The 115343-nt window shown below is 29.0% G+C and carries 120 protein-coding genes and 2 tRNA genes (1 of these 122 only partly in view); 34 read left to right on the forward strand and 88 right to left on the reverse strand.

The genetic code is table 11. The annotated features are described in order from the left end of the window. Positions 1–602, reverse strand: the start of a protein-coding gene (locus tag L2Z92_RS00465; protein WP_379677309.1) for a TonB-dependent receptor domain-containing protein. 1516 nt of this gene lie to the left of the window's left edge; only the first 602 of its 2118 coding nucleotides appear in the window; it begins with the start codon at positions 600–602; the stop codon falls past the left edge of the window. 102 nt (positions 603–704) lie between these two features. On the opposite strand from L2Z92_RS00465, the gene L2Z92_RS00470 reads away from it, so the two are divergent. The 5 genes from L2Z92_RS00470 to L2Z92_RS00490 all read left to right on the forward strand — a co-directional run bounded on the left by L2Z92_RS00470 (position 705) and on the right by L2Z92_RS00490 (position 4448). Continuing rightward, positions 705–1526: an alpha/beta hydrolase gene (locus L2Z92_RS00470; RefSeq protein WP_236456896.1), complete on the forward strand. Its 822-nt coding sequence runs from the start codon at positions 705–707 to the stop codon at positions 1524–1526. Positions 1527–1532: 6 nt separating this feature from the next. After that, positions 1533–2459 (forward strand): TolB-like translocation protein, encoded by a 927-nt coding sequence (locus L2Z92_RS00475; protein WP_236456897.1) that lies wholly within the window; start codon positions 1533–1535, stop codon positions 2457–2459. A 1-nt stretch (position 2460) separates the two neighbouring features. Continuing rightward, the gene (locus tag L2Z92_RS00480; protein ID WP_236456898.1) at positions 2461–3006 is read left to right on the forward strand and encodes a GNAT family N-acetyltransferase; all 546 of its coding nucleotides are present in this window, start codon (positions 2461–2463) and stop codon (positions 3004–3006) included. A gap of 81 nt (positions 3007–3087) precedes the next feature. Further along, positions 3088–3921, forward strand: coding sequence for a hypothetical protein (locus tag L2Z92_RS00485; protein WP_236456899.1), 834 nt, complete (start codon positions 3088–3090; stop codon positions 3919–3921). A gap of 137 nt (positions 3922–4058) precedes the next feature. Beyond that, complete coding sequence (locus tag L2Z92_RS00490) at positions 4059–4448, forward strand: DUF2721 domain-containing protein (RefSeq protein ID WP_236456900.1); 390 nt, start codon at positions 4059–4061, stop codon at positions 4446–4448. A gap of 2 nt (positions 4449–4450) precedes the next feature. Here L2Z92_RS00490 and L2Z92_RS00495 read toward each other — a convergent pair whose 3' ends face one another. Further along, complete coding sequence (locus tag L2Z92_RS00495; RefSeq protein WP_236456901.1) at positions 4451–6670, reverse strand: ATP-binding response regulator; 2220 nt, start codon at positions 6668–6670, stop codon at positions 4451–4453. Positions 6671–6871: 201 nt separating this feature from the next. Here L2Z92_RS00495 and L2Z92_RS00500 point away from each other — a divergent pair, with 201 nt between their 5' ends. Continuing rightward, positions 6872–7432, forward strand: a complete 561-nt coding sequence (locus L2Z92_RS00500; protein WP_236456902.1) for a hypothetical protein — start codon at positions 6872–6874, stop codon at positions 7430–7432. Between the two features lie 243 nt (positions 7433–7675). Here the strand turns inward: L2Z92_RS00500 and L2Z92_RS00505 are convergent, their stop codons facing one another. Beyond that, on the reverse strand, positions 7676–8293 hold the full coding sequence (locus tag L2Z92_RS00505; protein WP_236456903.1) for a murein L,D-transpeptidase catalytic domain-containing protein: 618 nt from the start codon (positions 8291–8293) through the stop codon (positions 7676–7678). 89 nt (positions 8294–8382) lie between these two features. On the opposite strand from L2Z92_RS00505, the gene L2Z92_RS00510 reads away from it, so the two are divergent. The 11 genes from L2Z92_RS00510 (at position 8383) to L2Z92_RS00560 (ending at position 18871) form a co-directional block, all read left to right on the forward strand. Then, entirely contained in the window at positions 8383–8730 is a 348-nt protein-coding gene (locus L2Z92_RS00510; protein ID WP_236456904.1) for a DUF1501 domain-containing protein, read from the forward strand. Positions 8731–8793: 63 nt separating this feature from the next. After that, positions 8794–9696, forward strand: a complete 903-nt coding sequence (locus L2Z92_RS00515; protein WP_236456905.1) for an EamA family transporter — start codon at positions 8794–8796, stop codon at positions 9694–9696. Positions 9697–9843: 147 nt separating this feature from the next. Further along, entirely contained in the window at positions 9844–10545 is a 702-nt protein-coding gene (aqpZ, locus tag L2Z92_RS00520; protein WP_236456906.1) for an aquaporin Z, read from the forward strand. A gap of 66 nt (positions 10546–10611) precedes the next feature. Continuing rightward, positions 10612–11214 (forward strand): alpha-ketoglutarate-dependent dioxygenase AlkB family protein, encoded by a 603-nt coding sequence (locus tag L2Z92_RS00525; protein WP_236456907.1) that lies wholly within the window; start codon positions 10612–10614, stop codon positions 11212–11214. Positions 11215–11352: 138 nt separating this feature from the next. After that, positions 11353–11634, forward strand: a complete 282-nt coding sequence (locus L2Z92_RS00530) for a DUF2805 domain-containing protein (RefSeq protein ID WP_236456908.1) — start codon at positions 11353–11355, stop codon at positions 11632–11634. A gap of 94 nt (positions 11635–11728) precedes the next feature. After that, positions 11729–13588: a M61 family metallopeptidase gene (locus L2Z92_RS00535; protein ID WP_236456909.1), complete on the forward strand. Its 1860-nt coding sequence runs from the start codon at positions 11729–11731 to the stop codon at positions 13586–13588. An 85-nt stretch (positions 13589–13673) separates the two neighbouring features. Beyond that, the gene (locus tag L2Z92_RS00540) at positions 13674–14975 is read left to right on the forward strand and encodes a DUF819 family protein (RefSeq protein WP_236456910.1); all 1302 of its coding nucleotides are present in this window, start codon (positions 13674–13676) and stop codon (positions 14973–14975) included. A 30-nt stretch (positions 14976–15005) separates the two neighbouring features. Continuing rightward, on the forward strand, positions 15006–15722 hold the full coding sequence (locus tag L2Z92_RS00545; RefSeq protein ID WP_236456911.1) for a DUF4369 domain-containing protein: 717 nt from the start codon (positions 15006–15008) through the stop codon (positions 15720–15722). A gap of 145 nt (positions 15723–15867) precedes the next feature. Continuing rightward, the gene (locus tag L2Z92_RS00550; protein WP_236456912.1) at positions 15868–17112 is read left to right on the forward strand and encodes a hypothetical protein; all 1245 of its coding nucleotides are present in this window, start codon (positions 15868–15870) and stop codon (positions 17110–17112) included. A gap of 35 nt (positions 17113–17147) precedes the next feature. Beyond that, positions 17148–17684 carry a hypothetical protein gene (locus tag L2Z92_RS00555; RefSeq protein ID WP_236456913.1) on the forward strand — a complete coding sequence of 179 codons (537 nt, stop codon included), beginning with the start codon at positions 17148–17150 and terminating at the stop codon, positions 17682–17684. 218 nt (positions 17685–17902) lie between these two features. Then, positions 17903–18871 carry an IS110 family RNA-guided transposase gene (locus tag L2Z92_RS00560; RefSeq protein WP_236456914.1) on the forward strand — a complete coding sequence of 323 codons (969 nt, stop codon included), beginning with the start codon at positions 17903–17905 and terminating at the stop codon, positions 18869–18871. 203 nt (positions 18872–19074) lie between these two features. On the opposite strand, the gene L2Z92_RS00565 is transcribed toward L2Z92_RS00560, so the two are convergent. From L2Z92_RS00565 to idi, 7 genes are all read right to left on the reverse strand, one after another. Beyond that, positions 19075–19148: transfer RNA gene (locus L2Z92_RS00565), tRNA-Thr, on the reverse strand. A 128-nt stretch (positions 19149–19276) separates the two neighbouring features. Next, positions 19277–19350 (reverse strand) — tRNA-Thr (locus L2Z92_RS00570). 83 nt (positions 19351–19433) lie between these two features. After that, on the reverse strand, positions 19434–19703 hold the full coding sequence (locus tag L2Z92_RS00575) for a hypothetical protein (RefSeq protein ID WP_236456915.1): 270 nt from the start codon (positions 19701–19703) through the stop codon (positions 19434–19436). 58 nt (positions 19704–19761) lie between these two features. Further along, the gene (locus L2Z92_RS00580) at positions 19762–20727 is read right to left on the reverse strand and encodes a type I phosphomannose isomerase catalytic subunit (RefSeq protein WP_236456916.1); all 966 of its coding nucleotides are present in this window, start codon (positions 20725–20727) and stop codon (positions 19762–19764) included. Between the two features lie 39 nt (positions 20728–20766). Beyond that, positions 20767–21219 carry a peroxiredoxin gene (locus L2Z92_RS00585; protein ID WP_236456917.1) on the reverse strand — a complete coding sequence of 151 codons (453 nt, stop codon included), beginning with the start codon at positions 21217–21219 and terminating at the stop codon, positions 20767–20769. 2 nt (positions 21220–21221) lie between these two features. After that, entirely contained in the window at positions 21222–21632 is a 411-nt protein-coding gene (locus L2Z92_RS00590) for a 6-pyruvoyl trahydropterin synthase family protein (RefSeq protein WP_236456918.1), read from the reverse strand. Positions 21633–21655: 23 nt separating this feature from the next. Further along, positions 21656–22183 (reverse strand): isopentenyl-diphosphate Delta-isomerase, encoded by a 528-nt coding sequence (gene idi / locus L2Z92_RS00595; protein WP_236456919.1) that lies wholly within the window; start codon positions 22181–22183, stop codon positions 21656–21658. 316 nt (positions 22184–22499) lie between these two features. On the opposite strand from idi, the gene L2Z92_RS00600 reads away from it, so the two are divergent. Both L2Z92_RS00600 and L2Z92_RS00605 read left to right on the forward strand, forming a co-directional pair. Beyond that, positions 22500–22946, forward strand: coding sequence for a cold-shock protein (locus tag L2Z92_RS00600; protein WP_236456920.1), 447 nt, complete (start codon positions 22500–22502; stop codon positions 22944–22946). Between the two features lie 265 nt (positions 22947–23211). Further along, on the forward strand, positions 23212–23634 hold the full coding sequence (locus L2Z92_RS00605; RefSeq protein WP_236456921.1) for a hypothetical protein: 423 nt from the start codon (positions 23212–23214) through the stop codon (positions 23632–23634). Positions 23635–23721: 87 nt separating this feature from the next. Here L2Z92_RS00605 and L2Z92_RS00610 read toward each other — a convergent pair whose 3' ends face one another. Together L2Z92_RS00610 and L2Z92_RS00615 are read right to left on the reverse strand one after the other, a co-directional pair. Next, positions 23722–25281: an NAD(P)/FAD-dependent oxidoreductase gene (locus L2Z92_RS00610; protein WP_236456922.1), complete on the reverse strand. Its 1560-nt coding sequence runs from the start codon at positions 25279–25281 to the stop codon at positions 23722–23724. 80 nt (positions 25282–25361) lie between these two features. Then, on the reverse strand, positions 25362–26411 hold the full coding sequence (locus tag L2Z92_RS00615; RefSeq protein WP_236456923.1) for a DUF2891 domain-containing protein: 1050 nt from the start codon (positions 26409–26411) through the stop codon (positions 25362–25364). Positions 26412–26489: 78 nt separating this feature from the next. On the opposite strand from L2Z92_RS00615, the gene L2Z92_RS00620 reads away from it, so the two are divergent. Then, positions 26490–26726, forward strand: a complete 237-nt coding sequence (locus L2Z92_RS00620) for a hypothetical protein (protein WP_236456924.1) — start codon at positions 26490–26492, stop codon at positions 26724–26726. Here L2Z92_RS00620 and L2Z92_RS00625 read toward each other — a convergent pair. Next, complete coding sequence (locus L2Z92_RS00625) at positions 26723–27589, reverse strand: AraC family transcriptional regulator (RefSeq protein ID WP_236456925.1); 867 nt, start codon at positions 27587–27589, stop codon at positions 26723–26725. The two genes, L2Z92_RS00620 and L2Z92_RS00625, sit on opposite strands and share 4 nt — an antisense overlap. Before the next feature lie 91 nt (positions 27590–27680). Here L2Z92_RS00625 and L2Z92_RS00630 point away from each other — a divergent pair, with 91 nt between their 5' ends. Further along, on the forward strand, positions 27681–28043 hold the full coding sequence (locus L2Z92_RS00630) for a DUF983 domain-containing protein (protein WP_236456926.1): 363 nt from the start codon (positions 27681–27683) through the stop codon (positions 28041–28043). Positions 28044–28099: 56 nt separating this feature from the next. Here the strand turns inward: L2Z92_RS00630 and recQ are convergent, their stop codons facing one another. Beyond that, positions 28100–30295, reverse strand: a complete 2196-nt coding sequence (gene recQ / locus L2Z92_RS00635; RefSeq protein WP_236456927.1) for a DNA helicase RecQ — start codon at positions 30293–30295, stop codon at positions 28100–28102. Positions 30296–30381: 86 nt separating this feature from the next. Between recQ and L2Z92_RS00640 the strand changes: the two genes are divergently transcribed. From L2Z92_RS00640 to lptB, 5 genes are all read left to right on the forward strand, one after another. After that, complete coding sequence (locus L2Z92_RS00640; RefSeq protein WP_236456928.1) at positions 30382–31347, forward strand: KpsF/GutQ family sugar-phosphate isomerase; 966 nt, start codon at positions 30382–30384, stop codon at positions 31345–31347. Beyond that, positions 31347–32174, forward strand: coding sequence for a twin-arginine translocase subunit TatC (tatC, locus tag L2Z92_RS00645; RefSeq protein ID WP_236456929.1), 828 nt, complete (start codon positions 31347–31349; stop codon positions 32172–32174). The genes L2Z92_RS00640 and tatC overlap by 1 nt, the downstream gene beginning before the upstream one ends. A 2-nt stretch (positions 32175–32176) precedes the next feature. Beyond that, a complete protein-coding gene (locus tag L2Z92_RS00650) occupies positions 32177–32527 on the forward strand; it encodes a carboxymuconolactone decarboxylase family protein (RefSeq protein WP_236456930.1) in 351 nt (116 codons plus the stop codon). Positions 32528–32538: 11 nt separating this feature from the next. Continuing rightward, entirely contained in the window at positions 32539–33108 is a 570-nt protein-coding gene (locus L2Z92_RS00655) for a zinc ribbon domain-containing protein (RefSeq protein WP_236456931.1), read from the forward strand. 83 nt (positions 33109–33191) lie between these two features. Continuing rightward, positions 33192–33989 carry an LPS export ABC transporter ATP-binding protein gene (gene lptB, locus L2Z92_RS00660; RefSeq protein ID WP_236456932.1) on the forward strand — a complete coding sequence of 266 codons (798 nt, stop codon included), beginning with the start codon at positions 33192–33194 and terminating at the stop codon, positions 33987–33989. A gap of 23 nt (positions 33990–34012) precedes the next feature. On the opposite strand, the gene L2Z92_RS00665 is transcribed toward lptB, so the two are convergent. Beyond that, on the reverse strand, positions 34013–34573 hold the full coding sequence (locus L2Z92_RS00665; RefSeq protein WP_236456933.1) for a GNAT family N-acetyltransferase: 561 nt from the start codon (positions 34571–34573) through the stop codon (positions 34013–34015). Between the two features lie 254 nt (positions 34574–34827). Here L2Z92_RS00665 and L2Z92_RS00670 point away from each other — a divergent pair, with 254 nt between their 5' ends. Beyond that, positions 34828–35952, forward strand: a complete 1125-nt coding sequence (locus L2Z92_RS00670; protein ID WP_236456934.1) for a serine hydrolase domain-containing protein — start codon at positions 34828–34830, stop codon at positions 35950–35952. 105 nt (positions 35953–36057) lie between these two features. Here L2Z92_RS00670 and L2Z92_RS00675 read toward each other — a convergent pair whose 3' ends face one another. From L2Z92_RS00675 to L2Z92_RS00735, 13 genes are all read right to left on the reverse strand, one after another. Then, complete coding sequence (locus tag L2Z92_RS00675) at positions 36058–36513, reverse strand: hypothetical protein (RefSeq protein ID WP_236456935.1); 456 nt, start codon at positions 36511–36513, stop codon at positions 36058–36060. 147 nt (positions 36514–36660) lie between these two features. Further along, entirely contained in the window at positions 36661–37194 is a 534-nt protein-coding gene (locus L2Z92_RS00680; RefSeq protein ID WP_236456936.1) for a hypothetical protein, read from the reverse strand. Between the two features lie 120 nt (positions 37195–37314). Further along, a complete protein-coding gene (locus tag L2Z92_RS00685; protein WP_236456937.1) occupies positions 37315–37854 on the reverse strand; it encodes a GNAT family N-acetyltransferase in 540 nt (179 codons plus the stop codon). Positions 37855–38047: 193 nt separating this feature from the next. Continuing rightward, positions 38048–38527 carry a hypothetical protein gene (locus L2Z92_RS00690; protein WP_236456938.1) on the reverse strand — a complete coding sequence of 160 codons (480 nt, stop codon included), beginning with the start codon at positions 38525–38527 and terminating at the stop codon, positions 38048–38050. A gap of 139 nt (positions 38528–38666) precedes the next feature. After that, entirely contained in the window at positions 38667–39152 is a 486-nt protein-coding gene (locus L2Z92_RS00695) for a hypothetical protein (protein WP_236456939.1), read from the reverse strand. Between the two features lie 267 nt (positions 39153–39419). After that, the gene (locus tag L2Z92_RS00700; RefSeq protein ID WP_236456940.1) at positions 39420–40187 is read right to left on the reverse strand and encodes a hypothetical protein; all 768 of its coding nucleotides are present in this window, start codon (positions 40185–40187) and stop codon (positions 39420–39422) included. 376 nt (positions 40188–40563) lie between these two features. Next, positions 40564–41064 (reverse strand): hypothetical protein, encoded by a 501-nt coding sequence (locus tag L2Z92_RS00705; protein WP_236456941.1) that lies wholly within the window; start codon positions 41062–41064, stop codon positions 40564–40566. A 301-nt stretch (positions 41065–41365) separates the two neighbouring features. Beyond that, a complete protein-coding gene (locus L2Z92_RS00710) occupies positions 41366–41815 on the reverse strand; it encodes a sterol desaturase family protein (RefSeq protein WP_236456942.1) in 450 nt (149 codons plus the stop codon). Further along, positions 41815–42654 (reverse strand): phytoene/squalene synthase family protein, encoded by an 840-nt coding sequence (locus L2Z92_RS00715; RefSeq protein WP_236456943.1) that lies wholly within the window; start codon positions 42652–42654, stop codon positions 41815–41817. The genes L2Z92_RS00710 and L2Z92_RS00715 overlap by 1 nt, the downstream gene beginning before the upstream one ends. A gap of 73 nt (positions 42655–42727) precedes the next feature. Next, the gene (locus L2Z92_RS00720) at positions 42728–44194 is read right to left on the reverse strand and encodes a phytoene desaturase family protein (RefSeq protein ID WP_236456944.1); all 1467 of its coding nucleotides are present in this window, start codon (positions 44192–44194) and stop codon (positions 42728–42730) included. A gap of 27 nt (positions 44195–44221) precedes the next feature. Next, a complete protein-coding gene (locus tag L2Z92_RS00725; RefSeq protein ID WP_236456945.1) occupies positions 44222–45115 on the reverse strand; it encodes a MerR family transcriptional regulator in 894 nt (297 codons plus the stop codon). A gap of 44 nt (positions 45116–45159) precedes the next feature. Continuing rightward, positions 45160–46026 (reverse strand): glycoside hydrolase family 25 protein, encoded by an 867-nt coding sequence (locus L2Z92_RS00730; RefSeq protein WP_236456946.1) that lies wholly within the window; start codon positions 46024–46026, stop codon positions 45160–45162. A gap of 9 nt (positions 46027–46035) precedes the next feature. Further along, the gene (locus tag L2Z92_RS00735; protein WP_236458891.1) at positions 46036–46767 is read right to left on the reverse strand and encodes a CDP-alcohol phosphatidyltransferase family protein; all 732 of its coding nucleotides are present in this window, start codon (positions 46765–46767) and stop codon (positions 46036–46038) included. 243 nt (positions 46768–47010) lie between these two features. On the opposite strand from L2Z92_RS00735, the gene L2Z92_RS00740 reads away from it, so the two are divergent. Next, complete coding sequence (locus tag L2Z92_RS00740; protein WP_446685076.1) at positions 47011–48081, forward strand: putative type IX sorting system protein PorV2; 1071 nt, start codon at positions 47011–47013, stop codon at positions 48079–48081. Positions 48082–48099: 18 nt separating this feature from the next. Beyond that, entirely contained in the window at positions 48100–49224 is a 1125-nt protein-coding gene (locus tag L2Z92_RS00745; RefSeq protein ID WP_236456947.1) for a lipoprotein N-acyltransferase Lnb domain-containing protein, read from the forward strand. A 6-nt stretch (positions 49225–49230) separates the two neighbouring features. Here L2Z92_RS00745 and L2Z92_RS00750 read toward each other — a convergent pair whose 3' ends face one another. From L2Z92_RS00750 to L2Z92_RS00865, 24 genes are all read right to left on the reverse strand, one after another. Beyond that, on the reverse strand, positions 49231–50613 hold the full coding sequence (locus tag L2Z92_RS00750) for an exopolysaccharide biosynthesis polyprenyl glycosylphosphotransferase (RefSeq protein WP_264554463.1): 1383 nt from the start codon (positions 50611–50613) through the stop codon (positions 49231–49233). Positions 50614–50684: 71 nt separating this feature from the next. Continuing rightward, positions 50685–51698 (reverse strand): glycosyltransferase family 4 protein, encoded by a 1014-nt coding sequence (locus tag L2Z92_RS00755; protein ID WP_236456949.1) that lies wholly within the window; start codon positions 51696–51698, stop codon positions 50685–50687. Continuing rightward, positions 51670–53022 (reverse strand): O-antigen ligase family protein, encoded by a 1353-nt coding sequence (locus tag L2Z92_RS00760; RefSeq protein WP_236456950.1) that lies wholly within the window; start codon positions 53020–53022, stop codon positions 51670–51672. Before L2Z92_RS00760 ends, L2Z92_RS00755 begins: the two co-directional genes overlap by 29 nt. A 13-nt stretch (positions 53023–53035) precedes the next feature. Further along, positions 53036–54187, reverse strand: a complete 1152-nt coding sequence (locus L2Z92_RS00765; RefSeq protein ID WP_236456951.1) for a glycosyltransferase — start codon at positions 54185–54187, stop codon at positions 53036–53038. Beyond that, a complete protein-coding gene (locus L2Z92_RS00770) occupies positions 54188–55300 on the reverse strand; it encodes a glycosyltransferase family 4 protein (RefSeq protein WP_236456952.1) in 1113 nt (370 codons plus the stop codon). Then, positions 55297–56109: a polysaccharide deacetylase family protein gene (locus L2Z92_RS00775; RefSeq protein WP_236456953.1), complete on the reverse strand. Its 813-nt coding sequence runs from the start codon at positions 56107–56109 to the stop codon at positions 55297–55299. The genes L2Z92_RS00770 and L2Z92_RS00775 overlap by 4 nt, the downstream gene beginning before the upstream one ends. Positions 56110–56115: 6 nt before the next feature. Then, complete coding sequence (locus L2Z92_RS00780; RefSeq protein WP_236456954.1) at positions 56116–57099, reverse strand: GNAT family N-acetyltransferase; 984 nt, start codon at positions 57097–57099, stop codon at positions 56116–56118. Next, on the reverse strand, positions 57092–58423 hold the full coding sequence (locus L2Z92_RS00785; RefSeq protein ID WP_236456955.1) for a glycosyltransferase family 2 protein: 1332 nt from the start codon (positions 58421–58423) through the stop codon (positions 57092–57094). The genes L2Z92_RS00780 and L2Z92_RS00785 overlap by 8 nt, the downstream gene beginning before the upstream one ends. Further along, positions 58413–59453 carry an exostosin domain-containing protein gene (locus tag L2Z92_RS00790; RefSeq protein WP_236456956.1) on the reverse strand — a complete coding sequence of 347 codons (1041 nt, stop codon included), beginning with the start codon at positions 59451–59453 and terminating at the stop codon, positions 58413–58415. The genes L2Z92_RS00785 and L2Z92_RS00790 overlap by 11 nt, the downstream gene beginning before the upstream one ends. A 10-nt stretch (positions 59454–59463) precedes the next feature. Further along, positions 59464–60204, reverse strand: coding sequence for an FkbM family methyltransferase (locus L2Z92_RS00795; RefSeq protein WP_236456957.1), 741 nt, complete (start codon positions 60202–60204; stop codon positions 59464–59466). 250 nt (positions 60205–60454) lie between these two features. After that, positions 60455–61627, reverse strand: a complete 1173-nt coding sequence (locus L2Z92_RS00800; RefSeq protein WP_236456958.1) for a glycosyltransferase family 4 protein — start codon at positions 61625–61627, stop codon at positions 60455–60457. Further along, on the reverse strand, positions 61620–62789 hold the full coding sequence (locus L2Z92_RS00805; protein ID WP_236456959.1) for a glycosyltransferase family 4 protein: 1170 nt from the start codon (positions 62787–62789) through the stop codon (positions 61620–61622). Before L2Z92_RS00805 ends, L2Z92_RS00800 begins: the two co-directional genes overlap by 8 nt. Then, the gene (locus tag L2Z92_RS00810; protein WP_236456960.1) at positions 62779–64158 is read right to left on the reverse strand and encodes an asparagine synthase-related protein; all 1380 of its coding nucleotides are present in this window, start codon (positions 64156–64158) and stop codon (positions 62779–62781) included. Before L2Z92_RS00810 ends, L2Z92_RS00805 begins: the two co-directional genes overlap by 11 nt. 1 nt (position 64159) lies before the next feature. Then, the gene (locus L2Z92_RS00815; RefSeq protein ID WP_236456961.1) at positions 64160–65233 is read right to left on the reverse strand and encodes an acyltransferase family protein; all 1074 of its coding nucleotides are present in this window, start codon (positions 65231–65233) and stop codon (positions 64160–64162) included. Position 65234: 1 nt separating this feature from the next. Further along, positions 65235–66347: a glycosyltransferase gene (locus L2Z92_RS00820; RefSeq protein ID WP_236456962.1), complete on the reverse strand. Its 1113-nt coding sequence runs from the start codon at positions 66345–66347 to the stop codon at positions 65235–65237. Continuing rightward, the gene (gene asnB / locus L2Z92_RS00825; RefSeq protein ID WP_236456963.1) at positions 66344–68167 is read right to left on the reverse strand and encodes an asparagine synthase (glutamine-hydrolyzing); all 1824 of its coding nucleotides are present in this window, start codon (positions 68165–68167) and stop codon (positions 66344–66346) included. Before asnB ends, L2Z92_RS00820 begins: the two co-directional genes overlap by 4 nt. Before the next feature lie 87 nt (positions 68168–68254). Continuing rightward, positions 68255–69175 (reverse strand): glycosyltransferase family 2 protein, encoded by a 921-nt coding sequence (locus L2Z92_RS00830; RefSeq protein ID WP_236456964.1) that lies wholly within the window; start codon positions 69173–69175, stop codon positions 68255–68257. A 95-nt stretch (positions 69176–69270) separates the two neighbouring features. Next, on the reverse strand, positions 69271–70224 hold the full coding sequence (locus L2Z92_RS00835; RefSeq protein WP_236456965.1) for a glycosyltransferase family 2 protein: 954 nt from the start codon (positions 70222–70224) through the stop codon (positions 69271–69273). Further along, positions 70217–71434, reverse strand: coding sequence for a TDP-N-acetylfucosamine:lipid II N-acetylfucosaminyltransferase (locus tag L2Z92_RS00840; protein WP_236456966.1), 1218 nt, complete (start codon positions 71432–71434; stop codon positions 70217–70219). The genes L2Z92_RS00835 and L2Z92_RS00840 overlap by 8 nt, the downstream gene beginning before the upstream one ends. Positions 71435–71437: 3 nt before the next feature. Continuing rightward, the gene (locus tag L2Z92_RS00845; protein WP_236456967.1) at positions 71438–72085 is read right to left on the reverse strand and encodes an acetyltransferase; all 648 of its coding nucleotides are present in this window, start codon (positions 72083–72085) and stop codon (positions 71438–71440) included. Then, positions 72079–73155, reverse strand: coding sequence for a DegT/DnrJ/EryC1/StrS family aminotransferase (locus L2Z92_RS00850; RefSeq protein WP_236456968.1), 1077 nt, complete (start codon positions 73153–73155; stop codon positions 72079–72081). Before L2Z92_RS00850 ends, L2Z92_RS00845 begins: the two co-directional genes overlap by 7 nt. Beyond that, positions 73155–73706, reverse strand: a complete 552-nt coding sequence (locus tag L2Z92_RS00855) for an acyltransferase (RefSeq protein ID WP_236456969.1) — start codon at positions 73704–73706, stop codon at positions 73155–73157. Before L2Z92_RS00855 ends, L2Z92_RS00850 begins: the two co-directional genes overlap by 1 nt. A 14-nt stretch (positions 73707–73720) precedes the next feature. Next, positions 73721–75004: an ABC transporter ATP-binding protein gene (locus L2Z92_RS00860; RefSeq protein ID WP_236456970.1), complete on the reverse strand. Its 1284-nt coding sequence runs from the start codon at positions 75002–75004 to the stop codon at positions 73721–73723. 24 nt (positions 75005–75028) lie between these two features. Further along, a complete protein-coding gene (locus tag L2Z92_RS00865) occupies positions 75029–75916 on the reverse strand; it encodes an ABC transporter permease (RefSeq protein WP_236456971.1) in 888 nt (295 codons plus the stop codon). A gap of 123 nt (positions 75917–76039) precedes the next feature. Here L2Z92_RS00865 and L2Z92_RS00870 point away from each other — a divergent pair, with 123 nt between their 5' ends. Then, positions 76040–76774, forward strand: coding sequence for a tyrosine-protein phosphatase (locus L2Z92_RS00870; RefSeq protein WP_236456972.1), 735 nt, complete (start codon positions 76040–76042; stop codon positions 76772–76774). Here the strand turns inward: L2Z92_RS00870 and L2Z92_RS00875 are convergent. From L2Z92_RS00875 to recR, 8 genes are all read right to left on the reverse strand, one after another. Then, positions 76767–77894 (reverse strand): DegT/DnrJ/EryC1/StrS family aminotransferase, encoded by a 1128-nt coding sequence (locus tag L2Z92_RS00875; RefSeq protein WP_236458893.1) that lies wholly within the window; start codon positions 77892–77894, stop codon positions 76767–76769. The two genes, L2Z92_RS00870 and L2Z92_RS00875, sit on opposite strands and share 8 nt — an antisense overlap. Positions 77895–77919: 25 nt before the next feature. Beyond that, on the reverse strand, positions 77920–78510 hold the full coding sequence (locus L2Z92_RS00880; protein WP_236456973.1) for a sugar transferase: 591 nt from the start codon (positions 78508–78510) through the stop codon (positions 77920–77922). A gap of 45 nt (positions 78511–78555) precedes the next feature. After that, positions 78556–79833: a nucleotide sugar dehydrogenase gene (locus L2Z92_RS00885; RefSeq protein WP_236456974.1), complete on the reverse strand. Its 1278-nt coding sequence runs from the start codon at positions 79831–79833 to the stop codon at positions 78556–78558. Between the two features lie 3 nt (positions 79834–79836). Then, on the reverse strand, positions 79837–81225 hold the full coding sequence (locus tag L2Z92_RS00890) for a UDP-glucose 6-dehydrogenase (protein WP_236456975.1): 1389 nt from the start codon (positions 81223–81225) through the stop codon (positions 79837–79839). 3 nt (positions 81226–81228) lie between these two features. Beyond that, complete coding sequence (locus L2Z92_RS00895; RefSeq protein WP_236456976.1) at positions 81229–82203, reverse strand: SDR family oxidoreductase; 975 nt, start codon at positions 82201–82203, stop codon at positions 81229–81231. Between the two features lie 32 nt (positions 82204–82235). After that, positions 82236–84689 (reverse strand): polysaccharide biosynthesis tyrosine autokinase, encoded by a 2454-nt coding sequence (locus tag L2Z92_RS00900; protein WP_236456977.1) that lies wholly within the window; start codon positions 84687–84689, stop codon positions 82236–82238. Positions 84690–84697: 8 nt separating this feature from the next. Further along, positions 84698–85504: a polysaccharide biosynthesis/export family protein gene (locus tag L2Z92_RS00905; RefSeq protein ID WP_236456978.1), complete on the reverse strand. Its 807-nt coding sequence runs from the start codon at positions 85502–85504 to the stop codon at positions 84698–84700. Between the two features lie 68 nt (positions 85505–85572). Then, entirely contained in the window at positions 85573–86193 is a 621-nt protein-coding gene (recR, locus tag L2Z92_RS00910) for a recombination mediator RecR (RefSeq protein WP_236456979.1), read from the reverse strand. Between the two features lie 210 nt (positions 86194–86403). On the opposite strand from recR, the gene L2Z92_RS00915 reads away from it, so the two are divergent. Then, positions 86404–87846 (forward strand): sodium:solute symporter, encoded by a 1443-nt coding sequence (locus L2Z92_RS00915; RefSeq protein ID WP_236456980.1) that lies wholly within the window; start codon positions 86404–86406, stop codon positions 87844–87846. Here L2Z92_RS00915 and L2Z92_RS00920 read toward each other — a convergent pair. After that, entirely contained in the window at positions 87823–88179 is a 357-nt protein-coding gene (locus L2Z92_RS00920; RefSeq protein ID WP_236456981.1) for a CoA-binding protein, read from the reverse strand. The two genes, L2Z92_RS00915 and L2Z92_RS00920, sit on opposite strands and share 24 nt — an antisense overlap. Positions 88180–88286: 107 nt before the next feature. Between L2Z92_RS00920 and L2Z92_RS00925 the strand changes: the two genes are divergently transcribed. From L2Z92_RS00925 to L2Z92_RS00935, 3 genes are all read left to right on the forward strand, one after another. Further along, positions 88287–88910 carry a MarC family NAAT transporter gene (locus L2Z92_RS00925; protein WP_236456982.1) on the forward strand — a complete coding sequence of 208 codons (624 nt, stop codon included), beginning with the start codon at positions 88287–88289 and terminating at the stop codon, positions 88908–88910. A 27-nt stretch (positions 88911–88937) separates the two neighbouring features. Then, positions 88938–89087, forward strand: a complete 150-nt coding sequence (locus L2Z92_RS00930) for a hypothetical protein (RefSeq protein ID WP_236456983.1) — start codon at positions 88938–88940, stop codon at positions 89085–89087. Between the two features lie 71 nt (positions 89088–89158). Continuing rightward, positions 89159–90586 carry an SDR family oxidoreductase gene (locus L2Z92_RS00935; protein ID WP_236456984.1) on the forward strand — a complete coding sequence of 476 codons (1428 nt, stop codon included), beginning with the start codon at positions 89159–89161 and terminating at the stop codon, positions 90584–90586. 131 nt (positions 90587–90717) lie between these two features. Here L2Z92_RS00935 and L2Z92_RS00940 read toward each other — a convergent pair whose 3' ends face one another. The 27 genes from L2Z92_RS00940 to L2Z92_RS01065 all read right to left on the reverse strand — a co-directional run bounded on the left by L2Z92_RS00940 (position 90718) and on the right by L2Z92_RS01065 (position 115314). After that, positions 90718–91098: a hypothetical protein gene (locus L2Z92_RS00940; RefSeq protein ID WP_236456985.1), complete on the reverse strand. Its 381-nt coding sequence runs from the start codon at positions 91096–91098 to the stop codon at positions 90718–90720. A 222-nt stretch (positions 91099–91320) separates the two neighbouring features. Beyond that, a complete protein-coding gene (locus L2Z92_RS00945) occupies positions 91321–92001 on the reverse strand; it encodes a hypothetical protein (protein ID WP_236456986.1) in 681 nt (226 codons plus the stop codon). 371 nt (positions 92002–92372) lie between these two features. Then, the gene (locus L2Z92_RS00950; protein ID WP_236456987.1) at positions 92373–93317 is read right to left on the reverse strand and encodes a hypothetical protein; all 945 of its coding nucleotides are present in this window, start codon (positions 93315–93317) and stop codon (positions 92373–92375) included. 186 nt (positions 93318–93503) lie between these two features. Further along, positions 93504–93974, reverse strand: a complete 471-nt coding sequence (locus tag L2Z92_RS00955; RefSeq protein WP_236456988.1) for an MlaD family protein — start codon at positions 93972–93974, stop codon at positions 93504–93506. A 118-nt stretch (positions 93975–94092) separates the two neighbouring features. Then, complete coding sequence (locus L2Z92_RS00960; RefSeq protein ID WP_236456989.1) at positions 94093–94539, reverse strand: hypothetical protein; 447 nt, start codon at positions 94537–94539, stop codon at positions 94093–94095. 596 nt (positions 94540–95135) lie between these two features. Then, positions 95136–95417, reverse strand: a complete 282-nt coding sequence (locus tag L2Z92_RS00965) for a hypothetical protein (protein WP_236456990.1) — start codon at positions 95415–95417, stop codon at positions 95136–95138. 292 nt (positions 95418–95709) lie between these two features. After that, positions 95710–95808 carry a CatA-like O-acetyltransferase gene (locus L2Z92_RS21425; RefSeq protein WP_379677339.1) on the reverse strand — a complete coding sequence of 33 codons (99 nt, stop codon included), beginning with the start codon at positions 95806–95808 and terminating at the stop codon, positions 95710–95712. 9 nt (positions 95809–95817) lie between these two features. Continuing rightward, positions 95818–97164, reverse strand: a complete 1347-nt coding sequence (locus L2Z92_RS00970; RefSeq protein ID WP_236456991.1) for an MORN repeat-containing protein — start codon at positions 97162–97164, stop codon at positions 95818–95820. A gap of 14 nt (positions 97165–97178) precedes the next feature. After that, on the reverse strand, positions 97179–99509 hold the full coding sequence (locus L2Z92_RS00975) for an outer membrane beta-barrel family protein (RefSeq protein WP_236456992.1): 2331 nt from the start codon (positions 99507–99509) through the stop codon (positions 97179–97181). Positions 99510–99610: 101 nt separating this feature from the next. Then, on the reverse strand, positions 99611–100315 hold the full coding sequence (locus L2Z92_RS00980; protein WP_236456993.1) for a response regulator transcription factor: 705 nt from the start codon (positions 100313–100315) through the stop codon (positions 99611–99613). A gap of 359 nt (positions 100316–100674) precedes the next feature. After that, on the reverse strand, positions 100675–102066 hold the full coding sequence (locus L2Z92_RS00985; protein WP_236456994.1) for a T9SS type A sorting domain-containing protein: 1392 nt from the start codon (positions 102064–102066) through the stop codon (positions 100675–100677). A 485-nt stretch (positions 102067–102551) separates the two neighbouring features. Then, positions 102552–104258: an SBBP repeat-containing protein gene (locus L2Z92_RS00990; RefSeq protein WP_236456995.1), complete on the reverse strand. Its 1707-nt coding sequence runs from the start codon at positions 104256–104258 to the stop codon at positions 102552–102554. A gap of 443 nt (positions 104259–104701) precedes the next feature. Next, the gene (locus L2Z92_RS00995; RefSeq protein WP_236456996.1) at positions 104702–105355 is read right to left on the reverse strand and encodes a VOC family protein; all 654 of its coding nucleotides are present in this window, start codon (positions 105353–105355) and stop codon (positions 104702–104704) included. Between the two features lie 197 nt (positions 105356–105552). After that, positions 105553–106077, reverse strand: a complete 525-nt coding sequence (locus L2Z92_RS01000) for a hypothetical protein (RefSeq protein WP_236456997.1) — start codon at positions 106075–106077, stop codon at positions 105553–105555. Positions 106078–106226: 149 nt separating this feature from the next. Then, positions 106227–106742: a hypothetical protein gene (locus L2Z92_RS01005; protein WP_264554464.1), complete on the reverse strand. Its 516-nt coding sequence runs from the start codon at positions 106740–106742 to the stop codon at positions 106227–106229. 271 nt (positions 106743–107013) lie between these two features. After that, positions 107014–107421, reverse strand: a complete 408-nt coding sequence (locus L2Z92_RS01010; protein WP_236456999.1) for a hypothetical protein — start codon at positions 107419–107421, stop codon at positions 107014–107016. Between the two features lie 218 nt (positions 107422–107639). Continuing rightward, entirely contained in the window at positions 107640–108122 is a 483-nt protein-coding gene (locus tag L2Z92_RS01015; RefSeq protein ID WP_236457000.1) for a hypothetical protein, read from the reverse strand. A 254-nt stretch (positions 108123–108376) separates the two neighbouring features. Then, complete coding sequence (locus L2Z92_RS01020) at positions 108377–108817, reverse strand: hypothetical protein (protein ID WP_236457001.1); 441 nt, start codon at positions 108815–108817, stop codon at positions 108377–108379. A gap of 187 nt (positions 108818–109004) precedes the next feature. Next, complete coding sequence (locus L2Z92_RS01025; protein WP_236457002.1) at positions 109005–109691, reverse strand: hypothetical protein; 687 nt, start codon at positions 109689–109691, stop codon at positions 109005–109007. Between the two features lie 281 nt (positions 109692–109972). Then, the gene (locus L2Z92_RS01030) at positions 109973–110476 is read right to left on the reverse strand and encodes a hypothetical protein (RefSeq protein ID WP_236457003.1); all 504 of its coding nucleotides are present in this window, start codon (positions 110474–110476) and stop codon (positions 109973–109975) included. A gap of 217 nt (positions 110477–110693) precedes the next feature. Beyond that, a complete protein-coding gene (locus L2Z92_RS01035) occupies positions 110694–111401 on the reverse strand; it encodes a hypothetical protein (RefSeq protein ID WP_236457004.1) in 708 nt (235 codons plus the stop codon). A 142-nt stretch (positions 111402–111543) separates the two neighbouring features. Beyond that, positions 111544–112179, reverse strand: a complete 636-nt coding sequence (locus L2Z92_RS01040) for a hypothetical protein (RefSeq protein WP_236457005.1) — start codon at positions 112177–112179, stop codon at positions 111544–111546. Positions 112180–112394: 215 nt separating this feature from the next. Further along, positions 112395–112703 carry a hypothetical protein gene (locus L2Z92_RS01045; RefSeq protein WP_236457006.1) on the reverse strand — a complete coding sequence of 103 codons (309 nt, stop codon included), beginning with the start codon at positions 112701–112703 and terminating at the stop codon, positions 112395–112397. Next, complete coding sequence (locus L2Z92_RS01050; protein ID WP_236457007.1) at positions 112687–112926, reverse strand: hypothetical protein; 240 nt, start codon at positions 112924–112926, stop codon at positions 112687–112689. Before L2Z92_RS01050 ends, L2Z92_RS01045 begins: the two co-directional genes overlap by 17 nt. Positions 112927–113144: 218 nt before the next feature. Continuing rightward, positions 113145–113720 carry a hypothetical protein gene (locus tag L2Z92_RS01055; protein ID WP_236457008.1) on the reverse strand — a complete coding sequence of 192 codons (576 nt, stop codon included), beginning with the start codon at positions 113718–113720 and terminating at the stop codon, positions 113145–113147. 164 nt (positions 113721–113884) lie between these two features. Continuing rightward, positions 113885–114505, reverse strand: coding sequence for a hypothetical protein (locus L2Z92_RS01060; protein WP_236457009.1), 621 nt, complete (start codon positions 114503–114505; stop codon positions 113885–113887). Positions 114506–114510: 5 nt separating this feature from the next. Continuing rightward, positions 114511–115314, reverse strand: a complete 804-nt coding sequence (locus L2Z92_RS01065; protein ID WP_236457010.1) for a TIGR02391 family protein — start codon at positions 115312–115314, stop codon at positions 114511–114513. Between the last annotated feature and the right edge of the window lie 29 nt (positions 115315–115343).

The following is a 115343-nucleotide window of genomic DNA, read 5'->3' on the forward strand; positions in this document are numbered from 1 at the left end:
CTTTCTCTATAGTTTTGACCAACATTTAATTGCCAACCAAAATATTTATTTTTAGAACTCAACATCAAACTATTGTTAAAACGCGCTCTAAATTTATCATAATTTGTAAAATTAGCTCCCGAAGAATAGGTTGCGCTCAAATAGCTTTTTGCTCTTCTACTAGTAATAACATTTATAATAGCTCCACCAGAAGTTGCTGGAAATTCTGCTCCTGGTTGTGTGATAATCTCGACTTTTTCAATACTATTTGCTGGCATACCTTCTAAAAAAGCATTCAAATCGTTAGATGAAATATTCAAAGGTCTTCCGTCTAAAAACACGTCTAATTGTTTTCCTTGATACATCATTCCTGCAACATCAGAAACGATTAAACCTGGTAACTTCTTCAGACCTTCTAAAACAGAACCCGAATTTAAATGGGCCTGCGATTCGAAATCAAATATGGTTCTATCTGGTTTTTGCTCAATAGCTTTTTTCTTTTTTACAAGTACTACCTCATTTAGGTCTACTTCCTTTTCTTTCTCTTTCGTTTCAGTTTGTTGTGCAAACACAACATTTATTCCTTGAAAAAAGATAACAAACAACACAATTAATTTCTTCACAGTTACTTTCAGTTTGTTTGTTAGTTGCTAATTTGTAAAAATAGTTACATCCTTAACATAGAATTATTGTTTATATTTGAGTCTAACAATTTCAACAACAAAATGAAAAACAAATTCTATTCATTACTAATTCTATTTTTATTATCATTATCCGTCTTTGGTCAAAACACGAAAAAACCTTTCACAATTGGAGAAACTGTTTCTCTAACTTCTGAAATACTTGCTCAGGAAAGATTAATTAATATTTATTTACCAGAAGGTTATGAGAAGAATGACTCTATTCCTTATCCTGTAATCTATCTTTTAGACGGTTCTTCTAATGAGGATTTTATACACGTTTGTGGTTTGGTTCAGTTTTTAAATTTACAATTGAATATGCCAAAAACAATTGTTGTTGGTATTGCAAACATTGACAGAAAACATGATCTTACTTTCCCTACTGAAATTGAAGACTTAAAGAAAGATTACCCAACTACTGGTGGATCAGAAAAATTCATTTCTTTCATTGAAAAAGAATTACAACCCTACATCATTAAAAATTACAAAGTATCTGATAAAAAATATTTACTAGGACAATCATTAGGAGGATTATTAGCCACCGAAATTTTGTTTAAAAAACCAGAATTATTCACTAACTACATTATAATCAGTCCGAGTTTATGGTGGGACGATCAATCATTATTAAACGAAGCTTCTAAATATTTAGAAAAAATTAAAAAGAGAGTATATGTTTATGTAGCAGTTGGAGAAGAACACAAAGTAATGATTAAAGATGCTAAAGCTTTGGCCGCAACATTAAAGAAATTCCCAAAAGCAATAACTACAGATTTTCATTTTTTTCCAAAAGAAAATCATGCTACAATTTTGCATAACAGTTTGTATCATGCTTTTTTATTAGAATTTCCATATAAAGAACCAAAATAAAAAATTATGACACGAAGACTATTCCTATTCAGTTTTATATTTTCAGTTTTAATCAGTTTCAGTCAAGAAAAAATAAAACCTACTACTGCTTATAATTTTTTAAGCGCTTATCAAAACGTTAGAGACATTGCTATATCTAAAGATGAAAAAGAAATTTATTTCACAATTCAAAGTTCAGACGAACAAGTTTCTAAAATAGCCTACGTAACTAAAGAAAAAAACAAATGGAGCAACGTTAAATTAGCATCATTTTCAAGTGCGCATCGCGATATTGAGCCTTTTTTATCATCCGATGGGTTACGCTTATATTATGCCTCAAACCAACCATTAAATGATTCCATTTCTGAAAGTAAAGATTATGACATTTGGTATGCTGAACGAAAAAACAAAAAATCAGATTGGTCAAAACCAATACGATTAGGAAACAACGTCAATTCGGACAAAGATGAGTTTTATCCATCTATTGCAGACAATGGAAATTTATATTTCACTTCTGAAAACAATCAATCCTTAGGGAAAGATGATATTTTCGTTTGCAAATGGAATAATAACAGTTATTCGAAACCCGAAAACTTAGGGGTAACTATTAATAGTGATGGTTATGAATTCAATGCTTTTATTGCTCCAAATGAGACTTTTTTAATCTATACTTGTTACAAACGAGAAGATGGTTTTGGAAGTGGAGATATGTATATTAGCTATCGAAATGAAAATAATGAATGGGAAAAAGCTAAGAATTTAGGTAATGAAATAAACTCATCCATGATGGATTATTGTCCTTTCTACGATTCTAAAAACAAAATACTTTATTTTACTAGTAAAAGAAATACTGTTACAAATAAACAATTCAACTCTTTTGATGAATTTCAAAAAGAGATAAACAAGAATGAAAATGGATTTAGTAGAATTTATAAATACAACATTTCGCTATAAAATGAATTTACAACCAACTTTAACAAACCATTTAATCACACTAAGACCTTTAGTCGAAACTGATTTTGATGCTCTTTACAATGTTGCTTCTGATAAACTTATTTGGGAACAACATCCAAATAATGATCGTTATCAGAAATCTGTTTTCAAAGAATTCTTCGCAATTGCATTAGCATCTAAAGGAGCTTTTGTAATTATAGATAATAAAAGTAATTCTATAATTGGTTCTTCTCGATATTATGAATATGATTCCGAAAAAAAACAGCTTGTTATTGGATATACTTTTATTGCTAGATCTTATTGGGGAACAAACTACAATCGAGCATTAAAAGAATTGATGATGAATTATGCTTTTCAATTTGTTGACGTTATCCATTTTCATGTTGGAAAAACAAATTTCAGATCGCTAAAAGCAATGGAAAAATTAGGAGGCGAAATTATTGGACATGTTGTTTCTACTACAGGAGTTGTTGGAAATCCTATATATGAAATTAAAAAAGAAAAGAAATTTAATCTCCAAAATAGTTATTTCACAGCTAAAACATAAAATATGTTAAAAAAATTAACTTTTTCACTAAACCTTTTTAGTTTTTCTGCATCTAATAGATATGAACTAAAAATTTTTAATATGAAAAATTTAAATCGTTTTTTTATTTTAGGCTTAGCTGTTTCAAGTTTCTTTTTCCTTTCATGTGAGAAAGAAACAGTAGAAGAAGTCGCTGTTGATCAAGATTTATTAAGTGCAAATGCACAAATTGACTTTTCAAACGAATTAGACTTTAGTACAGGATTAGATGTTAGTGCAGAAAATAACAGTTACTCTAGTAAGACAGGTTCTACTGAAAAATACTTTCCGCAATGTGCAACTGTAACTGTAGATGATGCAACTCCTGGAGTTTTTCCTAAAGTTTTTACAGTAGATTTTGGAGCTGGATGTTTAAGTAACGGAATTAATCGTTCTGGTATTATAACAATTACATTGACTAATTATTTAGCTAATTCTGGTTGCGTAATGACAATTGAGCGTTCTAATTATTATGTAAATGGAAGAAAAATTGAAGGAACAGTTGTTTATGAGAACATTACTTCGAATCCTCAAGTTCCAAAATGGACAAGAACAGTTAGTAATGGACAATTAACAACTTTAACTGGTGCAATTTTTACATTTTCTGGAACAAGAACTGTTCAACAAACTGCTGGTGTTAACACATTAACTTTAGGAGACAATATTTATGAAGTACTTTCTGGAAACCATACAGTAAACAGACCAAATGGAACTTCATTAACAGTTACTATTGTTACACCGTTAATTAAAAAATATGCTTGTAACTACATTTCACAAGGACAATTGAACTTACAAGGTACATTTTTAGATGGAATTTTAGATTATGGTGATACTACTTGCGATAATCAAGCAACATATACACATTCGAATGGTGCTATATACAATGTTTCCCTTTAAAAAAATAGAAGTTACTGATTAAACAAAACATCCTTTTATTCACATAAAAAGGATGTTTTTCTATTTATTACGTTTCTTTTATAAACTCATAAAACGTAAGAAACAAAAAGTTCGTAAATTTGAAAACAAAAAAGTTTATGAATCTTTCTATAGAAACTCCTGCACTACTCTTTTCTGCTACTTCCTTAATTTTACTTGCCTATACAAATCGTTTTTTAACTATTGCTCAAATTATTAGAAGCTTAAAGAAAACGTATGAAGAAGAAGAAAATAAAACTATCCTATTAGAAATAAAAAATTTAAACCTTAGACTAACACTTATTCGATACATGCAATTGTTCGGAGTAATGTGTCTATTTCTCTCTGTTTTTGCAATGCTTCTACTCTTCATCGGTTATACCTCAATAGGAATATACCTTTTTGGGTTATCGTTACTTTGTTTACTAATCTCTTTAGGTCTGTCTTTTTGGGAAATTAGTATTTCGGTTAAAGCATTACGATTGCATTTGAGTGACTTAAAAGATTAGCTTCAGAGCGCAACAGCTTGTAAAGCTTGTTTCAATTTTTCAATTTCAAAAGGTTTCCATAAAAATCCACTAAAACAACTCACTTCATAATTGTCAGCAGTTAGCATTGTATCGGCAGTTAAAGCTAATATTGGTGTTTCGTTGTTTAAGTTTTTTGTCGTTTTTATAAGTCGCGTTACTTCAAAGCCATTCATTTCTGGCATATGAATATCCATTAAAATGAAATCAAATAATTGTTCTCCAACAACTTTAAGCGCTTGTTTTCCATTAACTACATGTTCAGAAACCATATTCCATTTTGAAAGAATCTTTGTTAACAAGGCTGCATTTATCAATGTATCTTCAACTATTAGGACTTTTTTTCCACTTAAATCTATTTCTTTTCCTGTTTCTTTCAACACAAGATTACTTGCTAATACTCGATTCATTTTTAGTGTAAAATAGAAAGTAGAACCTTTACCAATTGCACTTTTTATCTTAATCTTACTTTCGTGTAGTTCCACAATTTTTTTCACAATAGCTAAACCAAGTCCTGTTCCTCCTTGACTTCTTGTTAAAATTGGCTTAATTTGAGAAAAGCTTTCAAATATTTCGTTTTTGTCTTTTTTAGAGATTCCTTCCCCTGTGTCTTTAACTTCAAATAAAATCTTATCGTAATTACTTTTAATCTTTAACAATATCACAGAAACTTCAACCGATCCTCTTTCTGTAAATTTTATAGCATTACTAATAAGGTTATTTAAAATTTGAGTAATTTTAGTTTCATCTAATAAATACGGATATTTCCCTTTAACATCAAAATTTAATTTCAATTTTAAACCTTTATCTTGTGCTTGTTTTTCGTAAACATTCACCACTTTTTGAACCAATTCTGAAAGATTTACTGGTGACTTTTCTAATTTAGATTTCTGTGAATCTAGCTTTGTAAAATCTAAGACATCGTTTACAATTTTAATAAGGTTAGATGAAGCAAACTGAAGACTTTCTAATAACTTTCCACCTTCTTTCGTTATTTCATCTTCAAGCAAAGCAACTATAGATGTAATAGCGTTTAGAGGAGTTCTAATTTCGTGACTCATTATTGAAAGAAACTCTTGTCGCATTCTTACTGCATTAATCTCATCTAAATTATTCTTTTCTAAAATTAATTGCTTTTCTTTATTAAGTTTCGATTCATTTTTAAGTACTTCCATCCTAGAAATCATCTCATAATTCTCAATAACTTTTAAAGTTTGAGCATTAATTACAGCTTCTTTTTCTTTTTGATAGCGTTCTAAAAACTCTAGAGCTAAATTGAATTCTCCTAGTGCTTTGTAAATTAAATAGGTTAGTTTATTCAGTTTTATTGTAGACATTGCTAACTTCAAATTATCAGCAATTTCCAAACCTAACAATGCATATTCTAAAGCAAGATTTAGTTTTTTCATTTCAAAATACATTTCACCTAGCTTAGTATAGGTCATGGCCAGACCTGTAGTTTCTCCCATTTCCTTATGAATATCTAAAGCTTTAAAATAATACGCTTCAGCTTTGTCAAACACTCCTAAATAAAAAAAGACTTTAGCTTTTCCATATAAAGCATAGGCCATCCCTCTAATATCGTCTGTTTTTTCTTTTAAGCTTATCGATTTATTTATAAAGTCCATGGCAAATTTCAACTTTCCGTTCTTTGCCAAAATGCCCGATATATTGTTATAGACATTCGATTCCAGATTGAGGTCTTTTACTCTTTTAGCATTTCTTACTGCATTTTTATAAGATTTCAATGCATTATTTTGATCGCCAATATAGCCATAAATTGTACCTAACGATTTTTCTGTTCTAGATTGATTATAAAAATCGTCGTGCTTTTGATAAATTTTTAAAGCATCTATAAAGGCAACTAAACCGAGATGGTATAAGTTGGTTTTATAATAAACACCTGCTAAACTATATTTAGCATCTGCAATACCTTTTTCATCATTAAGGTCTGTAAAAATCTGCAACGCTTCCTTAGAAAAAAAAGTAGCTTTTTCCATTTCTCCAACAACCATATAATACAAAGCCAATTGACTGTAACTCTTAGCTTCTAGTGATTTATTGTTAATAGCAATACTACTCCCCAAAGCTTCATTGGTTAAAATTATGCTTTTAGAAAGGTTGTTAATTCTAATACGATGGGCTTCTTCTAGCAATAAAAGAATCTCTTTTTCTTTTTTGCTACCATTGGTTAGGTTTAACATTTATGTAAATTTGGGACAATAAATATATAAAAAAAATAATAAAAACATATTTTAAATGCATATATCTATGAATTAGACACAAAATAACACTATTATTTTAAACCTTTTTAACTTTAAACTGTCTTATTGTTAAATACTCACAATTAATTAAAAGATAGTTTATTTGAATTACGTCTTTTACAAAAGTCAAAAATATTTAATATGAAGAAGGGTTTATCAATTTTAATTGTTATTCTAGGAATATCATTAAACTACGGACAAGAAAATTCTGGAGACAACTTTAGTTTGGAAGGTGCTCTAGAAATGTTTAAAAAAGCAAATTCTTTAGAAGAGTTTGAAAAATTCATTAATACCGAAGAAAACAACATCAACAATTTAGATTTAAATGACGATGGTGAAATTGATTATATAACAGTCGAATCTTTAAAAGAAGAGAATACCCATGTGATTATTTTATCTACTTATTTAGATGAAGAAACAATTCAAGATATTGCAACAATAGGAATTGAACGAACCGATAAAGAATTTGCTGTTCTTCAAATTGAAGGAAATGAAGATTTATATAGTCTAAACACAATCATTGAACCGTTTGATATTGAAGTAGAGTCTTACACTTCGAAAAGAGGTCCAAGCTCTTATGAAGTTTTACCTGTTAAAGTAATTGTTAATGTATGGTTTTGGCCTTGCGTTAAATTTGTATATCATCCTAAATATGTTGTTTGGAAATCGCCATATAGATGGAAAAAACACCCGAACTATTGAAAACCATGGAAAACTTACAAACATATTAACTTTAAAAGTAAATGTGTGAGACATAATACACATTATCACAAAACAAAAACACATCGTATTGTTACTGCTAAGAAAGTTTATAAATCAAGAAAAAAAGCAACTATTATTCAAAAAAACAAAGCTAAAAAAACTAAAACAATTAGAAATAGAAAGCGTTAACAGCTTCATTTTCAAGCTTTCTTTAAAAGTCTTAATATTACCATTAAGACTTTTTTATTCAATAATCCAAAGCAAAACTGGCTTTGTGCTTTTTTGTAATTCACTATCAATTTCTTTCATAAACTCATTAGATACAGCTGGACAACCCCAGCTTAAAGGACTATATCTCGGATATACTTCTTCATCTTTTACCGCGTCCCAAGAATGAAGTACTACTACTCTTTTTACTGCTGTATTATTGGTTTTTTCTAAACCATGAATCCAATATTTAACATTAATTCCCCATGAACTATAGTCTCTTTTACCAATTTTATATTTCCCTTTCATGGAGCAATGACTTTCATTCTTTGTACTAAATTTTGCTTTTTCCCATTTTTCTGGATTTTCTTCAAACTGATCGCAACTTCCATGAGTAACTAATTTCTGTTTTTTAATTTCGTTGTTCTTAAAATCATAAACAAAAAATCTATTTTTACCGGAATGAATACTAAAATCTAAGAGATAATAAAAATCTTGATTAAATCCGTTTTGCTTAGCATATTCTAACGCTTCTTTGTGAAAACTCGAATATTCTTTTTTCGTTTCAACAATCGAATTCTTGATTTTCTCCTCCTTCACTTTATTATTACAACACAGAAACGCTATAAAACAGATGAACAGTACATTTTTCATTCTTTAATTTTTGTTTGAATGGTAATTATAAAACTTTTTTCAAACCTTTTGTGTTAAAAAATATCTAAAAAACAGAAAATATTTCAACTATGAATAATAACACTCTTTGGTCTATCGTTTTGGCGCTTTGTAATGATTTAAAACAAGCTTCACTTTTACCTTATGTTACTATTGTAGTATTTTCAGAATTTGGAAGAAGAGTAAAAGACAATGGAAAAGGAACCGATTATGGAACCGCTGCACCAATGTTTATTATTGGAGGAAATACTAAAGGAAGCATTTTAGGTTCTAATCCAAATCTAACAGACTTAGATAATGATGATTTAAAATTTGAGATTGACTTTAGGAGTGTTTATGCTTCCATTTTACAAGAACATTTAGCCTTTAATCCAACACAAATTGGCATTAAAAATCCAATTTTAAACGGATTATTTTAAAAATTTTAACCTAGAAACCAATTCCTTTACCTTATATTTGCGCCCCTTAAAAAAATATGAGAGATGTCAAAGAATGAATTAATTAAAGGTGTTTTTTTAGTTGGCTTAGGTGCAACTAGTTATGGAATGCTTGCAACCGTAGTAAAATTAGCCTATAAAAGCCAAGAACAATATACAACAGCTGAAGTTACTACATCACAATTTGTGTATGGAATCTTAGGTATGTTATTGATCAATTTATATCAAAAATATAAAAACAAAAATCAGGTGGTTAAAGCAAGTTCTAAAAACATTTTTCATTTAATGTTAGCAGGAACTTCATTAGGAATGACTAGTGTTTTTTATTATTTATGTGTTAAATATATCGATGTTTCTATTGCAATTGTTTTACTAATGCAAACGGTTTGGATAGGTGTTTTAGTAGAATGGTTTTTAGACAAGAAAGCTCCTTCTAAACAAAAATCGTTAGCTGTTTTGATTGTTCTTATTGGAACTCTTTTGGCTACAAACTTACTTTTTAGCGAAGTAGAGCTTAACTGGATTGGTCTTTTTTGGGGAATGTTAGCTGCAATTTCTTTTACAACAACTATGTTTACAGCTAATAAAATAGCACTTGGAGTTTCTTCTGCACAACGTAGTTTGTATATGCTATTAGGTGGTGGAATCATTGTCTTATTTTTTAGCCTTTATACACAAACAGAAGCTTTCAATTTTTCTATTTTTGGGCAGTTTGGTGTTTTCTTAGCTCTTTTTGGAACTATAATTCCGCCTATTTTAATGAATGCTGGTTTTCCAAAAACAGGACTTGGACTTGGAAGTATCGTTTCTTCTTTAGAGTTACCTGTTTCTGTTTTAATGGCTTATTTTCTTTTAAATGAAACAGTAGTTTTCTCACAATGGTTTGGAATAGTATTAATTATTACTGCTATTGTTATTATGAATATTAATTTTAAACGAAAAAAATAGACACTTAATCGATATTCTGCAAGTATTTTTTTTCAAAATTTATTTTAAAATCTTCATTTTTCCTACTTTTAAAGTAATCTTTTCTATATAAACGTTTTGTTTTATACAGTAAAGAGAATAAACAATTAAGAACTAAAATTTTAAATCATGAAAAAACTATTTGCAGAATTTTTTGGAACATTTTGGCTAGTATTTGGAGGTTGTGGTAGTGCTCTTTTGGCAGCAGGAATTCCTGAACTTGGAATTGGATTCACAGGAGTTTCTCTCGCGTTTGGTTTAACTGTACTTACAATGGCCTATGCTGTAGGGCACATTTCAGGAGGACATTTTAACCCCGCTGTCTCTATAGGCTTATGGATAGGTGGTCGCTTCCCTGCAAAAGAACTTGCTCCTTATATTGTTTCACAATGCGTTGGTGCAGTAGTAGCCGCTGGAACACTATATCTAATTCTATCAGGAAAATCAGGATTTGAAATAGACCCTACTCAAGCTGGTGCTTTTGCTTCTAATGGATATGACTCTTTTTCCCCTCAAGGTTTCTCCATAACTTCTGCTTTTGTTGCAGAATATGTACTGACATTATTTTTCCTAATTATAATACTAGGAGCTACAGATAAATTAGCTAATGGAAAATTTGCAGGCTTAGCCATTGGTTTAGCATTAACATTAATACATTTAATAAGTATTCCAATTACTAATACATCTGTAAATCCTGCACGTTCTTTATCGCAAGCTATTTTTGTTGGTGGAGAGCCCTTAGCACAAGTATGGTTGTTTTGGGTTGCTCCAATTTTAGGTGCAATTACAGGCGGACTTATTTATAAAAATTTTCTAGGAGATAATAAATAACATCTATATTTTCATATATTTGAAGAGCAATGCACTTAATGTATTGCTCTTTCATGTTTATACAATATGCTAGACTTATTTCCAAACGAAAAAATCACACTTAAGCTACCCGATGCTACTTTCGAGTATTATCCAAATTTCTTTACTAAAGAAAAAGCCGATTTACTTTTTAAAAAACTTCTGATTGAAACGCCATGGCAACAAGACACAATCACTATATATGGTAAAACGCACTTACAACCTAGATTAACCGCACTATATGGTAATGAAGGAAAACCTTATTCATATTCGAATATTGTTATGCATCCTCATCATTGGAACGCTACGTTAATGCATATTAAAAATGAAATAGAAAATGTTATTCAGGTAAACTTTACAACAGTATTACTAAATTTATATAGGAATGAAAAAGACAGCAATGGTTGGCATGCAGATGATGAAAAGGAATTAGGTAAAGACCCTATAATTGCTTCATTAAGCTTAGGAGAAAACAGAACGTTTCAGCTAAAACATAATAAAAAGAAAGACGCAAAGCAAAATCTAGTTTTAAATCATGGTAGCTTGTTATTGATGAAAGAAGGTAGTCAAACCTACTACAAACACCAATTACCAAAAGCTTCTTCCTCTAAAAAAGATAGAATAAATTTAACATTTAGAACGATCATTTAAAACACAAAAAAAAGACATTCAACACATAAGCATAATTAACAAATTGTAAAAAAAAGATATATTTTGCATTTTTTAATATTTTTTTAGTAATATTGAAGTGTATAACATTAATTAAAAAATAGATTAATTTTTCATGTAATGAAAAAAAATAAAGTATCAGAATTAGACAGTAAGACAATTGAAAGAATTGTTAGTATGGCACAAGAGGAAAAAAAACCTTTTGAAGTGTTAAAAGAAGAATTCGGAATCATCGAAAAAGATGTAACTGAATTAATGAAGAAAAAATTATCTAAAGATAATTTTGAAATTTGGAAGAAAAAAGCAGTTGCAAGTAAGCCAAAGCCGAAACCTTTAAAATTTGATCCTTTACAAGACGACGATTTAGACAGCAAATATTACTTTAAAAATAAATTTGACTAAAATTCTCAAACCTCCATTTATTGGAGGTTTTTTTTTTCATACTGTAACAAAAAAAACAAATTTGCGTCCAATGTAAATATCAATAAAGATTAAAATGAAAAAAATATTTTTAACACTTGCAGTTGCAAGTTTTATTTGGAGTTGTAAAACTGGTCCTTCTAGTTCTAAAAAAGATGAAGTTGATGTTTTAATAGATTTAGTAAATGTAAAAGACGATAAAGTAATGGTAACCATTGCAACACCTACTTTTACTACCGAAACAACAACTTTCAATATACCAAAAACTGTTCCAGGAACTTATTCTGAAGACAATTATGGTAAGTTTATTGAAAACGTTCAAGCCTTTGACGCTAATGGAAACGGATTAACAATTACAAAATTAACAGAGAACACTTATAAAATTAGCGAAGCAACTAAATTATCAAAAGTTACTTATTTAGTAAATGATTCTTTCGACACTGAAAAAGGTGGTGGATTTGGTCAAAGTGAAGATGTTTTCTCTCCAGCAGGAACCAATATTAAAGCAGGTGAAAACTTCATGCTAAACACACATGGTTTCGTTGGTTATTTCGAAGGAAAAGAATTGAGTCCATACAAATTAACAATTACTCATCCTGCTACTTTACAAGGTGTTTCTGCTTTAGTAGACACTGATGATAGTTCTGATAAAGACGTTTTTATTTCTAAAAGATATGCAGAATTAGTAGACATGCCTTTAATGTATTCTAAACCAGACATTACTACTTTTATGGTAGATGACATGGAAATTATCATTAGTGTATATTCTCCAACTGGTAAATATACCGCTGCTGACATCACTCCTAATATGGAAACAATGATGAATGCTCAAAAGCGTTTCCTTGGACCAATTAATTCTACTAAAAAATATGCCATTCTTTTATATCTTTCAGAAGCTAACGAAGTTGATGCAAAAGGATTTGGAGCTTTAGAACATACTACATCTACAACTGTAGTTATGCCAGAAGGAATGGAATTAGAGCAACTACAAGAACAATTAAAAGATGTCGTTTCGCATGAATTTTTCCATATCGTTACACCTTTAAGTGTTCACTCTAATGAAATTCATTATTTTGATTTTATAAACCCCAAAATGTCTGAACATTTATGGATGTATGAAGGAGTTACTGAATACTTTGCAAATCTTTTCCAAGTAAATCAAGGCTTGATTGATGAAGCTGAATTCTATGAAAGAATGTCACAAAAGATTCAACAATCTAAAATGATGAACGATAAGATGAGTTTTACTAAAATGAGTAAAAACGTTCTTAAAGCACCATACAAAGATCAATATGTTAATGTATATCAAAAAGGCGCATTAATAGCCATGTGTATGGACATTATTATTAGAGAGAACAGTAATGGTGAAAAAGGAATTTTAAACCTTATGCAAGATTTATCAAAAGAATACGGCAGTAAAAAACCATTTAAAGATGAAGAATTATTTGCTAAAATAACATCACTTACATATCCTGCAGTTGGAGCATTCTTAAACAAATATGTAGCTGGAGAAACTCCAATTCCATACGAAGAGTTCTTTGAAAAAATGGGCGTTACAAAAACTACTATTGAAGTGCCTGGTAATGCATTCTTAAAAGACATGCAAGTACCATACATTAGTGTTGATCCAGGAACAAGAGAAATCTTTTTCTTACCGAGTATTGAACCAAATGATTTCATGACAAATCTAGGTATTCAAGGTGATGACAGATTATTATATGTTAACGATATTGAAGCAAATCTACAAAATATAGAAAACATTATTGTTTCATCTTTTAGCTGGAAAGATGGCGACCCAGTTACAGTTAAAATCAAAAGAGACGGTAAAGAGCAAGAATTAAAAGGTACTGTAAAATTACCTAAAGAAAATAGAGAAGGATACCAATCTACAGATGAAAACAAAAAAACGGTTAGAGAAGGCTGGCTAAAAGGCTAATACTACCTAACAATATATTTAATCCTCAAAGCACATTGCTGTTTTGAGGATTTTTTTTATTATTTTGCGTGCAAATAAAAAAAACATGCACAATCCTCCTTTTTTTACAGATGACACTATTGTCTTTGGATTATTAATGCTTCTTTTAGGAATCGTTTTTTACACATCCTCTTCAGAAGATAAAGCATTAAAAAAATTCTATAGTGTAGTCCCTGCACTTTTAATGTGTTATTTACTTCCTGCAATATTTAGCTCCTTTCATATTATTGCTCCAAAATGGGAAGAGATTTCTTCAACAGGAGAAATTATTAATAAGGAATCTAAAATTTATTTTATTGCAAGTAGGTACTTACTACCTGCTGCATTAGTTTTAATGACACTAAGTATCGATTTAAAAGCATTACTCAACTTAGGCTACAAAGCGATATTTGTTTTCTTAGCAGGAACTGTAGGAATAATTATTGGTGGACCAATAGCTATTTTAATTGTATCTCTATTTTCTCCAGAAACCGTAGGTGGAAATGATTTTGATGCCGTATGGAGAGGTTTATCTACCATTGCAGGAAGTTGGATTGGTGGAGGAGCAAATCAAGCCGCAATGTTAGAAATTTTTAAATACAATCAATCTAAGTATGGAGCAATGGTATTAGTAGACATAGTTGTAGCTAATATTGGAATGGCTGCTTTATTATATGGAATTGGCAAAAAAGAAAGAATAAACAAATGGTTAAAAGCAGACAATTCAGCTATTCAAAAACTACAAGACAAAGTATCTAACTATCAAGAAAGTGTTAAAAGAAATCCATCGTTATCCGACTATATGGTTCTCATCGCTATCGCATTCACTTCTGTTGGATTATCGCATTGGGGATCGCAAATAGCATCCGAATTCTGTAAAAACACTTTTGAGTCAGTAAATAACCCAAAAAGTTTTTTTTCAACATTTGGAGGAACATTTTTCTGGATGATAACCATAGCTACAATTATTGGAATTATATTATCGAACACTAAACTTAAAACCTACGAAGGAGCTGGAGCAAGTAAAATAGGTAGTATTTTTATCTATATACTTGTAGCCTCAATTGGAATGAAAATGGACTTATCTGCTGTTTTTGACAACCCAGGATTAATTGTTGTAGGAATTATTTGGATGTTAATTCATTTTATCATCATATTTGCGTTTGCAAAATTAATTAAAGCGCCCTACTTCTTTATAGCGGTAGGTAGCCAAGCTAATGTTGGAGGAGCTGCTTCTGCACCAGTTGTTGCCGCAGCATTTCACCCTTCTTTAGCAAGCGTTGGAGTACTTTTAGCTATATTTGGATATATTGCTGGAACATACGGAGCTATACTTTGCGCCTTTTTAATGGAAACTGTTTCACCTTAATAAAAAAATAAATTAACACCAATATATACAATGAAAAAATTATTGCTTTTAGGAGTTGGACTATTAACTTTAATCGCTTGTGATAAAAAAGAAACTCCAGAAGGAAGTTTACACTTAACTGGAAATATTAAAGGTCTTAGTCAAGGGAAATTATACATTCAAAAAATAAAAGATACTTCTTTTGTCATTTTAGATAGTATATTATTTAAAGGTGATTCTCATTTTGAAAGTACAATTAAATTAAAGAGTCCAGAAGTCTTGTTTTTATTTTTAAACAGAGGTCAAACAAACTCAATAGATAATAATTTATCCTTTTTTGCTGAGCCTGGAGAAATGAATATAGAAACCAATCTTAAAGAATTCTATGCTTCTGCAAAAATTACTGGATCTAAAAACCATGAGCTATTAACTGAGTTTAATACTTTTAAAACAAAATTTAACGAAAAGAATTTAGAGTTAATTGAAAAAAGAATCAAAACTGGAGAAAAATTAACCCAAGAAACAACAGATAGTATCAATAACGAATACCAAAAATTATTGACAAGAAAATATCGTTACACAGCTAATTTCGCTGCTACACATGGAGATTATGAAGTTGCTCCTTATTTAGCATTATCAGAAATTGGAGATATTAATATTGCTTTTCTAGACACTATCACAAAAAAAATGTCTCCGAAAATAGCAAAATCAAAATACGGAAGACTACTTAGAAAGCATATAAAAGAAAGAAAGAAAAACGAAAAATAATCTTTTCTTTTCAAAAAACACTCAGAAAAAGGCAAATGAACAATCATTTGCCTTTTTTGTGTTTTAATAATTTTTAACCAAATAAATAATTACATTTGATAAAACTATAAATCAACTGGTTACACATTTTTCTAAAATCTAAAACATGACAAAAACATTACTTGCTCTACTTATACTTAGCGCAATAGGTTGTAAAAAAGAATCTAAGACAGAAGTCAGCCCAACAACGGAAACACCAATAGCAAATTTCTTTCCTTTCAAACACAATTTAAACGACTTTAAACTATCTAAATCCGAAATCCCTGGAGAAGGTGATTGCTGGGGAGAAACAAACGAATACACAAAGGATAACGTAAAAATAATTTCTGAAACAATTCAATGCTCAGAATACAGTCAAAATATTTTCCATTATTTATTAAATAAGGATAGCCTAAATATTGTTCATCACATTATGTATGAATCTTCTTTCGATGAAAAAACGAGTCAGCCAATCACAATTGCAAGTGAACTTGTTTATGACTTTACAATGAATCCTGCTATTTTATTTAAAAAAACAGACACACTCTCCAAAAGAGATATTAAACTATCTAAAAAAGAACTAATTTCAGAAGAACTAACAGATACAAACAAAAAGTATTCTGAATTATTGTCTCAAATTCAAACATCCAAAGAAATAACATCTTCAGAAAACACCGAAATAGCTACTACATTTACTTTATCACAAAAAAACACTATTGAAAACGAATCTGGAGCTCCAAGTACAGAGATTTTCGTTACTCCTTCAAATTCTGAAAAACCTATTTTCATTGTAAAAGATTACAATTTAATGCCAATCGACGACAATAGCCGTTCGAATTATAACATTCCAAATAGCTCAAAATTTGCTTTTCAATCTTGGTTTGCAGGAGGTGGAGCATTATATTATGGTGTTTTAGAAAATAAAAACTTAAAAATATTTAAAAAATTCATTGACGAAGGCCAATCGGAAAATTCAAATTTCAAACTACTTAAAGAGATTCCTTTTACTGAAACTAATTCAACTATACCAGATCATTATATTTGCTATAATGGTGATTCGAATAAAAACCTACAGATTATGATTTCATTTCAAAATGAAAAAGCACTAACTGTAAAATATAAAGACCAAAAAGACTCGATAAAACTTGAATTTGAAAACGAATCATACAACAATAATACCTCTGCTCCAACAACAATTTCAAATTATAAAGAAATTATCGACAACAAGGTTACTGGGAAATACAAACTTACACATTCAGGAATTTGGGATTATGTTATTTACACAAGAAGTAAGGATGGAAAAACATTCAATTTCACCATTAACCATGAAACACTTACTGGTGAAGGTTATTCAAAATCACCTTGCTTTTAATCGATTAAAAACACTTAAAACGTAAACAAAACTAAATGCTTAAACACTTCTTTATCATTCTATTTTTAAGCTCTATTTCTTATTCTCAAGACTACAGACTCATTAACAAAGCCGAAAAACTTTTAAATAGCAACACACCTAATTTTAAGAAAATAGATAATTTATTAAAACGAGCATCAAAATCTGATTACGGTTTCTGTGCGAATGCAAAAAATATTGCATTAAGCGAAATAGAATATTTAAAAGCTAGAAAACATTTCATTAAAACGGAATACAGCAAATCTTTATCCATTTTAGAATCAAATACTGTTTGGTCTAAAGCTAACTGCTCTGACTCTTTAAAAGTGCTATGTTTATTTAAAATACACGGAAAAGAAACAATTCGAAATTTAATTTTAGAACACAAAAACAAATTAACTTCTTCTTGTGCTAGTAAAAACTACAATACAATATGTTTACAACTACAAACAATCGATTATATATTTTGCTTTCATGATCAAAACAATGGATTTTCAAAAAAAGATGAAACTATTTTAAAGACTATTGAATATACCAATTTTTATACTTCTTAAGTTTACATTTTAAATAAAACACTAAATTAAGAAATATAAATCAGAAAGAACAAAAGAGTGTAATAAGGTTACTATATACGGTGAAGTTATCGACTTCGACAACATTGATAATCCGCACTCTTTTCTACTAAAAATCACGTTCAGTTCTGTGAGACATTAGATCTCGTTTTCAAGTTGTTGTGATGTTAGTATTGTGTTCTTTCATAAAAACAGTTCTTATGACTAAATATAAGGAAATTTTTGGAGTTGACATTAGTAAAGATGTATTTGATGTTTATGGAAGTAAAAGCGGACATAACCAATTTGAAAACACATTAAAAGGCTTTATAAATTTTCAAGAAAGTTTACCCCAAAAAGCATTAGTTGTTATGGAAGCAACAGGTTATTATCATTATAGATTAGCACAGTTTTTACACAGTAAAAGTATAGCTGTTTCAGTTGTAAATCCTTTATGTGTAAAGCGATTTATACAAATGAAATTAGCCAAAATAAAGACCGATAAAAGTGATGCTAAGTTTATTTGTGAGTACGGAGAATTTAACGATGTTACTTTATATAACGCATTAACAGAAACACAAAGTGAGTGCTTACAATTGTTTAGGTTAATGGATAGTTACATAAAGAAGCGGACTATAGCAAAGAATAAGCTACATGGTGAAGAAGTTTTAGGATTTCCATCTAAACATGTTTATCATTCTTTAAACCGAAACAAGAAACATCTGGATAAAGAGATAAAAGCAATTGAAGATAAGTTGATGAGCTTAGTAAAATCCGACCAACAAGAGCAGTTAACTTTGTTAAAAACAATTCCTGGAATAGGAGATAAAACGGCATTATTTTTAATTGTAATAACCGATGGATTTAGGAAATTTGAAAAGGCATCGCAATTATGTAGCTATGTAGGAATTACGCCAACCATTCGTGAGTCAGGAAGCAGTGTAAAAGGTAGAAGTAGAATAAGTAAAGTTGGCAACAAAAAGTTGAGAAATCTATTGTTTCTCTGTGCTTTTAATGCTTGTAAAGTCAACAGGGCTTGTCGCCAAATTTATGAACGAATTGTAAATAAAGGAAAGAGTAAAAAGTTAGCATTAATAGCTGTTGCAAATAAACTTTTAAAACAGAGTTTTGCAATTGCAAAATCAGGCTTACCGTATTGTGAAACTCACGTTTCAATATTACCTAAATAATAGGTAGTTATATATAATATAAAAGGTTCAAAAAAATAAAAATTATCTTGAGCCAAAACTTATAATGTCTAAAATTAATGAAGAAAAATGTTGTTTTTTACCTCAGTTCTTTGTTATTTGAAGATGAAACCAATATAGAAATCGATTAAAAAAAAATCATGAACACAAAAAAAGACCATCAATACTGATGGTCTTTTTAATAGAGCCAGTGGAGGGACTCGAACCCACGACCTGCTGATTACAAATCAGCTGCTCTAGCCAGCTGAGCTACACCGGCAACTCTATTGCTTTAATGCGGTGCAAATATATATTAGTTTATTTTTATATCCAAAGGAAATTGTATTTTTTTTATAAAAAATAATTTACAAAAAAAAGACTATCATTTCTGATAGTCTTTTGAAATAGAGCCAGTGGAGGGACTCGAACCCACGACCTGCTGATTACAAATCAGCTGCTCTAGCCAGCTGAGCTACACCGGCAACTCTATTGCTTTAATGCGATGCAAATATAAGTCAGTTTTTTATATTTGCAAAAAAAAAGCAATTTTTTTTATCCTTTTTTTCTAGTTCAATCCGTTGATCTTTTCAACTATTTGATTAGCAACAACTTCAAAATCTTTACGAATTTGAGAAAAATGAGCTTTTTTATTCTCTACGTCTTTTTGACCAATTTTTGTTACAAAACCATCATACTTTTCGTAGATTTCATCAATAATAACATCCGTTGCTTCTGTAGGTTTTCCTCCATTAGTCATTTCCCATACATAAACGATGTTTACTAAATCACCTAAAACATAGTTGATTTCTTTTTTCAAGTTTTTAACGCTTGCCATTTTATATTTATTTAAAAATTTTACGCAAAATTAAGCATTATATTCTAATGAATAGAAATTAAATAGAAATTTCTAGAATTGTTGCTTTCCCTTTAATTATAATTTCTTCAATTACTGCTGGCAACAGTACTGTTTCTCCCATTTTAAAAGAATAACACTCTTTTTCATGAAAAAGATCAAAATTACCCTCTGTACACATTAATACAGTAAAAGCATCAGTTTCTCTACTCCGTTTCAAATCTTCATTCAACAAAATGACATTCGTTTTAAAATAAGGACAATCAACAACATTTATAGATTCATTTTCTACAAGCTTATAATCTTTCTTTGTTTCTGTAGTACTGTAATTTATTGCATCAAGAGCCAATTCGGTATGTAGCTCCCTTCCTTTTCCATTAGCATCTACTCTATCCCAATCGTATACTCTGTAGGTTACATCACTTGTCTGTTGAATTTCTGCAATAACAATTCCCGCACCAATTGCATGTATAGTTCCCGTTTCTAGAAAAAAGACATCTCCTTTTTTAACTGGTATCTCATTTAAAATCGAAACCAATGATTTCCTTTCTAAATTTTCTAAATATTCTTCTTTATTTGAATCTTCCTTAAAACCAACAACAATACGAGAATTTTCATCAGCTTGCATTACATACCACATTTCAGTTTTTCCAAAAGAATTATGTCTTTTCTTGGCTAATTCATCATTAGGATGCAACTGAATAGACAAATCTTGTTGCGCATCTATAAATTTAAAAAGCAAAGGAAATTGATTTCCAAATTGTTCTACAACATTTTTCCCTAAAAAAGATTCAGAATACAAATCTATAAGTTCATTTATATTCTTCCCTTTCAAAGGCCCCTTTTCAACAACACTAATGTCGTTTGTGACCGTTGAAAGCTCCCAACTTTCACCCGTTATATCTGAGTTTATTGACTTGTTTAAATAGGTTTTCAACTTGGTTCCACCCCAAATTCTATCTTTAAGAATAGGCTTAAATGTTAAAGGATATAATTTTGCACTCATAATATGAATTTAGTAAGAAAATTAGAGAATTCAAAACTTTTATTTTATTTGTTCTAGCATTTCTTTTGCTTTTTGAATATGATCTTTCGCCTTCATGCTATCAAAAACCATCCTTATAACCCCATTAGCGTCTACAACATACGTAACTCTACCGGGAATTAATCCAAATAAATTTGTAGGCACACCGAATAATTTACGAATTTTCTTTTCTCCATCAGACAATAAAACAAAAGGAATCCTATATTTTTCAGCAAATTTCTCATGTGAAGCTTCTGAATCTCCACTAACTCCAATTACTTCAGCTCCTAAATCTTTAAAATCCTGATATTCATCTCTAAAACCACACGCTTGAGTAGTACATCCTGGCGTATTGTCTTTTGGATAAAAATAAATAACAATCGCCTTTCCTTTGTATTCTGACCAATTAAATACTTCTCCATCTTGTGTCTTTGCTGAAAAATCTGGAACAAAATCACCTTCTTTTAATGCCATTTTTATTTTCCTTTATAGGTTACGAAATTCCTTGGTGTTTCATACAAAACAACTTCCATTTCTTTTTCCAAAGAGATAAAAGGCCTTAATTTGTTCCATATTACAATTGCGATATTCTCTGCAGTTGGATTTAAATCTTTAAACTCTTCAACATCTAAATTTAAATTTTTATGATCAAAAGCATTTTCAATATGTTCTTTTATTAAGTCAGATAAAATCTTAACATCAATTACAAAACCTGTTTCTTGATCAACTTCTCCCGTTATACTAACTGTCAAATCATAATTATGACCATGAAAATTAGGATTATTGCATTTACCAAAAACTTCATTGTTTTTTTCTTCCGACCAATCTTTTCTGTACAATCTATGAGCAGCATTAAAGTGTGCTTTCCTTGAAACAGTTACTTGCATTGAACTATAGCTTTTATTTGTTTTTATATTTTATGACTTTCTAGGTAATGATAAAATTCATCGAAAATAATTTTAAACCAAACTGTATAAATATCTGGATTAACAATCATGTCTTCTTTAACATCTTCAATCTTCATCCACTTCCAACTTTCAACTTCTTCTCTATTAATGTTTGGTTCTTCATTATAATAACCAATCATCACGTGATCGAGTTCATGCTCTGTTAAACCATTATCAAATGGAGCTTTGTAAATAAAATGAAACAATTCTTTCAGTTCTGCAACAAATCCCATTTCTTCCATCAACCTTCTTTTTCCTGCATTAAGATTCGTTTCACCTGGACGTTGATGACTACAACAAGTATTTGTCCATAATAATGGAGAATGATACTTATGTGCTGCTCTTTGCTGCAACATTATTTCATTCTTTTCATTAAGAATAAAGACCGAAAAAGCTCTGTGTAGCAATGCATGCTGGTGAGCTTCAATCTTCTCCATTAATCCAATTGGTTCATCATTTATATCTACTAAAATAACTTTCTCTTCTTTCATACCTGTATATAATACCTCAAAAGTACAAAAAAAGTTTGGCTTACAATTCTATTTTCAGGATTGTGAGAAGTTTAACAACTGTATAACCATTAAATAAAAGAGCGAAAAAGCCACTAAATCTGCTACAAATAAAATATTGAATATCAAAATATTAAATAAGCAACTAAACCTCAAAATATTATTGTATCTTTGCAACATAGAAATTTATTTAGTTTTGGATTATTAGCACTTGAATTACTTACAAAGTAGCACTTCGTAAACCAAAAATATACTTTTTAAATTAATAAATTAATCACATAAAATTACAATTAAGTTAATGGCTAGACCTCAAGAAACATTTAACAAAAAAGAGCAAGAAAAACTTCGCGCTAAAAAAAGAAAAGAAAAACAAGAAAAGAAAGAAGCTAGAAAATCAAATCCGAAGTTAAAAGGTGAAGATTTGTATGTATACGTAGATGAAAATGGACACTTAACAAGTACTCCACCAGATCCTTCTAAAAAAATCATTGTAGATGCAGAAAGCATTGAGATTGGAATCCCTAAAAAAGAAGACATCGAAGAAGTTGACACAGAAAGAAAAGGAATTGTAGATTTCTATGATACTTCAAAAGGTTTTGGTTTCATTAAAGAACTAGACTCAGATAATAAATTTTTCTTCCATGTTAAAGGTTTGATTGACGAAGTCAAAGAAGGTAACAAAGTTACTTACGAACTTGAAAAAGGACTAAAAGGAATGAATGCTGTGAGAGTTAAGAAAATCTAACATTTCAGCTAACAATTATATAAAATGTCATTATAACAAAAGAGTTATAATGACATTTTTTTTTACATAAATAATTCCACCCCAGTAAACAAAAAAAATACCGTAAACTATTATTAAAAAAAAATCAAAAATCACTATAAATAGTGATTTTTAACAATGATAATATCCTGTTATTTGCACCTGAATTTTATTAGACAACAAACAAATGTTGAAATTAAATTCAAGATTAAATAAACATAATATCTAAACTTTAAAAATTAAAAAAATGATTTACGGAATCACATTGATTATTTTAGGATTATTAGCAGCACCATCGCTATTACTTTCAAAAAAACCAGATGCAAAAGAACTTTTAGACAAAATAACACCTTACCAAGGATGGATTGGTTTACTATTTTGTTTTTGGGGTATTTGGGGTGTAATCCAAGCGGTTCTAAACATAGGAATACTAAGCACTTTCCCAATTTGGTGGGTTACTTGGTTAGCATCATCTGCAACAGAAGCTGTCCTAGGATTTATTCTTGGTTATGGAATGATTAACAAAGTTTTACTATCTAAAAATGAAGAAGCTAAAGCGAAAGGACAACAAATACTTGCAAAATTAGCACCTATTCAAGGTAAACTTGGATTAGCAGGAATTGCTATCGGAATATGGGTAATCATCGCTAGCTTATTCTTCAACGGATAACAAGCATAGCTAAACTAATATAAGTATAAAAAAATCATAGCAATTGCTATGATTTTTTTGTTTACTTAATAATCTAGATGAACTTATCTAATTCAAACTTTCTTTAATCTTTAAAGCACATTTTTCTCCATCTATTGCTGCAGAAATAATTCCTCCTGCATAACCAGCTCCTTCTCCACAAGGATACAATCCTTTAATTTTCACATGTTCCAAAGAAATTGGATCACGTGGAATTCTAACTGGAGATGACGTTCTACTTTCTGGCGCATGTAAAATAGCATCGTTCGTAAAATATCCTCTCATCGATTTATCAAATTGAGCGAATCCTTCTCGCATAGTATTAGTTAAAAAATCAGGAAACACTTCACCTAATTCAACAGCTGTTGTTCCAGGAACATAAGAAGTTTTAGGAATACTTGAAGACACTTTTTTCTGAGTAAAATCGACCATTTTTTGTGCAGGAACTTTTTGAGTCTCACCTGCTAATTGCCAAGCTTTTTGCTCTATCGATTTTTGAAACTCCATACCTGCTAATGCACCAAATTTTTCAAAAGGTTTAAAATCTTCCAAACGCAATTCTACTACAATACCTGAATTTGCAGTTACTTGATCTCGTTTTGAAGGTGACCACCCGTTTGTAACTACTTCCCCTGGACTTGTAGCACAAGGAGCAATTACTCCTCCTGGACACATACAAAACGAATACATTCCTCTTCCTGCCACCTGTTTCACAATAGAATAAGGAGCTGGAGGCAAAAAATCTCCTCTAAAATCACAAGAATATTGAATTTTATCTATTAACTCTTGAGGATGCTCCGCACGAACTCCCAATGCAAATGGCTTAGCCTCTATGTAAATATCTTTTCTATCTAACAATTCAAAAATATCACGAGCCGAATGACCTGTAGCTAAAATTATTTTTTTTGAATTAATTATACTTCCATCCTGTAGTACTACTCCATCTACTTCAGTATTCTTAATTAGAATATCAGTCACTTTAGTATCAAATAAAACTTTTCCTCCACAAGCAATTATTTTTTCACGAATATCTTGAATAATTTGAGGTAATTTATTTGTTCCAATATGTGGGTGTGCTTCAACTAAAATTTCATCGGAAGCCCCAAATCCAACTAATAATTGAAGAATTCTATCCACATCACCTCTTTTTTTAGAGCGTGTATACAGTTTCCCATCGGAATATGTCCCTGCTCCTCCTTCTCCAAAACAATAGTTCGAATCTTCGTTTACTATATGATCTACATTTATTGCTTTCAAATCGCGACGACGCCCACGAACATCTTTACCTCTTTCTAACACAATTGGCTTTAATCCTAATTCAATTAACTGCAAAGCCGCAAATAATCCCGCTGGGCCAGCACCAACAACTACAACTTCTTGAGCGTTTTCTACATTTGGATAATCGGGTAATTCAATTATAGATTCAAAAAAAGGTTCATCTACAAGAAAAACATTCGCTTTAATATTGAATTTAATCGACTTCTGTCTTGCATCTATCGATCGTTTAAGAACAACTACTTTCTGTATTTCCTTTACGGAAATTTGAAGTAATTTGGCAACAAAATTCACTAATAGTATTTCGTTATTGGCTACTTCTGGAGAAACTTGAAATTGTAATTCACGAGGCATTTTTATTTTTATTTAAAGAATTTAAGAAATCTATTCTACATTTCTTAAATCCATATTTTTGCAAAAGTAATCAAATCAATTTAGTTTTTTGCTTCAAAAGCTTTCAAAGCAAAAGAAGCCAACCAATGTTCCCCTTCATAATTTCCATCAACCACAGAAGGTAGAGAAAATTGCAAATGAATATCTGCTATTTTTTTCAAATGAGAAAATGTTCTTGGGTACTTATTATAGAGTGCATAAAGATTCCAAGCTCTACTAAAATTCAGCCCATCTAAATGTACTAAATGACCATCTGTTCTATCAGAAACCTTAGCTGTTTCCCATTCAAATTTATTCTTAAATAAATTAGGTGCAAATTTTCGCATCCAAGTCAAAAATTCTTTTTCAGACAAAACTCGCTGCATTAATCCAATTTCTTCCATACATGGAGATAAAAAATCGGTTCCGCTTGGTTCCCAAGAAAATGGACAATTTTCATCTGAAGCATACATTCTCAATGCGTTTTCTTTAATAACATCCTGAAAAGCAACATTATTAGTATGCATAGCATAATCCCAAGCATAAGTTAACCCAAACGCTGTGTTAGAATGTGTACCCACTCTAATTGGATATCGCAATTTTGGTAAAAACTCAGAATATCTTTCAATTAACAATTCCGTTAATGGTTTTAAATTCTCTGCTAATGGTTTAGCAAATTTAAGCTTACTTTTTTCTAATTCTAATTGTAGCTTCAACAACCAATTCCATCCGTAAGTACGTTCATACGATTTTTCATGGTTTTTATTAAAATAAGCAATCTCAAAATCAATATTTTCCTTTGATAAATTCACCTGTAACTTACTTATTATTTCATCCTTATTCTTTAAGTCATCAAAATTATTTAACAAATAAACCAAACTCCAATGTCCATGAACAGAAGAATGCCAATCAAAACATCCATAAAATGCAGGATGCAATTCTTTAGGTGATTTCAATTCTGACTCATCCAACAATAATTGATTCAATTTATTAGGATATTCTTGTTGCAAACATTTAATAGGCAATGTTGCTAAATGATTGGCTTGATCTATTGTTAATTCTTGAGAAAATAATTGTCCGACCATAAAAACAAAGAAGATTGAATATTTCATTTGATAAAGTTTTCTCAAATTTAATAAAAACCTACCTTTGAACCTTCATTTAAAAGAGAATTCATTAAATTAATACAAATGCGAAAAATAAAACTAATTTGGGATTTTAGAGGTCAGGCTGCGGCAAAAACCGCTGAACACCACGAAATTCACCTTAAAGAATACATCGAAATTGAAAAACTAAAACTCAATATTACTGGTTTTGAAATCTTGAATGAAATGTATGCTATTGCTTTTATGGTTGTTGAAGAAAAAGACATGATTATTGTTCGTGACGTTTTAAAACCTCATCGTGGTGAAGTGCACGATTCTTAATCGAAAATTCCCTTTAAAAACATTTTCGTAGTTATTCCTTCATGCTTTTTAAACAGTTTTACAAAATAATTTGGACTAGAAAAACCCAGTTCATCTGCAATTTGATTTATTGTTAAATTACGCTCAACCATTAAACGTTTGCTTTCTAGAATTAAACGTTGCGTAATTAATTCTGTAACTGTTTTATTCATAACCACTTTTGTAATACGATTGAGATGTTTTAATGTAATCGCCATTTTCTCTGCGTAAAAAGAAGGTGATTTTTCTATCTTAAAATAGGTTTCCAGCAACACATCAAACTGTTTTAGCTTATAATTATAAATTGGTTTTTCTTGATTGTTTTCGGAAGAATAGATTCTAGAAATTTCAATATGAATTACATCTAGCAAGTTCAATAATTTGTCCTTTTTATAATTAAAACTATTTTTACTTTCATTAATCATTAAATTAAAATAAGGGCAGATTAACTCGATTTCTTCTAAACGGAGTAGAATTTCTGGGCTATTAGTAAAAGATTGAAAAAAGGAATACTCTTCTATTTTTTTACTCTTAAAATGGAGATTAAATATTTCTTTCGAGTAAAAAACAATATAACCTTCTATATCTTCTGATAACGTCCAAGAGTGAATTTGTCCAGGTTGCATTAAAAACAAACTTCCTTTTTGTATTTCAAAAGTATCAAAATCGATTGTATGCACTCCAGTTCCATGTGTAAAAAGAACTAACAAATAGAAATTATGCCGATGTAGTTTCTCTATAAAATGATGTTTTTTCAAATGCTCTTTAAACGAACTTACGTACAGATTATTATAGAATATATTCTCATCAAAATTCTCTATTTCATAAACTGGATATTGTTTCATAATAGCAAATGTCTTTTATGTACACTATTTAGCGAATATACAAAACTTAACAAAACGAATAATACTTTACTTTTGCTAAAATTTTTACGCAATGATAGATACTCTAAAAAACCTTTTTAGCAACAAATGCCCAAATTGTTCAAAAGGTAAAGTTTTCAAGAATGGATTAATCAATTTTGGGTTAGGTTTTCCAAAAATGCATAAAAATTGTCCAAACTGTGATTTTAAATTTGAAAAAGAACCAGGCTTCTTTTTTGGAGCTATGTTTATCAACTATGCATTAGGTGCTGCGGAAGCACTAATTACTTACCTTATTGCATTTTCATTTTTTGAAAAAACTTTTGACTTAAGAATCTTTCCTATTATCGGAGTCGTCATTATAGGTTTATCCATTTTTAATATAAAACTTTCACGATTGATTTGGATTTATATGTTCAAAAACTATTCGAAATAACACAAAAAAACTCTCAATTTATAAAATTGAGAGCTTTTTTTCTTTTCAGTTTTCTATTAGTTAGCCACTTCAGAAATAAATTTAATTCGCATTAAACGCAATTCTTCTGTATCATAATCACCATCGAACTCTGAAAGTGCATTTTTAATATTATCCGATTCCGATTCCATAAAATAATCATGAATTTCTTGTTGCTGATCTTCATCAAGAATATCGTCTACCCAATAGTTAATATTCAATTTCGTTCCAGAATAAACAATTTGTTCCATTTCTTTCAACAAACCATCCATATCTAAACCTTTTGACTTAGCAATATCGTCTAAGGCAAGTTTTCTATCTACATTTTGAATAATATATAATTTTAATCCTGAATTTGCACCTGTCGATTTAACAACTAAATCATCTGGGCGCATAATATCATTATCATCTACATATCTTTCAATTAATGAAACAAAATCTTTTCCGTATTTTTTTGCTTTACCTTCTCCAACTCCGTGAATATTACCTAACTCTTCAACAGTGATTGGATATTTTAAAGCCATGTCTTCTAATGATGGATCTTGAAAAACTACAAAAGGAGGCACACCTAATTTCTTAGCCACTTTTTTCCTTAAATCTTTCAACATCGACATTAAAGCTTCATCTGTAGTTGCAGTAGCTTTTGCAGCAGCTACAATATTTTCATCTTCAGCTTCACTATATTCATGATCTTCAGACATCATAAAACTTTCAGGATTGTCAATAAAATCATGACCTTTATCTGTAAGCTTAACAATACCATAAGTTTCAATATCTTTTCTAATATATCCAGCTACTAAAACTTGTCTTAATAATGCCATCCAAAAACGCTCATCAAATGAACTACCCTTACTAAACAAAGGCTGTGCATCAATTTTATGAGCTTTAATAACAGCGTTAACTTTTCCTACAAGCGCTAGAATTATTTCTTTCGTCTTGAATTGTTCTCTCGTTTCCTTAACAACTTTCAATAATAATTCCACCTGATTTTTAGCTTCAACTTTTTTCTTTGGGTTTCGAACATTATCATCCATATCTGCTCCATCACCAGTTTCAGAATCAAATTCTTCACCAAAATAGTGTAACAAATACTTTCTTCTTGACATAGAGGTTTCTGCATAGGCAACAACTTCTTGTAGCAACGCATATCCAATTTCTTGTTCAGCAATTGGCTTTCCTGCCATGAATTTTTCTAACTTCTCAATGTCCTTATAAGAGTAATACGCCAAACAATGTCCTTCTCCTCCATCTCTTCCAGCTCTTCCAGTTTCTTGATAATAACTTTCTAAAGACTTTGGAATATCATGATGGATTACAAAACGGACATCGGGCTTATCAATTCCCATTCCGAATGCTATGGTAGCAACAACAACATCAACATCTTCCATTAGGAACATATCTTGGTGTCTTGCTCTTGTTTTAGCATCTAATCCCGCATGATAAGGCACAGCACTTATTCCATTTACTTGTAACAAGTGAGCAATTTCCTCTACTTTTTTCCTACTTAAACAATAGATTACTCCAGATTTCCCTTTGTGTTGTTTTATAAAACGAATAATATCCGATTCGATATTTTTCGTTTTAGGCTTCACTTCATAGTACAAATTTGCTCTATTGAAGGAGGCTTTAAAAGTGTTTGCATTTGGCATATCTAAATTTTTTAGAATATCCTCTTGCACTTTTGGTGTAGCAGTTGCAGTTAATCCAATAATCGGGATATCTCCCAATTGTTTGATTATGTTTCTTAGATTCCTATATTCTGGCCTAAAATCGTGACCCCACTCAGAGATACAATGTGCCTCATCGATGGCAACAAATGATAATTTTACGCCTTTTAAAAACTGAATATATTCTTCTTTGGTTAAAGATTCTGGTGCCACATATAACAACTTGGTCAACCCTGAAGTGATATCACTTTTAACTTGATTAATCTCTGTCTTAGTTAAAGAAGAATTTAAAACATGGGCTATTCCTGCTTCTGAACTTAGTCCTCTTATGGCATCAACTTGATTTTTCATAAGGGCAATAAGCGGAGAAACTACAATTGCAGTTCCTTCCTGGACTAAAGCTGGCAATTGGTAACATAAGGATTTCCCTCCACCAGTAGGCATAATAACAAAACTATTATTTCCATAGATGATACTGTTAACAACTTGTTCTTGAAGTCCTTTGAATTGGTTAAACCCGAAATATTTTTTTAATTCTTTGTGTAAATCAATTTCGTTTGGTTTCATTCTTTATTAATATGATTTTACCTAAATTTGCAATTATAAAGATACGACTTTCTTTATAAATACAAAACATAAATATTTTTTATACTTTGGACACAACAACAACTATATTAAATTCGGCAAAGAACACCATTTTAGCTGAAAGCAAAAGCATAGCTGAACTTGTTAATTACTTAACATATGATTTTGCTGAAGCAACAAAAATAATCTATAATTCGAAAGGACGTTTGGTCGTTACTGGAATTGGAAAAAGTGCCATTATTGCTCAAAAAATAGTAGCAACATTAAATTCTACAGGTACTCCTTCTGTTTTTCTTCATGCTGCAGAAGCTGTTCATGGAGATTTAGGAATGGTTTTACCACAAGATGTGATTATTTGTATCTCTAAAAGTGGAAACAGTCCAGAAATTAAAGTTTTAGTCCCGTTATTAAAAAGATTTGGAAACACTCTTATAGGAATGACTGCTGACGCAAATTCATTTCTTGGAAAAGAGTCGCATTATCTTTTACATGCTTATGTAGAGAATGAAGCTTGTCCAAACAATTTAGCACCTACGAATAGTACGACTGCACAATTAGTATTAGGAGATGCTTTAGCTGTAGCTTTAATGGAATTAAGGAATTTTAAAAGTGAAGATTTTGCTATTTATCACCCTGGTGGTGCTTTAGGAAAAAAATTACTACTTAAAATAAAAGATATGCTAGACACTACGCATACTCCAAAAGTTGCTCCAGATGCAAGCATTAAGAAAGTAATAATGGAAATTTCTGAAAAGCGTTTAGGTGTTACCGCAGTAATTGACAACGAAAAAGTGATTGGTATTATTACCGATGGAGATATTCGAAGAATGCTAAACGATAATGATACTTTTACACATTTAGTTGCAAAAGACATTATGACTAAAAACCCAAAAAACATTAATTCTAACATTCTTGTGTCGGAAGCATTAAGTATTTTAGAGAATAATTCTATCACACAATTAGTAGTAATTGACAATGATATTTATAAAGGAATCTTACATTTGCATGATATTTTAAAAGAAGGAATTGTATAATGGCAAAAAAAAATATGGCTGAAATGTCGTTTTTAGACCATCTTGAAGAACTTAGATGGCTATTAATTAGAAGTACAATCGCAATTTTAGCGGGGGCAACTATTGCTTTTTTCTTTAGCGATTTTATTTTTAATGAAATTATATTCGGACCAAAAAGCGTCGATTTTTTCACTTATCAATTCTTTTGTGATATTTCTCAAAAATTTGGTTTAGATGAAAGTCTATGTGTTAAAGAAATAAATCTTCCTATTCAAAATAGAGAAATGGGCGGACAATTCTCTATACATTTATGGACTTCTATAACAGTAGGATTTATTTTCGCATTCCCTTTTATACTTTGGGAAATTTGGAAATTCATAAGTCCGGCCTTATATGATAGTGAAAAAAAATATGCTTCTGCATTTATCATTATTTCCTCTCTATTATTCTTTATAGGTGTTTTATTCGGTTATTATATTATTGCTCCTTTATCGGTTCAGTTTTTCGCAAGTTATATTGTGAGTACAGAAATTAATAATTCAATCGATATTACTTCCTATATTAGCTTAATGAAAACTTCTGCAATTGCTAGTGGTTTACTTTTTGAGTTACCAATAATCATATACTTTTTAACTAAATTAGGACTCGTAACTCCTGATTTCTTGAGGAAATATAGAAAATACACACTTGTTATCGTACTTATTTTATCGGCTATTATTACTCCACCAGACATAATTAGCCAAGTTATTGTAGCTATTCCTATAATGATTTTATATGAGATAAGTATTCTAATTAGTGCAACTGTGATGAAAAAACAAAATAAAACAACCGATTTAACAAACTACTAATTATGTCTGATTTAGTAAAAGAATTCAACGAATATCGTTCTAAAATGAACGAAAAGCTATTGGCTGATAACAATAAAGTAATTAAACGTATTTTTAACGTAGACACAAATGCCTACATGGAAGGAGCGTTAGACGTTAAAACAAAAGAACTTCTTGGTTTAGTTGCTTCTGCTGTATTGCGTTGCGATGATTGCGTTAAATATCATTTAGAGACATCACATAAAGAAGGTATTACAAAAGAAGAAATGATGGAAGCAATGGGAATTGCTACACTTGTTGGAGGCTCTATTGTTATTCCTCATTTAAGAAGAGCCTACGAGTTTTGGGAAGCTCTTGAAGAAAATGTTAAATAAAAAACATTAAAATGAGCAAGATTGTTATTTGTACTAACTGTACTGAAGAGAATGATTCTTCTGCTAGATATTGTTCTAAATGTGGCTATAAAATTCCAGAAGTTGAAATTGAAGCAAAGGAACCTGAGTCTATAAAAAACACTAAAAAAAGTGATGATAAAAAGAATACCAAGAAAAAAATAATTACTACAATTCTTTCTCTTATTTTCTTTTTTGCTTTTTTTTTCGCGGCTAAACTCATCTTTAAAACCGATGATATTGATAGTGAATTAACAAAAATCGCTAGCGAAATAAATAAGACCTGTCCTTTCAATGTTGACAAGGACACTCGTTTGGATGGCGTTTTAGTGCTACCAAACAAAACCATTCAATACAATTATACTTTAACAAGCTACTCAAAAGAAGAAATAAATATTGAAGAAGCTTCTGAATATATTTTTAAAAATTCTTTAGAAAATATAAAGAATAATCCTGATATGAAATATTTGAAAGACAAACATGTTAATTTCACATATTCTTATAAGGACAAAAAAAAGGTCTATTTGTTTAAAGTTGACGTAAAACCGAGTGACTATAATTAAGTTAAAAATACTAGCAAAATTGTTAAACTTAAAAGCGAAACACTATAAAATTTAATACATTTACATATTACATATTCAATTAAATGAAATTAAGAGCAGAGAATTTAGTAAAGACCTATAAAAAAAGAAGTGTCGTAAAAGGGATTTCTGTAGAAGTAAATCAAGGAGAAATTGTAGGTTTACTTGGTCCGAATGGTGCTGGAAAAACAACTTCTTTCTACATGATTGTGGGTTTAGTGAAACCAAATAGTGGTAATATTTATCTAGATGATATGAATATCACCAATTTCCCAATGTACAAACGTGCACAAAACGGAATTGGTTATTTAGCACAAGAAGCCTCTGTTTTTAGAAAATTAAGTATTGAAGATAACATTCTAAGTGTACTCCAATTAACGAATCTTTCAAAAGCAGAACAGGAAGCAAAAATGGAATCGTTAATTGACGAATTCGCACTACAACACATTCGCACAAACAGAGGAGATTTACTTTCTGGTGGAGAGCGAAGACGAACAGAAATTGCTCGTTGCTTAGCAACCGATCCGAAATTTATTCTATTAGACGAACCTTTTGCTGGTGTTGACCCTGTTGCGGTAGAAGATATTCAAAGAATTGTAGCACAATTAAAAAACAAAAATATCGGTATTTTAATTACCGATCATAATGTTCAAGAGACATTAGCTATTACCGACAAAACGTATTTAATGTTTGAAGGTGGCATTCTTAAAGCTGGAAAACCCGAAGAGTTAGCAGAAGATGAAGTGGTGAGACGTGTTTATCTTGGACAAAATTTTGAATTAAGAAAGAAAAAAATTGATTTTGATGCTCCAAAAACCACTATAATACATGGAAAAGGAGAAGCTTTAAAAAGCGAAGAATAAAAATCATTATATAAAAAAAAAGATTACCTCTCAGTAATCTTTTTTTTGTGGACAAAATTCTCATTTTTCAGAGTCCAGTATATCATTTCGTGATCCGTCTTTATTCTTAAAAAGTTAAACTTAGTTAATAGATTTATTGAGTTTACATTTCCTATTAAACATTTTGCAGTAATTTCTTTTAAAAATCCATTTGAAGACGCCCAATTAATCAGCTCTTTCACAGCTTCTTCCGCATATCCTTTTCTACGTTCTTCTTTAATTATGCCATATCCAATATCAGCATTATTTTCCTCAAAATTGAACCCCTTAAATCCTAAATCACCAATTACTTCTAATGTCTCCTTTTTTACAATCATCCACGATTCAAAACCTGTTGGTTCTTCTACACTTTCTAAATTATTTATAATTCTAGGTAAAGTTTCTAATACATCTTCGTCAGGCCAATTTTGACCCGTTTTCAACCCCATACTTATTAGACTGGTATAATCATTATTAAGTATCTCTTCACAAATATTTATTGTATAAGGAATTAACAGTAGTCGTTCTGTAATTAATTTCTCAACGTCAAGTGCTTTAATTTTCATTTTTAAACTCGTTATATCTTTTATACAGATCTATCTTTCAAAGTTAACACTTACAAATCTGCCTTTCAAAATCTACAAAACGGAACTATTTTTGAAACTATTTCCAAATACCCATCCATTAGTTACTCAAATATATTAAAATCTTATTTCTTAATTTAGATTATATTTACTACAAATTAAAAATTATTCTTTTTTAATTTATTAAACAAAAACATTCAAACACACAAACATATAATTCACTCAAGTTAAACAACATGAAACAAATTATTTTTCTCGGATATATCATATTATCCATCAATACTACCTTCGGTCAACCTCAGAATGATTTTAAAACTGAATTTGACGATTTATTTTCTAAAAGGTTTAAGCAAAATGAACCAGGTGGCTCAATTTTAGTCAAAAAAGGTAATGAAACAATATTCCTAAGTAACTATGGTATTGAAGATATTACAACAGGAAAAAAAATAACAGAGAACACATTATTCAACACAGGATCAATATCAAAAACTTTTGTTGCAAACGGAATATTAATTTTAAATGAACGTGGTTTACTTTCTTTGAATGATAGCATTCATAAATACTTCAATGATTTTGACGATACAAATTTGTCAAAAAAAGTAACTATTAAACATTTACTTTCGCATACTTCTGGTCTTACTGACAATAGGAATGTAGATGATAATGAAACGTATTATTTAACTGCAAAAGATGAAGAAAATTTTGAACCACTAAAGCATACCGATAGCTTAGAGTTTAAACCTGGCACAAAGTTCAAATACTCAAACCCCGCTTACAATGGATTAGCTTTAATTATTGAAAAATTAACAAATCAACCGTGGCAAAATTTCATTACAGAAAACATTTTCAAACCTACCAACATGACGCCAAGTACAATTACAAATGGCTCATATCCTGAATCTAATGTTGCACACGCTTATATAAAAGATAAAAATGAACAATTTATAGAAAATGATTATGGCGAAGTTCCCACATTTGCTGCAGCTGGCAATGGAGGTGTTTGGAGTTCAGTATTAGAACTAGCTAAATATGAAAAAGCAATCCAAGAGAATGTTTTTTTGAGCGAACAAACAATTCGACAATCCAGAACCACATTTCAACCAGAAAAATGGTCAGAATCGTCAAAACCATTCATAGGATACAGTTGGTTCTTAGGAGAAGAATCCCTTTTTAAGGAATCTATTTTCAAAACCGATTTGATATATCACACTGGTTCACAAGGAGGTTTTAATTCTTTCTATATTTATTTTCCTAAAAAAGACATTCTTTTTATTGGGCTTTTTAACAGACCGGTAAATGGTTTTCGTAAATTATTAACCGATGCTGTCATCTTATTCGAAAAGAACAACTGGTTTGATTAAAAAACCTACTATGCAAAATTCTCTAAACTTTGTGCTAAAATATAAATTCATCAACTTAAATATTTAATAAATAATAATTCAACGATTGACAAATTTTTAAGATAATTAATTCTTAAAGTCAGGGAAATTTGAAGAGCTAGGATTTAACATTACAGGAGGAATTTCAACTTTATTTTCAAAAATACCTTTTAGCCATATTTTATATTCTGAAATAATAACTGTTGACATAGGAGCACAATCTCGTACAATTGAAAAAATAATTTTCTCCATATTATAGCAAGTATAGACATAAAGTATTTGAGATTCACTAAATAAAACAAAACATATAACCTTATCCGTTTGGCAATCCTCTAATCCATTAAGATTTAGTTTTGCCATTTTATAATTCCCTATTAATCTCGTCTCAAGAGAAGATTGCATTCTAGATTTTGTCCCTTCGATTAATCTTGTTCTTTGTTTTATCGAATAAAAGAGTTTAATTTCTTTATTACTTAATAAAAACTCATTCTTTCTATCATAAAGATCAAATAGTTTCCTTAAAATATAATCATTATCAATCATTTTGTGTCCTATTTTCCATTATTAAGCGTATTTGTTCGATACTAACTATCTGCTTTTTACTTCAACCATAGTTTCATTGTTAGTTCTTCGAGCCCAACGAGCCACAGAGTGATGATGAATAAACCTTAGCTGTTAACCTACGTTTTTTTACCAAAATTTCCACCAAGGTTTTGTTGCGTTTTCAAAAGTTTTTGCAGGAGAAATTTCTATAATGTGATTATAGTTTATCAAATCGAATTGAGATAATTCGATTTGTTCTTCAATTGTATTAAGTTTTGTTATTTTTCCACCAAAATCATATATGTAATTTTCGTTTTCAGAATTAACAACATTTACATTATCAAACTCTTTGTCGTTTTTTGATACATAAACTTTTATCCAATCACCTTTAGAAAAGTCTTTATTGTTTTTTATGTCTTTAGTTTGGTAATATCCACGTACAATTGGGTTAAAGTTATCTAGTCCTTCTGGATATCTAAGATAATTTACAAAATAGCTAAATCTTTCAAAATCCGGTGAATTTGTAAAACATACTAAAAATGAACTAGTACTATTCTGTTTTCTGTATAATTGAATGCCATTAGTATATCCTGTATCAGCGTATAAATTGGCAAGGTTCATTAAAATGTCTTCAATGTTTTGATTTGAAACATTATCAATTACTATATGGTTTTGTTCCATTTTTAGATTTCGTTTTTTAAAAATTACGGTTAACGTTTATGTATAAGAATAGTTACATACAAAAATGCAGATACTCTTGATTAAGAACTAAACTAAGTATTATTTTACACAATATTGTACTTAGTGATTCCATTCACTTTTTAATAGACCATATACAATATCATCTACCCATTCTCCATCTATAAAAAGGCTTTCTTTAAAATGGGCTTCTTTTCTAAAGTTCAATCTTTCTAAAAGTTGAATAGAAGCAATATTTCTTGGATCAATTGAACCTGTTACCCTATGTTTATTTAGAGAATTAAATAAATAGTCAATTGTACTTCTCATTGCATCAGTGGCAAATCCTTTTCCTTGATATTTTTTACTAAGTGTACAACCAAGTTCACATTGAAATCCGTCATCACCAATAAAATGTATTCCTAAGTCTCCTATTACTTCATTCGATTTTTTTTCAATGATTACTAATTGAAACCAAGATTCAGGTTGATTAAATTCAGTTGGATTTTTTGCAATAAACTCATCAACTTCATTTAATTCTTTTGGTACAAATCCTTGATATTTATTTGTCTCTGAGTCAGACCTGTAATTGAATATTTGTTCGTTATCTTTCGAATCAATAGGTCTTAATTTAATCCTGTCTGTTTCTATTATTATTATCATTATATATGCTTCATAAAATCACACAAAATCATCTTTTTTAGATAGATAAGTGTGACAAATATCTTAATTTATTCATTTTCAAATATAACAATAATTCATTATAAATCTTCTAATGTCACCGATGTGCAAAGTTATAAAATTGTAGGTCTTCAAAGTCATGAAAATTTACAGAGCTCCAGTTTTTAATGGCTGGCTATCTTATTATTGTTGTCTTTATAATTTTAACATCTTCAATTTTTCCACCATCTAATAACATTTTATTTATTGCATTAATCTCAGCACTTCTTCCACCGATTTGAATTATAGTATTCTTTGAAGGTTTAGTTGCAAAATAATCCTTAACTACTTTAATTATGATTTGAAAGGATTTAGTTTCATCGTATCTTTTCGATACTTCTTTTTTGTTTGGAAGTATTTCATTATACTCTTCATCCCAATTTGCTTTTGAGCCCCAAAGCTGGGCAAAAGCTATCGGTAAAAAAATATAAATTTCGTTTGCTTCAAATTGGGTAATATTTTTTTTGGAAATTATCTCATAAAATAGATCATCGCTAATTTCTGAGTCTATATTGTCAATTTCCTCAATCACTTCTATAACAGATAAGGAAAATGAATCAGAAAGTAAATTTCTTTCTTTAGTGTTTCTTAAAAATATTGATTTCAAAAATTTCATATAAGCAGAATTGTTTTTTTTTAGCATGCCACTAATGTATATGTATAAGAATAGTTGCGGTTTTGTGTGAGTAGATTTTTGTAAATTGACTAAAAACAATAAAATATACTCGATATAAGCAACTGGTTTTTATATTTTTTTATATTCCTTCATATTTATTCCCTACAAACTTTAATTTCTTAATACAATCATTTAAACAATCAGCAAATCTTGTTCTTTTTATTACTAATTCAATGAAAGAACCATTGTTCTTAACAATTCTATAATTCCCAATACGAAAATTCATTTTAAATCGAAGAAGCATTATTTTAATTTTAGACTTCCCTTCAATTATTTTTTCTCCATTAATAAATTCCATGTAATCAAATCTATCAATGTCTTTTCCTGAAATTTTAGTTGTTGAGTTTTTGTCAACTATGTAAAGGCATTTTGTTGTCAAAAGTACCTTCTTCAATCTATTGAGTTTTATTAAAAGAACTTCTATTTCGTTATCATCTAACTTAATACTCTCTTTATATTGATTGTTGGCATCATCAAAAAATTGAATTCCTTTATTATTTCTATAGTATTCTACTTTTTTCAGAATTTGATTCCGAATATCTTCTTTTCTCTTTTTGATTTTCAATGATTTGTTTTGTGTATTTCGTGTAACTTGTTGCTAACTTGTTTATATGAATCAAAAAATTACACAAAATCATCTTTTTTAGATAGATAAGTGTGACAAATATCTTTATTTATTCATTTTCAAATATAACAATTATTCATTGTAAATCGTCAAATGTCACCGATGTACAAAATTATAAAATCATTAGCCCTTAAAGTGAGGGAAATTTATAGAACTGGTTCTCAACGAAACCTTAATTGCTGTATGTTTTTTTTATTGACTTAATTCTCAGGTATTAATAGTGCCATGAAAACCTATGTAACGTTCTTTTTTACTTTGAATTAATTTAAAATCATCATTAAAATAATCTGTTATTTTAAAATAGTATTTTTTATTACTAGGGTCAGGTATATTATGATATCTAAAATACCTATTTAGTTTATCATTGTAATAATGTAAATCTGAAAAAACACAATCAAAAATGGATGTTTCCCTTTCTTCAAAACAGTCTGTATTAGCCTCTTTTACTTTATCTTTCAAAAAATCAAAGTCACATAAACTATAGTTCCATTTTTTAAGGGTTTTGTGGATTTTATCTATTAGAATATGTTCTAAGTTATCTAATTCTTTTAAAGGACCTTCTTGAGTAAATTTACCTGAATCGATATCTTTAATGTAACAAACTTCAATATAATAGATTGGTAAGAACCAACTAATCCAAATATTACAATAATGAATCTCAGAATCTTGTTTTAATAAATTTGTAGTATCTAAAATATCACTTTCTTTTAAATTCAGATTAAATATTATAGTGTAAAAATCAGCGATATCACCTAATCTATCATTATTTATAGTTTTCTGATTTAAATTTTCTTTTACTTCTTGGCTGAAACCTCTCTCAGAGTAGAATGGTTTATCAATATTGTCTAATAAATCACAATAAATATTTTTCAAAACTGAACTTTCCCAATTAAATTTCTTTAAAAGTTGTATAAGATTAGATCTATTGTTACTAAAATTATCATTAATAAATTGTACTATTAATTCTTTGTTCATTATCAAATATAAACAATTATTCATTATAAATCTTCAAATGCCACCAGTGTGCAAAGCTATAAAATCATGAAAACTTAAAGTCATGAAAATTTGCAGAAAAGAGAGGGTCTTTGCATCTTAAAAACACTATCTAATCTTTTTACAATAACTCCATAAGGGTAGATGTGAAATCGGTTCCGTTCAACCACGGTCTCATTGTTGGCTCTTCGAGCCCAACGAAACCTTAGCTGTTAGCCGCTGGCAATATTTTTCTGTTGCAAACGTATCTTCTTTTTATACTTGTTTTATTTTACTTGGTAACAATCAAGTTTGTTAGTTAGGTATTTCTCATATTTTTTTGTATCATATGAAAGTAGATGTTTTTAAAACTTTGTAGTTACTTATTTATTTGATAAAGTTCTTCTAAAAAAGTATTTTTTTGTTCTTCACTCCATTTGTCGGTGTACACAAGTAAATTTAGAAAATTATCTTTTGATGAACCAAATAAAAATACATTATCAAGTTTATTATCGTTGTACTTCCAAATTACATATTCTAGAGTACTATTTTCTTTTAGTAGTTTTGTTTTAAATTTATTTTCAGCGTAATAATCCGAATCCCATTTGTAAAATAAGTATACATTTTCGTAATCAGATTTCGTTTTTATAAACGTTGGATATGCTTTTTTCGGATTTTGAGCAACTGCAATAATTATTCCTTCTTTATTTTTCATATAAGTTTGGCCAGAATCGTCCATTTTATTTAACTGTTCCCAAATTCCAGGAATTTTTACTTCGCTTGTATTTGTTTTTAAAGTTGTAAATTCCTTCTCGGCTTGACAAAAGATAAAATTTGAAGTAAAGCAAATAGTTAATAGTACGATTTTAAAGTAATTCATTTTTTAAGTTTTTAATAGTATATTTTATTTAGTGATGCTAATATGTTTATTTTCTCTTATTTACCACAATTTTCAGTTGCTTGTGGCTAACTTATTTATATCAATCATAAAATCACACAAAGCCATCTTTTTCCAGAAAGCCTTGTGTGATAAATATTATATTTTTTGTTCTCAAATATAAAGATAATTTATCGCAATTTATCAAATCTCTTTTTACTCTAAAAAATTTCTATTATTTAAAAAAACAAAAAAATCCTCGAAAGGATTTTTGTATATTAAAATGATATGGAATGTATGTATTTTACATTGAAAAATACTTCTTTGGCACGTATAACATACCAAAGCATTCTCCATATTCTTTTCCTAAATGTTTGTGGTGAATTTTATGTGCTTTTCTTAAACCAACTAAATATTTATTTTTTGTATTCTTGAACCATTTAAAGCGTTGATGAATTAGAACATCATGAATTAAAAAATAGGCTATTCCGTAGCATAATATACCTAGACCTATAAAAAACAAAAAGTTTAATTCTGGTGTTACTCCAAAATAGAATAATGAAATGCTCGGTATTGCGAAAATGACAAAAAAGGCATCATTTTTTTCAAAAACCCCTTGATACCTCGGTTGATGATGATCTTCATGCAGGTACCATAAAAAACCATGCATTACAAATTTATGTGTAAGCCAAGTAATTCCTTCCATACAAAAGAAAGTTACAAGTGTTGTTAGTGCAAAATATAAAATAGACATTATACGATGATATTTAATTGATAACGAAGATAAGATTTTCCTAGAATTAACATCTTTAAAGGATTCGAAACACGAATACGCTTACTTAAAAACTCATCTGGTTGCGTTTTATTAATCTTTTTCATTAAACTTTTATAATAACGATAGGCCGTGTAGACTCCGAATTTTGCTTCTGGAGGCAACATTAAAACACCTTTAAATGCTTCTTCAAAATCGGCATTAATTTCGGCTACAATTTGTTTTTTATTCTCGTTTGTTAAAGATGTAAAATCCATACCTGGGAAATAAACGCGTCCTAAACTTTCATAATCATGTTTTAAGTCTCTTAAAAAGTTTACTTTCTGAAAAGCGGAACCTAATTTCATTGCACTAGACTTCAATTCATTATATTTTGTGTTGTCTCCTTTTACAAAAACTTTCAAACACATTAATCCAACAACATCGGCAGAACCAAAAATATACGCTTCGTACTCTTCTGTAGATACGTACTCTTTTTTTGTTAAATCCATTCGCATACTTTTCATAAATGGAGCTACCAAATCATGAAGTCCATATTCATGAACAACTCTTTGGAATGCATTCAAAACAGGATTAAGACTTATTTTTCTATCTAGTGCTTTTTGATACTCTGCTTCAAATTCATCCAACAAAATTTCTTGTTCATAGCCTTCAAAAGAATCGACTATTTCATCGGCACAACGTACAAAGCCATAAATAGCATAGATTTCATCCTGAATTTCTGGTGACAGCATCTTTATTGCCAACGAAAAGGAAGTACTATACTTCTTTGTTATTATTTTACTGCACTCTTTAGAGGCTTCATCAAACAATGTTTTCATATATAAATTTTGTTTGTTTATGATCAAAAGTATTATCTTGTTATTTGTTTTAATTTTATTTTAAGAAAAAACATTATTTTGAGAATTCTTTTATAATTTTTTCACTTACGATTTTCCCCGAAATTAATGACGGAGGAACACCTGGTCCAGGAACCGTTAATTGTCCTGTGAAAAATAAATTTTGAACTTTTTTACTCTTTATTTTTGGTCGTAAAAAGGCTGTTTGGGTTAAAATATTAGCTAAACCATAGGCATTTCCTTTATACGAATTATAGTCCTTTATAAAATCGTTTACACAATACGACTCAACAAACATTACATTCTCTTTTAACGATTGGTTGGTTGTCTTTTCTAATCTGTCAATAATAATATCAAAATATTTTTTTCTAATTTCTTCTGTATCTTCTAATCCTGGTGCAATAGGTATTAAAAAAGTAGCTGCTTCTTTACCTTCTGGCGCAAAAAAAGAATCGGTTTTAGAAGGAAAACTTGCATAATACAATGGGTTCTTAGGCCATACTTTTGTATCATAAATCTCTTTTGCATGTGGCTCAAAAGGTGTATCGAAAAACAATGTGTGATGCGATACATTTTCTACTTTCTTATCAAAACCAACATAAAACAATAATGATGAAGGAGCAAAAATCTTTTTATCCCAATATTTTTCAGAATACACTCTGTATTTTTCCTCTAATAATTGTTCTGAATGATGATAATCAGCACCACTTAAAACAATATCAGCTTTCCTAACTTTATCATTAAAAACAACACTAACAGCCTTTTTATTTTCAACTATTATTTTTGATACATTCGCTTTTGTAATAATCTCAACCCCTAATTCTGTTGCCAATGTTTCCATTGCTTCAATTACACTATACATTCCTTTTTTAGGATGCCAAGTTCCTAATCCGAAATCGGCAAAATTCATAAAACTATAGAACGAAGGTGTATTTGACGGTTTTGCACCTAAAAACAAGACAGGAAATTCTAAAATCTTAATTAGTTTATCGTTTTTAAATCGTTTTCTAACTTGTTGACTAATTGTAGAAAAAAATTGCCCTACTCTTGTTATTGTTTCTGTACTTACTAATTCTAAAGGTGAATCGCCTGGTTTATAGACCATTTTATCAACTGCAATAGCATAGTTATCTTGTGCTTCTTTTATAAAAGTACGTAATTTTTTTTCACTTCCCTTTTCTATTCCTTCAAAAGTTGCAGCAATTTCATCTAAATTATCTGAAATTGTAACTTTCTCTCTATTTTCAAAATAGACATCATATGCAGGTGATAGCTTTTCTAAATTATAATAATCGGATACTTTTTTACCAAAATCTCCAAAAAACTTCTCGAAAACACCTGGCATCCAATACCATGTTGGTCCAATATCGAAATGGAATCCATCTTTAGACAATCTTCTGGCTCTACCCCCTATGGTATCATTTTTTTCTAAGACAGTAACATTATTACCCGCTTTAGCCAAATAACAAGCAGCAGAAAGAGATGCAAAACCAGAACCTATTATTACTATATTTTTTTTCATTAGTATGTGTTTTGATATTTGATCCGATTAAAAATCGAGCATAAGATTTTGAATTCCGTTATGTATTGAAATCCCATCTATTTTAGTGTGTATATGTTCAACTTGTCTTCCTAAAACAGAAAGTTTATTGTTTGTGCCTTTCAATATTGTTTGACTGAATTCTATTAAATACTTTTCAACTTCATCATAGTTAGGTTGAACTGTAAAATAGGACACAAAATGGACTTTATCAAAACAGTTTTTAAGTTCTTCCAAGTCTTTCATTGGAACACTTTCTCCAAGGAATAGTGTTTTATATCCTTTTGCTAAGAATAGATAATTGACATATAGCAAACCTAACTGATGAATTTCATTTGAAGGCAAATAAAGAGCTATTATTTGATCTTTATCTGGCTCACTATTTCGTTGTAATTCTTCTATTGCTGTATATAATTTCTGTTTGATTAAAGAACTAATAAAATGTTCGTGAATTGGTTTCAATGTAGACGTTTGCCACAATACTCCAATTTCATCAAGAAGTGGTATAAATACTTCATAGAAAATGGCATCAAAGGTTTTTGTTTCGGCTAATCTGTTGTAGTTTTCATGAAATAATTGCGTATCGAAATTGAACATCGCAAATTTCAAAGAAGTGATTGCTAAAGAAGCACTGTTCTTTTCTGAATAGATATCGTTGACTAGCTTATTAACTTCATCATCAGAAAGTGAGGAAATTTTCGAAATTTTATATCCAAAATTATTTAAGAAAGCAATATTTAATAGTTTTAATAAATCATCAGAATCATACGAACGAACATTATGCTCATTTCTATCTGGAGAAAAAATTGAGTATCTTTTTTCCCATATTCTAATAGTATGTGCTTTTATACCTGAAAGGTTTTCTAGGTCCTTAACACTAAAATTACTTTTAATTTTGTTCATCGTTTATTTAAAATCGTTAAACAAATATAGTAAAAAATTTTAATCTAAGGGTTTACATTAGAAATAAACTTAACAAAATTACCATTAAACACATTTAAATCGACCATTCCGTTGATTCCTTCTACCTTACCCTTTTCAGTAAATTGCCACATTAGCCAGCCTTTCTCTGGCTTTTTTTTCCATAAATTATAATTCGCAATCCAAAAAGGATAATCTGAAAATTCGTCTTTTAAGAAATCGGTGTAATAACTTTCCCCAGAATAAATAATTGGTTTTACCTTATAATGCTTTTCAACTTTATTCAACCATCTCCTTAATCCTACTTTTAAGCTATCTATTGATTGTGTTTTGGGTAATTTTTCAATATCTAAAACGGGCGGAAAATCTCCTTTATTTAGCGTAACCGTTTTAATAAAATTATCAGCTTGTGCAATTGAGTTTTCATTTGGACGATAATAATGATAAGCTCCACAAATAAAATTATTGTTTTTTGCTTCTCTCCAGTTTCTTTTGAATTTTTTATCTACTCTATTTCCTCCTGCAGTTGCTCTAATAAAAACAAAAGAAAGTTCGAAAGTATCTTCTACTTTTCCAATTTCATCCCATTTAATTCTTCCTTGATATTCTGAAACATCAAAGCCAAAAACACTATTTTCATGTGTACTTAAAACTTCATATATTCTTACATCAGCAATTTTTCTGTCTTTCTGAGATAGTTCATTACTATTTTTATTCGTTTTAAACCCTAAATAATATAGCAATCCGTCTCTAAAATGATATGCTCCTGAACCAACTATAGCAATTATAAACATAGAAAAAAACCAAAGAATAATTTTCCTAAAAATACTAGGTTTACTCTTTGGTTTAATTTTCTTTTTATTATATGAAGTGGCTGCTTTTCTTATAGCCATAATCAGAAATTATTTTTTAGAAGTTGTATTAAGAATTAAAGAAAAAATTATATAACTAAATATTATTACAGGAATAGCTGTAAAAGCTAACACGAATAATAAAATTGATGAATATACTAGAAAAATTATTTGTGTCTTAGCGTTTTCCCAATCTAATTTTTTAAATTTTAAAGAGAAAAGAGGAATCTCGGCATTTAAAAGATAGGCACTAACGAGAATAATAACTACAAGAATATAGGGATTATTTAAAGCCTCTAATAGCCATTCATAGGAATCTACATATTGAATCATAGGAATACTCATTAATAATAAAGTATTTGCAGGTGTTGGCAAACCAATGAACGATTCTGTTTGACGTGTATCTATGTTAAACTTAGCCAATCTGTAGCATGATGCTAAAGTTACTATAAAACCTAAATATGGCACAAATCCCATATAAGCCGTTTCTTCAGTCACCATATAATTACTATCATTCAACTGAATATTTTCAAGCAGTTTAAACATCATCAATCCAGGAACAACACCACTGGTAACCATATCTGCTAAAGAATCTAATTGCACACCTAATTCACTTGATACATTTAATTTTCTCGCTAAAAAACCATCCCAAAAATCAAAAAATATACCTAAACACACAAATAAAAATGCATGATCATAAAAACCGTTAAAGATGCTTATTAATGCTAATAAACCACTCAACAAGTTCATCATTGTAAATGTATTTGGAATAAATCTCTTAATATTCATTGTATTTTGCTTTTAAATTTGCTTGTCGGGAATAATTTAAACTTTCAAACTCAGTTGAAGACTACACATAATAAATTAATTATTAGAACAATAGTCTAAAATGTAATAAAATGTATCAAAAAAATCCTTGACAATGTGTTTTAACTTAATTATGGACAAATGTAATACAATAAGTTAATACATTTTGAGTTTAGTAATTAAGAATTTTATTCCATCTTTGTAAAAATTTATTTTGATTTGAAAAAGACCCTTTATATTTTATTGTTATTACAAACATTACTATCGAATAGTCAAACAGTTAGAAAATACTCTAACGAATTCTTGAGTATTGGTGTTGATGCAGCAGCATTAGGAATGAGCAATGCCGTTACTGCACAAACAAATGATGTGAACTCTGGTTATTGGAATCCTGCTGGACTAATTCAATTAGAAGACAAGCAATTTTCTTTAATGCATGCCAATTATTTTGCAAATATTGCACAATATGACTATGCTGCTTTTGCAACTCCTATAGATGATAGAAGTGCAATTGGCTTTTCTTTAATCCGTTTTGGTGTTGATGATATTTTAAACACAACACAATTAATAGATAGTCAAGGTAACATCGATTACAATAGAATTTCACTTTTTTCTACTGCCGATTATGCCCTAAATATTTCATATGCTAGAAAACTCCCTTTAGATGGAATCAATTATGGTGTCACAGCTAAGGTTATACATAGAATTATTGGAGATTTCGCAACTGCTTGGGGATTTGGTTTTGATGTTGGAATTCAATATGAATCAGAAAGTGAATGGTTATTTGGATTAATGCTTAGAGATATAACGACTACCTATAATACTTGGTCTATTAACGAAGAAGAATATCAGAAGATTAAAGATGCTGTTCCTGGTGAAAACCAAGAGTTGCCAGAAACTAGCGAAATTACACTTCCAAAAGCGCAATTAGGAATAGCAAAAAAATACATTTTCAGATATGATTATAGCTTAACAGCTGCTGCCAATTTAAATATGCAATTTGCACGTACAAATGACATTGTTTCGAGTGATGCTGTGAGTGTAGATCCTGCAATTGGATTTGAATTTGGTTATGTTGATTTAGTATTTTTAAGAGCTGGTGTTGGTAATTTTCAAAAAATCACACAAATAGACAACACAAATAAGCTGAGCTTTCAACCAAATATTGGATTAGGGTTCAAATACAAAGGAATTCAGGTTGATTATGCCCTTACAGATTTAGGCGATCAAAGTGCTGCTTTATATTCAAACATTTTCTCTTTAAAAGTAGATTTTGATGTTTTTAGATAAATATAAAAAACACGATTAATGATAAAAAAATTCCTTTTTAGCTATATTATACTTCTCTCTACATTGAGTATTGCTCAAGAAGTTCAACTTTCTAATAGTGCTCAAATTAGCGTTCTAACTTGTGGTGCAGGAAATGAATCTTACTCATTATATGGCCATACTGCAATACGAATTAAGGATTACATCAAAAACATCGATATTGTTTACAATTATGGAACCTTTGATTTTGATACTCCAAACTTCATTTTAAAATTTGTAAAAGGTGATTTACAATATTTCGTATCGACAAGTAGCTATACTAATTTTGAATATGCTTATCAGTATGAAAATCGTTCCATCTATGAACAAAGCTTAAACATTTCTTTAGCGAAGAAACAACAGCTTTTCGATATGCTAAACAAATCACTTAAAAGTGATGAACGTTTTTATATGTATAAATTTATTGATCGCAACTGTACAAACATGGTTGTAGATAAATTAAATTTTGTTTTAAATGATTCGGTTATAGCTACCAAAAAACCTGTTAAAGTTACTTATAGAGAGATACTTTTTCCTTATTCTGAAAATCATTTTTTCGAACAACTTGGAATCAATATTATTTTTGGAAATAAAGTAGATCAAAAAGCAGAACGATTATTTCTTCCTTTCGAATTATTAGACGTTCTAAAAAACACGAAACTAGACAACAAGCCTTTAGTTTCTGAAACAAAAACTCTTTTTGAAGCTAGGCCTTCAAAATTTGTACCCTCGAATTTTAATAGTAGCTACATAGTACTCTTCTTTTTAATTCTAATAGTTGTTTTGAATAGAAAGAGCATAAACCTTATTTATTATTCTCTAATTGGTTTAATTGGTTTATTCCTTTGCTTGGTAGGCTTCTATTCTTTTCATGAGGAAGTGATGTGGAATTATAATGCGTTATTATTTAATCCATTATTTCTGTTTTTAACGTATTATATAATAAAAGGTAATAAAAGTAGAATTATTCTGTTTGGAAAAGTGATTCTCGGATTGCATCTTGTCTATATTGTAATTCTATTAAACAAAGTGCATCTTAACCAACTTTTACCTTTTATTATTTGTAATTTTATTTTAATGGGTAGAATGATTGTTGCTATAAAGAAAAACACAAATCAATTATAAAAACTTTTATTGTCCTCTTGCGAAGAGAATTGTACTCAATGTTTTCATAACAATATTTACATCTAGAAAAAGACTTCTGTGTTTAATATAATATAGATCATAGCGAAGTTTCATTAAACTGTCCTCTAAATTTTCTCCATAAGGATAGTTAACTTGAGCCCAACCTGTTAAACCAGGCTTAATTACATGTCTCGTTTGATACAATGGAATATTTTCTGCAATTTTATCCACAAAAATTGATCTTTCTGGTCTTGGTCCTATTATAGCCATTTCCCCTTTTAAAACATTTATAAACTGAGGAACCTCATCTACTCTAAGTCTCCTTAATAGTTTCCCAAATGGAGTAACCCTAACATCATTCGTTGATGCAAAAACAGCTCCATTTGTTTCTGCATTGATAATCATTGTTCGCAATTTATAAATTTTAAATGGTTTACCATTTTTACCAACTCTTTCTTGAGTATAAAGTAACGGACCTCTATTCCATATTAGATTTAAAACAAATAATACTGGAACAATAATCAGTAAACACAACAAACCTAGAACAGAAAAAAGTACATCCGAAAAACGACTATATGAGACATATAGTGCATTTTGATTACTCCTACTAAAGGGGAAAAACCTTGACAACTCTTTGTCTTCAAATTGAATAGGTAACCTATTTGTACTATATTCATATACTTCTGAATATTCTCTAATAATAACACCTTTTTCAAGTAAACTTAAAAGTTGAGAATATAATTCTGTAGAAATTGCTTTAGACAAGTTACTTGTTACAACAATTTCAGAAACATGATGTTTTGCTACTTCATCTTCTAAAAAACTTAATTCAATTTCATTTATTTTACCTTCTTCTCTTTTTCTTCCTGTAGCTACATATCCGATAACTTTATAATGCGGGTCCGCATTAACTAATTGTTCAACTAAACTATCAATTTTCTTACTACTACCAACAAAAATCACACGCTTTATAAATCTATTGGATGTTAAAAAAGTAATATAGAGGTTTCTCCAAATTAAAAGTGAAAAGAAAATAGCGAAGAAAAATAAGACTATTTGCAACCTATTTGAAGGCAAAACAGGTGTATAGAATGGTGTTAAAAGATAAAATAAAGTAGTTACCGCAGAGGTTAACATTATACTCTTAAGAATTTGGAACTTATTACTCGAAATTTGCAAATTGTACATTTCAAAAATGGTTCCAACCACAGTTATATATGTCGCTAAAACGGCTGTAGACAAGTAGTTATTTACTGTAATTTTAAAATAATCGAAAAAAATAAATTTCCCAATAAAGTAAAGGGCTAACAGCACAAACAAAATATCAAAAACTCTCAAAAGAATTTTTCTTTCTGATATTTCAAAATGCATTTTTTTGTTACTAGTCATAATTTGGGGCAATTATATATCTGCAAATTAAACAATAAAAGAACACGATAAAAAATAAATGTTAAAATTTCCTATTTAAGCAAAGAAAACCATTGCTCTTTCACCTGTTTCCAGTCTTTAGTTTCAACATTCTTCCTAGCATTACTAACCAATTTTTCTGTATTATTATCTAGGTTTAAAATTAATTGAACAATGGATTCACTCATTCCTAAAGCATCATTATCATCAACAAGAATAGCATTTTCGTTATTGGTAAGCATATATGGAATTCCTCCAACATTTGTAGAAACAACAGCTAATCCGAGTGCCATTGCTTCCATAACACTTATGGGCGTATTGTCAAAATGTGTAGTACTGATAAAAACATCGTATTCTTCTGCTATTTTCCACCATTCTTCTTTCGATAATTTACCTGTAAACTTTACAGAAACATTCTTTATTTCAGCATACTCTTTCGTTTCAATTAAACTACCATCTTTATCAGGTCCAACCATCGTTAAAGAAGCTTCTGGATATGTTTTCCTTAACTCTAATAATACATCAATAGCCATTTTAGGGTTATAAATCGAAGCAAAAGCCCTAACCCACAATAGTTTAGGCGTAAAACTCATTCTTTCCTTAAAAACGTAATGATTAATTTCTATCGTGTTTGGAATGTAAGTTATGTTTTCAAACCCTTTTGCTTCAAATTCACTTTTAAGATAATCAGATGGTGTTATATTTTTATAAGCATTATTGAAGAGTTGTTTACATAAAAAAGGGTTTCTATTTAGTCTATTAGGTAGATTTCCACCATGAAGAATTGGAATGTATTTCAGATTCAAAAACCTACAGAGTTGACTAACAATATAGGAATACCAAAATGCTTTAGTACTATAAGTGTCAATCAAAACATAATCTATTTTCTTGCAGTTTTTAATCAAAGTAACCATCATATCTAGAACTCTAAATAAAAAACTCTTCTTATCTGATGCATACAAAACTGTATACCCTTCATTTTCAAAAGATAGTCCTAAAGTCTCAATAGTTGTTTTATTAAAACCGTGTTTTGATAATTTATTCCCTATGTATAACAGGTTCCTCATCAAATGAAAATTTTAATAATGTTAACCCATAGATAAATGCTGGTGCAGCAATCCGCATTGCAGCGTGATTAATTGTCAGAAACCAAAAAAGATAAAATGAGATGAGAAAAATATATTGCTTATTGGACAAGTAATTGATGATTGGTACAATTAATAATATTAATAAGTTTATCACACCTAACAAACCGTGTTCTGCTAACATCCTAGTTATTTCATTATGAGAAGCACCAATAATCCCTAACATTTCTTCTCTATATTGTTTGTTCATTCCAACACCAACTCCTAAAATCGGATTATCATAAAACATTTGCATTTCTGATTCCGCTAATTCTTCTCTCCCAGAAAACTTACTTTCTTTCTCTCTTCCTAAGGCATCTTCACCTTTATATCTATTCAAGATTAAACCTCCAGTTTGAGAAATACTATAAAGAAAAATAACAAAACCAGAGAGAATCATTAAAGAAGAAATTACTGTAAGTTTAAATTTTGTTTTTACGTTAACAAAAAAGTAAGTAAAAAAAATCAGAAAAATAATCATTGCAATTCCCGTATATACTCCACCTCTAGAAAAGGTAATTATACCTCTATAAGAGAATAGAAACAATAAAAGAATATGAAAAACTATTAAAAAAACGGACTTTGAAAAAAAGATTAATCTTACAAAAATAACAAACATCCCTAAACCTATTACTGTCGAAACTTGGTTAGGCCCAAAACCCCCAGATGTAGCTGAATTGGAATCTGTACCCGTAACCACCTCTATAACAGATGGATTATATAGAAATATATAAACGATCATTGCTAAAAGAGGATATAGAATCCACCTTGTTAATTTATCTATATCTGGAAACGAAATTTTTTTATCTTTTAAATATACACTTGAAACCCCTAAACAAATTGGCCCTAACAAATTAAAAACCAATGCCTTTCTAATATTCACATCAAAACTTAACGATACAACACCATAAATAGCACTTGGCATTAAAAAAAGTAAAAAAAACAAAAATGGAAAAGCTTTTTTCGAAATACCCTTATAATATATTCCCATTATCATGAAAATAATCACACCATATTTCGCGTATTCATTCCCTATATTTCCCTTCGTCATTCTTAAAAAAACTTCAGCTCCAACAATATAGGCTGCCCAAAAGAGAGCCTCATTATTTTTATTTTTATTTTTTATGATAAAAAATATTCCAAGAGGAATAATTGCTAATGAATACCCAATGGATAAGGGTCTAAAAAAATAAAAAAAAGCGCCTAAAATAAGGTGCAGTATAATTATTTTAATATAGCTAAATGTAGAAAATTCTTTTTTTTCCAAAATAATAATTTAACTAAATATTTTTTTTTCTAAAAATATCTGTTTCTAATTTATAAAGATAATTGTCAAATGTAAACTTTTTTGCTAAAGGAAACAAAGCAATAGATTTTTCTTTTAATTTTGAACCTTTTGAAGTAATTGCAGTATTAAAAACAGATGTATACTTTATGTTACCGTTTATCTCCCAAATAAAACCATTTGATTCATTTATATAATGCGGAATACTACCAACATTGGATACAATGGGTATCGTTCCATAACAAGCTGCCTCTGCAATAACTTTTGGAAAACCTTCAGAAGCAGAAGGAAGTAAAATGAAATGTGATTTCTCTAAAATTTCATGCACACTATTCTTATCTAAAAAACCATGAAAAACAATTTTGTCTTTCATAAAACTAAGCTCAGATTTATAGCCTTCTAATTTATCACTATCTCCAACAAAGTGTATTTCTTTAATTAAGTCCTGAGAACTATTTTTTAATGTTCCTACAATATGGTTTACCCCTTTCAAATTGTCTAATCTACCCACAAAGCACAAGGTAAAAGGTGCTTTAAACATTTTGTTTTTTATAATAGTTTCGCCCTTTAATATTTCATCATTACTTAAACAGGGATTTTCAAAAGAAAAACAGTTTGAAGGTTGATTGTCCCAAAATCCATTTATGGTTACTTTACATCTTGCAAAATTATTCTTTAACCAAAATTTTTGAACCCTATAAGAGTAAGGCGCATTTAACTGATTCCAATTCCCTGCATATTTCACCCATAAAGTAAATTTTCTAGAGAACATAATTGTAAAAAAAGGCAATAAAAACAGACCAATACTTGTTGGTAATCTTAATTGAACTTCGGTTGCTTTTCTAATAGATTTATAAACTCTAGATAAAATAATTGGTACTTTAAAAAAAATTAAAAGTTTGTCTTTAATATTTCTGCCTCCAAACGGCGGAATTGGAACAAATCTTATGTTCGTTTTATTATATGGCAAAGCGCTCTTTGGAGCTGGTATAGTATACAAACAGGCAACGTGAACTATTTCTTCCCAATAATCAGCTAAAAAATTAATTTCATTTATTGTTGCCCCCCAACCCTTAACTTTTTCATCTTCACCTTCATCAATGTAATGTTCTGTATGAGAAATAATTACCAGTTTTTTATTTTTCATTTAATCAATTATTTCAAGATATTTTTTTATAACAATCTCCCAAGAAAACTGTTTTGACCATATCATTGCATTATTGGAATATTCTTCAAAATTATTCATGATTTCAATTAAAGAATCAACAATTTCTATTTCATTTTTAGGATCTACTAATTGCCCTGAATATTTATTTTTTATAGCATCTGCAATACCACTATTTTTTGATCCAATGGCAGGAATTCCAAAAGCATTAGCTTCAAGAACAGCAATTCCAAACCCTTCTACATCTCCATTTTCTAAAACATTACTTAACATAAAAAAAACATCAGCCTGAATCATTATTTCTTTTAATTCTATATCTGTAATTGCTCCATGAAAAGTAATATTTTCTTTTACTCCTAACTCATTCGCTAAGGCATTAAATTTAGTTTTCTCCGTTGGAATTCCAATAATATGATACTGTACATTTGGAAAAACCTTTTTAATAGCCGGTAATGCTGAAATAACATTGTCCTGTCCTTTTCTAAAAGTAACATTACCAACTGTTATAATATTTAATTTCTCAGTGTTCTTTCTTCTGTTTAACAAAAATTCATTTTTATTCAAAGAAGAAAAACCATTATTTATAACTACAATATCTTCTATAGTTTTATTTTCTAAAATTAGATTTTTCGTAAATTTTGATACTGCTATAATCTTAGTGAATTTTGACAAACACCATGCTGTATATTTTTTCGCAAACTTTCCTCCTGCATTAATTTCGGAACCATGAACAACAGCTATATATTTATGCTCTGGACGAATAAGCTTCATTAAACCTCCTATCCAAATTGAAAATTTACCTGATAAAATAAAGGTTCTTCTATTGGATGAAAAAGCTTCAATTAAAGCATAATAAATCCTTATTAAATAGATAAATATTCTTATTTTAAGTTTTGATATTCTCTTCACTTCAAAAGGCAAATCCAAGTCAAAAACTAAGTCATCATCTTCCTTATCTGCTCTAACATCTGTAATTACTTTTACCTCTTTTGCATTTTTATATAATTCAAAAGCAAGACAATACGCATGATTACCTATTCCACCTGGCAATGGAGGAAACTCTGATGAAATTATTATTATTTTATTTTGTTTCATACTAACTCTGAAGGTAAAACAAATGAAATGTTTTGATTGGATTTTGTTAATTGATCAATGAAGTTTAAAAAATTAATTTTCGATTCATTTTTATTTTCTAAACTCAACATAAATGGATGCGCACTAACTGTGTATGTTTCATGATTAGTAGACAAAATATGAGAAATAACTTTTTCATCAAAACCAGTATAATGATTTTCTAATATTAATATGCCGTTTTTTCTAATAACCCTTCCTGTTAGGTTTCTTTTCACAAAGCCTAACTTCATGAAAATATTTTTATATGAGACCCTAACCCATCTGTAATTATTAATTTTCAAAAGCTTTAATACATTTTGATTATCTCCCATTTTAAAAAACGGCCAAATACCTCTATCTCCAAGACTAAAAGCACCTCTTCTAATCCATGTCATTGGTCTATTATGTGGTGGAACAAAACCTAAAACTTGTCCTTCTTGTTCAATAGTTTTTTCTAATGCCATTTTACTTCTTTTAAGACTTTTTGACACTTGATATTCTTTGAAAATTGGTGTCCACTCATGCTTCCAGCTATGTGATGCAATTTCGTGCCCTTTTGAAGCGATTTCTTTTATAAAATTCGGAAAACAAAAAGGATATTCTCCGTTTTCTGCACTAAAACCTGTAATTGCAAAACAACATTTTATATTTTTCTCTTCTAAATATTCGACAATCCATTTTACATTTTGAATTTCTTTTTCAAGGTTTTCAAATTTAAAATTATAAGGATTTGTAGCATTTACTTGTCCTATTGGCCCATCAAAATCCCATATTAATATTATCTTTTTCATTGGAGCTTATATATTTTCATCTGAATCATGTAGTGTATAATAAAACATTTTGTCTTTAACTTTTTCTTTTAAAGAAATTGATTTTGTAAACAAAATAATTTTTGTAATTGTTCTAAATCGGATAAATCCTAGAAAGGGAATTATTGAATTTATTTTTTGATTATTACTCACAAACTTAACTCTTTGAATATTTGAAGAACTATATTCTGCATGTATAAAAGAAATTATTTTAAGAAAATTAATATTACTACTAACTTTAAAATCTGTCAAAAAATAAATTCCATTCACATAATAACCAGAAAAAAAATTTGAATCGTCTTTTTTATAACAATTAATTCCAACATAATATTCTTTATATTTAGAAAAACGCCAATTAAAAAATTCTAAATTATGATTGCAAGAAACTTCTTCTTTTACAGTTAAACTATTTAATGTATAATAATCCTCCGAACTTATAGCTTCAAATTCATCTTTTTTAACCAAGTAAAGTAATCCTGTAAATGGATTTGGAATTTTATTTAAAAAACTATTATTAATTCCTTTTAACTTGAAAACTTCACCAATTTTAAATGGATACACAAACTTTCTTGGTCCGTTTAATGACTGATATCCTTTTCTAATCATTGATTTTTCTGCCGCCGGACTAGCATCGCTTCCTAATGTTATTAGCTTATTTTCATGTGCAAAATCATATAATTTTTCGGCAACACCTTTTCCTCTATAATCGGTATCTACCATTAAATCACATGCCCATTGGCCTTCATAAATTTCTCCCTCAACATTAACTTCACATGGAACTAATCCAAATTGTCCAACAACAACATCTCCATTAAAAGCTAACAAAAAGGACTTTAATTCCTGACTAGAATTTCCTCTAAATTTCCAATAAATATATTCAGGAGTTAGTCTTCTTTTCTTTGTCCAATACTTTTCAGCAAATTGAATATGTGCTTTCTCAAATTCTTTTGAATAACATTTAACTTCAATCATTGTTTGCGCTTTTTTTTATCATTATACTTGACAACTTCCAAGATTTAGAAACTTGAAATAACACTAATGGCAACAAAAATGGTACTAATAAAAACGAACTTACTTTTAACCATTTATTCTTTTTAAATTGATAGGGTATTAATGATGGTAAAATAGAGTGCATAATGTAGTAAACAGAGTGCTTTGTTCCAAAATATTTTCGAGATAAGTACAATACACTGGGAACAGGTCTTGGTCCAAATAGTTTTTTTGGCCTCCATCCGTCCCAACTTCCCATTTGTCTTAATCCGCCTTTACTCACCTTTAAATGTATTCTCTTCGCCTTATAATTTGAAATATTTTTATAACCCGCCAAATAGGCTCTCAAACCAAACTCACCATCGCCCATTCTTTGTTTTTCAAACTGAAGATCAAACAAACCTATTTCATTAAAAATACTTTTCTTCAACAATACATTTCCCGTATCCAATTGATCGCTCCACCTGAAATAGCTGTAATGCTTAGGGACTTCTGCTCCTACCGTACTAATTGATACTCCAGATGATAAATCGGCATTATAAAAATCTAAACATTTTAAATGTTCTATAATCCAATCGTCATCAATTAAAGAGTCGTCATCATATAATAGAATATATTCTCCTTTTGCTGATTCGATAGCTTCATTTCTAGCTTTCCAAAGTGCTTTCTCTTTTTGAAACCAAAATTTCAAATCTAAATTCCACCCAGAATAAAAATCTTTTTGAAAATCATCTGTCTGATCGACAATAATAACTTCAAAATTTTTATAGGTTTGTTTTTCTAAATCAATCAAAACATCTTTTAAATATTGGTATCTATTTAGCGTTGGGATTACAACAGATATTAATGGATTTGATTTTATTAATTGAGACTGAAAAGAATCATAATTAACGTAATTTAAAATCTTTTTAGAGTAATCGAATCGTTTTACTTTTCTAGCCTTAATAAAACCGTGAATTTCTTTAAAAGGATTATTTAATGTAATAAGCCTAATCATCAAGGCATACATAACCCATGCAAAATGGACATTTTTTTTTAAAAAGCGATATTCGTCTTCTGCTGGAAAAGAATATTCCTTCCAAATGTTTTGCCCTTTTTCATTTGTTTGTGAGATAAACCCCGACTGAAATGCTGTCCAAGCCAAATCATAAATTTGTGCTTGCTTCGATTTGTATTCTACATCTAATTCAACCTTATAACCTTCATTTACTAATTGTTCAATTGAAGGGAAATAGCAATAGTCGGTTTTTGGCATCCTGTTGAAATACCAAATTGGTTTTATATATTTTAAATAATTAAATATCATTTGCAATTTTTTCTAACATTCCGCCTACAGAAAGCACATGTTTCCATAGTTTTCTATTATTAATTTGTCTTTGGATATATTCTTCATCAGATATAGAATTATGAAAATCGCTCACAATTGTAGCAATTTTATCTCGATCCTTCCATTCTATCCAAACTAAATGTTCTTTCCAATTAATTGTGTTTTCAAAAGGCAATAAGCAATCTGTATTTACAAAAATTGGAATTTTTCCCATCATTAATGTTTCATAAAATCGTACTGAAAAATTACCTGCACCACGAACACAAACAACATAATCAGACTCTTTTATATTATCATAATATTCCAATGTGGTTTCAGTTCGCTGCGCTTCGGTTTGTACACCAGCTCTATAATGTTTTCTATAAATAAAATTAGTTTTAATTTTATCCGATTTCTCTAAAAACCTCAACAGCTTTGCTCGTTCAAAAGCAGAAGCAAAATAAGGCTCGTAATTTTTAGAAAAAGGCTTTTTAAAAAAACGTTTGATATTTTCTATAAAAAATTTCAGAAGCTCTTTTCCTCTTTTTATATTTGATAAAGTTGCATGACCACAAAAACCAACAATTGGAAGTTCTTCTTTGCTTTTTAGCATTGGATCTTCTAACTGATACAAACGTTGAAAATGATCTGATAATGCTACAGGAAATCCTTTATTCTTATTACTTAATTGAGAAGCAAAACCACCCATTCTAAAAAAAATGATATTGGAATATTCCTTAAAAAAAGCACCAAAATCTCCAGAAACAAAAGCGTAAGCCTTTTTCTTTGCCTCTATACACTTCTTATTTAAAGCATCAATTAAATCAGTTTTATCATTTTCATAATAATAATTAATTGAAAAAGGTATTAAAATAAAATCTGCTTTATCTAGATTGTCTACCATTTTATAATTGGATTCTATATCGGATAAATCGATCCATTTACCATCCTTATAAAAAGGTCTCGTTAATATAAACAATGCCTTTTTATTTTGAATTTGCAGATTTTTATGTGCTATATATATATTCAATTATAATGTATTATTTTTTAGAACTTGAATAAACAACATCTTTACCATATTTATCATTTAACTCATTTGCAACTTTAGGAGACATAAAAAGAATATTTGTTATTATTGATTCTCTTAACTCTGTTTCATTATTCCCGTAAAAATTATATGGAATATAATTTACGCTTCTCAAGAAAGCAATAACTTCTTCCATTAAACATTGGCCATCATAGGTAGGTATTAAATTCACCTCGGCATAAATGAAGTCTATTTTTTGATTTTCTAACATATCAACACAACCTTCAAGTGCTTTCAATTCGTAACCTTCAATATCTAATTTTAAAATCCCTATTTCATCAATTTTCTGTGCTTTACAAAAATCATTTATTGAAATTACGGGCACTTCAATTTCTTGATACATCCTTGCTAAATGTGCTTTATGAAAATCATTTGGTTCTAAAAAAGAAGATGTTCCAGTGTTATTGTTTTTATAAAATTTTAGTTTCCCACTTTCAAAACCAATTCCCATATTAAAAGGATTTATTTTCTCTTTTTTTATTGACGATTTTAAAACTTCGAAAACAGTTGGGTTAGGTTCAAACGCATAGATTAATGAATTTGGAAACTTATTACTGAATTGGTTTGATACAAAACCAATATTTGCACCACAATCAAAAATCACATTTGGGTCTCTATCTAATTTTTGATACAAAAATACCAAATCTAAATATTCATTTTTAAACAACTTCCTTTTTTCAATAAGAAATCTCATTTTTGCTCTTTTGAAAAAGTTTTTTCTAAAAACAAACCTTGTGAAAAAATTTTTATAATACATATTGTTTATTTATTTAACTAAAAGCATAAAGTACTTTCTATCTGTAGCAGAAGTAAATATACATTTTATAGTTTATTAAGTCATTTTCATTGATAAAAAGCTTAGAATTTTCCTAAATCTAGTCTGAAGATTTCACAACAAAGAACATTGTTTTTCATATTACAAAACATAAGTTTAATTCCTTATTTTATTTATAAAAACTTAAAAAAGATTGAATTTGTTTCTCAACAGAAAACACTTCATTTACTCTGTTTTTTGCAGCAGCAGTAATTACCTTTTTTTCAACATCAGAAAAATTAATTGTTTGGACTATTACTCTTGCAAATGCTTCTGGTTTTCTTTTTTTAACAACAAAACCTGTTTCTTCATCTAAAATATTTTCAGACAAACCTTCTGCATCACTCACTATACACAAAAGTTCCATCGCTTGCGCTTCTAAAACTGCATTACAAAAACCTTCTTGTAAACTGTATTGTAAATAAATAGATGATTTTGACAGCTCCTCTTTTACTTCCATAGGGTTTAATTTACCTAAAAAAAAGACATTCTCTTGCAAATTTAATTGATATACAGCAAATTTCAAACGTTCCTGATCAACACCCTCTCCAATAATACAATATTCAAAATTAATTCCTTTTTGTTTAACCAAAGCTAAAGCTTGAAGTGTATATTCTAATCCTTTTATCCAATGCAATCTAGCAATTGTAACTATTCTATTTCTTTCCTTCTTTCTTTCCTCAGCTATCTTAAACAAACTTAAATCAATAGCTGGTGTAATTTTCACTACTTGTTTTTCATCAATACCTTCTAAAATCAAATCTTTTTTCATGCCATCAGATAATACATGATACTTCACTTCTTTTTTAAACAGAATAGTGTAACAATTAAGGTTTTTAACCGGATATACATAATGATCGAAACCTCTAAAGCTTACTGCCATTTTAGCTCCTATAGCCTGAGCAACGTTTTCTCTATTTAAAGCTAAAGTACCAAATCCAAAATGTAACCAATCTAATTTATACTTTAAAATATGACTATTTATAATTAAACTTTGAACGCGTTTTTTAAAACTTAAACCATCTTCTTTATCTAATTGATAGTTTTTTTTAACTGAAGCAAAATTTAATAAAAGAAGTTTTAGCAAAATAAATAGGCTTAACACAATGTTTTTTACTTTATTATTCGCTAATTCTGGTGCTTTTACTATTTCTATATCTAAATGAGATGTATTTTTACTGTTAACGAACAATACAACTTTATGTCCAGCTTCTTGTAATCCCTTAATTTTAGAATTAAAAAATGTTTCAGAATAAGCTGGTGTTGCCGCTAAAACTAACCCTATTTTTTTTTTTTTACTCATTCAATACCGAATTATACAAAGCGTTCATATCCTTTAACATTTTACTCTCTGTATGTTGATTCTCAATCATGAATCTGGCTTTTCTTGTGTAGATATTATATTCCTCCAATGACAAATCACTTACTTGCAAAACAGCATTTGCTATTTGTTCAGGGCTTCTAGTGTCTACTATAAAACCTGTTTTTCCTTTTTTCACTACTTCTTCCATACCTCCACATTTTGTAGAAATCACTATTGTTCCCAATGCCATTGCTTCTAATACCACATTTGCTATTCCTTCTTCTATACTTGGTAATAATACTACATCTGCTTTATTTATCTTCATTATAATTTCTGCAAAAGGAACAGATTTATGAAATGTAACTTCATCTTCTAATTTTAATTGACTTTTTTGAAAAATCAATTCTTCGTCTTTATCAATTCCGATTATAGTATAATTAAAACTAAACTTTTTGTCTTTCAAAATTAAACAAGCATCTAAGGCATCTTGATATCCTTTTAACCAATGGGAACGACCAATAGACAATATCTTAATCTTTTCATTAAAACTCTTTTTTTCTGTAAAAGGTAATTTATCAAGATTCAAACCACTATATATAACATTTGCGTTTTTAAGGTTTGGTTCATAATTTCTAGCTTCTTTTAAAATAGCTTTTGATACTGCATGAAATCCATCTATCTTGCTGAAATTATCTTCATACTTTTTCTTTAATCTTAAATTGGCAATTGGACTTATAGATATATGTGTACCTCTCAAACTCAAAACATATTTAATCCCAAATTCTTTTACCCAAAGCCAGTCTTCAATACCTTTTGCCCATTGCAAATGAAAAACAGCTGGTTTGTGATATAAAACAGGGTAATATTTTATCTTTTTATTAATATTACTTCCCGATTGTTCGGCAATTATAGTATCTAGTTTCTTTTTTTCTTTGGATTTAAAAAATCGTAATAGAATAGCGTATTTAACTAAAAGCATTAATTTACTAAACCTATTAGAATAAGTAAATAATTTAATGTTTTTAGGATATTTTACTTTTTTATTTTGCTTACCAAAAAGATAAATCACAGCACCTGAATCTGCTAAACCAACAACTAACCTTTCAATAAAAGTTGTTGATGGAATTTCTCCAGAATATATTGCTATAATTTTATTCTTCATTTTTATTATTTTTTGTAAACAATGAAAGCGTTAACAACATACTCACACTATGAGAATAATAAACTGCATCTTTATTTTTAAAATCTAAATAAAAAGCCTTCACTAACTCTTCATTAATTAATCCCTTAAAGTTATCATTTTCAAACAGCCATTTCTCTAGTTCCTTCTCATTTTCTTTACCTAAAAACTGAAGTTCCCAATTTCTTTGAATAAATCTTTCATTCGAAATAGTTCGCTTCAATTTATCAAAAACTCTAAAAGGGAAGTTATATGGGAATTTGTTGTTTTTATAATTGTATAAGTTAAATGGTCTTTTTTCTTGCCATGTAATTTTAGCTAATGCAGGCATTCGCAACTTTAAATACTCAATTTGAATTTGTCTTCCTGCTAAGTATTTTTCTGGAATAGTACAAATGAATTCACATATTCTATTGTCGTAGTAAGGTAGTGTTATAGGTTTAATTTTTTCAAAAATAGATAAATTAGTACTTGTCCATCTTGGTGCCCAATATAAACTTTTAAAAGCTCTTATTTGAGCGTTTGCATTCGAAGGCATATTAATTTCCCCCAGTAAACACCCAATTCTAGTTTTTAAATATTCTTTAAAATCTCCTTTTAAATTCCACGATTTCCATAGGTTACTTGCTAATTCTAATCCTCCTTTTTTTACTACCTTTTTAAATAAAATTTCAACTTGCTGCTCATTTGTTAAATTGTCTGACACACTCATATCATCAAACAAAACATCGCCCCAATGTCCTAAACTAAAAACATCGCCCATTTGATCGTATTTTTCTATAAAAGCCATTTGCCTTGGGTGCGTAAATTCAGAATAGCATTGATTTATCCTAGCTAATTCTTCTATTTTATTCCACAAATAACCTTCCTTAACTTTCCATTTTTCAAAAGAAAAACCGCATGCTTTGGCTATCTTTTGGCTATAATTTGTTTCGTTATGTCCATTTAAAAATTCGTAGCTGTAGGCATTTACTTTATTCCCTAAATGAAATAATGCTGCAGCCTGCGTTCGACTATCTAAACCACCAGACAAAGGCAGAATAACCGTTTTATTTTTAACTTGTTCTTCTATTATTGTTTCAAATAATTTTGCGAACTCCTCTACAATTTCTTTTAAAGGTCTTTCTATTGGTGAATAATGCCATTTGAAATAGGCAGATTCATTCTTAATTTTATTGTTTTCAATATCATAATTACTCGCTGGTTTTACAACTTGTAATTCTTTAAAATAAGTATCTTGATCTAAAAAAAAACCTGTGGCTGCAAATACACAAATAGCTTCATAGTTGAGTGTTTTTTTCTCACCTACAAAAACTGTTTTATTTGGAATAATGGGTGTTTTTAAATTCATTTTACTTGTTTTTTAAATAGGTATCTCGCCAAGATAAAAACTTTTTTTCAATTAAATAATAAGAAATCATAGAAGAGATTATTATTCCTATAAATTTCAAATAGAGTGGAATATCCCATGAATACAACCAAATTTGTTGCCAAAGGTATATGGAATAACTCCACAGACCAATTGTTTTCATTATTGGATTGTTTAAAAAGCAGAAAAAAGTACTTGTTCTATCTTTATTAATTAGAATAAAAATTAATAATGTGATTATACAATTTATTATTGTTAGTCCTACGAAATTATAAAAATATCTTATTTTGAGTCCAAATAACTCAACTAATAACGAAGAGTTAAGCATTTGAAAGAAAAAGAGTATTAGAATTAAAATCAAAATTTTATCCTTCAGGAATTTAAATATTTTAGAATTAATTATTTTTTCTTTAGTAATTATAGCTAGTATTCCACCCATTGCTAATGAATCTGCTACCGTTTCAAACGAACGATGCAAAGATCCTCTAAACAGATTGGGAATAGCGTGTACAAACAAATAACTTACTCGAATTAAAGGTGTTATTACTACTATTGCTAAGAATATTTTGAGCAGTTGGTTGTAATTTATAACTTTCCTATTAAAGAGCATAAACATCAAAGCAATTAACACATAAAATTGTTCTTCAACTGCTAACGACCAAGTATGCCCTACAAACCATTGATTGTTGTTCCAAAGTGATCGAGGATGATAATTTTCTAAATAAACAGGTGCTCGCCAAAATTGTTCCATTTGAAACATTTCAAAATACAATAGTACAATAACTACAATAAGAAGGTAAACATAAAAAGCTGGAAAGGTTCTTATTAATCTTTTAAAATAGAATGTTTTAATTGAAAATCTATTTAAATTAACATCTCGAAATAGAATACCAACAATTAAATAGGCAGAAATTATAAAAAATATTCTAACACCTAAATTTGCTATATCAATCAACTTAAAATAACCTTTAAACGCATGTCCAAAAACTACCATTAAAATTGATAAAGCCCTTATTCCGTCTAATGAAGGAATTCTATTTTCTTTTATCTTTTCCAAATTAGAGTAATGATTTATAAAAATTTTCGTGACGTTTTACTTCAATTTCAATAGTATAATTCCCTTGCACTAATTCAATGAATTTCTCACCTAATTTATTAAGTTCAGCTTTATTCATTTTCATAAAATGACTCAATTTTCCTGCAAGTTCCAAACTATCTTTAGGAGTAAATAAATGCAAAGGATAATTTTCTAATTGGTCTTTAATTCCAGATACTTTTGACCCTATAACTACCTTTTGATTTGCCATTGCTTCTAAAAGTGCAACAGGAGACCCTTCTCCCTTGCTTAATGTAGGTAGAATAAAAATTTCTGCATGGTCTAGGAATGGTGTGATATTTAATTGCTTACCCGAAAAAATAATTTTATTTGGTAAGTCCAAACTTTTTACTCTTTCTTTTAGCAATTCACCATAATCGTTTTTATCATCTCCAACTAACCACAATACCCATTCTGGATGTTGATTATGAATTTTATCAAACGTGTCAATTAAAACTTCAATACCTTTAACTGGAACAAAATTAGCGACACAGATTAAAACTCTTTGTTCTTCTGCTGTTCTCATTTGTTCCTTTATTTCCTTAGTTGGAGTAGAGGCTTTAAACTTTTCTAAAACAACTCCTCTTGGTATTAATTCCATTTTATTGGAATTTGGATAAAATTGCTGTTCCATATCTTTATTTTGAACAATAATTTTTTTAGCTAGAAAAGAACGGAGTTTCCAGCTGTTTCTTGAACTTCCACCCCAGCTCATGTTCTTTTTTGTAAAAATCCATTTTATACCTGCAAATCTTGCCGCTAAGGCTTCTGTATAATTAGAACTATAATTAAAACTATGAATAATATCAGGCTTAATCTCTTTCAGTTTTCTTGAAATCTTCCAACTATCCATTATCATTTTAAAAAGTGGACGTTCTTTGGCTAAATAATTAAAAACATGTACAGGAACGCCACTTTGTTCTACTACTTTAAAAAAAGCACCTTTATTATTTAAACATAAAATATGAGGCTCAAATAAATCATTATCTAAACTTAATGCGATATTTAATAATGCTTTTCCACTACCTGCCGTATCAAAGTTTGGTATCGTATATAGAATTCTTATTTTTCTCATTTAGCTAAAGCATATAAGGTGAATAAAGGCCATTTTAAATCTTGATTACCTTCGACATGTGCTTTTAAAAGTTTTTCAATCTGCTTTTTATCAAACCCAAATCCATCAAAATTAGAGTCTAATAGTTTACTAGAGAACTCACCTTTTAATTCTTCTTTTATCCATTTTGACAAAGGAACTGAAAATCCTTTTTTTACTTTTTCTTCTGGAACTGAAGGCACTCTTTTATTTAATACGTTTTTAAGTAACTGTTTTTGTTTACCATTCCCATAACTTAACATAGGGTCAATTTGTAAACTCGCTTCAATCATTTTTTTTTGCAAAAATGGCACTCTCACTTCCAAGCTATTTTCCATACTTGCTAAATCTACTTTTCGAAGCGTTTTTTGCATCATTCCATAAAATTCTGCTTTTCTTAATCTTCCTAATAATGCTCTTTCATCTTTCTCATTTGAATAATCATAAATATCCCATTGGTTAGGCAAGTTCATGTCGATTAATTCCGGAGCAATTTTATTAAGCCAATTTGGTCTAAATCTAGAATGTAAATTTTCATGAGCAGTTGACTGCTTATCAGTTAACACTACATCATTTATTCTTTTATTACCAGATGTATATTTATCAAAACCGTAAACAGCTTTTCGAACAATGGAAGGATAGTTTTGATATTTTATATTCTTCCCAATGCTCCAAAAACGTTCGTAACCAAAAAACAATTCATCACCACCATCACCACTTAAAGCGACCGTTACACTTTTTTTTGCCAATTTAGAGACCAAATAAGTTGGTAAAATACTAAAATCTGCTAACGGTTCATGTAAAGCAGCAGTAGCTTCATTCCAATACTGCAAGGTTTCTTTTGCTGTTAAATTCCAAATTTCTTGTTTTAACTCTAATGCATCTGCAAATTGTTTTGCTCTTTCTGATTCATCATGAATTTTACTATCTGAACCTATAGAAAAGACATTAATATTCTTGTGATGCTTTTTAGCAAAAGAACAAATCAAAGGAGAATCTACACCACCAGACAAAAAGGCTCCCAACGAAACATCGGCTAATAACTGGTCTTGTACACATGAATTTAGAGTTTCTTCAACTAAAGATATTGCTTCTTTTTCAGATGTAATGCTATATTCTGGTTTCGAGGGTAACTCCCAATATCTATAATGTGTTTTTTTTCCTTCTAAATTAAAAGTTATCATTTCTCCAGGCAACACTTGAAAAGTATCATCATATAAACCAAATGGAGCTGGCATAAAATGTTGTTGTAGGTATAATTTTAAAACCTGAGGATTTATAGATTTATTTTTAAACTCTTTATGCTGAGTAATTTGATCATATTGACTAGATGCTATTAATTTTCCATTAGAATATCCATAAAACAAGGGTTTGATTCCTACAAAGTCTCTAACTAATGTCAGTTCTTTTGTAAGATGATCATATATCGATAACGCAAACATTCCATCTAATTGTTTTACCGTTTTTAAAACGCCCCATTCTTCAAAACAAGCTATAATAGTTTCTGTATCACTATTTCCTCTAAAATTAGTATATTGTAATTTTCGTCTTAATTCTTTATGGTTGTATATTTCCCCATTAAAAACAATAGTAAAACGAGTATTAAAACTAGACATTGGTTGATTACCCGCTTCAGACAAATCTACGATTGCAAGTCTGTTAAACCCAAATTGTACTGTGCTATTATTTGACCAATACCCTTGATAATCTGGACCTCGTTTTTTGGATATTGTTAAAAGCTCCAAAAAATTTTCTTTTGAAATTAAGTTATTGGGAGCATATTCAATTAGAAATCCGCACATAATTAATAATTATTTTTACCTTAAAACTACTTAAGATTAATTTTAAAATTTTCTTATTCCATTTAAAATCAAAATTTAAGTGAAATATTATTTTATATTTTTTTCCTTTATAAACAGGAGAATTGCCAGTAATGTTACTCTGTTTTTTACGTTTTCTTTTGACCAAAAAGATTTTATATAAAAAAGCAACCCCCTCTTTAAATAATTATTAAATATACCTTCAGAATGATGAACGTAAATATTAAAATAACTTTTTGTTAAGGAAAGGTACAAAATATCCCTTTGAGGTCTTGAAATTTCAAGGTATAATAATCTTTCCCAAAAAACTATATTGTCTATAAATTTTGACTTGTCACTTTTTTTCTGAACAAATGTTACTTGAGAAGAATGAATACGATAAGAACCCATTATATTATCTAAATAGAAACCACTAGAATTTAACAACAATAGCTGGTAAAAATAACGATCACAAACACTTAACCCTTCTAATAAATGTAAATTATAAGAACCTTTTCTAAAAACTACCGTTAGCGTCTGTGTATAACAAATTTGCATTGAGTCTTGAAATTTAATCTGTTTTTTTTCAGCATTTAATTTATTACGGAAATTATTATAAACCCTACTATTATCTTGATATTTAATATCAAAACCGTGGTAGCAAAAAACATATTGTTTATTCGTATCTAAGAAATCAACTTGCATCTGTAGCTTATCACTACTTGTCCAAAAATCATCGCCTTCTAATAGTGCGATGTAATCACCTTTACACCTTGATATTGTTTTTATCCAATTAGAAGAAATCCCTCCATTAGGTTTATAACTCTCATATTTAACATTTGGATATTTTGATGCATATTCACAACAAATATTTGGTGTTGTATCTGTACTAAAATCATCACCTATTATAATTTCGAAATCAAAATCAGTTATTTGCATTAGAATGCTATCCAAAGCCTCTCTAATATATTTCTCGTGGTTATAGGTTATTAAGGCTACTGATAGTTTCATTTTTTATGTTATTTAGAAGACTTCGCAATATTATTTAAAGCCTTTTTTAAAGTTCTTAATATATCTAATATATTTTCATTCTCAATCTTAAAAGTTTATTCTATAAATTTCTTTAGTTTGTGATATCCTTTACCTTTTAGAACAATTATTAAACTAATAATTAGATAGTTTTTTAAAAAATAAAAAAAATTTGATTTAGAATATTTTAATATAAGTTTAGATTGTTTTAATGCAACTGCATATTGTTTTGCACTAATATACTTAAAAATATGATTGTATAAAATTTTTACATACTGCCTGTAAAAAACCGAATCGTTAAGTTGGCTTATTTTTATTAAAATTTGGGTAGTAACATTTATGTATGATAGTATTTTGGCATAATCTAGATTATTAAAATTACCCGTTATTGAATTTTGATGAACTCTTACCGCTACCAACGAACAATCTAATACCTTATAAACCAAGTTGTTATCATAAAAAACATCACAGTAAAACTCAAAATCTTGTCCTCTTATGGTTTCTTCATTAAACAATTTCGTTTTATAAAGAAAATCTTTTTTCCAAAGGGGGGTTAGACAAGTAATAGCTATGTTTTTTAACACGTAATCTCTAAATATATCATTAGTTTTAACCTTTGTAAAATGTAGAATGCTGTTTTTATCTTCTTGAAAAAAACCTGCTTTACTAAAGCACATTTCTAGTTTAGGGTTTTTTAAAAACGCGTCAATGTTTTTTTGTAATTTATTTGAAAGCATAATATCGTCGCTATCAAACCAATTTATATATTCGCCTTTGCTTAGTTCAAAACCATAATTTCGAGCAGCATTACCTCCTCTTAATCTATCTTTTGGTCTATGATGGAACTGAAAACGTTTATCTTTCCTTACATAATTACCTATTACTTCTGCCGAATTATCGACTGAGCCATCGTCTACAATAATACATTCCCAATTTGTATAGGTTTGTGACAAAATAGAATCTAGCGTCTCACCAATTAAATGTGCACGATTGTAAGTAGGAATTATTATGGATACTAAAGGGTTATGCATCTCGTTTGTCAATACTATTTATTACTTTTATTAATTCTTTTATTTTGAAATGTACTTTTTCTCTTGAATATAAATTAAATAAAATAGATCTATTAACTTCATTTTTTTGTATTGCTTCTACTTGTAATGAAGCATTATTTAAATCATCAATTGAATGAATGCACATTCCTTCTTTTTTATAAAACGAATAGACAGGGCTTTTTTTATTTAAAAATAATTTGGCTCCTAAATAGCCCATACTAATAATATTACCCACACCTTGTTGCCTTACATGGTTAAAAATTAAAGTGCCACAACTCAACAAAATTTCATTATAGGCTGCTAAGGTCATAAAATCTAATAATGGAACAAAATTGTTACCTAATATTATTTTTCCTTGTTCGAGTACAAATTCTTTATAGGCAGCATTACCACTATAACTTAACGGAACATATATTTTTCGCTCTCCTAAATCTAATTTTGATAACTTTATAAAAATTTCTAAATGATTGTTTGATGGATCTGCTGAGTTTCCTATTAATATATTAGGTCTTCCTAAAACACTTTCGTTTATTTTTTCTTTTAATAAATCTTCTATACAGCCATAGGTAAAAGGTGCAAATTTAGGATGAATACCAATATTTTTTACCAGTAAGAATTCATCTGGTATTACAGGCACTACTACATCAATTAAATGAATGGCTTTATAATAAGGAGTAGCAAATCTGTTTTCTAAAATCGTAATAACTTTTGAAGGTAGTATCTTTTTAAAAAACGTTTTATTTTTAAAAACAAAAAACGATAAATCATTAAAAATAATTTTCTCTTTTAAACTTCTTTTAATTTGAAGGTATTTTTTGGTTTTAGATTCATAAATATTTTTCCGTAATAATTTCCAATTACTATATAAGTCAAACCCCCAAATAAACCATACTTTGATTATTTCACTTGATGTATTTAAAACAATTTCTTGTTTTATTTTGTCCAAGGCATGTAAAAAAAGTACTCGATTAGTATTAGAATCAATGGTTTTGTAAAATTGAGCCATTTCCACTTCATCTTCAAAATCTAATCTTTTAACTAATGGGGAGGTAATAAATTGAAAGGCATCCTTTTTGCTTTTTAAAATAAAATATTCTGAAACGTTAGGAATTACTGCTTCAAAAAGTGTAATAGCTGGGTCTATAAACTTATCGTCATTAAAAATATGTATGATTTTTTTGGTAAACATAATTTAAAATTCAATTTCTGGAAGCTGTTTTTTTATTACAGCAGGAACACCTACTACTAAACAATTATCAGGCACATCCTTTGTTACCACAGAACCAGCACCAACTGTTACATTTTTACCTACTGTTACTTTTGGTAAAATGGTGGCGTTCGTTCCAATATTTGAATAATTACCTATTTTACAATTACCTGAAACATGAACACCTGGAGACATTTCTACAAAATCGCCAATACTAGAATCGTGTCCAATAGTACAATTTAAATTAATCAAAGTACCTTTACCAAGAACAACATCATTTGTAATGACTGTTCCAGTCATAATATTACAACCGTAATTTATTGTGTTTCCAAAATGTCCAATACTAGCAAGTGGACTTACTACACTTGTAAACTCTCCACCTATTGCAGTGAATTTATCGTACATTTTTTTTCGTAAAACCGGATTACCTATTCCAATAGTAAATTGACTGGAAGTAGTTTGAAAATATTTTTTTGCTGCTTCTATAGATTTTAAAACTGGAAATTGATTATATAAAAAATCAGGAACATCAGCATTCACATCATCAAAAAAAGCTAATTCATCTACTTTTTTCAGCTGATAACATACTTCTAATACTTCTTTAGCAAATCCTTTAGCGCCTACTATTAACATATATTAGTATTTATTAAGTGTACTATTTGTTCTAAATCGCTTTTTTCTAATCCAACATATAACGGCAAACACAATACTCTTGAAGCAATACTTTCAGAAATTGGCATTGGTGTTCCTTTCACAAAATCTATAGTATTTAAAGAAGGGTAAAAATAACGACGAGGAAAAATATTGGCTCCATTCAGCACTTTTTGCACTTTTAAAAGCTGTTCTTCACTATTTAAAATTATGGGATAATAACTATAATTCCATTGAGTATTTTCTCTAATTTTTAAAGTTTGCAGCTTAGAAAAGTCTAAATGTGCATTATAAAAATCTACTACTTTTTTACGTTCGGAAATAATTTTTTCCATATAAGGAAAAACAGACAATCCCATTGCGGCTTGCAATTCAGATATTTTGGCATTAATACCTAAGCCGTGAAAAGCTTCGGGACCGTTATGACCAAAATTGTGACTATAAAAAAGTTGTTGTTGTAAAGTAGTATCTTTTGCAAACAAAGCACCACCTTCGCCAGTATGAAATAATTTAGTAGCATGAAAACTACAAGTACTTACATCGCCATACCTAAAAATAGATTCGTTTTTATAGGTCACGCCAAAACAATGCGCTGCATCATATATTACTTTTAAATTGTGCTTTTTTGCAATAGCCTCAATAACCATAACATGACAAGGATTTCCAAAAACATGTGTAGCTAATATTGCTGTTGTTTTATCCGTAATTGCTGCTTCAATTTTGGTTTCGTCTATGGTTAAATATTCGGGATGAATGTCTACAAAAACAGGTGTACAATTTTCCCACACAATGACAGCTGTTGTAGCTACATAACTAAAGGGCGTAGTAATAATTTCGCCTCCATTACCTAATAATTTTAAAGCAATTTGCAAAGGAATCGTTCCATTATTGGTAATTAAAATATGATTAAGGTTCAGGTACTTTTTTAATTTATCTTCTAATTCTAAAGATAATTCACCGCGATTGGTTAGCCATTGGTTATCCCAAATGCGTTGCAATTGCAATTGATATTCTTCTAGTGGTGGAAAAAAAGTTTTAGTTACGTTAATCATTATTTGCTTTTGTTTTTTATAGAATCCAAATAACTTTTTTGAAATTGTTCTCTATCATCTGGAGTATATTTTTCTCCATCAAATAATTTAGAAAAAAAAGAAGGCGTTTCAAACAAAACTCCTCTCTCTTCGCATTTTTTAATATAATCATTAACCGTACTAATAAATCTTGCAGGGTTTCCAGCAACAACAGTGTAAGGTTCAACATTTTTAGTAACAATTGCACCACTACCTATTATAGCTCCATCACCAATCGTAACACCCGGTAGAACAACCGCGTATGCACCTAAAAAAACTTTATTACCGATTATTGTTTTTTCTACCCTATGTTTCTTCGTGTGTAAATAAGTTGAAGCATCATGCGCTAAAATCATTGATCCTGGTGCAGAAACAAAGTCATCACCTATTTCAACCAATTGCGGAATTAGTCCATCAATAATACTATTATGATGTTTTACATTTCCAATTTTATATTGAACTTCATTTTTATTCAATGCGGCCGATTTAGAAGTTTTTTTTAAAACTCCTAACTTAATCAATATTTTTTTCAAAAACCTTTTCATTATTATTCAAAATTTGCTTTTAAAAATGCACAGTTGTAACTTCTTAGTGGTTTCCCTGAATTATAAAAATCTTCTGTAATAACTTCAAAGTCATAAGCATTGTTAATAATATCTATTGCATTTTCCTTTCTTGTTGTTTCTAAATAAGAATATAATGATATAGTATAACTATTTGCTCTAAGTCCAAAAAAAGGAATTTTTAAAACAATTTCATTATTTATTATATTATCAAATTTACATCCCATTTCATCTGACGGAAAGGAACACATTATATTCTCTTGAAGGTCATAAATAATAATACTTAAAATAAGTTTACTTAAATCAAAATCCACTTTCCTTTCAAATTGCAATCTTATCTTAATTTCCTCACCTACAAAAACTTGATCTACCTTCTTTCCTTTAGAATTTTCTATTGTGATTGTATTAAATTTTAAAAACTGATTTCCTTCCCTATCATTTCTATACTTTAAATCTTCTGAAGCTGTTCTTTGATTTTCTAAATAAAAGTCAATAGCCTCTTCACTTATACCTTCAAAACTTACGCAACCATTTTCCAAAACAATCCCTCTTGTACACAAACTCTTCACCGCCGCCATATTATGGCTTACAAAAAGCACAGTTCTTCCACCTTCACGAGAAATATCTTGCATTTTACCAATGGCTTTTTTTTGAAACTCAGCATCGCCCACAGCCAAAACCTCATCTACCACCAAAATTTCAGGTTCTAAAAATGCCGCTACTGCAAAAGCCAAACGAACCGTCATTCCGCTACTATATCGTTTTGTTGGTGTATCAATATAGCGTTCGCAACCACTAAATTCAATTATTTCGTTAATTTTAGAAGTGATTTCTTTTTTGGTCATGCCTAAAATCGCCCCGTTTAAATAAATATTTTCTCTACCTGTTAATTCTGGATTAAAACCTGTACCCACTTCTAGTAGAGACGCTATTCTTCCTCTCGATTTTATACTTCCTGTTGTTGGTGCCGTTACTTTTGATAGTATTTTCAACAAGGTTGATTTCCCTGCGCCATTTTTACCAATAATCCCTAATACTTCTCCTGCTTCAACTTCAAAATTAATATCCTTAAGTGCCCAAACATATTCACTACTCCCTTTGGCACTTCTATCATTAACTTCCCCAACTTTCAAATAAGGATCTTCTTTCCCTATAATTCTACACCAAAAACGATTTAAATCGTGAGATAAAGTTCCTGTACCAACTGTTCCTAAACGATACTGTTTAGATATATTTTCGGCTTTTAGTATAATTTTATTTTTATCCATTTTCTTTCAACTATTTTCTACTTATTATACAGTATCAATAAATTTTTTCTCTGTACTATTGAATATTAATAATCCTGCAATGAATATAAGTATAGTAAAAACTCCTGTATAAATTAATCCTCCAGTAGCTACGGTAGCTTCATTTAAAAGCAGATGTCTAGATGCTTCAATTACATAGGCTAAGGGGTTATATTCAATCAACCATCCAAAATTGGGTAGCTTTTCTTTTATTAAAGCCATAGGGTACATTACAGCAGAAACATACATTAAAAGCTGTACCCCGAAAGTTACTAGAAAACTTAAATCTCTATATTTTGTTACTAATGATGAAATTATCATTCCTAGTCCTAACCCCAGCACCCCCATAATAAGGACTAGAAAAGGAAAAAGGAGTATTGATAAGTCTAATTGAAATGTAAATTTACCTGTAACAATATAATAGACATAAAACCCAATAAAAATTAGAAATTGTATTCCAAATTTTAACAAATTAGACACTACAATTGACATTGGAACTATTATTCTTGGAAAATATACTTTTCCGAAAATGGATGCGTTTTTTTTAAACGTATCTGATGTATCATTCAGACAAGATGTAAAATAGCTCCACACTATTACTCCTGCTAAATTATATAAAAACGAAGGAGTTTCTCCTGTTTTTATTCCTGCAACATTATTAAATATTATAGTAAAAATAATGGAAGTAAATAGTGGCTGAATTAAGTACCACAAAGGACCTAATATTGTTTGTTTATAAACTGTTACGATATCTCTTTTAACAAAAAGCATTAATAAATCTCTATACCTCCAAACTTCTTTTAAGTTTAGTGAAAAGAATTCATTTTTAGGCTTTATTTCAAACAACCAATCTTCTTCAATGTTTTCCGATTTATTCATAGATGGGGCTCTCATTTTATAATCGTTTCAAAAATAAGCTATTTTATAAAGGTAACAAACTAATTTATGCCTTTAGCACTTTGATCCAGTAAATAAATCTAAAGAATATATTACTTTTGCATAAATAATTTCACTCTAATGTTTTCATTTCTTAAAACAAAACCTAAACTTTCTGAGCTTATTCCAAATAATTATGTTGATATACACTCACATATACTTCCTGGAATAGATGATGGTGCAAGAACAACTGAAGATTCAAAATTTTTAATGAATGCCATGATTGGTTTCGGTTTTAAAAAGGCAATTGCAACTCCACATACTATTAAGAATGTTTGGGATAATTCAAAACAAACAATAATCGACACCAAAAACGAACTATCAAGTAGTTTAATTACAGAAAGTAAATTATTAAATTTAGAATGTGCTTCAGAATATTTTATGGATGAAAATTTTGTAAAACAATTTAATAATGAAAAATTACTCACACTAAAAGACAATTATGTATTAGTCGAAATGTCTTATTTGAATGAACCTATTCAATTATATGACATTTTATTTGAATTACAACTTCAAGGTTACAAACCTGTACTAGCACATCCAGAAAGGTATTCTTTTTTTCATGCTAATTTTTCTTCTTATGAAAAATTAAAAAAAGCGGGTTGTTACTTTCAAATGAACTTACTTTCTAGTGTTGGTTATTATGGAAAAGAAGTGGCTCATACTGCAGAAAAATTACTTTCAAATAATTTGATTGATTTTGTAGGTTCTGATATTCATCATAAAAAGCACATTGCGTCTTTTGAGAATAAGTTAATCATAAAGGCAACTAAAAAGTTTGAAGAAGCAATTGACCGAAACACTTTTTTTAATTAAAAAATGCTTTAATTACGTTTGCAATCCGTTTTTTATCCTTTTCTAATAAATTAGAACCTGAAGGTAAACACAAACCTCTTTCAAAAATATTTTCAGCAATTTTATTTCCAAAATAACGTTCTTTTTTGAAAACTGGTTGCAAATGCATCGGTTTCCAAACTGGTCTTGTTTCTATATTTACTTTATCAAACTCTAAGCGCAATGCTTCTCTTTTCTCATAATCATCTAATAAAACTACACTTAGCCAATGATTTGAAGTAAACCTATTATCAGGCTCTTCAAGCAACAAAACTGTGCTTATATTTTTAAATAGTGTTTTATAAAAAACATGTATTTCTCGTCTAGCTAAAACATGTGAATCTAGCACTTCCATTTGGCCTCTACCAATTCCAGCACAAATATTACTCATTCTATAATTATATCCTATTTGAGAATGCTGATAATGAGGAGCGTTATCTTTTGCCTGAGTAGCTAAAAAAATAGCTTCATTCTTTATTTTTTTAGATTTAGAAACCAAAGCTCCTCCTCCAGAAGTTGTTATTATTTTATTTCCATTAAACGACAAAACAGAAATAGTTCCAAAGCTTCCACATTTTTGCCCATCAAACAAACTCCCCAATGCCTCTGCACTATCTTCTAAAATAGGAATATTATATTTTTCTGAAATAGCAGAAACTTCATTTACTTTAAAAGGCATTCCATACAAATGAACAACAATAATTACTTTAGGTTTTTTACCACGTTCAATCCCATCTAAAATAGCTTGTTCTAGGGCAACAGGACACATATTCCATGTTTCAATTTCACTATCTATAAAAATTGGTTTTGCCCCTAAATATACTACAGGATTTACTGATGCTGAAAAAGTTAAACTTTGGCAAATCACTTCATCTCCAGCTTTTACTCCTAATATAATTAAACCTAAATGAATTGCTGCAGTACCTGAATTTAAAACTGCAACATTAACGCCTTGTTCTAAATAGCTTTCCAAATCTTCTTCAAATTCATCTAAATTTTTCCCTAATGGTGCTATAAAATTATCTGCAAAAGCTTCAGCAATAAACTTTTGTTCATTTTTCCCCATGTGAGGTGGAGATAACCAAATTTTCTCTTGTTGCAACATATTTTACGTTCTAATAAGCTATTTAACTAAAAGGTTCTATTGGAATATCGTCGCTTAAAGTTTCTTTTTCAAATATAACTTTAATTGTTTTGAGTATTATTTTAATATCTAATCCAAAGGAAATGTTTTCAACATAATACACATCTAGTTCAAATCTTTTATCCCAGCTTAATGCGTTTCTACCTTTCACTTGTACACAACCAGTGATTCCTGGTTGCACCAAATGTCTTTTATCTTGAAATTCTGAATATAAATACATATAGTCTGTTAACAATGGTCTTGGACCAACAATACTCATATCTCCTAATAAAACATTAAGCAACTGTGGTATTTCATCTAAAGATGTTTTTCTAAGAAATTCTCCTACCGAAGTTAACCTCTGTTTATCAGATAGCAAAAAACCATCGCTACCTTTTTCACTTGTCATTGTTTTAAATTTATAAATCTTAAATATTTTTTTATTTTTCCCTACTCTAGGTTGAATAAAAAAAGGATTCGCTTTAAAAACAAAAAACAAAAAAAAAGTTAAAAACAAAAAAAAGGGAAATAAAAAAAACAGACCTAATAAGGAAAACATAACGTCAATTATCCTTTTGATCCATTTCTCATACATACCCTTACTTTGTGTTGTTATTAAAAATGCTTTTAATTGATACGTTTACAATTTACCATCTACGTCTTTACCCAAAACTCCTTTAACATCATACAATACACATTTTTCTTTTCTTAGTGTATTTAAATCCATTTCTTTAAATTCATTATGCGCAACTCCCAGAACAACAGCATCGAATTTTTTTTCTGGTATTTGAGTAATAGAAACTAATCCATATTCGTGTTTCACTTCGTTACTATTTGCCCAAGGATCAAAAATTGTAACTTTAATTCCGTAATCTTCAAGTGAAGAAACTACGTCAACAATTTTAGTATTTCTAACATCAGGGCAATTTTCTTTGAAAGTTATTCCCATCATTAAAACTTCAGCTTCATTTACAGCAATACCCTTTTTAATCATTAACTTTACAATTTGTGAAGCCACATATTCTCCCATACTATCATTAAGCCTTCTTCCAGCTAAAATAATTTCTGGATGATAGCCTTTTTCTTGTGCTTTCTGAGCTAAATAGTAAGGATCAACGCCAATACAATGTCCGCCTACCAACCCTGGTTTAAATGGAAGAAAATTCCATTTTGTACCAGCAGCCTCTAAAACAGCCTGAGTATCAATCTCTAATAAATTAAAAATCTTAGCCAACTCATTTACAAACGCAATATTAATATCTCTTTGAGAATTCTCTATTACTTTAGCAGCTTCTGCTACTTTTATTGATGGGGCTAAATGCGTCCCTGCTGTAATTACTGCATTATATAAATCATCTACTTTTTTTCCAACTTCTGGAGTTGAACCTGATGTTATTTTCAAAATTTTATCAACGGTATGCTCTTTATCTCCTGGATTAATTCTTTCTGGAGAATATCCAGCAAAAAAATCTACGTTAAATTTTAAACCAGAAACATTTTCTAAAACAGGCACACACTCTTCTTCAGTAACACCTGGGTAAACTGTAGATTCATAAACCACTATATCTCCTTTTTTAAGAACCTTCGCTACAGTTTCGCTTGCTTTATATAACGGAGTCAAATCTGGTCTATTATGTTTATCTACTGGCGTAGGAACAGTTACAATATAATAATTGCAGTCTTGTATTGCGTCCAAATTACTTGAACAAAACAAACCAATCTCATTTGAATTATACTCTAATAAAACTTTTCTTAATACAGAATCTTCAACTTCTAATGTTGAATCTATCCCATTATTCAATTCCTCAATTCTAGATTGATTTATATCAAAACCTACAACTGAAAACTTAGTAGCGAATAATCTCGCTAAAGGCAATCCTACGTATCCTAATCCTATTACTGCAATTTTCACACTCATAATTTATGATCCTATAGTTTGATATACAAATCCAATTTCTTCTAACTCTTTCTTATTCAATAAATTTCTACCATCAAAAACAAATGCTGGCTTCAGCATTGAATCGTAAATTTTCTTCCAATCGTAATTTTTAAATTCATCCCACTCCGTTAAAACAGCAATTGCATGAGAATCTTTAATTGCGTCATATGGGCTATTTTCGACCTTCATATACAATTCATTTTCTTCATTTGTTCTTGATTCAAGATAATTTAAATCGAAAAAGATTTGTTTTTTCTCAACTTTAGGATCAAAAACCGAAACCAATGCTCTTTCACTTATTAAATCGTCCGCAACATATATTGCCGCTGATTCCCTTGTGTCATTAGTATCTTTTTTAAAAGCCCATCCTAAAAATGCAATTTTCTTCCCAGAAACTGTATTATACAATGTACTTATAATGTTTTTAGCAAACCTTCTTTTCTGATGATCATTCATTATAATGACTTGCTCCCAATAATCTGCTACTTCTTTCAAACCATATGACTGAGCAATATATACTAAATTTAAAATATCTTTTTGAAAACAAGAACCTCCAAAACCAACTGAAGCTTTTAAAAACTTAGAGCCAATTCTACTATCCATCCCAATAGCTCTTGCTACTTCATTAACATCGGCCCCCGTCTTTTCACATAGTTCACTCATCGCATTTATTGAAGAGACTCTTTGCGCAAGAAAGGCATTTGCAGTTAATTTAGACAGCTCTGAAGACCATACGTTCGTGGTTAATATTTTATCTTTGGGAACCCAGTTCGAATAAATATCAAACAACTGCTTAATTGCTTTTTCACCTTCGGGAGTAATATCGCCACCAATCAAAACTCTATCTGGCGCAAACAAATCTTCCATTGCTGTACCTTCTGCTAAAAACTCAGGATTTGATAAAATTTGAAAATTCACTCCATTACCAGTATGATCTAAAATATCTTTTATAGCTTGAGCTGTTCTAACAGGTAATGTTGATTTCTCAACAACAATTTTATCTGTTTTAGCAACCCTTGCTATTTGACGCGCACATAATTCTATATATTTTAAATCCGCAGCCATTCCTTTTCCAACACCATATGTTTTTGTTGGTGTATTAACGGAAATAAATATCATTTCTGCTTCATCTATTGCTTTATCAACTTCAGTAGAAAAAAACAAATTTCTACCTCTTGCTTCTTTAACTACCTCATCTAAACCAGGCTCATAAATTGGTAAATTTTCTAAACTTTCATCATTCCAAGCATCAATCCTGTCTTGATTTAAATCAACAACTGTTACCTTTATATGTGGACATTTTTGCGCAATAACAGCCATTGTAGGCCCTCCAACATATCCTGCTCCAATACAACAAATATTCTTAATCATAGTTTATTTTAAATTATCCCAATACCATTGTACAGATTCTTTCAAACCCATCTTTAATGTATATTTAGGATTATATCCTAATATTTTTTTTGCTTTTTCAATAGACGCTAATGAATGAGGAATATCTCCATCTCTATTAACTCCATACTTTACCTCTATCTTACTTATTTCAGAATTAAATTCGGATAACAACTCTTTCAAATGTTTTACTAAATCATTTAATGTTGTTCTGTCTCCACATGCAGTATTATACACCGTATTTATCGCTTCTTTATCCGTTGTCGATAACGCTAATTCATTCATTTGAATAACATTATCAATATAGGTGAAATCTCTTGAAAAATTACCATCCCCATTAATAACTGGACTTTCTAAGTCTATAAATTGTTTTACGAACTTAGGAATTACTGCTGCATAAGCACCATTCGGATCTTGGTTTCTTCCAAAAACATTAAAATAGCGCAATCCGATTGTTTCTATTTCATATGTTTTACTAAACACATCCGCATATAATTCATTTACATATTTTGTTATTGCATATGGTGATAACGGTTTTCCAATAACGTCTTCAATTTTTGGCAAGTTTTCAGAATCTCCATAAGTAGAAGAACTCGCTGCATAAACAAACCTTTTCACATTTGCATCTCTTGCAGCTACCAACATATTTAAAAAACCAGTAACATTAACATCATTCGAAGTTATTGGATCATTAATCGACCTAGGAACACTTCCAAGTGCTGCTTGATGCAACACGAAGTCTACATTTTCAACAGCTTTTTTACATGTATCAAGATCTCTTATATCTCCCTGAATTAATGTGAAGTTTTTATTTGACAAAAACAATTCAACATTATGTCTATGCCCTGTAGAAAAGTTATCTAAACAGATTACTTCATTATTCTTTAAAAAATATTCACATAGGTTTGACCCAATAAAACCAGCTCCACCAGTGATCAGTATTTTTTTATCCTTTAACATTATTGTTTTTTTATTTAAAACCAATTAACAAATTATTTATTCCATTTTTTAAAAAATCTTCTCCAACCTTTAGGTTCAAATGATTCATCATGATATGACTCTCCATATGCTCCATAACCATAACCGTAGCCATAACCGTAGCCATAACCATATTTTGCCTTATTTTCAAACCCGTTAAAAAGAATACTAATATTATGCAATTCTCCTCTTTTGTGTTTTTCATTAACAACAGAAAGCATACCTTTCTTTGTAAAACCTTGTCTAGTAACATAAAGGGTTGCATCGCAATACTTTGCTAATTCTAATGCATCAGATACTAATCCTACTGGAGGAGTATCCAAAATTATATAATCGTAAGTAAGTTTTAATTCTTCAATCATTTCTCCCATACTTTCCCCCATTAATAACTCAGCCGGATTTGGCGGAATAGGACCCGAAGGTATCAAATCTAAATATGGAATATGTGTTGATTGAATAACCTCATCTAATTTTTTTTGACCAATTAAGTAATTAACGACACCAGTAATGTTATCAATATTAAAATCTCCAAATATTCTTGGCTTTCTTAAATCTAAACCAACTATAACTGTTTTCTTTTCACTCAAAGCAAAAACAGTCGCTAAATTAATCGAGCAAAATGTTTTCCCTTCACCACTCACTGAAGATGTTAACATTAGTATTTTTGCACCTTCATCTTTTTGTTTTTTATATAAGAACTGTAACGAAGAACGAATTGCCCTAAATGATTCAGCTAATGGAGATTTCGGTTTTTCAAACACTGACAAATTATTCTCTGTATTTTTTTTACCGATTACACCAATAACTGGAATTTTTGTTAATTTTTGAATATCCTCAATTGTATTAATATTATTATCTAACAATGAAAGAATAAAAATTATTATTAAAGGTATTAAAATACCTAAAAATGCTGCCAAAATATAATTAATACTAGTTTTTGGACCTCGCAAACCTCCTCCAATATCTTTTGCAGGATCTATAAAATCAATATCCGAAATGTTGGCTGCTTTAACTATTTCTGCTTCACTCCTTTTTTGCAAGAATGTATTATAAATATTATCTTTTAAGTTATATTTCCTAAAAATCTTAAGGTGTTCTTGTTGTTGTTCTGGTAAAATACTTACCTCAGACTCTGTTTTGGAGATATTCCTATTTATACTATTTAGATCTATTTTCAAAGCACTTTTTGAGCTGGAAATATTCTCTAACAAGACATTTTTAATTGCCTTCATTTTTACATCCAATTCTGTAAACATTACTCCCTTCTTTACAGCATATTTCAACTCATCTCTCTCTTTAGACAACTCAATTAGTTTACTAACGTTCAATAAGATATTTGGATCATCTATATTTGCTACACTTGGAGCTGGAAGAACTGTAAAGTCAACACTTTTATCAAGATAAACTTTTAAATTATCTAAATATTTGATTTTTCTTTCGGCTTCATCTTTTTGAACATCAAACTCAGATAGTTTTTCAGTTAAAAACTGTCCCCCTCCTTCGATTTCAAATATATTTTTTCCCTTTCTGAAATTTTTCAACTCACCTTCAGCATCTTTAATTTGAGCTTCCATTTCAACCAAGGTGCTATCAATAAAACTTATTGTATTTGTTGCAAATAGGTTCTTACTATCCAACTGATTCTTTTGCAGAACTTGTACAGTTGTGTTTAGATATTCTACTAATCGACTCTTATTTGTTCCCTGTAATTGTAAACTTATAACAGATTGTGCTTTATTATCAGCATCTACATTAATATTTTTATATTTTGAAACAGTAGCATCAAAGTCTTCAAAACCCAAATAATATTCTTTATTTACATATTGAGAAGCAGTAGGTTTTAAAAATAATTTAAAATTTAAAAATGGCAAATCAACCATTTCATTTATTTTATAAACCCTCTTAAAAACCTTATTTTCATAATCAAAGTTACTTCTAGAGTTATCAACATAATGAATTAATGATCGCGATGGAAATTCACCAAAGTCTACACTCAATTCATATTTCGTATCATTTATAAATTTAACCTTTATAAGTGTTGATGCTAACTGCCCTTTATTTTTATCAATTTGAACATAAAAAGGCACTATACCATAGGCATCTTCAAAAAAATACTTCCCTTTTGTTTCATATTTTATATAATACTCTAATTTATCTACAACAAATTCATTATGAGATCTTGATCTTAATTTAGTAATTACTGTTTGTACTTTATCAGAAACTCCTCCCCAATTGAAAACCAAACTTGTATTAGCTGTAAAAAAAGGATTATTTTCATCTTTAACTACAATTACAGATTCCATACCATACACTTTTTCTTTTCTTACATTAATATTATAAGCAATAAGAAAAGCAATAATTAAAGTTAATAGAAACCATTTCCAATTGCTAATAATTTTAAAAAAGAAACCTTTAAAATCAAAATTTGATTGAGATTCAAAAAAAGTAAAATCTTTAGTATCTAACATGTTTAATTTTATAAATTTCGCGTTAACAAGATAGTAGTCGTTATTAAAGACAGGGCTGTAATTATTGTACCTATAGTTTGCATACCAGTTGTACCTGTTCCCCAAGATTTTTGTTTCAAAGGCTTTATGTAAATATAATCGTTTGGTTGAATATAAAAATAAGGTGATTCAATAGCAGATACATCTGTTAAATCTATCGTATGCGTTTCAAAACCATGAGGAAGCTTTCTAATAACTTGAACATTTTTTCGATCTCCTGTCATTGTTATATCACCAGAATTAGCTATTGCTTCCATAATATTAACTTTATCTTGATAAAGCACATTTGTTCCTGGCTTTCCAATTTCACCATTCACCGTATATTTCAATCCTGCCAATTTCACTGTAACAAACATCCTAGACTCCGATTTAAAATACTCATCTAAAAGTCTTTTTTCTAGTACATCTCTAATTTCTTCAACGGTATACCCTAACACATTCAACTCCCCTAAAACTGGAACTCTAATATTTCCATGATCATCTACACTAAAACCATTAAAATATAAACTTTGTTGACTTAGCTGACTTGCTCCCTGACTGGTTGTGATTGAAGGATTAAACATTTCTACTAATCTTTGATCTAAAGCTTTTATTGAGATATTCAAAATATCATTAGTTTGAACTCTATAAGGTTTCGAAACAGATTCACTAACTTCAATTGATTTTTCATTCTTTTTAGAATTCTGTAAATAAACCAAGTCTTTGTTTGGAATACACGATGTAAACAATAGTATTGATATAACCACAAGTGGTAATAAAGCTTTTTTAATCCTCATTTTCTTTCTTTAAAAAACAAATATAGTTTTTAGAACTATATTTTTTAAACATTATTATAAAAATATCATTAAACTTGCCTAATTGACTGCTCAAAAGGTATTCTATGCATCAAACTTCTTCCTAAAGTTACTTCGTCAGCATATTCCAATTCGTCACCAATTGCAATTCCTCTTGCTATAGTTGAAGTTAAAACAGGATAATCTTTTAATTGCTTATAAATATAAAAGTTAGTAGTATCACCTTCCATAGTAGAACTTAATGCAAAAATAATCTCAGTTATATCTCTTTCTTTCACCTTTGAAACCAAAGTGCTTATATTTAATTGAGATGGCCCAATACCTTCAATTGGGTTAATTTTCCCTCCCAACACATGATAAACGCCTTTAAATGAACCTGTCCCTTCAATAGCCATCACGTCCCTAACATCTTCAACCACACAAATGATAGACGCATCTCTCGTTGGACTTTCACAAATCTTACAAATTTCTGCATCAGAAATATTATGACACTCATTACAATACTGAATTTCATTTCTCATTTTCTCTAGTGCTTGACTAAGCATAGAGGTTTGACTTCCAGGTTGTCTTAAAAGATGCAACGCCAAGCGTAGTGCTGTTCTTTTACCAATCCCTGGCAATTGAGATATTTCATTTACTGCGTTTTCTAATAATTTTGAAGGCAATTCCATAGTTGCAAAAATACAAAACAAACTGTTTTTAATTGCATCTTTAAGTATCTTTATTAGTATTCAAACAATAACAACTAAATATAAAAACTTTATTACAAAAAACACGTTCTATTTTAGAGCAACTTAGTTTTATTTACTTAATCTAAATTTTAAACAAATCTTGTTTGAAGCTCATTTTTTATGTAGGTTTGTTAAAACATAAAAAAAATTATGAGCCCAATTTCTATCCTTATTTTAATACTCTCATATTTTAGCGTATTAATCTTATTTTCCTATTTTACAGGAAAAAAAAGTGATTCTAGCAACGACTCTTTTTTTAAGGCAAATAAACAATCTCCATGGTATCTAGTTGCTTTTGGTATGATTGGATCTTCACTTTCTGGTGTAACTTTCATTTCGGTACCTGGTAAAGTAGAAGGATCGCAATTTGTCTATTTTCAAATCGTTTTAGGATATATTATTGGTTACTTTATAATCGCAACTATATTACTTCCTTTATATTACAAACTTAATTTAACTTCTATATATACTTATTTAGAAGACAGGTTTGGTAAATTCTCATACAAAACAGGTGCTTGGTTTTTTATAATCTCCAGAACTGTTGGATCCAATTTAAGGCTTCTATTGGTTGCAGATGTTTTACAAACTTTAGTCTTCGAACCTTTAGGCATTTCCTATTGGATTACTGTTTCTGTAACCATATTATTAATTTGGCTTTATACTTTCAAATCTGGTATAAAAACAATTATTTGGACAGATACACTACAAACATTTTTCATGCTACTTTCGGTTGGAATTTGTATTGTTGTTGTTTCAGAAGATTTAGGAGTAAATATTTCAAATTTCTCTCAATTCATAGCAGACAGTTCATTCTCTAAAACTTTTTTCTTTGACAATGTTCAAGCGCCAACCTATTTCTGGAAGCAATTCTTATCTGGTATTTTTATCGCTATTGTAATGACAGGACTTGATCAAGATATGATGCAAAAAAATCTTACTTGCAAAAGCTTAAAAGACGCTCAAAAAAATATGCTTTGGTTCACTATTGTACTTACAATTGTTAATTTCTTCTTCTTGGTATTAGGTTTATTATTTACAGAATATGCATTAAAATATGGAATTGATGCTCATGGAGATGCTTTATTCCCAATACTAGCAAACAAACATTTAGGAATTGTTGTCGCTTTTAGTTTCCTACTTGGTTTAATCGCTGCTGCATATTCGAGTGCAGATAGTGCCTTAACCTCTTTAACCACATCATTTAGCATTGATATTCTTGATATTGAAAAAAAATACGACACAAACACTCAAGTGAAAATCAGAAAAAGAATTCACTTAATGTTTGTATTTGTATCCATATTTGTAATCTTGTTTTTTAAATATGCTTTTAATGACTCAAGTATAATTGATAAAGTATTAAAATTTGCTGGCTTTACTTACGGCCCATTACTTGGGCTTTACACTTTCGGACTATTTACTAAATTTAACGTTAAAGACAAACTAGTTCCACTAATAGCTATCACTGCTGTAGTACTATCTTTACTACTTAATATTTTTAGCGAAGATTGGTTTGGGTTTAAATTTGGATTTGAGATATTAATTGTAAACGGATTACTAACCTTTTTAGGCTTAATACTGATTCGTCGCAAGTAACACAAGAGTGCATGATTCTTCAAATGCAATATTATTTTGCTTTAAAATCTCATAAAACTCTGGGTTTTCTGTTCCAGGATTAAATATAACACGCCTAGGTTTTAAAGAAAGGATGTAATCATAATATCCCTTTTGAATTTCTGAATTAACATACATTGTTACAGTATCTATTCCTGAAAATGGTTTCTTTTCAGTTTCAATTTTAATGTCCAAAGCCATGCCTTCTTTTACTCCTAAAGCAACAACTTGATGACTTTTTCCTATTAAATTATGTATTGCTTTATAAGCATATCGCTCTTTATTTGTAGTAGCGCCAATTACTAATGTTTTCATTATTTGTTATTTTTTCATAAAATTAATAAAAATTAATCATAACTTTGAGTTAACTTTTTTTTAAAGTATAACTAAAAAAGTACACCGTACTTTGCAAAAAAAATCGAATGGAATTATTTATTTATGTTTTCGCTGCTCTTTTCTCAGTTTTAAACCCTCTAGGAGCCGTTCCTGTTTTTGTGGGATTAACACAAGACGACAGTAAACAAGAAAGGTCTAGAATATCAATTTGGGCAGCAATCAATGTAGCGATCATTTTAATTATTTCTTATTTTATTGGAAAGTATGTATTGCATTTCTTTGGAATTAGCATTGATGCTTTGCGAATTGCTGGAGGACTTTTAATCGTAAATTCTGGTTTTAGTCTGCTTTCAGGAAATGGTAGTAAAAAAAGAGGTGTTAATAAAAAAGTAACCGACGATGCAATGCATAGAAATGATATTGCACTAACTCCATTAGCAATGCCTATGTTAGCTGGACCAGGTTCTATGTCGTTACTTATTGCTATGTATCAAGAACAACCTGAAATAAAACAAAAATTAATCACCTGTCTGGCTATAATCTGTGTTGCTTTTACCATTTTTTTAATTTTAAGAAGTGCACATTATATCTCGAAAATATTAGGTGCTTCTGGAATTGTTGCTATTTCTAGAATCATTGGATTCATCGTTATTGCAATTGGTATTCAATACATAAGCAGCTCTGTTGTAAATATTTTTCAAACTATATAATTCTTCCACACTAATTTTAACTTAAATATGGGAGTAGCCCTAAATATTAAACCAAAAACCACTCTCATAATTCTTATTATTTTTGCAATTATTATAATAATCACTTGCTATCCATCAGCTTCTATTGAGGCAGATACTCAAAAAAAAGAAGCTGAAACAAGTAATAGCGATCAATAGTATTTATTAATGTTATTGATTTAACATTTGTTTCCTAAATTTTCTTAGTAACTTTAAGAAAAAATTAATTCATGAGGATTTTACTTACTGGAGCAAATGGATATGTTGGCAGACGTTTATTACCCGAACTACTAGAAAGTGGACATGAGGTAATATGTTGTGTAAGAGATGTAAACCGTCTAGGAATAGATAAAGAAACAATAAAACTCATAACGCTTTGGGAAGTTGATTTCCTGAATGAACCAAATTTTGAATCTATGCCTAAAAACATAGATGTTGCCTATTATTTAATACATTCCATGTCGTCCTCAATCACAGCTTTTGACGAAATGGAATCCAAAACGGCTAAAATTTTCAATCAATACATGAACAAAATGCAAACCAAACAAGTTATATACTTGAGTGGCATTGTAAATGATGATCATCTATCAAAACACCTACAGTCTAGAAAAAATGTTGAAGAAATCCTATACCAAGGCAACTACCAACTTACTGTTTTAAGAGCAGGAATCATTGTAGGTTCTGGAAGCTCATCTTTTGAAATTATTAGAGATTTAAGCGAAAAATTGCCCGTAATGATTACACCTAAATGGGTGCTTACAAAAACGCAACCCATAGCCATTAGAAATGTAATTCAATATCTAATTGGTGTTATTCACAATACTAATTGTTACAATCAATCTTTTGACATTGCAGGCCCAGATGTATTAACCTACAAACAAATGCTACAACTGTATGCTACAACTAGAGGATTTAAAAATTGGATTTTCACAGTACCAATAATGACTCCGAAACTTTCTTCCTATTGGCTTTATTTTGTTACCTCAACATCCTACAAATTAGCCATGAATTTAGTAGACAGTATGAAGATTGAAGTGATTGCAAAAGACAATAGACTACAAAAACTATTAAACATTCAACCCATCTCCTACACAGAAGCAATAGAACTTGCCTTTATAAAAATTGAACAACATTTAGTCATATCGAGCTGGAAAGACAGCTTAGTGAGCGGAAGATTTAAAAAAAACCTTACCGAATTTATACAAGTCCCTAAATACGGCTGTTTAAACGATCATAAAAAGATAAAAATTACAAACCTCGAAAAAACGTTAGAAAACATTTGGTCTATTGGTGGAGAAAAAGGTTGGTATTATGGGAATTGGATGTGGAAAATTAGAGGGTTCATTGACAAATTATTTGGAGGTGTTGGCCTAAGAAGAGGAAGAACACATCCCACTCACATAGACAATGGAGATGCACTCGATTTTTGGAGAGTCCTTTTAGCTGATAAAGAGAAAAAAAGATTGTTATTATTTGCCGAAATGCGTTTACCAGGAGAAGCTTGGTTAGAATTTTGGATTGACGAAAACAACATACTTCATCAAGTAGCTACTTTTAGACCCAAAGGACTAATAGGCAGACTGTATTGGTATTCATTAGTTCCTTTTCATTTTTTCATTTTCAATGGAATGATACGAAATATCGCAGAAAAAAAATAAAAATCAATTCACAACAGAAAAATAGATTTTAAGCTTGACATTTTTTCACAATACTTTTATCAAAAAAGCTCGTTTAAAAAGATTTAAACAAGATTGTATTTTTGAAACATCTGTACAAAAAGCTACTAATACTAATTACTACTTTCTATCATTAGGTAGTCACTCACTATTTTTAAACATTCTTTCACGTCTAAATTCTGCCCAATAATTCCATCACTAAATTCGCTTTCACGCAAGATGTAACTCATTATCATTAATTTAGTGTAATCACTTGGTTGACACTGTATTCTAATTATCAATTCAGAACTAATTATCTCTGGACCAGTCTGCAATACAATTGCTTCATGGGAAGTATGACAATACACAGTACGCTCTTTAAGAAAATCATTAATATGTTCTATGATAGACAACATAGTCTTAGCCATCAAAGGCTGAAAACCAGACAACCAATGATAATAGTCCTCAAGAGTTACATTAATTCTGGTTTGTTCTTTAGCGCTTACTAAACTCATAATTACAAATAACAGTAAAAATAATTGATTTAAGCTACACACAAAAATTTCTTTGCTATTTCAATAAAATAATCAGACTATTACTCATTCACAAACAACACAAACAAAACCTTGTAAAAACAGATTTCATAGGTAAAAAATCTTATGTGCTAAAGTGAAGGAAAACAAACAAAATCTTACAAAAACTACTCCAAAAAAAAGAGACCATTCAGTCTCTCTATTTTATTCTTTTGGTTTATCAACCCCCTTCTTTCCTCTTCGCATTCTTGAAACCAATTTTGTAACCGTATATTCATCTCTTTTAGGCATACCATCATACATAAGCTTTCCTGCCTTAGTAATCAAACTCACAAAAGAGTATAACTTATCATATTCAGCCTTATTATCCTTGTGCAATTGCTTCTTAATATTCATCACACTATTTTGCAATTCATTTTTAGATTCCAAATTTGCCTTTGCAGTAGCCATCTCATCAGGAAAAGTAGTACTCATACCCTTAGATTCTAATACTCCTTTCTTACTATTAGCATATTGAATTACTCCGTTTATTTTCTGCACAGCACCTTCAATATTTCTAGCCGTTAATTTTTTCTTTACCGCTGTAATACTAGCTGTGTCTAAACCAGCACGCTCAAAATAAAAAGACAAAAAATTCAAATCTTTGTTTAAAACCGTTGAAGCTTCATACAAACTAGACGTTACTCCTTTCTGTTCCTCTGTTAATATTAAAGTAGATTCTAGTTTTTCAACCTTCGTTAATTGTGCTTCAAAATCAAGTAAAAACTCTGGAGTTAACTCACTAAATCGAGTAGCCAATTCTGCTCTATCTCTTTCAAAACTTGTTTTTAAGAATGCACCTGTTGGCACATATTCTTCCATTCTTAATGTTACACTTTTGCTCATTGTTTATAAATTTTAAATTAAACTAGAGCAATAACAATAATTAGACCAAAAAAGAAACTATTTCTCACAAGAAATCATAAAAAAATATTAAATATTTCTCAAAAACTATAGTTCTCTATAATTATTGAATTCATTTATTTTTTTTTAAAAGTATATCAAAAATAATTTCGTTAAGAGAAATTCCAAAATCTCGTTGACAATCATGATTCATGATTAAAATATAATCATCTTGATTTAGGAATTCAAAACTATTATTTAATCCAATAGAAAAAGCACCGTAAAAATCAGCAAATCTAGTTGGAAAAGCAATATTTATCTGTTTAAAAAGTAAACATATTAATAAGAACAGAGGAATATCCGAAAGCTGTTAACTAGCATATATTTAAATCATTAGACATTATTTTAATCTCAATTTTGCAGAACGATTCTAATATATTTACAAACAAAAAAAACAATAATTGGTCTCCTTCAACAAAATCAAATATTTTTTTTTCTTTCTTCATTATTTCTTCTATTTCAACATGTAAATAAGAATTATAACCCCAAAAGCCTGTTTGTTCATCTTCTCCATAACGTTTAAAAGATACAGTTTCGAAATATTGTTTAAACTTATCATTATCAAAGACTTCAAAAATGATTACTTTATAATTTTTATTGATATCAAATGACGAATATGCTTGTACAACCTTATTTTCTATGTTTTTATAAAAAAGTCTATCCGACAATTCGAACTTACTTATACATTCAAATTCTCTGAGTGGTTTAGAAAGATCAAATTCATGAATCAATTTCTGATATGAACATTCACAAAATGGGTCAATTACATTAAAATATAATAAGTTTAACAAACTAAAGTAATCAGTAGAAGGTATTTCTAAAATCTTACTGTAATGTATTTCTTTAACATATTGAGTGCCTTTGTAAACAAAAATACCATTAATATACTTGGAAGCTTTTTCAAAGTCCGTTACATTCTTAATTACTAGACGATAATCATAATCAGCGCGACCAATTTCATATTTAGTTCTGATAACATTCAATCTATATTCCGTAATTAAAAAATCTCTCATAATATAATGAGATGCTCCTAAAGAACCATATTGAACAATTTCACCGAATTTTTTACTCAGAAATGCAGAACCTAAGCCTACAAAACTATCAAGAAAATCTCCTGACTCAAAATACTTTTTGGAATTTATATGGAACTCAAAAAAGTCTTGATACTCTTCAAAGAATAAAGGATCAGTGTGCCATCTTTCATCAAAATTTTCCAGAACATAATTTTTAATTAATTCATTTGCTTCCTTTTCACTCATAGGTTTGGTTATATAGTAGCTAACATCAGTTTGTCTAAAACCTCCGTTTATATTAAATAGATTCTAAATAAGTATAAAAACAACTCTTTTAAGTTTATTTTTTTTTTACAGAACAAGACATAAATTTAAAAAACTAAAGTTTAAAAGACAGCTTATGCAACAGCTACCATTGTTGAACGTCTAATTTTATTTTCTTTTTTCAAGATTTTCATTTAATCTTCTCAATTCTATTAAAATAGAATCGTTTTTATCTTTTCCGCTAACTTGATTGATTGCTTTTTCTATTTTAACTCCAATTGAATCATTAAAAAAATTTTCATTGTCTTGTGTCAGATTTACAATGCTTTTATCTGTCAAACTCTGCTTACTTTTCCCAATTCTGATATTTATTATTTTCCCACTAATTAAACCTTCATTTTGAATTTTAAATTCAGAATCAATAGGAATTTCAATTTCAGATTTTAGATTTGCTGTAATTATTACATTCCCATTTTCATCAAGCTTGGTACTTTCAATTTCTCCAATCTCAAGACCATTAATTTTCAATTTTGTTTCATTTGTAATTCCTTCAGCATTCTCTGTTCTCAAAACAATTGATCTGTTTTTTGAACAAGAAAAAATAGTTATAAGGATTACAAATAGTATTGTTTTTTTCATCGTATTTTATCTTTTGATTTTAAAGTCTTATTAAAAGATTTGGCTGACTTCGTTTAAAGTTCAAAACTTTGGAGTCAAACACCAAAATCCGTATTAATTATAGTTATTTTTAGCTCTGTTATTTTTCTCTATCAATGTCAATTAATACGACTTCCCGTATATTCTCAGGTGTCAGGATTACTCTTTTGTTTATTGCTTTCGATATTGTTCGTAAGTAATCCATCAGTTTGTTATGGTCTTCAATTGTTTTAATCTGTATAGGGTCAATATCGTTCTCTATTTCTTCGTCTGTAAAAAAATGACATTTGATATCAATAGCATCTAGTTTTATAGTCGCCTCATTTAGTTTGTCGGTCTTACCAGTCCAAACGTCAAGAACAGTTTCAAAGTTAATTTTACCTTCTATTTTTTCCGTTTGCCCATTGTAAAAATCTACTACATACTTTTCATTTACAATCTCCACCCACTTTTTCCAATCATCTTTGGTTGTGTTTAAAACGTATATATCACGAAGCATACCATCATCCTCAAAATATACCTCCTTTTGTAAATTTTCGATGTTCATTTTCTTCTACTCTACTCAACCAATTGTACTTTCAGACTCGAGTCTAGTTCCTCAATAATGGTTTAAATGTTTTTTTGGATGTATACTTTTTAAAATCTCCGCACCACAAAACCTCTAGACATCGAGCTAAAATATAAAAAATAATTATAACTTAAGTTTTTGATAATTGAAGATTCTTAAGTAATAACAAATTAACTAAATATTGTATTGATTAGACCGCAAAGGCAGGAGACTTTTAGCAGTGGGTGAATGAGCAAGATGCCCGAACTAGTGATGCTATTTTTTTTATACTTTTGACTTTTTCAATAAATTTCTACTTTCTATTAATATTAATATTGAGTTTATAATGAATAAATAATATCCGTATTTAATTTGACTTACATTTTCTATCATACCTATTATACACATTGAAAAAGTAGCTACAAATAAGAAAATTAAATTTAAAAAACTCAATATCATTATCTGCTTATATTTTTTTCTAAATGAAATAATAAACATAATGAAAGTGAAATTAATTATTAAAGTAAAATTAAGAAAAATGTAAAATGTTTTATCTAATAAAAATCTGGTTTCAAATTCATTGTAGTGACCAATTCCTAAAAGTAAGCATTATAAGTATATTCTTTTCTAATTTCTTTTAACCAATCTTCTTTTGCATTTTTGTCTTCTACAATTTTTTTATGATTTTCATTTTTACTTACTTCAATACTTTTACTCTTTAATTTTATAGTATCTTCTTCAATTAAAGTCATTTCAGTTTCTAAATCATAAAAAAGAGATTTTTTTAAAGATTCGTCTGAACAAGTTTGCAAAAAAGGTAATATAAAAATAAGTAAACTTACATTTATCAAAATTTTAAGCCGAATATTTTCTTTCATAATTTCATGTCTACGATTTTTTCGTGTAAAATAGCTCACAACATATTTGTGTAAAATTAATTACGTATTTAAGTGCCAAATTTAGTAAATAAAACCGAGTAGCGAATCCTCATGGATTTTCGTAAATAGGCTAGAACTGACAACTAAATTATATATGCTGCAATTGTTGTTCAGCTAATAATTTATAGACACCTGAACGATACTACTTTTCGCTTTTAAAAATGATTAAAAACGAAAAACCATAGACTTTAATTCGTTATGTAACAGCAACCTATGTTAGTAGTAGTTATTGTTATTTTATATTAAGTTGATTTTGGAATTCATTTAAATATTTTGATATATGAAAACCATCAACTAATCCATGATGAGCTTCTATAGAAATCGGCAACATTCTTTGTTTTCATTTTAAAATTTGTTCTATCCATTTTATACAATCATCTGCATCTATGATTGACCAAGTATGTGGATGTCTTGTGCCGTCAAGTCTGTAACCTTTTCCAATAGACGATACAAATTCAGCATTCTTATTACCTTTCAATGTTAAGAAATTAATTAATGCAGTTTGGTCTATTGCATTAATATGGTAATAATCTCTTGTCCTATTTTTTAAATGCCAATTAATGTCTGGGTCGCAATAAATTTTAGTTTGAATTTTTATTAAATATTTTGCATTTCCTCCATCTTGTTCAGTTCTTGTATATGGCGAATGTTGGATATATTCTTTTGGTGCTTCTTCGGGTGAGCCTCCGTAAATTTCCTGAAAGTGAGCAACTAACATTTTGTCTTCGGCTAATGCGTTTAGTTGACCCTTATTCAGTTTCATGCTATCGGATTGATATAAATTTATTTCATCAAAAGCCCTTTTATAAAGCCCCATTTCATCTATAGGCGGGTCAACTCCAATTACAGCTATTGGCTTAAGACTTGTAGAAAAATTATTGTCTTGCGACATTTCGGTGTATCTAAAAGCATTCATTCCACCTAATGAAAGACCACACAAAATAAATTTTTCTTTCGGTGCATTAAATTTTGTAATTAGTTCTAAAAATGTATTATTTATAAATCCAAATGCAAAATTATCAAGACTTAAACTTCTATTAAAGTTTGAAGAAATAACAATTGTCATCATTCCTTTGTCAAAAGACTTTTGAATTAAATTTTTGTTACAACTTATTACACTTTCGCAACTCTCGAAAGCCGAAGGAAACAAAACTAAAACTGCTTTTATTTTTTTTGGTGTCAATGTGTAATAAAAAAGAGACTTGCTTTCTCCATCTCCTTGATAAATATTTGCAGTATCAATTAGGTTGCTTGTGTGTTTTTTTAGCAAGTCTAAATATGTTTTGTCTAAATCTAATAAATCTCCGTTTACAAAATTTCCTTTTAGTTTTCTGCCATCAGTATAATCTATTTCGCCTTGTCCATCAAGTTGTCCATTTTTAAAATTTCCTTTTAAAATTCCATAGTTATTAATTATGTATTTACCTTTTCCATTTGGATTTCCTTTTTTCATATTACCAACATAAGTTGCGTCAATTTTTTGATTTAGAAACCAGGTTAATTTTCCAAAACCTTCTGCATACTTGTCTTTGCAATCCCCTCCCCAAGTTATACTATCTTTTGGCGAATAATTGTCACTCCAAATTTGGCAACCTGTTTTTGCGTCTTTTATAAATTGTCCGTTGTTTTGAGCAAAAGATATTGTTGTTGTTATTAATGTCAAAAGACTAAAAAATAGTAATCTCATTTCTTATGTTATTTTTATTTAATTCTATTCGAATTTTCGTCAATATCTCTTTCTTGATAATTTGAGTCTTTAATCTTTCCAAATTTATAACGTATTGAAAGTGACATTTCTCTTGTATCAGTGTAATAAATTCCTTTAGAAGCTATATCATTTATTGTGAAATTTTCATTAAAATTCAAATTTCTAAAAACATCATTAAAGCTTAAGGTACAATCAAAATTTTTAAACAATGTTTTAGATAATGCTAAATCCATTATGAATAATGAGTTTCTTTTAAAAACGCCCTCTTTTCGTTCTGTAAATCCCCAACCCGTAACAGAAAAATCAAATTCTTTTGGTAATTCAAAAATATGATTTGAATAATAGTACAAATAGGGTTTTGATGCATCAAAAACAGCAGATTTATCTTCAATTTTGTTTAAAATAAAATTAAAACTGTTTGTAGAACTCCAAAAATCGTGTTTAAACGGAAGCGTAAATTCTAAATTTACACCAGATTCTTTGTTATAATTAATCGCGTTAAATGCAATCAAGTTTATAGAAGGATCATACAAAAAAGCAAAATATACTGGGTCTTTGCTTCGAAAGAAATTTAGCTTTAGAGATTTATCTTTGTACTGAAAAGTCCCTGAAACCTCATCTGTTATTGTTGGGTTTAAATTGATATTTCTTGAAAACACTAAAAAAGGATTTGTGTAAATCGATATTTGACTTGTTGATGAATAATTGGGTCTTGAAATACTTTTTGCATAATTAAGACTTATTGTTTTTGTACTGTCAATTGAAATATCAAGTTGTATTTTAGGAAAAAAATTAGTGTAATTTTTATCAATCAATAAAAAATCATCAATTTTATATTTTCCTTTAATGTTTGTATTTTCTGTTCTTAAACCAAACAAATAATCTATTTTTTTAATTTTTCCAGATAATTGAGTATAACCCGCTATATTCTTCTCTTTAAAATTATAATTCGTACTTTCATTATTATTTGAAATAAAATCTAAAACTTCAAAATTTGTATTTGCATCTGCTAATAAATATAATGCTCCAATTTCCCATTTCATTTCATTTTTAAATGATTTTTCCAAGTCTGTTCTTCCTGAAAACACATTCACATTAAATTTTTGATTTCTGTTTTGTGTTAAGTCAAATTGAGTGGTATCATAATTGTTTTGGATTACGCTATTTGATTTTTGATAAAAATTAGAGTATTGAAAACCAGTAAATAACTTTGCGTCTAAACGCTTTATTTTTTTGTTGTAATTAACAAATGAGTTTAAAAAATTTCTGTCTTCATCATTGTCATTCCATGTTTCAATATTATTTTGAACATTGTTTTGGTCTATAAAAGAATTAGTTGTGTTTTTGCCATTGTCTTTTTGAATTTTCCCACTCAAATTGAATGATAAATAATCATCCTCATTAATTTGATGATAAAGACCACCTCCAAGAATAAATTGACGTCTTTTGGAGTACGATTCAGCTATAAAATTTGAGGTTATATTATTATTTGGAATTTCAAAATTATTACCAATACTTTCCCAAGGATTTAGTTGATTGTAGTTAAAATTAGTTTTTACTTCTGTTTTATTCTTTTTAAAACTTGAATGTATGCCCAAATAATTATTAAACCTTTTTTTTAAAGAAGCAACTTCAGATATATTCGTTTCAAATCCATCTTTTTTACTTAACCTTCTTATAATCAAAATCACTGCTTTTCCTTCTGCTTCATATTTCGACGAAGGATTTTTTATAATTTCTATAGTTTTTATATCCTCAACCGATAAAGCATTCAAATCATTCATTCCTACCTTTTGATTGTCTATATAAATTAATGGATTCCCTTTTCCAACAATCGATAGGCTTTCTTTGTCTCCACTTATTTGTATACCTGGAAGTTTTGATAGCAAATCCACTGGATTTGGTATAGCTTTAAAAATTGTATTAGTAATATCTACTTTTATATTCCCGTTTAAATTAGTAAAAGTCTTTTTTTTTCTTTTTAATACAATTTCGTTTAATTCAGTAAAACTGATTTTAGATAAAACTAATTTTAGGTCTAAATTTTGATTCAAAGTGATTTTTTGATCAATATCTTCAAATTCTTCGCAATTAATTTGAAGATTATAATTGCCTTCGTTTAATGAAGCAAAAAACAATTGTCCATCTACAATAGATTCTGTTTTAATAATTTGATTTGTTTCTGAATCAAATAAGTATGCATTACCTTCATTTATAATTTCATTTTTTGAACCTATAAGCTCTATTTTTAAAGTAAAACTATTTTGTGAGAATCCAATTAAACAGAAGAAGAATAACGAGAATGAATAATAATTTTTAAGCATTTTATTTCTATAGTGTTTTCTAATTAATACTTCTGCAAATAAAAAAAAACACTCGTCAAAGTGTTCTTTTTTCTCGTATGATTTAAGTACTAGTACTGGTACTATTTTTGAAATTTATTAATTAACTCTTTCCTATTAGAAACATTTAACTTGCTGTAAATATTAGTAATATGTGTTTTAACAGTGCTTAAACTAATAAATAGCTCTTCTGCAATTTCTTTATTACTTTTACCATCTATTATGTGCTTTTTTATCTTTATTTCTTGATTACTAAGTTCTTCAATAATGGTCAATCTTTTTTGAGACTTAATTGAGTAAATAATATAGCTAAGAACTAGTATTATTATTCCAAAGATGATATTTAGGATTATGCTTAAAATTTGTTTCTTCTTTAGATGAATTAAATAATAACTATTCAATTCTCTTTCTAGGAAAAAATATTCAAGATTATTTATTTCACTCGATTTCAATTCTTCAAGTAAACGAATATAATATTCTGAATTTAGTGAAATATCTTTTTGAAGTAATTTTTTTTCATTTAATTCTTTTAAACTTAAAAGTTTTATTGCTAAAGTTTTTAAAGAATCTTTTGAGTAAGTTCTAATTTTTTCTAAATAATCTTCTGTTGTAATAGACTTTATTTGCTTTTTAAACTTTCTAAACTTTTGTTCTTCTTCATCAATAAAATTATATTCTTTATCATAAATTTCTGAAAGCGATAGTTTTTTTGTCGGTATAGTTCTAGTACTATTTTGTCCAAATAGTTTAAAGGTAATAATCAATAACAGGAAAATATATTTTTTCATTTTTTATCTAAAAATTATTAAATTGAAAAATTCTCTATAACGTCAATATTATTTAGCATTTATTCACAAATGTATTAAATTTTAAAAAAAGACTTATTTTCAGGACAGGTCAAAATTGTTTACAACGTGTTTGTATTAGCTGCATCGTTTAATCCGCTTTGTAAAGTCTCCAACATTAAACTAAAATATATAAAAATCATTGATTTAAGAATTTGATAATTGAAAATTCTTTAGTAATAGTAAATTAACTATAATGTTGTATTGATTAAACCACAAAGGCAGATGACTTTGCGAAGCGGAGTTTAAAATTTAGCATTTTAAAAGAGTTGTCCAACTGTGAATACTATTTTAATAAGGCTTTAATTCTTATTTAATTTGATGATTTTTTTTATTGATGTTCCATTTAAAGTATTAACTTTTAAAAAGTAAATACCCGAATTTAAATTACTTAAATCTATTTCTTTAAGATTTGAATTAAACATTATTTTACCACTAATATCATAAACTTCTGTCAGTAATAAAGTTTCATTATCTTTTAATAAAATATTTAATTTATCAAATATCGGATTAGGGTAAACAAGGAAATCTAATTTTAAATGATTTGAATTTGATAAAACTTCGTCCCCTATTAATCTTATTAATCTTGAATGTGCTTGTCCGTTATATGTAGTAAATCCCCCACCAAGAATTATTTTTTCATCAGACTGTTTTATTATTGATATTATACGATTATCAAAACCAGTACCAATATCAAAAGAAATATCTTTTGAACCATCAGAATTTAAGCGTAATAAGTAAGTTTGATTTTGATTTTGATAAGTCGTAAATTGTCCTCCTACTATAATTTTTCCATTTTGTTGTAAAATTAATGGATATGTACTACCATTAAATCCGGCACCAATACTAAAAGAAGTATCTTTTGTTCCATCACTGTTTAATCTTATTAAATAATTTTGTGGTTGTCCTTGATATGAAGTAAACCAACCACTCACAATAATTTTACCATCAGGCTGTGTTATTGTACTATTTGGATTTGGATTAAAACCTGTTCCAATATCAAAACTTGCATCTTTCGTTCCATCAGAATTGAATCTAATTAAACCATTTTGAGATTGACCTAAAAAAGTTGTAAAACCTCCAGCAACAATAATTTTACCATCATTTTGAATAGAAATATTATTAACAACTCCATTTAAAACTCCATTGATATTGAAGCTTGAATCAATTGTACCGTCTACATTCAATCTAATGACATTATTTTGAGATTGACCATTAAATACTGTAAAATTGCCGCCAATAATAATTTTATTGTCGTTTTGAATAGCAATATAAGATACGTTTCCATTGAATCCAGTTCCTAAATTAAAAGTGTTATCGATAGAGCCATCAGAATTCAATCTAATTAAACTTTTATAGGATAGATTTTGATATGTTGTAAAACCACCCCCAACTAATATCTTTTCATCATCTTGCACAGAAATACATCCAACAAATTGATTAAATCCAGCCCCAATATCAAAACTAGTATCTTTTGTTCCGTCTGAATTTAAACGAATTAATCTATTATTAGTAATCCCTTGAAACATAGTAAACTGACCTCCTACTATAATTTTATCATCATTTTGAATTACAGTAACAAATACATTATTATTAAAACCTGATGATATATTAAATGAAGGGTCATTATTAGCAGGATTTTGACAATATACAAATTGTAAAAACATTGTAAAAAGTAAAAATATGTTTTTCATAATTGAAATTTAAAGGTTTATATATTTTGAGGTTTCGTTTTTAATAAATTTTCTTACAACGAACACGTATACGAAAAGTAATTATGGAAAATTATATGAAATACAGAAAAAAATTAATGACAGACAAAGAAAAAGATTTGATTTTGAATCACCAAACGATGTGGTTAACCAAAAAGCTACACTTGCAACTTGAATCCAGCTTAAAATAATAATTTATTGATATATTCCACAAGCCTATCCAAAAGAATAATAGATTGTAAAACTCAAAATTAATAACATAAACACTCCTTTTCATTCGCTCTCTCTAATTACGCACAACTTATATGTTTATTACAAACGTCATTCTTTTTATTAAAAAAAGCATAATATTATAAATAATTAAACATACTTTTATTTTTCTTCAAACTTCTTCTATATACAAGAATACAAAACTCAATCATTTTCATTTTGAAAGAATTAGACAACAGCTATTCGTTAATGGTAGTTTAATTCTTTATAAATTTTCGTATGATACTTTGATTTTTATCATTTACAATTTTAATAATGTATATACCAGTAGCTAAATCACCTATATTTAGATTTCTTTTAAATTCTGAATTAATCACTAATTGTCCATTAATAGAATAAACAGCTAATACTCCATTTTCATATATTTCTGGGATTGTAAGATATAATACATTTTTACTTGGATTAGGATATAGTAAAAAATCATCTCTATTAAAGTCATAAGTATTTAAACTAAAATCACTTATCTTAACAACCATTACATCTTGATTACCATGTGATGTTAAATTCAAATTATCTAATGAATTATTAATGTATGCACTCCCAAAAAAATTACTAATACTAAAATAATTTCCAAATGAATCCGCAACAACGGAATTACCAATATCATCTTGATTACTACCTATACATTTTACCCAATTAAAATTTCCAGAGCTAGAGTATTCAGCAATAAAAATATCAGAACCACCTAGGGTACTATTTATAGCTACATTATTTCCATTACTAAAATCACAGGTATTATTGAATTTTCCAGTTATGCATATATTTCCATTAGGATTTATTGCTACAGATGTACCATAACCATTACCTATTAAATGTTTCGCCCAAATAAAATCACCGTTTGAATTTAATTTTAATAGAAAAGGATTATATCCACTATTTGGTGGACAAGTTAAAAAATAGTTGTTATTACTCGGATCAAAATCAATAGTTCCAGAAAAATCACCAGTTATGATTAAGTTGTCTGATTGATCCAAAGCAAGACTCTTAGCTGAATTTGGATCTGAACCTTCCATACTTTTAGCCCATAGAAAATTTCCATCATTATCTAATTTTAGTATAAAAATATCCGTTGAGCCCAAAGTGTGGGGCGTCATAAAAAATGTTCCAGAGATACTAGGATCGAAATCTGTAGTTTCATGAAAGTTACCACATAAGTATATATTTCCATTAGAATCTGTTATTATACCCTCTGAGCGTTGCAAAATTGAACCTGAACCAATTTGTTTTGCCCATTGTAAATTACCAATACTATTCCATTTTGCAATAAATATATCATAAATATTATCTTGACCAACTGTTGGAATAAGTGAAACTGTATCAGAAAAAAAAGTTTCTTTGTTAAAATATCCGGAAAGATAGATATCTCCATTTGAATCTACTTTGAATCCCGAAAGGTCTTTAACACCAAGTCCACCAATTTTTTTGGCATAGACAAAGTTACCATTTGAATCAAGTTTTGATAAGTAAATATCCGATATTGAATAAGGGCCACCAGTAGTAGCAGTTAGATTAAAAATTCCTAAACCTGGATCAAAATCTACAGTATTGTAAAATTTTCCAACTGAATATACATTACCATTGATGTCAGTACCCACTCTATAACCCTCACTATCAAGAGTTCCAGAAAATATAACCCCCCATAATATATTTCCATTATTGTTGTATTTAGCTAAAAATGCATCATTCCCAGAAACTCCATCAACAGGATAATTACCCGTTCCAATATCTAAATCTACACTTGATTGATAGCTTCCGGTTATATAAACGTTATCATTTTGGTCTACATTTAAGCCCATTCCACAATCAAAATAATTACCTCCAATTCTGCCAGCCCATTCTATAGTTGGCGCTTGAGAAAATAATTTTGTAAAGCATAACAAAAATAATATTATTGTTTTTTTCATATAGTTGTTTTTGTTAGAAGATGTAAATTAATTGAAAAGGTTGCTTTATCTTAAAAATTTTATGGCTTGCTGATAAACCACCTCTAACTTTCTGTGAATATCGCGGTTTTTTTGGACTAAATTAAGCTGTATTGCCAAATTTGCAAAATCATTCCAAATACAAAACCAACTTCCCATTAAACCTAAAGCACAAATCCGTTGTAGTAGCTTTTAGTGGCTGGCTTTTATCCGCTTCGTAAAATCTACAACATTAAACTAAAACATAAAGAATCAATGACTTAAATAATTAAAAACTCTTTATTAATAGCAAATTAACTGAAATGTATTGATTAAACCGCAAAGGCAGGTGACTTTGCGGAGTAATTGTTTTTATAAATTATTTTAAATTTTTAATCGTAGAGAGATGTTATGCTACAGCTACCCTGTTAGCTGTAGCGGTTTTATCAATTAAATTCAAGTTCATATTCTTTGTCAGCAACTTTTATTTTTCCTTTTACTTTCCATTTTTCTGCCATTTCTTGGGTTGGAAACCATTTTCTGTTCGGATTTGAAATCACAAATAATCCGTTATCGTTTCCAATGGCAACAAAATCCTCTCTTTTAGGCCCTTTTGAAAAATATTCAGTCTTTGTCTTTTCAATTATTTCTTTTCCAATTTGCAAAGGTTGATCAATTACAAGTCCAATTTCGTTAATATTTAAAATAGTTTCAACAGAAAAAGGTTTGTCTGTCTGATTATTCAAGTCTGTTCTACAAATGAATTCAAAAATATTTCTATTATTGTCAAAGAAATAAATTGCTTTCGCTTTCCAATTCTCAAAGTCAGTTATAAAAGTATTTTCAGTTTCAATTAAACTTGTCCGTTTCAAAATCCAATCTATTGCGTCATTCAACATATTTGTCGGAATATTAAAAGCAAAATGATATTTTGGATTATGATTTTCTTCGGTTAACTCAAAAATGAGTTTTGAAGTTCCAACTGCAAAAGAAATGCTTGTTTCAGTTTCAATAATTTTTTGAAATCCAATTGTATTTTCGTAAAATTTTTTGGTTTCGATTAAGTTATTTGTCAATAAAGTTAATTCTTGAATTTTCATTTAAGCGATCGGATTTGCGGTTACAACTATCGTTCGGCCGCTTGTGGCAGTTGCGTAAATTTATAACAAAAGATTACAAGTACAAAACTCCTCATAAAATTTTCGGAGACTCGAGCACTATGTGCAAACTGATGAAGTAAAATTCTGAACGCAAGCCATACCTAGCAATTGCTCCAAATGGCTATTAGCAGTAGTATTTATATTCCATCACCACAAACTTCCACCTTAGTTATTTTATAATTTCCAATACCAATTTTTGAATCAGTAAAATAAATACATTTTAAACATCGCTCTAAAGAATGTCTTGAATAATTGTGAGGAATATTTTCTCCAAAATAATATTCAGAGCCAAATATTACTGGTAGAGTAATTTTGTCTGATATTTTAGCAAATCTATTTGTATTTTTAAAAATATAAGTAAAGCCTTTATTTTCTTTTGAGTTTAATACCCAAACACATATTTCAAAATCTTTTTCGCTTTCAACATCATTATTCATAAAATTTAAACCATATTCATTTTTATCATTAACATCATTTTTTTTTAGTTCCGAAATGGATTTCAAAACTTCGGTCTTGATTTCTTCTGGAAAGTCAAACATAATTCTGTTTACCAAAATTTCTTTTTTTTCTTCAATGTTCTGTTTAGATTTCTTTTTACAAGAAAGAGTAAACAAAGAAATGGTTAGTAGACAAAAAATAGTTAATGATTTTAGATATCTCATTTTGTTTTTTTAATATTTATACTAACTTTTTGCATCTAAAAGAAGTGGCGACGAGCCAAAAAAAAAATAACAAAACATTCCATTCGGCAGCGGATTTTCCTACGGAAAATCCGGAAGTAGCCATAGTAAACCTCAGTAACCAGCAGTTTTTAACTTATCCACAACAGTTCTTCTTTATAAAACTTCCATTTTCCGTTTTTTCTCAAATAAACAATGATTGACTCATGTCCCAATAAATAGTCCCCTTGAGATTCAATTTGAATAATTGCTACAGTTTTCGATTTATTAAAAATAGGAATTGAATTTGAACTTTTTCCACTTCCAAATAATTTTCTATAATTTTCCCAATAATCATCATTTTCTGTTTCCTCAATTTTTTTCAAATCAGAAGGCGTTAAAACCCAGCATTTTTTTAGTTGATCTTTGTCCCAAAGTTTAGTTTTTGTACAGATTTGATTTTTTAAATGTATTTTATTTTCAATATTTACAATACTATCAGGTAATTCGTCTATTAAGTTGACTAATGTTTCTGAATGCGGTATAGAAAAACACATTAATTTTCTAAATTTTAAAGAGTCATTTTCTATTGAAGCATTTTCAGAGTATATTTCGTTTAAAAATTTATAAACTTCATTTTCAGAAATAACTTCTTTATTTAGTTTCAATTCAGCGTAAGATGAATAAATATAATTATGAGTAAATTTATATATATGATTTGTAAAAATTACAATTATAAAAAAACCAAGACTAATTATGAAAATATTAGTTAGATAATTTTTTCTTTTATTTTTCTTAAAAATTTTCATTTAGTAATTTCTAATTGCTGTAATGTTTGGGTGTATACGCAGTAGCAGATTTTCAACACTACACTTTGTGAAAATACAAAAATTTTGGTTAAGCACAAATTTTCAAAAAACGCCCGAAATCCGCTATTCCTTATACACCATGTTGTGGTGTCGTTTTTATTTTTAATTCAGTTCCAATTTCTGGTTTAACTTTTTGTTTTTTATCAATTGGTTTAATTAAATACCAATAAATTCCATGTTTTCTTCTTTCCAATTCTTTTTCCACTGCAATTTCTCGGTCTTTTTGAGTTTTGAAAGAATTACTTATGTGTTTCGATTTTATCTCACAATCAAACATAATTTCAGAATCAGCAATTAGAAGTGTGCCAGACAGAACTCTTTTCGCGATGATCCATTTTGTTTCCGTTTTCAAGTCAACAATTTCAGTATCTGGTGGAATTCCATTTTCGTTATGTTGCAATTCAGTCAGAAGTCCAATTCCAGGTATATTAAAACACTCGATTATTTTTACAAAACCTGATTTCATTTGATTATTCATTAATCTTGTTAAAAGCTGTGAAAAACGCACCTTGGCTTATTAATTAATTTATGACTTTTAAAATTCCCCCCACTGATTAAACCTCCCGACATTAAGCAAAAACATAAAAAATCATTGACTTAAATATTTGAAAATCCTTAATTAATAGCAAATTAACTATAATGTTGTATTCATTAGACCGCAAAGACAGGTGATTTTATAGGTTGTACAACGAAACCTTAGCTGTTATCGGTAGTTTTTTTTTCAAACTTCCCTCTATTCAATTCAACTACCTTTTCTATATACTCAAGAAACTCTTTTCTTTCCTTAATTGAAACTTCTTTTTTTTTAAATCTAGCAAAATGCAAATCTGCAATTGTTTCAAAATCAAGATTTATAACAAAGTATTGTTTTACAATATCGTTTATAAAATTTTTTATGTTTTCTTGATAGATTTCAGCTTTCTTTTTGGCATTTTTATTTCCAAGCAATAATTTCCACCTCTCAATTTTCGGACGCTCCACCGTTAGATAAGAAAGATTTACAGGTACATTTGAAATTGTCTGTATATGAACTTTTCCTTTACCATTACAATATGCGCATTTTCCTGGAGCCCATTCTAATCTTTTATTAAGCCTTTCAATATCATTATTATCAACAAATCCTTTCCCAAGACATCTTGGACATTTTTCAGTAGGTTTTTTAAATAGGTTAATTATCATATTATTGAATTCAAAATTGCGGCTAACTTGTTTGTATTATAAAAACACACAAATCTACCCTTTTTTAAGTAGATAAGTATGGCAAATATCTCATTTATTCATTTTTAAATATAACAATTATTCATTACAAATCGTCAAATGTCCCATTGTAAGAAATCCCAAAATAATTAGTCATCAGAGTCAGTAGACCATCGTAGAGCGTTTGCGTTTTATTTAGAACTCATTCGAGAGCTGGTCGAGCTGGGTTGACTTAGTTAATTTTCCCACATAGTAATGTACCATGATCTATTATATCTACTTATTAAATATAGAGATTCAGATTCTATAAGATTAAATTTTATTTTAACTTTTTCTTTTAATAGAAATATTTGAATTTCATTTACACTGCCTTTATTGTTCAATTCTAGAGTTTTAAATATTTCAGAATGATCCATTTTCATATAACTGATAGTGTCATTTCTATAAAAATCTAATATTTTTTTTTTGTTTTTTAGAACAACTATTGAATCTTTAAATTCATTTAAAAAGGCAAGACAAATTAAGTTTTCATTTTCAGATTTAAAGGAAAAGTCTTTACCAGATGTTTTTGAGATTATAACTCTCTCTTCTTGAAAATTTAAGTATTGTTCTTTTAAATGCACATTACAAGATACAAAAACTATACTAATCAATATATATACTGAACGCTTAGTCATAATTAATAATTTACATTGATTTTAGTTTTCAAATCTTCCACGCTATATTTTGATTCTCTAAATACCTTTTCTTTTACTGTTTTAATTTGCTCAGGTAGTATACATCTACCCGCTCGGTGGTTGTGAGAGACTGCTCTGTCAGTTACTAACAGAGCAGTCTACTCAATTACCTGACGTTTTTTTATTTCTAATATCCATTTTTCCACTCATTTATTTCTTTCGGATGTTCTTTGTCATTTGGGTAATTTGCTTTCACAAATTCAAATTGCTTTTTAGTTAACAAAACCATTCTTCCATCATTTCCAGAGCTTATTGGATAAAATTTTTCATCACTTTTCTGCAACTTTAATTGGTCATTTAGCATTTCAATAAAATTCACAAACGAAATTCCCCAATCTTTCTGTCCAAAATCATCATCAAAAGCGACATATTCTTTTCCGTTAAGTCTTATTTTATGTATCCAATGTTTTTCGGTTTGATTATTAAATTCATCTGAAAATTGAAGTTTCAAATTTAATTTATCAAAAGACTTTTTTACAATTTCTAAATACTGAATTAAACCACCGACTTCAAATAGAGTTTCAGAATCAATAAAATAAAATCTATTGTCAGTAAATATTAGACTTTCTCCTTCCATTTTGCCTTCAAAGAAATTTAGTTCTGTGTATGACTTTTCAAATTCAGCTTTTGTCTCTTTTAAATCTTTTTTTTCTGTTAAATTGAAAAAATTAAGTTTTTCTAATTCAGTTATAATTTGGTTTCCTGTCAATTTACTTTTTACTATTTTGTGTTTATCTTTTTTAGGGCTATTTTGAGATTTTGAATTACAGCTTAATAATAAAAGGCTAAATAATAGGAGAAGAGTTTTATTCATTTTTATTTTATAAATGTTCATTTTAGTCTGGTTTTTTGGTCATATTTAGATATTTAGTCGTTTTTTGTAGCAAAATAGCAGCTAATGTCAGTTCGTCTAAAAACCTCCACTTATTTTAATTTACATTACATTTAAAAGTAAAAATAGCAGATTTAAACTACACAAAAAAACTTTTCGAAAACTTCACAGCAATGAATATGGAATCGGTTCCGTTCAACCACGGTTTCATTGTTGGCTCTTCGAGCCCAACGAAACCTCAGCTGTTGTAAGCAGTTTTTCTCTCAATTTTTCACGAAATGCTGGTCTTTCATATCCGCTGGATATTTTATAGATTTCAGATATTCCCAATCAACATTTTTTCGGACATCTTTAAATTCTATTTCGTTTATTTTTTTAAAATTTACTACAAAAAATATTTCCAGAAAGTCTAGCATCATTTCGCAAAACCCAATAAACTCTCCATTTGGATTGTCTTTTATTTTAGAAGTAAAAAATTGAACGGAATAGCCTTTAATTGCTTCTTTTGAAAATGTATTTGGTGGAAGAATAACTAAACATTTTTCAATTCCGTCAAAACTTTTTATGTGTTCTGGTATATTTTTATAATCGCACGAGTCAAAAAATATTCCGAAACTATGAGTCCATTTACTATTCAGAATAATTTTAAATTTTGTGAGTATATTTTCCATTACAAAACTCTCAAAGTATTCCAAAGTTTTATAATGAATAGGAAGTGCTTTGTTTTCGGTTTCGTCAAATAATTCAATTATAAATTTTCGGCTCATTGTTTTCTAAAATTGCTTACAACGTCAGTATGTCTAAAAACCTTCGTTTATTTTAATTTGTGTTATAAATTGAAGTAAAAATAGCTATTTTAAACAACACTAGAAAACTTTTCGATAACTCCCATAAGGGTGGATATGGAATCGGTTCCGTTCAACCACGGTTTCATTGTTCGTGCTACGCACGCAACGAAACCTTAGCTGTTATGCACAGTATTTTTTAATAAATTTTATATTCGTCAATTTTTAAATCAGTTAAAGCTAATATATATTTACAAAGTTCAAAGTATTCAATTTTATTCCTTTTTGGCGACCAAAATGCTACTGCTTTATATTTTTTGTCTTTAGTTCCTTCTAAGACCCAAAATGACCCATCATTTCCAGGAACATTAATGTTTGGGTAAATTTCCCAAAAATTTTCTTTCTTGAGTAAATTTTCTAATTCTGTCCATTTTTCGTTATCTAATGGTTTATATGTGTCAGTAATTATTTTGATAGGTTTATATTCTTTATTTATTTTAAGTTCTTTCCAAAATATTGTTTTTTTGTTAGATGCAATTTCAATTCTTATTACTATTGGATTATGAAAAGACCTTAACCAAGTAAACCTGTATATTTCTTTTCCAGAATCATAATTATAAAGTAAAGGCTCTTTAAATTCATAAAGATTTTCAGAAATGTAATTTTTTATTATAGTATCATATTCGTTCTTTATGATTTTTTCTTCCCTTTTAATCTTTTTGTCAGATGTTATATATCCGTAAGATTCAATTCTAGAAAAAGTTTTTTCAGGGAAATAAGATATTTTTGAATTAGAAGGAATGTTATTATTATCAACGTCAATATTATTATAATTCAAATATGTAATTAAGATTACTATAGATAGTAATAAGCTAGTGATTATAAAAACAAAATTTCTTTTTTTCATTTTCGCATAATATTGTGCATAACGGTTAGTATATGAAAAGTAGGCGATTTTGAAGCACTAAACTTTCTGTTAAGCACAAACTTCGATACGAGCCAAAACCCTTGAATTCACTACTATTTCGCCTATTTTTTTATATACATTGTTACCACACGTTTTTTTCTTTCGGTGTTGATTTATATTCTCTATTCGCACTTTCAAGTACTTTCTTCTCAAATAATTTCGGAAAGAATTTCATTATTATTTTTGACTTCAGCTTTTTGAATCTGTTTACATTTTGGTTAGATTTTTTCCACAAGTTTTCAGCATCTTTTTCAGTCAGAATTTTTTCAATTCCGTTTTTAGAGTCAATTTTTATTAGTGGAAATTCAGGTTGATTTTCTCCACAAAGAGTTACTTCTTTCTTTAATTTAGAACTTAATGATGACAAAAAATTCAAAACGAAATTTAGCTCGTTTTCAGTTTTTATATCTTCTGGCCATAAATCAAATTCGATTTGGTCTTCAAGAAAAAAGTAGCACTTAACAATAATTCCATTCAAATCAATTGTTGCAGATTTTCTTTCTAATTCACCTGTCTCGTCCGCAAACATTGTCTTCAAATATTCAAAGTCAATTTTATTGGTCAAATTATCTTCACAATATCCAAAAGTTAATTTGTAATCAGAATTCAATAAGTTAACCACTTTTTTCCAATCCGAAATTGTTGCGTTTTGAACATAAATATCTCTTAAGACTCCATCCTTTTCAAATATCCATTCTATGTCTTTCCAGTTTCTCAATGTTGCTCTTAAATGTGTGGTAACGTCAGTTTATCTAAAAACCTTCGTTTATTTTAATTTGTGTTATAAATTGAAGTAAAAATAGCTGTTTTAAACAACACTAAAAAACTTTTCGAAAACTCCATAAGAGTGGATATGGAATCGGTTCCGTTCAACACGAGTTTCATTGTTCGTGCTACGCACGCAACGAAACTCTAGCTGTTGTGCACAGTATTTTAATTTAGATTTTTAAATTCAGTGTCTTTTTTCCAAATAAATATTAAGCTTGATAAAAAATTGAATATAATCAAAAGCCAAGTCCATTCCATTTTTATTTTTCTTTCTACATTTTTATAATTCCAAAGTCTATAAATTAAATAGCCAATTTGCATTAAAATTATTCCATTAACAATTATTCCTTGATATTCAAAACCAATAATATTGTTAGTTATCCATTTAAAAAAATCAACATTCAAAAATGTCAACATATAAACGATTCCTATTATTGAAGGAATTGTCAAAAGTATTTTAGTCAGTTTCGTCATATTTTATAAATTTCCAAGGAATTTCTGTTTTAAATGTCAAAATACATTCTTCCATTAGTTCAAGTGAAATGTCTTTTTTATATATTGTTATTGTTCTAGTTTTTTCCGTGTCATCTCTAAAAATTTCTACAATTAATTCATTATTTCGATAAATTTCAACTCCAATTCCGTCACGTTCATTAACATCACTTGCTATTACAAATCTATCTTTACTTTCATTCATTTACGTTCGGTTTGCATATTTTGCCCAACGTCAGTTTGTCTAAAAACCTTCGTTTATTTTAATTTGCGTTATAAATTGAAGTAAAAATAGCTGTTTTAAACAACACAAAAAAACTTTTCGAAAAACCCATAGTTGCGGAATCTCAGCGGTTCCGTTCAACACGAGTTTCTTTGTTCGTGCTTCGCACGCAACGAAACTCTAGCTGTTAGCGGCTGGCATTATTTTTCCCACCTAAGTTTTCCTTCTATTTGGTATTTTTTCCTGCATTCTTTTAATTCTTTTTTGTCAAACTTTTCATAAGCATATTCATTTGATTTATAAAAATCTCTAGCCATTTTTTGATATTGCTTTTTGTTTCTATTATCAAACAAGTAGTCAAAGAAACTCCAACAACCATTTTTATCAATCACATCAAATTGAATATTAGTAACTGCAAATGCTGGAAACTCTGCAATTTCTTCCAAAGCAAAATAGGAAATCTCTCCTACATTCAGTTTTCCATTTTTACAATTGCTATAAACATTTGTCATTGTCGTATCTGTTAAACTTTCAATTAATAACGGAATTGAAGTTTTACCTCGTTTTATTATTCTCCAGTATATGTTAGCGTTACAGTCAAGACTATTAGATTTCATTTCGGGTAATAATGTTATTAAACTGTCTTTGGAATTTTCAAAAGCTAAAGAAGTTTCTAAAACCTGTTTTTTATTATTATCCAAACTTTCTTTTGTTGAACTTTTGTCAGTACAACTGCTTAGAAAAATTAAGAATAAAATAATTAAATTGATTTTCATTTTTAAGGTTCTCGATTGAGCTTGACGCATAACGTTGTCGGTATGAAAAGTTGCCGATTGTGGGCGATTTCCTGTCAAGCTATACAAAAGTTGAAGCGGGCTACAACCCTTGAATAACCTACTGAACCGGCAATTTTTTATACCGCGTGTTATGTGATGTTTATTTACCATTCTTGATTTAATTCCTGATAAAAGAAGTATGAAACTCTTTCATCGAGTGTCTCTAATATTTTTTCAAAACGCAAAACAAAATTTTCTAAATCAACTTCAATATTCCCTATTTCATCAACGTAGAAGTGGTTTGAATACTTTTCATCAAAAGGATAACGAGAGAAGTCCATTTTGTCCTTTTGAGGTGTTGCTTGAATTTTTGCAAAAAGTTCATCAATGTAATTCTGCAAATCCTCTGTCTGCTGATTAAAATAATTCAAAGTATCTTGATCTTTATATTCCTTAATTTTGGCTTTTGCTGTCTCAAGAATTTGCTTGATATTATGTTTCCCTTCTATTTTATACTGTGAATTAAGAAGTTTATTTAAAGTCCATACAAGCGACTTTAGATATAATTCAATTCCATGATTTGCATTAGTTAGAATAGGAAAAATAAGCATATCAGCTTTTTTGTCGCTGTTGTTAGCTAAAGATGCCTTTGCCAATTCAATTGCTGACGACAAAAAGCCTTCCGCAAGAACTAGCATATTCTGAATATCCTCTTGTTTTGAAGTCCGCCAGTTTACAAAGGCAGACTTCTCAAAGTCGCTGTTTCCTGAAAAGATTGGTTTCATAAATGCTATATGATATTTTTATTTAGTTTCTTATGTATCATAGAAATAGTCGTCATTATGTCTAACGCTTCATCCTCTGTAATTGTCCACACAACCTTTGGTGCATGAGCAGTTGTATTTCTAAACATACCAAAAACACCTTTAATTAAATTTGAGAAACCTTTTTGTTCACTCTGTTCTGTGTCGGACTGTAATGAGTTAATTTTGATTAACGGATTTGTAACCGATAATGCTTTGTCAATAAGTTCAGCACCATCAAGAGTAAGAGTTGTCCTTTGTCTAATTTCTTCTGCAATACTTTTAACGGCTTCAAAAACTGAATGAAAATAGTTTTCTGTAATTAGCTCCGAATTGCAGTACTCATAAATTTTTGGATGAATGTTTCTGCCTTCAAGTTTTGATTTGAACCTATTCACTCGTTGTTCTGCTTCTGTAATCGTTGTCGCCTTCTCAACAGGATTAAACACTCCATTTTCATTAAGTTGTAGCCCGATAAATGAAAGTCGTTTGTTTAATTCAGCTCGTACAGTTTCAAATTTGTCATTCTGTCCTATGAAGCGAGATGGTTTTAGAGATAAGTTTATAAATTTTAAAATGCTGTTTGAGTTATTATTTTTGTTTTGGTAGTCAGCGAAACTATTATAAAGTCGTTTCCACTTTGTGTTTGATGGGTCAACGTCAACAAGTCCTGCTTCTGGAATAAATTTAGATAATTCAGTTCCTGTTAGCCCTTGTCCAGTGTCAGCTAAAATTTTTGCCATCCCTTCCAAAGTTCCGCTGTCAACAGTATTGAATATTCTTTTTGCCATATTTTCCTTAAAATTTATTTATATCTCCT

It is taken from the genome of Flavobacterium jumunjinense (genome assembly GCF_021650975.2).
Classification (GTDB): Bacteria; Bacteroidota; Bacteroidia; order Flavobacteriales; family Flavobacteriaceae; genus Flavobacterium; species Flavobacterium jumunjinense.

Coding starts and splice junctions, on each gene's coding strand:
- L2Z92_RS00610 (WP_236456922.1), bottom strand. CDS start 25,281: ATGCCTCGTGAATTACAATTTCAAGTTTCTCCAGAAGTAGCCAATAAC.
- L2Z92_RS21425 (WP_379677339.1), bottom strand. CDS start 95,808: ATGTTGCCGATTTCTATAGAAGCTCATCATGGATTAGTTGATGGTTTT.
- L2Z92_RS01065 (WP_236457010.1), bottom strand. CDS start 115,314: ATGGCAAAAAGAATATTCAATACTGTTGACAGCGGAACTTTGGAAGGG.
- L2Z92_RS00985 (WP_236456994.1), bottom strand. CDS start 102,066: ATGAAAAACATATTTTTACTTTTTACAATGTTTTTACAATTTGTATAT.
- L2Z92_RS00505 (WP_236456903.1), bottom strand. CDS start 8,293: ATGAAAAATGTACTGTTCATCTGTTTTATAGCGTTTCTGTGTTGTAAT.
- L2Z92_RS00945 (WP_236456986.1), bottom strand. CDS start 92,001: ATGAGCAAAAGTGTAACATTAAGAATGGAAGAATATGTGCCAACAGGT.
- L2Z92_RS00725 (WP_236456945.1), bottom strand. CDS start 45,115: ATGAACAAAATTAAAAGTAATTTTAGTGTTAAGGACCTAGAAAACCTT.
- L2Z92_RS00890 (WP_236456975.1), bottom strand. CDS start 81,225: ATGATTAAGAATATTTGTTGTATTGGAGCAGGATATGTTGGAGGGCCT.
- L2Z92_RS00895 (WP_236456976.1), bottom strand. CDS start 82,203: ATGTTAAAGGATAAAAAAATACTGATCACTGGTGGAGCTGGTTTTATT.
- L2Z92_RS00605 (WP_236456921.1), top strand. CDS start 23,212: ATGATTTACGGAATCACATTGATTATTTTAGGATTATTAGCAGCACCA.
- L2Z92_RS00990 (WP_236456995.1), bottom strand. CDS start 104,258: ATGAAAAAAACAATAATATTATTTTTGTTATGCTTTACAAAATTATTT.
- L2Z92_RS00500 (WP_236456902.1), top strand. CDS start 6,872: ATGAAGAAGGGTTTATCAATTTTAATTGTTATTCTAGGAATATCATTA.
- L2Z92_RS00805 (WP_236456959.1), bottom strand. CDS start 62,789: ATGAAGAATAAAATTATAGCAATATATTCTGGAGAAATTCCATCAACA.
- L2Z92_RS01000 (WP_236456997.1), bottom strand. CDS start 106,077: ATGAGATATCTAAAATCATTAACTATTTTTTGTCTACTAACCATTTCT.
- L2Z92_RS01025 (WP_236457002.1), bottom strand. CDS start 109,691: ATGAATAAAACTCTTCTCCTATTATTTAGCCTTTTATTATTAAGCTGT.
- L2Z92_RS00750 (WP_264554463.1), bottom strand. CDS start 50,613: ATGACTAGTAACAAAAAAATGCATTTTGAAATATCAGAAAGAAAAATT.
- L2Z92_RS01015 (WP_236457000.1), bottom strand. CDS start 108,122: ATGATAATTAACCTATTTAAAAAACCTACTGAAAAATGTCCAAGATGT.
- L2Z92_RS00975 (WP_236456992.1), bottom strand. CDS start 99,509: ATGCTTAAAAATTATTATTCATTCTCGTTATTCTTCTTCTGTTTAATT.
- L2Z92_RS00780 (WP_236456954.1), bottom strand. CDS start 57,099: ATGATTGAAGTTAAATGTTATTCAAAAGAATTTGAGAAAGCACATATT.
- L2Z92_RS01060 (WP_236457009.1), bottom strand. CDS start 114,505: ATGAAACCAATCTTTTCAGGAAACAGCGACTTTGAGAAGTCTGCCTTT.
- L2Z92_RS00685 (WP_236456937.1), bottom strand. CDS start 37,854: ATGATAATAATAATAGAAACAGACAGGATTAAATTAAGACCTATTGAT.
- tatC (WP_236456929.1), top strand. CDS start 31,347: ATGGCAAAAAAAAATATGGCTGAAATGTCGTTTTTAGACCATCTTGAA.
- L2Z92_RS00530 (WP_236456908.1), top strand. CDS start 11,353: ATGAAAAAAAATAAAGTATCAGAATTAGACAGTAAGACAATTGAAAGA.
- L2Z92_RS00870 (WP_236456972.1), top strand. CDS start 76,040: ATGTTTTCATTTCTTAAAACAAAACCTAAACTTTCTGAGCTTATTCCA.
- L2Z92_RS00515 (WP_236456905.1), top strand. CDS start 8,794: ATGTCAAAGAATGAATTAATTAAAGGTGTTTTTTTAGTTGGCTTAGGT.
- idi (WP_236456919.1), bottom strand. CDS start 22,183: ATGAAAGAAGAGAAAGTTATTTTAGTAGATATAAATGATGAACCAATT.
- L2Z92_RS00495 (WP_236456901.1), bottom strand. CDS start 6,670: ATGTTAAACCTAACCAATGGTAGCAAAAAAGAAAAAGAGATTCTTTTA.
- L2Z92_RS00535 (WP_236456909.1), top strand. CDS start 11,729: ATGAAAAAAATATTTTTAACACTTGCAGTTGCAAGTTTTATTTGGAGT.
- L2Z92_RS00940 (WP_236456985.1), bottom strand. CDS start 91,098: ATGAGTTTAGTAAGCGCTAAAGAACAAACCAGAATTAATGTAACTCTT.
- L2Z92_RS00915 (WP_236456980.1), top strand. CDS start 86,404: ATGAGCCCAATTTCTATCCTTATTTTAATACTCTCATATTTTAGCGTA.
- L2Z92_RS00625 (WP_236456925.1), bottom strand. CDS start 27,589: ATGAAACAATATCCAGTTTATGAAATAGAGAATTTTGATGAGAATATA.
- recQ (WP_236456927.1), bottom strand. CDS start 30,295: ATGAAACCAAACGAAATTGATTTACACAAAGAATTAAAAAAATATTTC.
- L2Z92_RS00835 (WP_236456965.1), bottom strand. CDS start 70,224: ATGCATAACCCTTTAGTATCCATAATAATTCCTACTTACAATCGTGCA.
- L2Z92_RS00800 (WP_236456958.1), bottom strand. CDS start 61,627: ATGAGTAAAAAAAAAAAAATAGGGTTAGTTTTAGCGGCAACACCAGCT.
- L2Z92_RS00785 (WP_236456955.1), bottom strand. CDS start 58,423: ATGATATTTAATTATTTAAAATATATAAAACCAATTTGGTATTTCAAC.
- L2Z92_RS00955 (WP_236456988.1), bottom strand. CDS start 93,974: ATGAAAAAAACAATACTATTTGTAATCCTTATAACTATTTTTTCTTGT.
- L2Z92_RS00970 (WP_236456991.1), bottom strand. CDS start 97,164: ATGAGATTACTATTTTTTAGTCTTTTGACATTAATAACAACAACAATA.
- L2Z92_RS00630 (WP_236456926.1), top strand. CDS start 27,681: ATGATAGATACTCTAAAAAACCTTTTTAGCAACAAATGCCCAAATTGT.
- L2Z92_RS01020 (WP_236457001.1), bottom strand. CDS start 108,817: ATGACTAAGCGTTCAGTATATATATTGATTAGTATAGTTTTTGTATCT.
- L2Z92_RS00525 (WP_236456907.1), top strand. CDS start 10,612: ATGCTAGACTTATTTCCAAACGAAAAAATCACACTTAAGCTACCCGAT.
- asnB (WP_236456963.1), bottom strand. CDS start 68,167: ATGTGCGGATTTCTAATTGAATATGCTCCCAATAACTTAATTTCAAAA.
- L2Z92_RS00980 (WP_236456993.1), bottom strand. CDS start 100,315: ATGAAAAAATATATTTTCCTGTTATTGATTATTACCTTTAAACTATTT.
- L2Z92_RS00720 (WP_236456944.1), bottom strand. CDS start 44,194: ATGAAAAAAAATATAGTAATAATAGGTTCTGGTTTTGCATCTCTTTCT.
- L2Z92_RS00920 (WP_236456981.1), bottom strand. CDS start 88,179: ATGAAAACATTAGTAATTGGCGCTACTACAAATAAAGAGCGATATGCT.
- L2Z92_RS00485 (WP_236456899.1), top strand. CDS start 3,088: ATGAAAAATTTAAATCGTTTTTTTATTTTAGGCTTAGCTGTTTCAAGT.
- L2Z92_RS00845 (WP_236456967.1), bottom strand. CDS start 72,085: ATGTTAATAGTAGGCGCTAAAGGATTTGCTAAAGAAGTATTAGAAGTA.
- L2Z92_RS00480 (WP_236456898.1), top strand. CDS start 2,461: ATGAATTTACAACCAACTTTAACAAACCATTTAATCACACTAAGACCT.
- L2Z92_RS00900 (WP_236456977.1), bottom strand. CDS start 84,689: ATGTTAGATACTAAAGATTTTACTTTTTTTGAATCTCAATCAAATTTT.
- L2Z92_RS00560 (WP_236456914.1), top strand. CDS start 17,903: ATGACTAAATATAAGGAAATTTTTGGAGTTGACATTAGTAAAGATGTA.
- L2Z92_RS00730 (WP_236456946.1), bottom strand. CDS start 46,026: ATGGCTATAAGAAAAGCAGCCACTTCATATAATAAAAAGAAAATTAAA.
- L2Z92_RS01045 (WP_236457006.1), bottom strand. CDS start 112,703: ATGACGAAACTGACTAAAATACTTTTGACAATTCCTTCAATAATAGGA.
- L2Z92_RS01010 (WP_236456999.1), bottom strand. CDS start 107,421: ATGAATAATCAAATGAAATCAGGTTTTGTAAAAATAATCGAGTGTTTT.
- L2Z92_RS00765 (WP_236456951.1), bottom strand. CDS start 54,187: ATGAAAAATAAAAAACTGGTAATTATTTCTCATACAGAACATTACATT.
- L2Z92_RS00600 (WP_236456920.1), top strand. CDS start 22,500: ATGGCTAGACCTCAAGAAACATTTAACAAAAAAGAGCAAGAAAAACTT.
- L2Z92_RS00690 (WP_236456938.1), bottom strand. CDS start 38,527: ATGAAATTTTTGAAATCAATATTTTTAAGAAACACTAAAGAAAGAAAT.
- L2Z92_RS00670 (WP_236456934.1), top strand. CDS start 34,828: ATGAAACAAATTATTTTTCTCGGATATATCATATTATCCATCAATACT.
- L2Z92_RS00745 (WP_236456947.1), top strand. CDS start 48,100: ATGATAAAAAAATTCCTTTTTAGCTATATTATACTTCTCTCTACATTG.
- L2Z92_RS00490 (WP_236456900.1), top strand. CDS start 4,059: ATGAATCTTTCTATAGAAACTCCTGCACTACTCTTTTCTGCTACTTCC.
- L2Z92_RS00550 (WP_236456912.1), top strand. CDS start 15,868: ATGACAAAAACATTACTTGCTCTACTTATACTTAGCGCAATAGGTTGT.
- L2Z92_RS00830 (WP_236456964.1), bottom strand. CDS start 69,175: ATGAAACTATCAGTAGCCTTAATAACCTATAACCACGAGAAATATATT.
- L2Z92_RS00585 (WP_236456917.1), bottom strand. CDS start 21,219: ATGGCATTAAAAGAAGGTGATTTTGTTCCAGATTTTTCAGCAAAGACA.
- L2Z92_RS01050 (WP_236457007.1), bottom strand. CDS start 112,926: ATGAATGAAAGTAAAGATAGATTTGTAATAGCAAGTGATGTTAATGAA.
- L2Z92_RS00865 (WP_236456971.1), bottom strand. CDS start 75,916: ATGAGAGCCCCATCTATGAATAAATCGGAAAACATTGAAGAAGATTGG.
- L2Z92_RS00615 (WP_236456923.1), bottom strand. CDS start 26,411: ATGAAATATTCAATCTTCTTTGTTTTTATGGTCGGACAATTATTTTCT.
- L2Z92_RS00620 (WP_236456924.1), top strand. CDS start 26,490: ATGCGAAAAATAAAACTAATTTGGGATTTTAGAGGTCAGGCTGCGGCA.
- L2Z92_RS00755 (WP_236456949.1), bottom strand. CDS start 51,698: ATGAGGAACCTGTTATACATAGGGAATAAATTATCAAAACACGGTTTT.
- L2Z92_RS00820 (WP_236456962.1), bottom strand. CDS start 66,347: ATGAGAAAAATAAGAATTCTATATACGATACCAAACTTTGATACGGCA.
- L2Z92_RS00930 (WP_236456983.1), top strand. CDS start 88,938: ATGGGAGTAGCCCTAAATATTAAACCAAAAACCACTCTCATAATTCTT.
- L2Z92_RS00935 (WP_236456984.1), top strand. CDS start 89,159: ATGAGGATTTTACTTACTGGAGCAAATGGATATGTTGGCAGACGTTTA.
- L2Z92_RS00715 (WP_236456943.1), bottom strand. CDS start 42,654: ATGAAAACATTGTTTGATGAAGCCTCTAAAGAGTGCAGTAAAATAATA.
- L2Z92_RS00580 (WP_236456916.1), bottom strand. CDS start 20,727: ATGAGTGCAAAATTATATCCTTTAACATTTAAGCCTATTCTTAAAGAT.
- L2Z92_RS00840 (WP_236456966.1), bottom strand. CDS start 71,434: ATGTTTACCAAAAAAATCATACATATTTTTAATGACGATAAGTTTATA.
- lptB (WP_236456932.1), top strand. CDS start 33,192: ATGAAATTAAGAGCAGAGAATTTAGTAAAGACCTATAAAAAAAGAAGT.
- L2Z92_RS00775 (WP_236456953.1), bottom strand. CDS start 56,109: ATGAAAAAGATAATATTAATATGGGATTTTGATGGGCCAATAGGACAA.
- L2Z92_RS00680 (WP_236456936.1), bottom strand. CDS start 37,194: ATGGAACAAAACCATATAGTAATTGATAATGTTTCAAATCAAAACATT.
- L2Z92_RS01030 (WP_236457003.1), bottom strand. CDS start 110,476: ATGAGCCGAAAATTTATAATTGAATTATTTGACGAAACCGAAAACAAA.
- L2Z92_RS00710 (WP_236456942.1), bottom strand. CDS start 41,815: ATGTCTATTTTATATTTTGCACTAACAACACTTGTAACTTTCTTTTGT.
- L2Z92_RS00880 (WP_236456973.1), bottom strand. CDS start 78,510: ATGTATGAGAAATGGATCAAAAGGATAATTGACGTTATGTTTTCCTTA.
- L2Z92_RS00555 (WP_236456913.1), top strand. CDS start 17,148: ATGCTTAAACACTTCTTTATCATTCTATTTTTAAGCTCTATTTCTTAT.
- L2Z92_RS00885 (WP_236456974.1), bottom strand. CDS start 79,833: ATGAGTGTGAAAATTGCAGTAATAGGATTAGGATACGTAGGATTGCCT.
- L2Z92_RS00770 (WP_236456952.1), bottom strand. CDS start 55,300: ATGAAACAAAATAAAATAATAATAATTTCATCAGAGTTTCCTCCATTG.
- L2Z92_RS00905 (WP_236456978.1), bottom strand. CDS start 85,504: ATGAGGATTAAAAAAGCTTTATTACCACTTGTGGTTATATCAATACTA.
- L2Z92_RS00475 (WP_236456897.1), top strand. CDS start 1,533: ATGACACGAAGACTATTCCTATTCAGTTTTATATTTTCAGTTTTAATC.
- L2Z92_RS00590 (WP_236456918.1), bottom strand. CDS start 21,632: ATGCAAGTAACTGTTTCAAGGAAAGCACACTTTAATGCTGCTCATAGA.
- L2Z92_RS00860 (WP_236456970.1), bottom strand. CDS start 75,004: ATGGATAAAAATAAAATTATACTAAAAGCCGAAAATATATCTAAACAG.
- L2Z92_RS01035 (WP_236457004.1), bottom strand. CDS start 111,401: ATGAAAAAAAGAAATTTTGTTTTTATAATCACTAGCTTATTACTATCT.
- L2Z92_RS00965 (WP_236456990.1), bottom strand. CDS start 95,417: ATGAAAGAAAATATTCGGCTTAAAATTTTGATAAATGTAAGTTTACTT.
- L2Z92_RS00810 (WP_236456960.1), bottom strand. CDS start 64,158: ATGAATTTAAAAACACCCATTATTCCAAATAAAACAGTTTTTGTAGGT.
- L2Z92_RS00850 (WP_236456968.1), bottom strand. CDS start 73,155: ATGATTAACGTAACTAAAACTTTTTTTCCACCACTAGAAGAATATCAA.
- L2Z92_RS00650 (WP_236456930.1), top strand. CDS start 32,177: ATGTCTGATTTAGTAAAAGAATTCAACGAATATCGTTCTAAAATGAAC.
- L2Z92_RS00675 (WP_236456935.1), bottom strand. CDS start 36,513: ATGATTGATAATGATTATATTTTAAGGAAACTATTTGATCTTTATGAT.
- L2Z92_RS00700 (WP_236456940.1), bottom strand. CDS start 40,187: ATGAACAAAGAATTAATAGTACAATTTATTAATGATAATTTTAGTAAC.
- aqpZ (WP_236456906.1), top strand. CDS start 9,844: ATGAAAAAACTATTTGCAGAATTTTTTGGAACATTTTGGCTAGTATTT.
- L2Z92_RS00995 (WP_236456996.1), bottom strand. CDS start 105,355: ATGAAAATTCAAGAATTAACTTTATTGACAAATAACTTAATCGAAACC.
- L2Z92_RS00510 (WP_236456904.1), top strand. CDS start 8,383: ATGAATAATAACACTCTTTGGTCTATCGTTTTGGCGCTTTGTAATGAT.
- L2Z92_RS00470 (WP_236456896.1), top strand. CDS start 705: ATGAAAAACAAATTCTATTCATTACTAATTCTATTTTTATTATCATTA.
- L2Z92_RS00545 (WP_236456911.1), top strand. CDS start 15,006: ATGAAAAAATTATTGCTTTTAGGAGTTGGACTATTAACTTTAATCGCT.
- L2Z92_RS00665 (WP_236456933.1), bottom strand. CDS start 34,573: ATGAAAATTAAAGCACTTGACGTTGAGAAATTAATTACAGAACGACTA.
- recR (WP_236456979.1), bottom strand. CDS start 86,193: ATGGAATTGCCTTCAAAATTATTAGAAAACGCAGTAAATGAAATATCT.
- L2Z92_RS00575 (WP_236456915.1), bottom strand. CDS start 19,703: ATGGCAAGCGTTAAAAACTTGAAAAAAGAAATCAACTATGTTTTAGGT.
- L2Z92_RS00950 (WP_236456987.1), bottom strand. CDS start 93,317: ATGAGTGAAAAGGAAGCAAATGAATTAATTAAAAATTATGTTCTGGAA.
- L2Z92_RS00540 (WP_236456910.1), top strand. CDS start 13,674: ATGCACAATCCTCCTTTTTTTACAGATGACACTATTGTCTTTGGATTA.
- L2Z92_RS01055 (WP_236457008.1), bottom strand. CDS start 113,720: ATGAAAATCAATTTAATTATTTTATTCTTAATTTTTCTAAGCAGTTGT.
- L2Z92_RS00925 (WP_236456982.1), top strand. CDS start 88,287: ATGGAATTATTTATTTATGTTTTCGCTGCTCTTTTCTCAGTTTTAAAC.
- L2Z92_RS00960 (WP_236456989.1), bottom strand. CDS start 94,539: ATGAACATCGAAAATTTACAAAAGGAGGTATATTTTGAGGATGATGGT.
- L2Z92_RS00795 (WP_236456957.1), bottom strand. CDS start 60,204: ATGAGATTTCTTATTGAAAAAAGGAAGTTGTTTAAAAATGAATATTTA.
- L2Z92_RS00655 (WP_236456931.1), top strand. CDS start 32,539: ATGAGCAAGATTGTTATTTGTACTAACTGTACTGAAGAGAATGATTCT.
- L2Z92_RS00705 (WP_236456941.1), bottom strand. CDS start 41,064: ATGAATTACTTTAAAATCGTACTATTAACTATTTGCTTTACTTCAAAT.